The 87678-nt window shown below is 72.1% G+C and carries 79 protein-coding genes and 1 tRNA gene; 31 read left to right on the top strand and 49 right to left on the bottom strand.

Annotation, left to right across the window (positions count from 1 at the left end; translation table 11 throughout):
* Window positions 1–201 precede the first annotated feature (201 nt).
* Window positions 202–1809 (top strand): fused MFS/spermidine synthase, encoded by a 1608-nt coding sequence (locus ACYVID_RS15195; RefSeq protein WP_460738433.1) that lies wholly within the window; start codon window positions 202–204, stop codon window positions 1807–1809.
* A 20-nt stretch (window positions 1810–1829) separates the two neighbouring features.
* On the opposite strand, the gene ACYVID_RS15190 is transcribed toward ACYVID_RS15195, so the two are convergent.
* Window positions 1830–3425, bottom strand: coding sequence for a succinic semialdehyde dehydrogenase (locus ACYVID_RS15190; protein ID WP_460738431.1), 1596 nt, complete (start codon window positions 3423–3425; stop codon window positions 1830–1832).
* Between the two features lie 11 nt (window positions 3426–3436).
* Window positions 3437–5068, bottom strand: a complete 1632-nt coding sequence (locus ACYVID_RS15185) for a GMC family oxidoreductase (RefSeq protein WP_460738429.1) — start codon at window positions 5066–5068, stop codon at window positions 3437–3439.
* Window positions 5069–5245: 177 nt separating this feature from the next.
* On the opposite strand from ACYVID_RS15185, the gene pdxY reads away from it, so the two are divergent.
* A complete protein-coding gene (pdxY, locus tag ACYVID_RS15180; RefSeq protein WP_460738427.1) occupies window positions 5246–6097 on the top strand; it encodes a pyridoxal kinase PdxY in 852 nt (283 codons plus the stop codon).
* A 75-nt stretch (window positions 6098–6172) separates the two neighbouring features.
* On the opposite strand, the gene ACYVID_RS15175 is transcribed toward pdxY, so the two are convergent.
* Both ACYVID_RS15175 and ACYVID_RS15170 read right to left on the bottom strand, forming a co-directional pair.
* Window positions 6173–6248: transfer RNA gene (locus ACYVID_RS15175), tRNA-Thr, on the bottom strand.
* A gap of 152 nt (window positions 6249–6400) precedes the next feature.
* Window positions 6401–7114, bottom strand: a complete 714-nt coding sequence (locus tag ACYVID_RS15170) for an SDR family NAD(P)-dependent oxidoreductase (protein ID WP_460738425.1) — start codon at window positions 7112–7114, stop codon at window positions 6401–6403.
* A gap of 66 nt (window positions 7115–7180) precedes the next feature.
* Here ACYVID_RS15170 and ACYVID_RS15165 point away from each other — a divergent pair, with 66 nt between their 5' ends.
* Window positions 7181–9004 carry a glycoside hydrolase family 13 protein gene (locus ACYVID_RS15165; RefSeq protein WP_460738423.1) on the top strand — a complete coding sequence of 608 codons (1824 nt, stop codon included), beginning with the start codon at window positions 7181–7183 and terminating at the stop codon, window positions 9002–9004.
* Between the two features lie 41 nt (window positions 9005–9045).
* Entirely contained in the window at window positions 9046–10245 is a 1200-nt protein-coding gene (locus ACYVID_RS15160) for a DUF4032 domain-containing protein (protein WP_460738421.1), read from the top strand.
* Between the two features lie 103 nt (window positions 10246–10348).
* Here the strand turns inward: ACYVID_RS15160 and ACYVID_RS15155 are convergent, their stop codons facing one another.
* The 6 genes from ACYVID_RS15155 to ACYVID_RS15130 all read right to left on the bottom strand — a co-directional run bounded on the left by ACYVID_RS15155 (window position 10349) and on the right by ACYVID_RS15130 (window position 17908).
* Window positions 10349–10918 (bottom strand): hypothetical protein, encoded by a 570-nt coding sequence (locus tag ACYVID_RS15155; RefSeq protein ID WP_460738419.1) that lies wholly within the window; start codon window positions 10916–10918, stop codon window positions 10349–10351.
* 65 nt (window positions 10919–10983) lie between these two features.
* Window positions 10984–12786 carry a choice-of-anchor P family protein gene (locus ACYVID_RS15150; RefSeq protein ID WP_460738417.1) on the bottom strand — a complete coding sequence of 601 codons (1803 nt, stop codon included), beginning with the start codon at window positions 12784–12786 and terminating at the stop codon, window positions 10984–10986.
* Window positions 12783–13490: an ABC transporter ATP-binding protein gene (locus ACYVID_RS15145; RefSeq protein WP_300644012.1), complete on the bottom strand. Its 708-nt coding sequence runs from the start codon at window positions 13488–13490 to the stop codon at window positions 12783–12785. The genes ACYVID_RS15150 and ACYVID_RS15145 overlap by 4 nt, the downstream gene beginning before the upstream one ends.
* On the bottom strand, window positions 13487–14380 hold the full coding sequence (locus ACYVID_RS15140) for an ABC transporter ATP-binding protein (protein WP_460738415.1): 894 nt from the start codon (window positions 14378–14380) through the stop codon (window positions 13487–13489). The genes ACYVID_RS15145 and ACYVID_RS15140 overlap by 4 nt, the downstream gene beginning before the upstream one ends.
* Window positions 14373–16415 (bottom strand): ABC transporter permease, encoded by a 2043-nt coding sequence (locus ACYVID_RS15135; RefSeq protein ID WP_460738413.1) that lies wholly within the window; start codon window positions 16413–16415, stop codon window positions 14373–14375. Before ACYVID_RS15135 ends, ACYVID_RS15140 begins: the two co-directional genes overlap by 8 nt.
* Window positions 16415–17908 (bottom strand): ABC transporter substrate-binding protein, encoded by a 1494-nt coding sequence (locus ACYVID_RS15130; protein WP_460738411.1) that lies wholly within the window; start codon window positions 17906–17908, stop codon window positions 16415–16417. The genes ACYVID_RS15135 and ACYVID_RS15130 overlap by 1 nt, the downstream gene beginning before the upstream one ends.
* A 213-nt stretch (window positions 17909–18121) precedes the next feature.
* Here ACYVID_RS15130 and ACYVID_RS15125 point away from each other — a divergent pair, with 213 nt between their 5' ends.
* Together ACYVID_RS15125 and ACYVID_RS15120 are read left to right on the top strand one after the other, a co-directional pair.
* Window positions 18122–20422: an arylsulfatase gene (locus tag ACYVID_RS15125; protein ID WP_460738409.1), complete on the top strand. Its 2301-nt coding sequence runs from the start codon at window positions 18122–18124 to the stop codon at window positions 20420–20422.
* Window position 20423: 1 nt separating this feature from the next.
* On the top strand, window positions 20424–21077 hold the full coding sequence (locus tag ACYVID_RS15120) for a TetR family transcriptional regulator (RefSeq protein ID WP_300644017.1): 654 nt from the start codon (window positions 20424–20426) through the stop codon (window positions 21075–21077).
* Between the two features lie 48 nt (window positions 21078–21125).
* Here ACYVID_RS15120 and ACYVID_RS15115 read toward each other — a convergent pair whose 3' ends face one another.
* From ACYVID_RS15115 to cysS, 4 genes are all read right to left on the bottom strand, one after another.
* Window positions 21126–22559, bottom strand: a complete 1434-nt coding sequence (locus ACYVID_RS15115; protein WP_460738406.1) for an ABC transporter substrate-binding protein — start codon at window positions 22557–22559, stop codon at window positions 21126–21128.
* Between the two features lie 113 nt (window positions 22560–22672).
* Window positions 22673–24412, bottom strand: coding sequence for a metallophosphoesterase (locus ACYVID_RS15110; protein WP_460738405.1), 1740 nt, complete (start codon window positions 24410–24412; stop codon window positions 22673–22675).
* A gap of 19 nt (window positions 24413–24431) precedes the next feature.
* Window positions 24432–25379, bottom strand: coding sequence for a 23S rRNA (guanosine(2251)-2'-O)-methyltransferase RlmB (gene rlmB, locus ACYVID_RS15105; protein ID WP_460738403.1), 948 nt, complete (start codon window positions 25377–25379; stop codon window positions 24432–24434).
* 60 nt (window positions 25380–25439) lie between these two features.
* Window positions 25440–26846, bottom strand: a complete 1407-nt coding sequence (gene cysS / locus ACYVID_RS15100; protein WP_460738402.1) for a cysteine--tRNA ligase — start codon at window positions 26844–26846, stop codon at window positions 25440–25442.
* A 161-nt stretch (window positions 26847–27007) separates the two neighbouring features.
* On the opposite strand from cysS, the gene ACYVID_RS15095 reads away from it, so the two are divergent.
* Window positions 27008–28255 carry a C39 family peptidase gene (locus ACYVID_RS15095; RefSeq protein WP_460738401.1) on the top strand — a complete coding sequence of 416 codons (1248 nt, stop codon included), beginning with the start codon at window positions 27008–27010 and terminating at the stop codon, window positions 28253–28255.
* 340 nt (window positions 28256–28595) lie between these two features.
* Here the strand turns inward: ACYVID_RS15095 and ACYVID_RS15090 are convergent, their stop codons facing one another.
* Window positions 28596–29336, bottom strand: coding sequence for an SDR family NAD(P)-dependent oxidoreductase (locus tag ACYVID_RS15090; protein WP_460738399.1), 741 nt, complete (start codon window positions 29334–29336; stop codon window positions 28596–28598).
* Window positions 29336–30925, bottom strand: coding sequence for a molybdopterin-dependent oxidoreductase (locus ACYVID_RS15085; protein WP_460738398.1), 1590 nt, complete (start codon window positions 30923–30925; stop codon window positions 29336–29338). Before ACYVID_RS15085 ends, ACYVID_RS15090 begins: the two co-directional genes overlap by 1 nt.
* A gap of 171 nt (window positions 30926–31096) precedes the next feature.
* Here ACYVID_RS15085 and ispF point away from each other — a divergent pair, with 171 nt between their 5' ends.
* Both ispF and ACYVID_RS15075 read left to right on the top strand, forming a co-directional pair.
* The gene (gene ispF / locus ACYVID_RS15080; RefSeq protein ID WP_460738396.1) at window positions 31097–31597 is read left to right on the top strand and encodes a 2-C-methyl-D-erythritol 2,4-cyclodiphosphate synthase; all 501 of its coding nucleotides are present in this window, start codon (window positions 31097–31099) and stop codon (window positions 31595–31597) included.
* Entirely contained in the window at window positions 31594–32517 is a 924-nt protein-coding gene (locus ACYVID_RS15075) for an alpha/beta fold hydrolase (RefSeq protein WP_460738395.1), read from the top strand. Before ispF ends, ACYVID_RS15075 begins: the two co-directional genes overlap by 4 nt.
* Window positions 32518–32582: 65 nt before the next feature.
* Here ACYVID_RS15075 and nirD read toward each other — a convergent pair whose 3' ends face one another.
* The gene (nirD, locus tag ACYVID_RS15070; RefSeq protein WP_460738394.1) at window positions 32583–32930 is read right to left on the bottom strand and encodes a nitrite reductase small subunit NirD; all 348 of its coding nucleotides are present in this window, start codon (window positions 32928–32930) and stop codon (window positions 32583–32585) included.
* Window positions 32931–33161: 231 nt separating this feature from the next.
* On the opposite strand from nirD, the gene ACYVID_RS15065 reads away from it, so the two are divergent.
* A complete protein-coding gene (locus tag ACYVID_RS15065; protein ID WP_460738392.1) occupies window positions 33162–33893 on the top strand; it encodes an IspD/TarI family cytidylyltransferase in 732 nt (243 codons plus the stop codon).
* Window positions 33894–34044: 151 nt separating this feature from the next.
* On the opposite strand, the gene ACYVID_RS15060 is transcribed toward ACYVID_RS15065, so the two are convergent.
* Together ACYVID_RS15060 and ACYVID_RS15055 are read right to left on the bottom strand one after the other, a co-directional pair.
* Window positions 34045–34605 carry a 2-C-methyl-D-erythritol 4-phosphate cytidylyltransferase gene (locus tag ACYVID_RS15060; RefSeq protein ID WP_460738391.1) on the bottom strand — a complete coding sequence of 187 codons (561 nt, stop codon included), beginning with the start codon at window positions 34603–34605 and terminating at the stop codon, window positions 34045–34047.
* Window positions 34606–34712: 107 nt separating this feature from the next.
* The gene (locus tag ACYVID_RS15055) at window positions 34713–35198 is read right to left on the bottom strand and encodes a CarD family transcriptional regulator (RefSeq protein ID WP_300644030.1); all 486 of its coding nucleotides are present in this window, start codon (window positions 35196–35198) and stop codon (window positions 34713–34715) included.
* Window positions 35199–35454: 256 nt separating this feature from the next.
* Here ACYVID_RS15055 and ACYVID_RS15050 point away from each other — a divergent pair, with 256 nt between their 5' ends.
* The 3 genes from ACYVID_RS15050 (at window position 35455) to ACYVID_RS15040 (ending at window position 37915) form a co-directional block, all read left to right on the top strand.
* Window positions 35455–36501: a UbiA family prenyltransferase gene (locus ACYVID_RS15050; RefSeq protein WP_460738389.1), complete on the top strand. Its 1047-nt coding sequence runs from the start codon at window positions 35455–35457 to the stop codon at window positions 36499–36501.
* 119 nt (window positions 36502–36620) lie between these two features.
* Window positions 36621–37166, top strand: coding sequence for a hypothetical protein (locus tag ACYVID_RS15045; protein ID WP_460738388.1), 546 nt, complete (start codon window positions 36621–36623; stop codon window positions 37164–37166).
* Between the two features lie 5 nt (window positions 37167–37171).
* Entirely contained in the window at window positions 37172–37915 is a 744-nt protein-coding gene (locus ACYVID_RS15040) for a phosphoglyceromutase (protein WP_460738387.1), read from the top strand.
* A gap of 118 nt (window positions 37916–38033) precedes the next feature.
* Here ACYVID_RS15040 and phoU read toward each other — a convergent pair whose 3' ends face one another.
* On the bottom strand, window positions 38034–38693 hold the full coding sequence (phoU, locus tag ACYVID_RS15035; protein WP_460738385.1) for a phosphate signaling complex protein PhoU: 660 nt from the start codon (window positions 38691–38693) through the stop codon (window positions 38034–38036).
* A 121-nt stretch (window positions 38694–38814) separates the two neighbouring features.
* On the opposite strand from phoU, the gene ACYVID_RS15030 reads away from it, so the two are divergent.
* The 3 genes from ACYVID_RS15030 to ACYVID_RS15020 all read left to right on the top strand — a co-directional run bounded on the left by ACYVID_RS15030 (window position 38815) and on the right by ACYVID_RS15020 (window position 41908).
* Window positions 38815–39963 (top strand): sensor histidine kinase, encoded by a 1149-nt coding sequence (locus tag ACYVID_RS15030; protein WP_460738383.1) that lies wholly within the window; start codon window positions 38815–38817, stop codon window positions 39961–39963.
* Window positions 39960–40637: a response regulator gene (locus ACYVID_RS15025; RefSeq protein ID WP_460738382.1), complete on the top strand. Its 678-nt coding sequence runs from the start codon at window positions 39960–39962 to the stop codon at window positions 40635–40637. The genes ACYVID_RS15030 and ACYVID_RS15025 overlap by 4 nt, the downstream gene beginning before the upstream one ends.
* Before the next feature lie 299 nt (window positions 40638–40936).
* Window positions 40937–41908, top strand: coding sequence for a DMT family transporter (locus ACYVID_RS15020; protein ID WP_460738381.1), 972 nt, complete (start codon window positions 40937–40939; stop codon window positions 41906–41908).
* Between the two features lie 85 nt (window positions 41909–41993).
* Here the strand turns inward: ACYVID_RS15020 and ACYVID_RS15015 are convergent, their stop codons facing one another.
* The 3 genes from ACYVID_RS15015 to ACYVID_RS15005 all read right to left on the bottom strand — a co-directional run bounded on the left by ACYVID_RS15015 (window position 41994) and on the right by ACYVID_RS15005 (window position 44568).
* Window positions 41994–42560 (bottom strand): type III secretion system chaperone family protein, encoded by a 567-nt coding sequence (locus ACYVID_RS15015; RefSeq protein ID WP_460738379.1) that lies wholly within the window; start codon window positions 42558–42560, stop codon window positions 41994–41996.
* Window positions 42557–43831, bottom strand: coding sequence for a D-inositol-3-phosphate glycosyltransferase (gene mshA / locus ACYVID_RS15010; protein WP_460738377.1), 1275 nt, complete (start codon window positions 43829–43831; stop codon window positions 42557–42559). Before mshA ends, ACYVID_RS15015 begins: the two co-directional genes overlap by 4 nt.
* A 209-nt stretch (window positions 43832–44040) precedes the next feature.
* Window positions 44041–44568, bottom strand: a complete 528-nt coding sequence (locus ACYVID_RS15005; RefSeq protein ID WP_460738375.1) for a hypothetical protein — start codon at window positions 44566–44568, stop codon at window positions 44041–44043.
* A 177-nt stretch (window positions 44569–44745) separates the two neighbouring features.
* On the opposite strand from ACYVID_RS15005, the gene ACYVID_RS15000 reads away from it, so the two are divergent.
* Entirely contained in the window at window positions 44746–45525 is a 780-nt protein-coding gene (locus tag ACYVID_RS15000) for an SDR family NAD(P)-dependent oxidoreductase (RefSeq protein ID WP_460738373.1), read from the top strand.
* Window positions 45526–45580: 55 nt separating this feature from the next.
* Here the strand turns inward: ACYVID_RS15000 and ACYVID_RS14995 are convergent, their stop codons facing one another.
* A complete protein-coding gene (locus tag ACYVID_RS14995; protein ID WP_460738371.1) occupies window positions 45581–46300 on the bottom strand; it encodes a hypothetical protein in 720 nt (239 codons plus the stop codon).
* A gap of 150 nt (window positions 46301–46450) precedes the next feature.
* Here ACYVID_RS14995 and ACYVID_RS14990 point away from each other — a divergent pair, with 150 nt between their 5' ends.
* Complete coding sequence (locus ACYVID_RS14990) at window positions 46451–47140, top strand: aspartate/glutamate racemase family protein (RefSeq protein ID WP_460738369.1); 690 nt, start codon at window positions 46451–46453, stop codon at window positions 47138–47140.
* A 19-nt stretch (window positions 47141–47159) separates the two neighbouring features.
* Here ACYVID_RS14990 and ACYVID_RS14985 read toward each other — a convergent pair whose 3' ends face one another.
* Window positions 47160–47633, bottom strand: a complete 474-nt coding sequence (locus ACYVID_RS14985) for a PPOX class F420-dependent oxidoreductase (RefSeq protein WP_460738367.1) — start codon at window positions 47631–47633, stop codon at window positions 47160–47162.
* Between the two features lie 271 nt (window positions 47634–47904).
* Between ACYVID_RS14985 and ACYVID_RS14980 the strand changes: the two genes are divergently transcribed.
* The 5 genes from ACYVID_RS14980 to ACYVID_RS14960 all read left to right on the top strand — a co-directional run bounded on the left by ACYVID_RS14980 (window position 47905) and on the right by ACYVID_RS14960 (window position 52135).
* Window positions 47905–48285 carry a hypothetical protein gene (locus tag ACYVID_RS14980; RefSeq protein ID WP_460738365.1) on the top strand — a complete coding sequence of 127 codons (381 nt, stop codon included), beginning with the start codon at window positions 47905–47907 and terminating at the stop codon, window positions 48283–48285.
* A complete protein-coding gene (heR, locus tag ACYVID_RS14975; RefSeq protein WP_460738363.1) occupies window positions 48285–48701 on the top strand; it encodes a heliorhodopsin HeR in 417 nt (138 codons plus the stop codon). The genes ACYVID_RS14980 and heR overlap by 1 nt, the downstream gene beginning before the upstream one ends.
* A gap of 43 nt (window positions 48702–48744) precedes the next feature.
* On the top strand, window positions 48745–49437 hold the full coding sequence (locus ACYVID_RS14970; protein WP_460738361.1) for an SDR family NAD(P)-dependent oxidoreductase: 693 nt from the start codon (window positions 48745–48747) through the stop codon (window positions 49435–49437).
* Window positions 49438–49647: 210 nt separating this feature from the next.
* The gene (typA, locus tag ACYVID_RS14965) at window positions 49648–51543 is read left to right on the top strand and encodes a translational GTPase TypA (protein WP_460738360.1); all 1896 of its coding nucleotides are present in this window, start codon (window positions 49648–49650) and stop codon (window positions 51541–51543) included.
* Window positions 51544–51748: 205 nt separating this feature from the next.
* The gene (locus ACYVID_RS14960; RefSeq protein ID WP_460738358.1) at window positions 51749–52135 is read left to right on the top strand and encodes a hypothetical protein; all 387 of its coding nucleotides are present in this window, start codon (window positions 51749–51751) and stop codon (window positions 52133–52135) included.
* Window positions 52136–52649: 514 nt separating this feature from the next.
* Here the strand turns inward: ACYVID_RS14960 and ACYVID_RS14955 are convergent.
* From ACYVID_RS14955 to ACYVID_RS14930, 6 genes are all read right to left on the bottom strand, one after another.
* Window positions 52650–52874 (bottom strand): hypothetical protein, encoded by a 225-nt coding sequence (locus ACYVID_RS14955; RefSeq protein ID WP_460738356.1) that lies wholly within the window; start codon window positions 52872–52874, stop codon window positions 52650–52652.
* Window positions 52875–52982: 108 nt separating this feature from the next.
* Window positions 52983–54167, bottom strand: a complete 1185-nt coding sequence (gene manA / locus ACYVID_RS14950; protein ID WP_460738354.1) for a mannose-6-phosphate isomerase, class I — start codon at window positions 54165–54167, stop codon at window positions 52983–52985.
* 70 nt (window positions 54168–54237) lie between these two features.
* Window positions 54238–55170, bottom strand: a complete 933-nt coding sequence (locus ACYVID_RS14945) for a hypothetical protein (RefSeq protein WP_460738352.1) — start codon at window positions 55168–55170, stop codon at window positions 54238–54240.
* Window positions 55170–55772 carry an RNA polymerase sigma factor gene (locus ACYVID_RS14940; protein WP_460738351.1) on the bottom strand — a complete coding sequence of 201 codons (603 nt, stop codon included), beginning with the start codon at window positions 55770–55772 and terminating at the stop codon, window positions 55170–55172. The genes ACYVID_RS14945 and ACYVID_RS14940 overlap by 1 nt, the downstream gene beginning before the upstream one ends.
* A gap of 123 nt (window positions 55773–55895) precedes the next feature.
* A complete protein-coding gene (locus tag ACYVID_RS14935) occupies window positions 55896–56588 on the bottom strand; it encodes a hypothetical protein (protein WP_460738349.1) in 693 nt (230 codons plus the stop codon).
* A 108-nt stretch (window positions 56589–56696) separates the two neighbouring features.
* Window positions 56697–58733, bottom strand: a complete 2037-nt coding sequence (locus ACYVID_RS14930; RefSeq protein ID WP_460738347.1) for an acetoacetate--CoA ligase — start codon at window positions 58731–58733, stop codon at window positions 56697–56699.
* A 64-nt stretch (window positions 58734–58797) separates the two neighbouring features.
* Between ACYVID_RS14930 and ACYVID_RS14925 the strand changes: the two genes are divergently transcribed.
* Window positions 58798–60402: an MFS transporter gene (locus ACYVID_RS14925; RefSeq protein WP_460738345.1), complete on the top strand. Its 1605-nt coding sequence runs from the start codon at window positions 58798–58800 to the stop codon at window positions 60400–60402.
* Here ACYVID_RS14925 and ACYVID_RS14920 read toward each other — a convergent pair.
* The 11 genes from ACYVID_RS14920 to ACYVID_RS14870 form a co-directional block, all read right to left on the bottom strand.
* The gene (locus ACYVID_RS14920; protein WP_300387669.1) at window positions 60347–60802 is read right to left on the bottom strand and encodes a hypothetical protein; all 456 of its coding nucleotides are present in this window, start codon (window positions 60800–60802) and stop codon (window positions 60347–60349) included. The genes ACYVID_RS14925 and ACYVID_RS14920 overlap by 56 nt on opposite strands.
* A 92-nt stretch (window positions 60803–60894) precedes the next feature.
* The gene (locus ACYVID_RS14915; RefSeq protein ID WP_300387667.1) at window positions 60895–61386 is read right to left on the bottom strand and encodes a hypothetical protein; all 492 of its coding nucleotides are present in this window, start codon (window positions 61384–61386) and stop codon (window positions 60895–60897) included.
* Window positions 61383–62753, bottom strand: a complete 1371-nt coding sequence (locus tag ACYVID_RS14910) for an MCE family protein (protein ID WP_460738342.1) — start codon at window positions 62751–62753, stop codon at window positions 61383–61385. The genes ACYVID_RS14915 and ACYVID_RS14910 overlap by 4 nt, the downstream gene beginning before the upstream one ends.
* A 29-nt stretch (window positions 62754–62782) precedes the next feature.
* Window positions 62783–63934 carry an MCE family protein gene (locus tag ACYVID_RS14905; protein WP_300387683.1) on the bottom strand — a complete coding sequence of 384 codons (1152 nt, stop codon included), beginning with the start codon at window positions 63932–63934 and terminating at the stop codon, window positions 62783–62785.
* Between the two features lie 11 nt (window positions 63935–63945).
* Entirely contained in the window at window positions 63946–65094 is a 1149-nt protein-coding gene (locus ACYVID_RS14900) for an MCE family protein (RefSeq protein WP_300387681.1), read from the bottom strand.
* A gap of 2 nt (window positions 65095–65096) precedes the next feature.
* Window positions 65097–66074: an MCE family protein gene (locus tag ACYVID_RS14895; protein WP_300387679.1), complete on the bottom strand. Its 978-nt coding sequence runs from the start codon at window positions 66072–66074 to the stop codon at window positions 65097–65099.
* Entirely contained in the window at window positions 66071–67075 is a 1005-nt protein-coding gene (locus tag ACYVID_RS14890; RefSeq protein ID WP_300387663.1) for an MCE family protein, read from the bottom strand. Before ACYVID_RS14890 ends, ACYVID_RS14895 begins: the two co-directional genes overlap by 4 nt.
* Before the next feature lie 32 nt (window positions 67076–67107).
* The gene (locus ACYVID_RS14885) at window positions 67108–68484 is read right to left on the bottom strand and encodes an MCE family protein (protein ID WP_300387661.1); all 1377 of its coding nucleotides are present in this window, start codon (window positions 68482–68484) and stop codon (window positions 67108–67110) included.
* Window positions 68481–69335 carry an MlaE family ABC transporter permease gene (locus tag ACYVID_RS14880; RefSeq protein WP_300387659.1) on the bottom strand — a complete coding sequence of 285 codons (855 nt, stop codon included), beginning with the start codon at window positions 69333–69335 and terminating at the stop codon, window positions 68481–68483. Before ACYVID_RS14880 ends, ACYVID_RS14885 begins: the two co-directional genes overlap by 4 nt.
* A gap of 3 nt (window positions 69336–69338) precedes the next feature.
* Window positions 69339–70112, bottom strand: coding sequence for an MlaE family ABC transporter permease (locus ACYVID_RS14875; protein ID WP_425489724.1), 774 nt, complete (start codon window positions 70110–70112; stop codon window positions 69339–69341).
* A gap of 129 nt (window positions 70113–70241) precedes the next feature.
* Window positions 70242–71285 (bottom strand): alpha/beta fold hydrolase, encoded by a 1044-nt coding sequence (locus tag ACYVID_RS14870; RefSeq protein ID WP_300387657.1) that lies wholly within the window; start codon window positions 71283–71285, stop codon window positions 70242–70244.
* Between the two features lie 259 nt (window positions 71286–71544).
* Here ACYVID_RS14870 and ACYVID_RS14865 point away from each other — a divergent pair, with 259 nt between their 5' ends.
* Both ACYVID_RS14865 and ACYVID_RS14860 read left to right on the top strand, forming a co-directional pair.
* Window positions 71545–72543, top strand: a complete 999-nt coding sequence (locus ACYVID_RS14865) for an AurF N-oxygenase family protein (protein WP_179532157.1) — start codon at window positions 71545–71547, stop codon at window positions 72541–72543.
* Window positions 72544–72547: 4 nt separating this feature from the next.
* Window positions 72548–74137, top strand: coding sequence for an FAD-dependent oxidoreductase (locus ACYVID_RS14860; RefSeq protein WP_460738339.1), 1590 nt, complete (start codon window positions 72548–72550; stop codon window positions 74135–74137).
* 143 nt (window positions 74138–74280) lie between these two features.
* Here ACYVID_RS14860 and ACYVID_RS14855 read toward each other — a convergent pair whose 3' ends face one another.
* From ACYVID_RS14855 to ACYVID_RS14845, 3 genes are all read right to left on the bottom strand, one after another.
* The gene (locus ACYVID_RS14855) at window positions 74281–75066 is read right to left on the bottom strand and encodes a MerR family transcriptional regulator (protein ID WP_300387653.1); all 786 of its coding nucleotides are present in this window, start codon (window positions 75064–75066) and stop codon (window positions 74281–74283) included.
* Window positions 75067–75213: 147 nt separating this feature from the next.
* On the bottom strand, window positions 75214–76056 hold the full coding sequence (locus tag ACYVID_RS14850) for an SDR family NAD(P)-dependent oxidoreductase (RefSeq protein ID WP_300387651.1): 843 nt from the start codon (window positions 76054–76056) through the stop codon (window positions 75214–75216).
* A 44-nt stretch (window positions 76057–76100) separates the two neighbouring features.
* Window positions 76101–77603, bottom strand: a complete 1503-nt coding sequence (locus tag ACYVID_RS14845) for a flavin-containing monooxygenase (protein ID WP_300387649.1) — start codon at window positions 77601–77603, stop codon at window positions 76101–76103.
* Between the two features lie 167 nt (window positions 77604–77770).
* On the opposite strand from ACYVID_RS14845, the gene ACYVID_RS14840 reads away from it, so the two are divergent.
* From ACYVID_RS14840 to ACYVID_RS14830, 3 genes are all read left to right on the top strand, one after another.
* On the top strand, window positions 77771–78787 hold the full coding sequence (locus ACYVID_RS14840; protein ID WP_300387647.1) for a TIGR03617 family F420-dependent LLM class oxidoreductase: 1017 nt from the start codon (window positions 77771–77773) through the stop codon (window positions 78785–78787).
* Between the two features lie 93 nt (window positions 78788–78880).
* The gene (locus tag ACYVID_RS14835; protein WP_363323366.1) at window positions 78881–79543 is read left to right on the top strand and encodes a Fic family protein; all 663 of its coding nucleotides are present in this window, start codon (window positions 78881–78883) and stop codon (window positions 79541–79543) included.
* 162 nt (window positions 79544–79705) lie between these two features.
* A complete protein-coding gene (locus ACYVID_RS14830; RefSeq protein WP_460738336.1) occupies window positions 79706–82234 on the top strand; it encodes a cytochrome P450 in 2529 nt (842 codons plus the stop codon).
* A gap of 190 nt (window positions 82235–82424) precedes the next feature.
* On the opposite strand, the gene ACYVID_RS14825 is transcribed toward ACYVID_RS14830, so the two are convergent.
* The 3 genes from ACYVID_RS14825 to ACYVID_RS14815 form a co-directional block, all read right to left on the bottom strand.
* Complete coding sequence (locus ACYVID_RS14825) at window positions 82425–82982, bottom strand: TetR family transcriptional regulator (protein WP_460738334.1); 558 nt, start codon at window positions 82980–82982, stop codon at window positions 82425–82427.
* Window positions 82983–83064: 82 nt separating this feature from the next.
* Window positions 83065–83460 carry a PIN domain-containing protein gene (locus tag ACYVID_RS14820; protein ID WP_460738332.1) on the bottom strand — a complete coding sequence of 132 codons (396 nt, stop codon included), beginning with the start codon at window positions 83458–83460 and terminating at the stop codon, window positions 83065–83067.
* Window positions 83457–83702 (bottom strand): type II toxin-antitoxin system Phd/YefM family antitoxin, encoded by a 246-nt coding sequence (locus ACYVID_RS14815; RefSeq protein WP_460738330.1) that lies wholly within the window; start codon window positions 83700–83702, stop codon window positions 83457–83459. Before ACYVID_RS14815 ends, ACYVID_RS14820 begins: the two co-directional genes overlap by 4 nt.
* A 186-nt stretch (window positions 83703–83888) precedes the next feature.
* Between ACYVID_RS14815 and ACYVID_RS14810 the strand changes: the two genes are divergently transcribed.
* Window positions 83889–84698 carry a pyrimidine reductase family protein gene (locus tag ACYVID_RS14810; protein ID WP_460738435.1) on the top strand — a complete coding sequence of 270 codons (810 nt, stop codon included), beginning with the start codon at window positions 83889–83891 and terminating at the stop codon, window positions 84696–84698.
* Window positions 84695–85597, top strand: coding sequence for a dihydropteroate synthase (locus ACYVID_RS14805; RefSeq protein ID WP_460738328.1), 903 nt, complete (start codon window positions 84695–84697; stop codon window positions 85595–85597). The genes ACYVID_RS14810 and ACYVID_RS14805 overlap by 4 nt, the downstream gene beginning before the upstream one ends.
* A gap of 619 nt (window positions 85598–86216) precedes the next feature.
* Here ACYVID_RS14805 and ACYVID_RS14800 read toward each other — a convergent pair.
* Window positions 86217–87530, bottom strand: a complete 1314-nt coding sequence (locus tag ACYVID_RS14800) for an HNH endonuclease signature motif containing protein (RefSeq protein ID WP_460738326.1) — start codon at window positions 87528–87530, stop codon at window positions 86217–86219.
* Window positions 87531–87678: the final 148 nt, after the last annotated feature.

Genomic DNA, 87678 nt, shown 5'->3' with positions numbered 1-87678 from the left:
CGCATCTCAATCAGCAGCCAAGGCGCCCCAGGAGAAGCCGGGCGGCCAATCCACCGGAGCCACCAGCAAGGCGATCAAGGCTCAGCCACACCCGACCCTCCCGGGCCAGCCAAGAACTTACGGATCCAGGCTGAGACGGCTCCCCCAGCCGCGCGGTCGGCAGGCGCGGTCGGCCACCAGGCTCCTGCCAGGATCGGGGCCATGCAGCAACGACCCGACGGCCCGGCCGAGCACACCGGGCCCGGGGGCGACGCCCCGGGCGCCCCCGGCACGGGCACGGACGGCAGGGGCACCGGCACGGACGGCACGGGCATGTCGCACCGGACCGCCGTCGCCCTGGTGGCGGGCTCCTCGGCCGCGGTCCTGGTGGTCGAGATCGTGGCGCTGCGGCTGCTGGCGCCGTACCTCGGGCTGACCCTGGAGACCAGCACCATCGTCATCGGGCTGGCGCTGGCCGCGATCGCGCTCGGTTCGTGGGCCGGTGGCCGGGCGGCCGACGCCGGCGACCCGCGACGGCTGCTCGGGCCCGCGCTCGGGATCTCCGGGGCCGCGGTCGCGGCGACCCCGTCGGTGCTGCGGGTGGTCGCCGAGGGCGCCCCCGGGCTGCTGCTGCCGGTGGCCGCGCTGATGGTGCTCGTGCCCGGCGCCCTGCTCTCGGCCGTCACCCCGATCGCCACCAAGCTCCGGCTCAGCACGCTCGAGCGCACGGGCACGGTGGTCGGGCAGCTCTCCGGCATCGGCACGGTGGGGGCGATCGCGGGCACGGTCCTGACCGGGTTCGTGCTGGTCTCGCGCATCCCCGTCACCGCGATCCTGCTCGGCCTGGGCGTCCTGCTCGTGCTCGCCGCCCTCCCGTTCGCCTGGTCCGCGCGCCGCCACCCGGGCGCGCTGGCGACCGTGGGCGTCCTGGCGGCCGGGGGCCTGGCGGTCCCGTGGTTGCCCGGTGGCTGCGACGTCGAGACCGCCTACCACTGCGCCCTGCTCGAGGAGGACCCCGAGCGCGAGGGCGGCCGGCTGCTCGTCCTCGACGGGCTGCGCCACTCCTACGTCGACGTCGACGACCCCGAGCACCTGGAGTTCGCCTACGTCCGCGCCGCCGCGGCGGCCATCGACGCGACGTACGCCGGCGACGACCCGCTCGACGCCTACTTCCTCGGCGGCGGCGGGCTGACCCTGCCGCGCTGGCTGGCCGAGACCCGCCCCGGCACCTCGAGCACGGTCTCGGAGATCGACCCGGGCGTCGTGCAGATCGACCAGGAGGAGCTGCCGCTGCCCGACGGCGCCGACGTCGAGGTGCGCGTCGAGGACGCCCGCCTCGGGCTCGGCCGGATGGCCACCGACAGCGTCGACCTGGTGGTCGGCGACGCCTTCGGCGGCGTCAGCGTGCCGTGGCACCTCACCACGGAGGAGGCGCTGGGCGAGGTGTCCCGGGCGCTGCGCCCCGGTGGCACGTACGTCGTCAACCTGATCGACCACGGCGACATGGCCTTCGTGCGGGCCGAGGTGCGGACCCTGCAGCAGGTCTTCCAGCACGTCGTGGCCCTCGGCGAGCCGGGGACCGGGGTGCGACCGGCAGCCGGCGGGTCGCAGACCGGGGAGCCCGCCCGGCTCGGCCAGGGCAACGTCGTGGTCGTCGCCTCGGACTCACCCGTGGACCTCGACGCGGTCGCGGCCGGGCTCGAGCAGCGCGACACCGGCTGGGTCCCGCTCGCCGGCGCCGCCCTCGACGCCTGGGTGGGCGAGGCGATGGTGCTCACCGACGACCACGCCCCCGTGGACCAGCTGCTGACGCCGTACGCCACGGGCTGAGCGGCGTCAGCCGCTCCGGGTCAGCGGATGCCGAGCCGCCGCATCATCTTCAGCCCGCCGAGCATCCCCTTGACGTACTCGTCGTAGTCCTGGCCCGGCCGGGCGCCCATGACCTGCTTCTTGAGCACCGCGAGCTGCTGCACGTCGGTGTACTTCAGCAGGCCCTGGTCGCCGTGGCGGGCGCCGACGCCGGAGGCCTTCACGCCGCCCGAGGGCGTGCCCTTCGAGGCGAAGGCGGTGGCCAGGATGTCGTTGACGTTGACGTTGCCGGACTCGATCCGCCGCGCGACGGCGGTGGCCGCCTCGACGTCACCGCCCCACACCGAGGCGTTGAGGCCGTAGTCGGTGTCGTTGGCCAGGGCGATGGCCTCCTCGACGGTGTCGTAGGGGTAGAGCGACACGACGGGGCCGAAGGTCTCGACGGTGGCGTGGAGGGCGTCCGGCGGGGTGTTCTCGAGGATGGTCGGCTCGAAGAACGCCGGGCCGAGGTCGGGACGGGCCCGGCCGCCGGTGAGGACGGTGGCGCCCTTGGCGACGGCGTCCTCGACGTGCGCACGGACCCGCTCCATATGGTCGACGGAGACCAGGGAGCCCAGGTCGGGCCCGAAGTCGTACGCCGCCCGCACGTCCAGCGCCTCGGTGGCGGCGACGAACTTCGCCTTGAACTCCTCGTAGCGCGAGCGCGGGAGGTACATCCGCTCGATGTGCATGCAGATCTGGCCGGTGTTGCCGAACGCGCCGAAGATCGCCCCCTGTACGACCTCGTCGAGGTCGGCGTCCTCGAGCACGATCATCGGGTTCTTGCCGCCGAGCTCGAGACAGCAGGCGATGAGGTTGCGCCCGCAGCGCTCGCCGATCACGCGACCGGTCGCGGTCGAGCCGGTGAACATGACGTAGTTGGCGTTGTCGATGAAGGTCGGACCGACGTCGGGGCCCTCGCCGCACACGACCTGGAACAGACCCTGGGGCAGGCCTGCCCGCTCGAGCATCTCGATGCCCCACAGCGGCGAGAGCGCGGTCTTGTTGTCGGGCTTGAGCACGATGGCGTTGCCGGCCATCAACGCCGCGATGGAGTCGGAGATTCCGGTCGCGAAGGGGAAGTTCCAGGGCCCGATGATCCCGACGACGCCCTTGGGCATCCGCACCTCGGTCGAGGTGGTGAGGAACGGGACCGGGCCGCCGCGCGTGACGGGGGCCAGCAGCTTCTTGGCGCGCTTGAGGTAGTGCCCCATCACCATCGGCGGGTCGCAGGTCTCCTCGATCGCCATCCGGCGGTTCTTGCCGGACTCGACCTGGATCAGGTCCGCGGTGAGCTGGGCGTTGTCGAGGAAGAGCTGGTGGGCCTTCTTGAAGACCTTCAGCCGGTCCTCGACGCTGCGCCGCGCCCACTGCGCCTGGGCCGAGCGGGCCGCGGCGAACGCGCGCTCGATGTCGGCCGGGCTCGACTGCGGCAGCTCGACCAGCTTCTCGCCGGTGTAGACCTCGGTGAGGTGCCAGGGAGCCATCGAGCCGTCGCTGGAGACCCGGGCGACCAGCCGCGCGAGCAGCGCGTCGGTCACCGAGGCCGGTCGCTCGAGCCGGACGGGGGCGGTCGTCGTGTTCGTGGTGGTCGTCATGGACGTGCCTCTCAGCCGCGGCCGAGCACGAGGTCGGCCCCGCGCTCGCCGATCATGATGGCCGGCGCGTTGGTGTTGCCCCCGGTGATCGACGGCATGATCGAGGCGTCGCACACGCGCAGGCCCTCGACGCCGCGGACCTTGAGGTCGGGGGTCACGACGGCGGTCTCGTCGACGCCCATCTTGCAGGTGCCGACGCCGTGGTAGACCGAGGTCGCGCGGTTGAGGATCGCTTGGCGCAGGTCGGAGCCCTGCAGCGCCTTGCCGGGGTGGATCTCGTCCTTGACCGTGCCGCGGAAGGCCTTCGCCGCGAAGATCTCGCGGACCAGCTCCGAGCCCTCGGTGAGCAGGTCGAGGTCGGCGGACTCGGCGAGGTACGCCGGGTCGATGAGCGGCGTCGCGGTCGGGTCGGCCGAGGCCAGGCGCAGGGTGCCGCGGCTCTTGGGGTAGATCAGGGTCGTCAGGACCGTCAGCGCGGGACGCGGGTCCACGTCGTGGCGGATCGGCTCGTCCTGGTTGGGCGAGACGTAGGCCCACGGCAGCAGGTGCAGCTGCAGGTCCGGGACGTTGCCGACGGCCTGGCTGGACCTGAGGAAGGCGAGCACCTCGAAGACGGAGTTGGCCAGGAACGTCGAGCCGGGGCGCAGGACCTCCTTGGCCACGCCCTTGGCGAAGAAGAGCGGCTTGCCGCGCAGCTTCGACGTCGTGGTGTGGAAGGTCATCGCGTGGAACATGTGGTCGTGCAGGTTGTCGCCGACCGGGAGGTCCGCGACGACCTCGATGCCGTGGTCCTTCAGGTGCTGGGCGTGCCCGATGCCGGAGAGCATGAGGATCTGCGCGGAGCCGACGAAGCCGGCCGAGAGGATGACCTCCTTGCCCGCCCGGATGGTGCGCTCGGAGCCGTCCTTGTCGCGGACGCGGACCCCGGTGGCCCGGCCGTTCTCGATCACGACCTTGGTGACGAGCACCTGGGTCTGGACCTCGAGGGTCGACGGCGCGAGGTGGTGGATGTAGCCGCGGGAGGCGGAGTAGCGCAGGCCGTCGGCGGCGTTCTGCTGCATCCGGCCGACACCCTCCTGCGAGGCGCCGTTGTAGTCGTCGAGGACCCGGCAGCCGGTCACCTCCGCGGTGGCCTGGATGAAGTCGAGCGACCCCTCCTGCGGCGTCTTGTTGACGGTGACCCGGATCGGTCCGCCCTCGCCGCGGAACTCGTCGGCACCGCCCTCGTAGTCCTCCATCCGGCGGTACGCCGCGTTGACGCTGTCGGCGTCCCAGCCGGTGCAGCCCTCAGCGGCCCAGGAGTCGTAGTTGGCGCGGTTGCCGCGCACGTAGACCATCCCGTTGACCGAGCTCGAGCCGCCGAGCACCTTGCCGCGCGGCACGGGCATCTTGCGGTCGAGGATGTGCTTCTGCGGCACCGAGTAGTAGCCCCAGTCGACGGTCCGCTTGATCTCGGGGACCGCGTGCATCGGCCCGATCATGCCGGGCTTCTTGGTCAGGAACTTCTCGTCGGTCTTGCCCGCCTCCAGCACGATGACGCGCGCACCGGACTGGGCCAGGCGGCCGGCGATCGCCGCACCGGAGGAGCCGGAGCCGACGACGACGTAGTCAGCCTCGTTGGAGTAGGGAGCCTTCTTCGCCATGATCCACCCTTGACATACCGACGGAATGTGTCGGCGCTCACCCTACGCCAGAACTGGAACCTGTTCTAGTCGATCTCGCGGACTCTTCGCGGCTCTTCATGCGCCGGTCCCGTGGTCGAGCGGCCGAGGAACGCCAGCGACGAGGTCGGGCGCCGAGACCACCCCGATACTGGTCCCGTGCGCGTCCTCTCGATCCAGTCCTCGGTGGCCTACGGCCACGTCGGCAACTCGGCGGCCGTCTTCCCGCTGCAGCGGCTCGGCCACGAGGTGTGGCCGGTGCTGACGGTCCACTTCTCCAACCACACCGGGTACGGCGCGTGGCGCGGCCCCCTGCTCGACCCGGCCGACGTCGCCGAGGTCATCGCGGGCATCGACGACCGCGGAGCCCTCGGCACCGCCGACGCCGTGCTGTCGGGCTACCAGGGCGACCCGGCCGTCGGCGGGGTCGTGCTCGACGCGGTGGCCCGGGTCAAGGAGCTCAACCCCGACGCGCTCTACTGCTGCGACCCGGTCATGGGCGACGTGGGCCGCGGGATGTTCGTGCGCCCGGGCATCCCGGAGTTCCTGCGCGACACCGTCGTCCCGGCCGCCGACGTCATCACCCCCAACCACTTCGAGCTGGACTTCCTCGCCGGCACCACCACGCGCACCCTGGAGGACGTGCTGGCCGCCGTCGAGGTCGTCCGCGCCCGCGGCCCCCGGCACGTCCTGGTCACCTCGGTGCTGCACGACGAGGTGCCCGAGGGACACCTGGAGGTGCTGGCCGTCTCCGACGAGGGCGCCTGGGCGGTCACCACCCCGCTGCTGCCGATCACCCCCAACGGCTGCGGCGACGTCACGGCAGCGCTCTACCTCGCCCACCTGCACGAGACCGGCTCCCCCGCCGACGCCCTGGCCCGCACGACCGGCACGGTCTTCGCGATCCTCGAGGAGACCCTCGCCTCGGGCCACCGCGAGATCCGGCTCGTCGACGCCCAGGACGCGATCGCGGACCCGCCGGCGACGTTCACGCCGCGCCGGGTGCACTGAGCGCCCTGAACCCGGGGTCCGGCGACCGGAGTGCCGACGACGCGCCTGGCGCGTCGGGCGCACTCCGTTGACGCGTGGAGCCGCGTGACGGGGTCGAACCGACGACCTTCCGTTTACAAGACGGATGCTCTACCAGCTGAGCTAACGCGGCGACGCCCGGTCCCCCGGGCTCGCCGATCCTAAGGCCGGACGACCCCGCCGGGTTTGTCGGGTGACGTCAGGACCCGGAAGTCCGACGACGAAGGTCTGTCGTCGCGTGGCCGGGTTTGTCGGGTAGCCGACGAACCCGGACCGGTACGCCGATCAGCCCATGCCCCCGTCGAAGGCGAGGACCGAGCCGGTGATCATCCGGGCCTCGGGCGAGGCGAGGTAGACGATCGAGGAGGCGATCTCGTCGGGGGTGATCGCCCGGCCGGGCAGCATCATGATGAGGCGGTCCTGCACGCGGGCGTCGAGGTCGGGCGGGTAGGACGCGGCGACCTGGTCGACCAGCGGGGTGGCGACGGTGCCGGGGCAGACGGCGTTGACCCGGATGCCCTCCGGCGAGAGCTCGAGCGCGAGGGCCTGGGTGAGCTGGGTGAGCCCGCCCTTGGCGGCGGAGTACGCCGCGGAGTAGGGCTGCGGGATCCGGCCGGCCACGGAGGAGACGTTGACGATGCAGCTGCGCTTGGCCGCACGCAGGTGCGGCAGGGCGGCCTGCATGAGGAAGAACGGGCCCTTCAGGTCGATGTCGAGGGTCCGGTCGAAGACCTCCTCGGTGACGGTCTCGAACCGGCCGAACTGCACGACGCCCGCCACGTTGACCAGCACGTCGATGCGCCCGCCCTCGGCGCACACCGCGATGGCTTCGTCGACGGCCGCCTTCGAGCCGACGTTGCACTCGACGTACGTCACCCCCTCGGGGACGGTGGGGGCGATGTCCAGCCCGAAGACGGTGTCCCCCAGGTCGCGGAAGCGCTCCGCGGTGGCGAACCCGATGCCGGAGGCTGCCCCGGTGACGACGACGACGCGACTCATGGGCGCGAACCTAGAACACGTTCTAGTCCGGCGGCAAGCGCGCGCGTCATCGGCCACGATGACCCCATGAGCCTGCTGCACGAGCCCCACCACGACGGCTCCCCGCTCTACCTCGACACCGAGACCCCGGCCCTGGGCTGGCCGGTCAAGGTCCGCTTGCGCACCCACGCCGCGGACCCGGCCGGCGAGGTCGAGCGCGTCTGGCTCCGCACGACGTACGACGCCGAGCCGGTCTTCCACGCCTGCGCCCCGCACGTGCCCGACCCGGCGGTGGGCGCGGTCGGCGCGGACCCGGGCGCTCGCTGGTGGGAGGGCGAGCTGCCGGTGCACAACCCCGTCACGCACTACCGCTTCCTGCTGGCCCACGCCGACGGCACGCAGCGCTGGCTGACCGCGGCCGGCGTCGTCGAGCACGACGGGCCGGACGCCTTCGACTTCAAGGTCAGCGCGCACCCGGCCGCCCCCGCCTGGGGCCGGGAGGCCGTGGTCTACCAGGTCTTCCCCGACCGGTTCGCGCGCAGCGCTGCGGCCGACGAGCGCGAGACACCGCCGTGGGCCGTGCCCGCCGCGTGGGACGACGAGGTGGTCTTCGAGGGCACCGACCCGCGCACCCCGCTGCAGTACTTCGGGGGCGACCTCGATGGGGTCACCGAGCACCTCGACCACGTGCAGGCGACCGGGGCGACGGCGCTCTACACGACCCCGGTCTTCCCCGGCGAGAGCAACCACCGCTACAACGCCAGCACCTTCGACCGGGTCGACGACCTGCTCGGCGGCGACGAGGCCTACGCGCGGCTGGCCGAGGGGCTGCACGATCGCGGGATGCGGCTGCTGGGCGACCTCACCTCCAACCACACCGGCGACACCCACGAGTGGTTCCGCGCGGCGCACACCGACCCCGACGACCCCCACCGCGACTGGTACTGCTTCCGCCCCGACGGCTCCTACGAGTGCTGGATGGGCCACCACACGTTGCCCAAGCTCGACCACACCAGCGAGGCGATGCGCGCCGCGATGGTCGAGGGACCGGACTCGGTCGTCGCCCGCTGGATGCGCCCGCCCGTCGGCCTCGACGGGTGGCGGATCGACGTCGCCAACATGACCGGTCGCCTCGGCGGGATCGACGTCAACCACGACGTCGCGCGCGCCGTGCGCCGCACCGCCGAGGCCGAGCGCGGCGACGCCTGGGTCATCGGCGAGCACAACCACGACGCCTCCGCCGACCTCGACGGCGACGGCTGGCACGGCACGATGAACTACTCCGGCTTCTCCTGGCCGGTCTGGTCGTGGCTGCGCGACCCCGGCTCCCCCGCCCGTGCCTTCGGCCGCCCGCTGCCGGTCGCCCGCCGCGGCGGTCCGCTCGTGCACCGCACGATCCGCGAGTGGCAGGCCCGCTACGGCTGGCGCGCCACCGCCCAGTCCTGGAACATCCTCGGCTCCCACGACTCCGCCCGCATCCGCACCCTGACCGGGTCCGGCACCCTGCACCGGGTCGCGGCCGGGCTGCAGTTCACGCTGCCCGGCGTGCCGATGCTCTTCGCCGGCGACGAGATCGGGCTCGAGGGCGTCCTCGGGGAGGACTCGCGCCGCCCGATGCCCTGGCACCGCCGCGAGACCTGGGACGAGGCCACCCTGTCGACGTACGCCGCCCTGGCGGCCGCGCGCCGCGAGCACCCCGCCCTCGTGCACGGCGGCCTGCGGTGGGCGCACGTCGACGAGGACTGCCTGGCGTTCCTGCGCGAGCACCCCGCCGGGACCGTCCTGGTCGTCGCCCGCCGGGCCGCCGGCGCCCCGCTCGACCTGCCGCTGGCGACGACGCCCGAGCTGCTCCTGAACACCGAGCCCGACGGCCCGGTCGACGGGCCCTCGGTCACGCTCTGGGCGGTCTGAAGGCGGAGCCGGACCCGGGGCCACCGGCGTACCCTCCACCCATGCGGATCGTCGCCGCCCGACCCGACCCCGGCCTGGTCCGGCTGCCCTGGTCCACGCCGCTGGAGGAGTGGGGCACCGACGTGGTCGTGCCGCTGCCCCGTGGCCTGTCGCGGCACGTGGTGCGGATCGTGCGCCAGGGCGAGCGGGTGTACGCCGTCAAGGAGACGGTCGAGGAGATCGCGTTCCGGGAGTACCGCACCCTGCGCGACCTCCAGCGCATGGGCCTGCCCGCCGTCGTGCCCCTCGGGGTCGTCACCGGGCGCACCGACGCCGCCGGCGAGCCGCTGCCGGCGTGCCTGCTCACCGAGCACCTGCGCTTCTCGCTGCCCTACCGCAGCCTCTTCTCGCACGGCGCGACCGCGCAGAACCTGCCCTCGCTCGTCGACGCCCTGGTGGTGCTGCTCGTGCGGCTGCACCTCGCGGACTTCTACTGGGGCGACGTGTCGCTGTCGAACGTGCTCTTCCGCCGCAGCGCGGGCGGGTTCGCGGCCTACCTCGTCGACGCCGAGACCGGCGAGCTCAAGGACCAGCTCTCGCGCCGCCTGCGCGAGCACGACGTCACCGTCGGCACCGAGAACGTCTTCGCCGAGCTGCTCGACCTCCAGGCCAGCAACGCCGTGGCCGGCGAGGTCTCACCGCACGAGGTGGTCGAGATGCTCGCGCGGCGCTACGACGAGCTGTGGGCCGAGCTCACCGACCAGGAGGAGTTCTCCACCCACGAGATGTGGCGGATCGAGCAGCGGATCGAGCGGCTCAACGACCTCGGCTTCGACGTCGAGGAGCTCGACATCGTCACCGACCTCGACGGTGACCGCGTCCGCATCCAGCCCCGGGTCGTCGACCTCGGCCACCACCGCCGCGAGCTGCAGGCCCTCACCGGGCTCGACGTCGAGGACGCCCAGGCCCGTCGCCTCCTCAACGACATGGCCTCCTTCTCGGCACACCACGACCTCGGACGCGAGGACCGCGGCATCGTGGCCTCGCGCTGGCTCACCGAGATCTACGAGCCGATCACCCGCCTGGTCCCCAGCGGCCTGGGCGGCCGCCTGGAGCCCGCGGAGTTCTTCCACGAGGTCCTCGAGCACCGGTGGTACCTCTCCGAGCGCGCCGGGCACGAGGTCGACATCTTCGAGACCGCCCGCGACTACGTCGACACCGTCCTGGGCTCCAAGCCGGTCGAGGTCATCCCCACCGATTGAGCCCCGAGGGCTGGTAGCGACGAAGGGGGCCGCCGTCGTCGGTCCGCGCCCCGCGGCGCGTGCCCGGCCGAGCGCGGCGCCGCGCACCCCGCGACCGCGTGTCCTACGGCCTGCAGACCCGGCAGGCGGTGAGGTGGGCGGCGTTCGCGCCGGCGGGACGCAGGTCGTCGCGGTGGGCGATGAGCGAGCAGTCGCGGCGGTGCAGCGTGGTGCCGTCACCGGCGACGACGGGCAGCGCGTCGGTGTCGGTCTCCGGGGCGTGGATCGCCGCGGCCCGCGAGGTGACGTCGGCCAGCACGAGCAGGGTGTCGGCCAGGCGCTTGGAGGACTCGCGACCGTCGTCGGCGATCCGGGCCAGCCACGCCCCGAAGTAGAGGAACCCGCCCGCGAAGGTCAGGCCCAGGCCGAGCAGGCCGCCGGAGACCAGGTAGGAGATCTGGTCGTACTCGAAGGGCGTGTTGGCCGCGCCGTACCACCCCAGCACGATGACGACCAGGCCGAGCGGCAGCAGCACCGCACCGGCCCAGAACAGCACGACCTGGAGCAGCTTGTAGTTGTTGTTGACCACCGGCGCGGCGCCGGAGCCACCGCCCCGGGAGCCGGCACGCGGCATCGCAGCACCCGCGCCGAGGCGCGAGCCGGAGGCGGGGGTGGAGAGGGTGGTGTCGGTCATCGCGGGTCTCCAGTCGATCGTGGCGGTGGCAGGTGCTGCAGGTGGGTACGTCGGCGCGGGGCCGGTCAGGCCTTGCGGAGGTCGGGCAGGCCCGACTGCAGGCCGTGGGCGCAGGCGGCCCCGCCACCGAGGGCGAGGATGCCGAGGCGTCGGAGGTAGGAGCCGAGCACCGTCGCCAGGATGATGGCGCCGAAGAACAGCGCGCCCGGGATGGAGAACAGCTCGGGGAGCCCGGCGCCGGCAGGCGCTGCGTCGACCAGGGCGTCGTCGCCGATGGCGGGCTCGCCGCCGCCGGCCGCGGGGGCGTCGACCGGCGCGCCGGCTGCAGGAGCGCCGGGGACCCCGGCGGAGCCACCGACACCGGGACCGCCGCCGGAGACCGGCCCGTTCTGGCCGTTGTCGGTCTGTCCCGGCTTGACCTCGGGGATCTCGATCTCGGGGCTGGTGTCGACCGCCGAGGACGCGTTGCCGAGGGTGAGCACGAACTTCGGGGCGAGGTTGAGAGCAGCACCGAGCAGGCTCTTCAGCTGCGCCGCCTCCTCGGGGAACGGCAGGCCGCTGATCGCCTCGGAGATCTGGTCGATCGGCAGGACGTCGAGCTGACGGCGCAGGACGCCGGCGTCGATGACGATCTGCAGTCCGCCGACGGCGACCGAGCCCTGGTCCTTGTCGGTCTCCTCGGTGGGCTGGGGCAGCAACAGCTGGATGCCCAGCGCCTCGAGCGCCTGGTTGGGGTCGGCCGGCAGGCCCGGCAGGTCCTGGCCCTGCCCGGCGGCCTCGAAGCCGTCGGACCCGAAGCGGAACTTCTGGCCGGCGATGGTGAGGGTGCCGTAGTCGGTGACGCCGCGCGTGACGGCCCTCGCACCGTCACTGGTCACGGTGGCGGTCGAGACGACCCCGTCGAGGGTGATGACGCCGCCCAGGAGGCTGATCTCGCCGAGCGCGCTGCGCGAGGTCGCGCGCACCCGCTCGATCCCGTCCTCGCCCTCGCCGCGGGTCACGGTGGACGTGGCCCCCATGCCGCCGACGTCGATGAGGAGCGCGAGCTGCGCGGGGATCGGGCAGGCGACCTCCTCCTCCTCGGCGCGGTTGCCCTTGCCGCCGAGCGCGCCGGTCAGCGAGCCGAGGCCGTCGCCGAGCCCGGAGGTCACGGTGCTCAGGCCGGTGGTGAGGCCGGAGAGCCCGTCGAGACCGGGGATCGGCAGCCCGGGCAGGCCAGGCAGACCGGGGAGACCGGGGATCGGACCCTCCTCGCCGCCCTCGCCGCCCTCGCCGTCGGCCGGGGCCTCACCGGGTTGCCCGAGGCGGCAGTCGGTGGAGTAGCCGGCCGCGGCGGTGGTCTTCTCGGCCGAGGCGCTGGTGCGCTGGATGGAGCCCGGGAACTGCTCGTCGGACTGCGAGGCGGGGCCGGCCGGGTGGTTGGAGTTCACCTGGACCGGGTAGCCCTGCTCGGCGATCGGCCCGGCCAGCTCCGGCGGGAGCCCGAGGTTCTCCACGATGGTCTTGAAGCCCTCACCGACGGCGGGACCCGGCCACAGCAGCGACGCGCGCCCACGCGTGGTGGAGGAGTCGGCGACGACGGAGCTGTAGCCGATGTTGAGCTCGGCCTCCGGCTTGGCCGGGATCGGGATGGTCGGCTCGAAGATCTCCAGCCGGACCGGCGTGGACGTCGTCGTGGCGGCGTACCCGGCGAACTCCGGGTCCGCGGCGCGCACGGACGCGGCGGTGACCGGCGCGCTCGAGGGCGCCGGCGCCGCGGTGGCGCCTCCGGCCAGGGGCAGCGCGAGGGACACGACCGCCGAGGCGGCCAGGCCGGCCCCGAGGCGACGGGCGCGCGAGCGCCGGAGGACAGTGCGACGGCCGCTCATGCGGCACCTCCCAGGATGACGTCGGACATGGTCTCGAGGATCTCGTCGGGCTCGCCGGTGGCCACGACCCGACCGCCCGACATGACGGCGGCGTAGTCGGAGATCTTCAGGGCCGTGCGGGCGAACTGCTCGATGCACAGGATCGAGACGCCGGTCTCGGTGATCCGGCCGACGGTCTCGTAGAGCTCGTCGACGATCAGCGGGGCCAACCCCATGGAGAGCTCGTCGAGCAGCAGCAGGGCCGGGTCGGAGGCCAGCGCCCGCGACATCGCGACCATCTGCTGCTCGCCGCCCGACATCGTGCCCGCGAGCTGCTTGCGGCGCTCCTTCAGGCGCGGGAAGTAGGCGAAGGCGGTCTCGAGGACGGCCTCGGCCGGCACCCCGGCGTACGACATGAGGAGGAGGTTCTCCTCGACGGTGAGGTTCGGGAAGACCGAGCGGCCCTCGGGGATCGTGCACAGGCCGAGGCGGGCCAGCTCCTCCGGGCCGCCGGTGCGCACGTGCACGCCGCCGAGGTGGATGTCGCCCGAGGTGGGCTTCTTCTGCCCCGAGATGACCTTGACCAGCGTGGACTTGCCCGCGCCGTTGGGGCCGAGCAGCGCCATGACCGCGCCCTTGGGCACCGAGAGGTTCACCCCCCGCAGCACCTCGATGCGGCCGTACGCCGCGTGCAGGTCGACGATCTCCAGGATCGGCACGCTCACGAGCCCACTCCTTCGCGTGCGGCGGGGATGACCATCGTGTCGTCGGAGACGGCCGGCAGGTCGGTGACGGTGTGCGCGTCGGCGTCGGCGTCGGCGTCGTCCTCGTCGGAGTAGCCGAGGTAGGCCTTCTGCACCGCGGGGTCGCGGCGGATGGTGGCCGGGTCGCCCGAGGCGATGATCGAGCCGAAGTCCAGGACGTGGATGACGTCGCAGACCGCCATCACCAGGTCCATGTCGTGCTCGACCATGAGGATGGCGCGCCCCTCGGCGGCCAGGTCGCGCAGCAGGTCGCCGAACGCGTCGGTCTCGGTCTCGTCCAGGCCGGAGGACGGCTCGTCGAGCAGCAGCAGCTTCGGGTCGCCGGCCAGGCACCGGGCCAGCTCGAGCAAGCGCGCGGTGCCGGTCGGGATCGAGTCGGCGCGCTCGTCGGCGTACGCCGCGATGCCGACCCGCTCCAGCAGGGCGTCGATGTTCTTGCCGTGGCCCCCGGGGAGGAAGCCCTTGAGCACGCCGCGGTGGATGTCGGCGGCGACCTTGACGTTGTCGCGGACGCTGAGCGACCCGAAGGCCTCCAGGCGCTGGAACGTGCGGCCCATGCCGCGCTTGGAGCGCCGGTGGACGGGGGTCGAGCTGACATCCTTGCCCTGGAAGCGCACGGTGCCGCGGGTGGGCTTCTGCAGCCCGGAGATGACGTTGAAGCAGGTCGTCTTGCCCGCGCCGTTGGGCCCGATCAGCCCGGTGACGGTGCCGGGGTCGGCGGTGAAGCAGGCCTCGTTGACGGCCGTGACGCCGCCGAACTGCACGACCACGTGGTCGACCTCGAGCAGCGGCCCGTCGTGGCGGCCGCTCGAGCGGTGCGAACCCGCGAAGGTCTCGGCGAAGCTAGACACCGGCGGGCTCCTTGTTCTCTGCCGGTCCCTGGTCGGGGCCGGGGGTCGTGGCCGCACCGCCGCCGAGTCCGACGGTGGTCAGTGAGTGGTCGGCCGCGGCGTTGGCGTCGTGCTCGGCCCGGGCCTGCTCCCGCATCCCGCCCAGGCTGCCGCCGGGGACCGGGAGCACGGGGATCCGCTCGCGGATCCGGTTGCCGAAGCGGCGGTCGAGCAGGCGGCCGAGGCGGAAGAGCTGGTTGGCCAGGCCGTTGGGGTCGCGGGCCAGCAGGATCGCGCCCACGGCGATGACGACGAAGAAGAGGCCGGCGATGCCGGGGTAGTCGGCCTGGAGCACCGGGAGCATCATCAGCCCGACCCCGCCGAGCGCGGCGCCGGTCACCGAGGTGACGCCGAAGACGACCGCGAGCAGCAGCAGGGTGAAGGAGCCGAAGAACTGGAACTCGGCCGCGCCCACGGTGCCGCGCAGCCCGGCGTACAGCGCCCCGGCGATGCCGGCCATGCCGGCCGAGGCGGCGAAGAGGCCGACGCGGAACCAGCGCTGGTCCAGCCCGAGGGTGCCGCAGGCGGCCGGGCTGTCGCGCAGGGCGACGAGCATCCGGCCGAGCGGGCCGGCCCGGACGACGAGCAGCGCCAGGCCCATGAGGACGAAGAACACCGCCATCACCCAGACGTAGCCGGCCGTGGAGTCGACCTGGTAGCCGAGGATCGAGAGCCGCTCGGCCGAGAGCGAGCCGTTGAAGCCGAAGGCGAAGTCGGCCTGGAAGATCATCCGGTCCATGATCACGGCGAAGGCGAGCGTGGCCAGCGCGAGGTAGAGACCGGTCAGCCGGATCACCGGCAGCGCGACCAGCGCGCCGACCCCGGCAGCGACCAGGCCGGCCAGCAGCAGGCCGACGAGGTTGGGGCTGTCGATCTTGATGTAGGCCAACGCGCCCACGCCGACGAAGGTGATCTGCGCCAGGGAGACGTGCCCGCCGTAGCCGGTGAGCAGCACCAGCGAGAGCATCACGATGGCGTACGTCGCCGCCGTGCCGACCAGCAGCAGGTTGGCCTCGCTGAGGGCGCCGGCGACGAGGGCCACGCCCAGGAGCAGCGCACCGGACCACGACAGGGCCTTGAACGGGCTGGGCAGCGGCGCGGAGACGATGCCCTTGACCTGGCCGATGCGCAGCTGCGCCTGGGGCATCAGCACGATGACGGCGAAGAGGAACAGCGCCGGGACGACGTTGCGCACGGAGTTGAGCAGCCCGTCGGTGGGCAGGTAGCCCGAGGCGTAGGAGGTGACCAGGCCCAGCGCCATCGCCCCGACGAAGGTGAGCGGGAGGTTCTGCAGGCGGCCCAGGATCGCCGCGGCGAAGGCGTTGATGACGAGCAGCAGCAGCGCGAAGTAGTCCAGGCCCACGGTCGAGACGAGCAGGACGCCGGCGAGGGCCGCCAGCGAGGTGCCGATGGCCCAGGAGAGCGCGGCGACGCGCTCGGGCTGGCCGCCGAAGAGCTTGAGCAGCTCGGGGTTGTCGACCGAGGCGCGCATCGCGGTGCCGATGCGGGTGCGGTTGAGCAGGACGTAGAGCCCGACCGCCACCACCAGGGACAGCACGATGGTGAGGATCTGGTGGGCGGTGATGAAGAACCCGAACATCTCGTAGGAGGTGCCGGCGAAGAACGGCTGCACCGAGCGGGCCTCCGGCGGCCAGACCTGCTGGGCCAGGCCCAGCGTCGCCACGAGGATCGCCACGGTCACCACGAGGGAGACCGAGACGGGCGCGTCACCCAGGCCGCGGGCCACGAAGCGCTGGAGGAACCAGCCGATGGCGGGCGCGACCACGAAGAGCACCAGGAAGAGCGCCAGCAGCGTGGGCATCCCCTGCCGCACGCTGAAGTCCCAGAAGACGAAGGACAGCAGCATGCCGAGCGCACCGTGGGCGATGTTGAAGACGCGGGTCGTGGAGTAGGTCAGCACCAGCCCCGAGGCCGCGATGGCGTACGCCGCCCCCGAGACCAGCCCGAAGATGGTGAAGGCCAGGAACGAGCTCATCAGGAGACCTCCGTGACGCCTGTGCAGGTGTACTTGGTCCCACCGATCGGCACCCACTTGCCGCTCTTGACCTGGACGAAGCGCCAGCAGTCACCGGTGCGCTTGGGGCCGACGCTCTGCGGGGCGTGCATGCCGTTGGCGGTCCACTTGTCCACGCTGCGCAGCGCCTCGACCAGCGCGGGGCGGGAGAGCTTGCCGCCGAGCTTGGAGGCCTGCTCGACGAACAGCCGGGCCGCCGACCAGGCGAAGAGGCCGAAGAAGTCGGGCGTCGCACCGGGCTTGGTCTGCTGCAGCCAGCTCGTGTAGAGCTGCATCTCGGAGTTGGTGGATGCCTCCTCGAAGGGCACGAAGTTGATGAAGGCCACCGTGCCCTCGGCCGCACTGCCGGCGCCCTCGACGTAGTCGGGGTGGTAGGCGGTCGGGTCGACCACGAAGACGTCGGGGTCGTAGCCCTGCTGCTCCATGGCCTGCGCCATCCGGACGTACTGCGGGATGCCGCCGAGGAACTGCACGTGCCGCGCGCCCTCGTTCTTCAGCTCCTGGACGTACGGCGCGTAGTTGAACTCCGTGGTGTCCACGCTCTGCTGGTAGACGAACTTCATCCCGCGCTCGGTCATGGCCTTCGGCTGGAGCTGCCCGTTCTCAGCCGCTGCGCCGGCGCTGAGGTAGACCATCGCGGCGTTCTGCGCGGCCTGGGGGAAGTTCTTCTTCAAGAAGTCGGGGACGGCGTTCTGGAACTGGCTGGCGACCGTCGACTGGGCGCCGAAGCAGGTGCTGCACTCCGAGCGCGCCCCGGTCACCGCGGTGGAGCGGATGTCCGGCAGCCCGCAGCCCTCGGCGGTGGAGGCGCCACCGGAGTCGAAGGCCGACATCGAGCCGACCATCGCGAAGACGTTGTCGCACCCGTCGACGTAGTTGCGCTGGTCGGCGCTCGCGTCGGTGCGGGAGTCGTAGTTCTTCAGCTCGATCGAGCGGCCGCAGATGCCGTCGGGGTTGCTGCGGTTGTAGTAGGCGACGAAGGCCTTGACCGCGTCCTGGGCCGATTCGAAGAGTCCCGGGACCGGGCCGGAGATGTCGGAGGCGTTGCCGATGGTGATCGTGCTGTCCGTGATGCCGGTGGTGTTCTTGAACCCCTCGCAGCTGCCCGTCGGGATCGGCGCGTCCGCGCCGGGGCCGCCGGCCGTGCCGCCGGTCGAGCCCCCGGTGCCGCCGCTGCCCGTCGTACCCCCGGAGCCCGTCGTGCCGCCGGTCCCGCCGGCACCGCTCGCGTCACCGCCCACCGCGCCGGGCACGGAGCCGTCGGCGGCCACGACCTGGCCGTCGGGGCCGACCACGACCCCCCCTGCACCGAGGGTGCCCCCGGCGCCGGCCACCTGGCTGGGGTCCAGCTGCGAACCACAGGCCGCCAGGAGGAGCGCCATGCTCGCAGAGGCGACCGAGAGAGCCGCGCGACGGACGTGCGTGCGGGTGCGGACCGGGTGGGTCACGGACACCAGACCTCCTGGGGTGATGAACAAGGTTCACATTCGTGGGAATAAACGACCACCCGGGTGAAAGGTGACGCCTCCCACACAGGCAAAGGGGTGGCGCAGCCCACAGCCAGGACCGTCTCACCAAGTGGAACACGTTCTAGTTTTTCATGCGAGTGCCGAGCCGGAAGTGGCATCCGGCTGCCACTCGGCTCGCTGGCCGCCTACGCTCCCCGCATGCCCGCGATCCCGCCCCCGCAGCACGTCGTCGACCAGGCCCTGGCCTCGCAGTCGCGCCCGGTCCCCTACCCGCGCCCGGGCGCCGACGCCCCGAACGTGGTCATGGTCGTGCTCGACGACGTCGGCTTCGCCCAGCTCGGCTGCTTCGGCTCCGGGATCGCGACGCCGCGCATCGACGAGGTGGCCGAGCAGGGCCTGCGCTACCAGCGCTTCCACGTGACGGCCGTGTGCTCCTCGACCCGAGCGGCGTTCCTGACCGGTCGCAACCACCACGCCGTCGGGATGGGCGTCACCGAGGAGGCCGCGATGGGCTTCCCCGGCTACACCGGCCGGATCCCGCGCAGCGCGGCCACGATGGCACGGCTGCTGCGCGACAGCGGCTACAACACGATGGCCGTCGGCAAGTGGCACCTCACGCCGCGCACCGAGACCTCCGCGGCCGGCCCCTTCGACCGCTGGCCGCTGGGCCAGGGCTTCGAGAAGTACTACGGCTTCCTCGGCGCCGAGACCAGCCAGTGGGCACCGGAGCTGGTGCGCGACAACCACCACGTCGAGCCGCCGGCCACGCCCGAGGAGGGCTACCACCTCACCGAGGACCTGGTCGACGAGACGATCCGGATGATCCAGGACCAGCAGCAGGCCACGACCCGCAAGCCGTTCTTCTGCTACCTCGCCACCGGCGCCGCGCACGCCCCCCACCAGGTCGACCCGGAGTGGGTCGAGCCCTACCGCGGCGCCTTCGACCACGGCTGGGAGGCCTACCGCGAGGAGGTCTTCGCCCGCCAGGTCGCCGCCGGCGTGATCCCCGCCGACACCGTGCTGACCGACCGCCCGTCCTGGGTCCCGGAGTGGTCCTCCCTCACCGCCGACGAGCAGCGGCTCTACGCCCGCTACATGGAGGTCTTCGCCGGCTTCCTCACCCACACCGACCACCACCTCGGACGCCTCTTCGACTTCCTCGAGGAGATCGGGATCGCCGACGACACGATCGTGATGGTGATGTCCGACAACGGCGCCAGCGCCGAGGGCGGACCCAGCGGCACGCCCAACGAGGCCGCCGGCTGGCTCGGCCTGCAGCCCGACGCCGCGACCGCGATGGACCGGATCGAGGACCTCGGCGGGCCCAACGCCTCCAACCACTACCCCTGGGGCTGGGCGTGGGCCGGCAACACCCCGCTGCGGCTGTGGAAGCGCTACTCCTGGCTCGGCGGGGTGCGCGCACCGTTCGTGCTGCGCTGGCCCAGCCGGGTCCCCGACCCCGGCGCCGTGCGGGGTCAGTTCACCCACGCCGTGGACCTCTTCCCCACCCTGCTGGAGGCCGCCGGCGTCGACCTGCCCGAGGCCGTCGACGGCGTGACCCAGCAGCCGGTGGACGGTGCGTCCTTCCTGGCCAGCCTGACCGACGCCGGGGCCGCCGAGCACCGGCCGATGCAGTACTTCGAGATGATGGGCTCGCGTAGCCTCTACCTCGACGGCTGGAAGGCCGTGACCGACCACGTCGCGAACCAGTTCGGCGAGCGCGACCACGTGACCGGCAGCTTCGACCACGCCACCGACCGCTGGTCCCTCTACGACCTGCGCTCGGACTTCTCCGAGAGCACCGACCTCGCCGACGCCCACCCCGACCTCGTACGCCGGATGGAGGGCCTGTGGTGGGCCGAGGCCGGCCGCAACCAGGTGCTGCCGCTCTTCGAGTTCCCCGGGTCGATGTTCCACCTGCACCCCGGCGAGTTCCCACCCCCGCAGGAGGCGACCTACCGTCCCGGCGGCGCCCCCGTGGTGGAGCCGATGCTGCCCGCCACCGGCGGCGGCTTCTCCCTGCGCGCCCACGTGGAGGTCCCCGACGAGCACGCCTCGGGCATCCTGGCCGCCATCGGCGACCACCAGGGCGGCTGGGGCGTCTACCTCCTCGACGGTCGTCCGACGGCCTGCTTCGCGCTGCTCGACGCCACCGACCGGGTGCAGGCCTCTGAGCCCGTTCCCGCCGGTGCCCACGTCGTCGGGCTCGACCTGCGTCCGGCCGGCGCGGACGGGCCGCAGCGCCTCGAGCTGTCCGTCGACGACCGCGTGGTGGCCTCCGGCGAGGTGCGCGGGACGTTCTTCCTGCCGCAGCTGTCCTCGGCCGCCGTGGGACTGACCGTCGGCCGCGACCGCGGGCTCCCGCTGTGCGGGGACTACCGCCCGCCCTTCGCCTTCACCGGCCGGCTGGAGAAGGTCGTCCTGCGCAGTGGCGCCGGTGCCACCTTCAGCGTCCCGGACACCGAGGACCGCGTGCGCGCGGCCGTCGCCGGCGACTGAGGTGCCGAGCCAGCAGACCGGCGGCGACCCCGCCGAGGACCCCGCCGAGGACCCCGTCCCGGGCGCGGACGACCCGCTCGCGCTCGGGCGCCGCGAGCAGCACAAGCGCAGCACCCGCCGCGCCCTCGAGGACGCCGCGCTGACCCTCTTTGCCCGTGACGGCTTCGACGCGACCACGGTCGAGGCGATCGCCGAGCGGGCGGAGGTCTCGCCCCGCACCTTCTTCCGCTACTTCGCCACCAAGGACGAGGTGCTGGACATGGGCTGGGCCGCACGGCGCGAGCGGATCCTGGCGCTGCTGCTCCTCGCACCCGACGGGCTCGACGACCTGGCCGCCGCCGTGTGGGTGCTGGAGAGGATGGCGATCGAGCTCGAGCCCGAGCGGGACCGGGTCCGGCTGCGCGCGGTCGCGGCCGCCACCTCACCCGCCCTGCGCGGTCGCTCGGCGGAGGCGCTCACCGCGTGGGAGGCGGCGGTCGGCCTCGGACTGGCCCGCCGACGCGGGCTGGAACGCCCCGACGAGGCCGCCTCGGTCGCCGCCGCGGTCTCGCTCGGGTTGTGGGGCTGGGCGGCCCGGCACTGGATCCACCCGCGCTCCGGCGTACCGCTGCGGGAGCTCGTGCGCACGGCGGCCTCGCACCTGCCCGGCCGCTGACGCCCCGGACGGCCCCGTGTCCCGACGGCTCAGCCTCCCGATCTGGGCTCAGCGCACGACGGTGGTGCCGTTGCAGGTGTAGTCGCGACTGCCGAGCGGCACGAACTTCCCGCCCCTGACCTGCAGGAAGCGGAAGCACTCGCCGGTGCGCTTGGGCCCGACGTTCTGCGGCGCGTGCAGGCCGTTGGCGGTCCAGTCGTCGGTGCCACGGATGGCCTCGAGCAGGGTCTCGCGCGAGAGCTTGCCGCCCAGGCCCGCCGCGAGCTCGACGAAGAGCCGCGCCGCGGACCACGAGAAGACCCCGAAGAAGTCCGGCGTCGCCCCGGGCTTGGTCGTCTGCAGCCAGTCGAGGTAGAGCTTGGTCTCGGGGCTGCGGTCGGCCTCCTCGAAGGGCACGAAGTTCGTGTAGATCGTGATGCCCTCCACGTCCTCGCCGCCCTGCTCGATCAGCGCCGGCTCGTAGGCCGTGGGGTCGATCATGAAGACGTCGGGCTCGTAGCCCTGCTGGGTCATCGCCTGGGCCAGGCGCACGAACTGCGGGACCGCGGCGGTCATCTGGACGTACCCCACGCCCTCGTCCTTGAGCTCCTGCACGAACGGCGCGTAGTTGAACTCCGAGGTCTCGATGCCCCGGACGACGGTGAACCGCATCCCTCGCTGGGTCATCGCGCGCGGCTGCAACTGGCCGTTCTCGGCAGCGGCACCGGCGTTGATGTAGAGGCTCGCGGCGTTCTGTGAGGCGTCGCGGAAGTTCTCCAGCACGTAGTCGGCGACCGCGTTGTTGACCTCGCCGGCGATCGTGGACTGGGCACCGAAGCAGGTGGAGCACTCCTGGCGGTCGCCGGTCACGCCGGCAGAACGGATGTCGGGCAGGCCGCAGGCCTCGGTCGTGGCCGCGCCGCCGGAGTCGAAGGCCGACATGGAGCCGACCATGGCGAAGACGTTCTCGCAGGCGTCGACGTGGTTGCGCTGGTCGGCGCTGGCGTCGGTGCGGGAGTCGTAGTTCTTCAGGACCAGGGTGCGTCCGCAGATGCCGTCGGGGTTGACCCGGTTGAAGTAGGCGACGAAGGCCTTCGTGGCGTCCTGGGCGGACTCGAAGAGCCCCGGCACCGGGCCGGAGATGTCGGAGGAGTTGCCGATGGTGATGGTGTCGTCGGTGATGCCGGGGCCGTTCTGGAAGCCCTCGCACGACCCGGTCTTGATCGGCGGCCCCTCGCCCGGGCCGGCGCCGCCGCCGGTCGTGCCGCCCGTGGTGCCGCCACCGGTCGTGCCGCCGCCCCCGGTGGCTCCCGTCCCGGTGCCGCCCGTGGTGCCGCCGTCGGAGCCGGTGGTGCCTCCGGTGGTCCCACGGTCGGCGGAGACCGGCTGGCCGTCGGCGCCGACCACGACCCCGCCCGGGGCCGTGCCCCCCGCCGCGACCACGTCTGCGGGCGCGAGCTGGGAGCCGCAGGCGCTGAGGACCATCACGAGCGCGACGGACACCGTCGCCACCCTGGTGCGGGAGCGGGACACCGGACCTCCTCGTGGTCGCCTGTTGCGTCGAGGGGCTCAACGAACCCCACCCCCGGAAGTGACGCGGATCACGAGAACGTGTTCTACCTGCCGTCGCGGCGATCCTGCTCCCGGGGGCGGCCGGTGGCGTCGTCGGCGTCCGGGCCCTGCTCGCGCGGGCCGGTGCCCGGACCGCTCGCCGGCCCCGGGTCCGGGGTCCCCGAGGGCGAGGGCACGAGGACCGAGCCCTGCTGCTCCTCGCCGGGCCCGCCGTCCTCCTCGGCGCCGGTGACGGTGTCGGGCCGGACCAGGACGGTGTACTCCCCGACCTCCCAGCGACCGTTGGTCTGCAGGAAGACGCCCTGCAGACCGACCGGCCGACCCTCGCGGTAGGTCACCAGGGTCATCTGGGCCTCGCGGCGCGGCTTGGAGCCGAGGGCGATGGCGTACGCCGCCCCACCCGTCGTGCCGTTGGTGTAGCGGTAGCCCACCTGCCCCTCGGGACCGACCACCGGGTCGGGGCCCACCTCGACGTGCAGGTGCCCCCCCACCGCCAGGTCGGCGCAGCCGCGCGCGAGGGCCTCGGAGGCCAGGTTGACGTCGTGGACGAGCAGGGTGCCGATCGGCCCGTCCTCGGCGGCCGTGTCGCAGGCCACGTCGGCCAGCCGGCTGCCGACCTCCTCGAAGGAGAGCCCGGTCTCGTCGCGCCAGCTGCCGAGGCCGGAGGACCGCGGGTCGGCGACGCCCAGCAGGGTGCTGCCGCCGGGGCCCTCGACGACCTCGCCGTCGAGCATCGTCCACCCGTGGTCGACGAGGTAGTCGGCCACGAAGTCGCCGCTGTCGTGGTTGCCCGCCACGCCGAAGCGGTCGTAGCCGTCGAAGGCGGCGCTGACCGAGTCCAGCGAGAAGGCCTCCCAGGTCGCTCCGGTCGAGGTGTCGTCGCCGGCGTTGAGCACGACCGTCGCGCCGGCCCGGTCGCCCACCGCGCGCGCGACGGGGTCCATCCCGATGTTGTCGTGGCGGTCGGAGACGAGGATGGCGACGGTCTCGTCCTCGGCCGGCTCGCGCAGGTCCAGCTCGAGCGCGTCCTCGGCGGCCTGGGCGTAGAACCCGCGCGACTTCTCGTAGGTGTCGACCGCGCTCTCGATCAGCCGTCGGGTCTGGCTGGTGGTGACGTCGCCGCGCACCTCCACCCCGTCCAGCTCCTCCGGCAGCGGCACCTGCGGACCCAGGAACTCCGCCAGCGGGATCCACGGCCGCGCGTCCTCGACCCGCTCGTCGGCCGGCGTCCACGGCTGCCACCAGGCCAGCCCCACCGCAGTGACGGCCGCGACGGCGACGGCCCCGCGCCGGCTCGGCACCGAGCGCAGCAGCTCGCGTCGGCGCGCCGGGCCGACCAGCACCCAGAACAGCACGGGTACGGCGCCCACGGCCGCCCCGCGCAGCGCGGCCTGCCACGCCATGTCGACCACGGCCTCGCGCACGCGGGCCCGGGCACCCTCGGGGCTGGAGGCGATCACGGCGTACCGGTCCACGAGCTCCTCGGTGCTGGAGGCGTCGGTCTTGCCGAGTCGCACGTCGACACCGAGAGGAGCCCCGGAGTCGATGCGCAGGTCGGGCAGGACCGGTCCCGTGCGCACCACGACCTGGCGCGAGAGCGTCGGCTGGAGCACGGCGTCGTGGCTGGCGAGGGTGACCTCGCGCGAGGAGCCGAGGAAGAGGGTCAGCCCGGCCAGGACCGAGAGGCCCAGCCAGGCCCCAGCCAGGGCCAGGACGTGGAGGCCGGCGCCGGTGCGTCGTGGCAGGCGCAGGACGCGCCGCGGGCCCGCGGGCCCGTCGGTCACGCCCTGCGACGGCACGGGATCAGTCCCGGGCCCTCGCGACGGCGTACAACGCGACGCCGCAGGCGACCCCGGCGTTGAGCGACTCCACGGAGTTGGCCATGGGGATCGAGACGAGCAGGTCGCAGGTCTCGGCGACCAGGCGCGAGAGCCCGTCGCCCTCGGAGCCCACGACCAGCACCAGCGGCCCGTCGGCCAGGTCCATCGCCGGCAGCTCGACCTCGCCGTCGGCGGCGAGGCCGACGACCATGCAGCCGGCGTCCTGGTAGGCCTTCAGCTGGCGGGTCAGGTTGACGGTCTGGGCCACCGGGATGCGGGCGGCGGCACCGGCGCTGGTCTTCCACGCCGAGGCCGTCATGCCGGCGGCGCGCCGCTCGGGGACGACGACGCCGTGGGCCCCGAAGGCGGCGGCGCTGCGCACGGCCGCGCCGAGGTTGCGGGGGTCGGTGACGGAGTCCAGCACCACGATGAGCGGCTTCTCGCCCATCTCCGCGGCCCGGTCGAGCAGGTCGTCGGGGTGGGCGTACTCGTAGGCCGGGATGCGCGCCGCGAGGCCCTGGTGCACCGCGCCGCCGGTGTGCCGGTCGAGCTCCTGCTTGCTCACCTCGAGCAGGCTGATGCCGCGGTCGGAGGCGAGCATGAAGGCCTCGCGCAGCCGGCCGTCCCGCTCGGCGCCCTCGGCCACGTAGAGCGCGTTGACCGGCACGCCCTCCCGCAGGGCGTCGACGACCGGGTTGCGCCCCGCGATCCACTCGGCGTCGCTGCTGGTGCGGCGACGCGGGCGCGAGGCCTGCGCCTGCTTCTCGGCGCGCTTGGCGGCCTTGTGGGCCTGGTGGTAGGGCCGGTCCTTCGCCTTGGGCGTCGGACCCTTGCCCTCCAGGCCGCGGCGCACCCGGCCACCGGAGCCGGCGGTCGGGTTGCCCTTGCCGCTCTTCTTGATCGCGCCCTTGCGCTGGGAGTTGCCTGCCACGTCAGTGTCCTATCCGGTGGTTGAGGAGGTTGCTCTGCAACCGTCTCGAAACCCCGGCCATCAGGCGAGGCTCCACTTCTGTCCGTCGGGGGTGTCGGTGATCTCCACGCCGGCCTCCTTGAGCCGGTCGCGGATCGCGTCGGCGGTCGCGAAGTCCTTCTCCGCGCGCGCCTCGGCGCGCTGCTGGAGCAGCCCGGAGACGAGGGCCTCGACGACGGCCGCCATCCGGTCATCGCCCTTCTCCTCGCCCCACGCCGGGTCGGCCGGGTGGAGGCCGAGGACGTCGAGCATGGCCAGGACCGAGGCCAGGTTGCCGCGCAGGGCTGGGCCGTCCCCGCCCGCGAGCAGCTTGTTGCCCTCGCGGACGACCTCGTGGATCGCGGCGACCGCGGCCGGCGTACCGAGGTCGTCGTCCATGGCCTGCACGAAGTCCGCGCAGGCGATCCCGGGCTCGGGGAGCCCGCCCACCGCGTCGGCGGCACGCTCGACGAAGGCCTCGATGCGGCGGAAGGCGACCGCCGCCTCGCCGAGGGCCTCGAAGGAGAACTCGACGGTGGAGCGGTAGTGCGCTGCGACCATGTAGTAGCGCAGCTCGATACCGCGGAACCGCTCGAGCACCGAGGGGATGAGCAGGCTGTTGCCCAGGCTCTTGGACATCTTCTCGCCGGCGGTGGTGATCCAGGCGTTGTGCATCCAGTACGCCGCGAAGCCGTGCCCCGCCGCACGCGACTGGGCCAGCTCGTTCTCGTGGTGGGGGAAGCGCAGGTCGACGCCGCCGCCGTGGATGTCGAAGGCCTGCCCGAGGTACTTGCCCGCCATCGCCGAGCACTCGATGTGCCATCCGGGCCGGCCGGGACCCCACGGGCTGGGCCACGAGGCGGTCTCGGGCTCGGTGGACTTGCGGCCCTTCCAGAGCGCGAAGTCGCGCGGGTCGCGCTTGCCGCGCGGGTCGGCGTCCTCGGCGGCCTCCATGTCCTCGATCCGCTGGTGGGTCAGCGCGCCGTACCCCGGCCAGCTGCGCACGTCGAAGAACACGTCGCCGGTGCCGTCCTCGGCGGCGTACGCGTGCCCCTTGGCGATGAGCTGCTCGATCAGCGCGACCATCTCCGGGACGTGGCCGGTGGCGGCTGGCTCGTAGGTCGGCGGCAGCACGTTGAGCGCGGCGTAGGCCCGGTCGAGCTCGCGCTTCATGTCGTAGGCGAGGTTGTACCAGGGGCGGCCCTGCACCTCGGCCTTGGTGAGGATCTTGTCGTCGATGTCGGTGACGTTGCGGATGAAGTCGACCGCGAACCCGCGGTGGGTCAGCCACCGGCGCAGGACGTCGAAGTTCACCGCGCTGCGCACGTGCCCCACGTGCGGCTCCGACTGCACCGTGAGCCCGCAGACGTAGACACCGACCCGTCCCTCGACGAGGGGCGCGAAGTCACGGACCTCGCGGGTCGCGGTGTCGTACAGCCTGATGCTCACCCGCCTCAGTCTAGGAGCGCGGGACCCCCGCCCCCGATTCCCCGCTCAGCCAGTGCTGGTTCGAGCGTGACTCGGCGCTCGTTCGACGCTCACTCGGCGCTCGTTCGAGCACGTCGAGCATCCTGTGACGCATGTGACAGGAGTGACGTACCCTCGATCGGGTGCGCCACCCTCTCCCCGCCCTCGCGCTGGCCCTGGTCCTCGCCCCGCTGGCCCCCGTGAAGCCGACGGCGAGCGCCGCCGACGCGAGCGGCACCGGCATCGCGACCGCGGAGCGCGCGGCCGCCAAGATCCAGACCGACCTGCGCGGCTGGTCCGGCGAGGAGCTGGCCTCGGGCCGCGTCGCCGGCACCGAGCTCCGCCGCGATCGGCTCTTCCTGACCGACCCGGTCGGCACCCGCACGCTCGGCGGCACGACGTACGACGTGGGGCGCTGGGTCTCGCGCTGGGCCCGCCCCGGGTTCGGCTTCACCGAGCTCGTCGCGAGCTGGGAGGCCAAGACCCCGGGCGACTCGTGGGTCGAGGTCGAGGTGCGCGGACAGGACGCGTCCGGGCGCCGCAGCTCGTGGGACAGCCTCGGGCGCTGGGCCTACGGCGACAAGCACCTGCGCCGCACGAGCGTCCCCGGCCAGGACGACGACCTCGCCCGCGTCGCGACCGACACCTGGCGCACCGCCTCCGCGGCCGGCCTGGACCGCTGGCGCGTGCGGGTCAGCCTCATGCGTCGTACCGGCGCCACCACCAAGGCCCCCAGCCTCGGCCACCTCTCGGCCACCACCTCGCGCCGCCCCGACACCCGCCCGCCGACCTCGAAGCCGGGCGTCGTCGCGCAGGCCGGCGGCGCGGTGCTCGACGTGCCGCGCTACAGCCAGATGGTCCACACCGGCCACTACCCGCAGTGGGGCGGGGGCGGCGAGGCCTGGTGCTCCCCGACGTCGCTGTCGATGGTGCTGGCCTTCCACGACGCCCTGCCCCCGGCCCGCGACTACGCCTGGGTCCCCGACGGCCACGGCGCGCCCTGGGTGGACCACGCCGCCCGGATGACCTTCGACCACGGGTACGACGGCGCCGGCAACTGGTCGTTCAACGTCGCCTACGCCGCCCGCCTGGTCGGCCGGGCCGAGGTCTCCCGCCTCCCCGACCTGCGCGCCGTCGAGCGCCTGGTCGCCGACGGCCTCCCGGTCATCGTCTCGATCGCCTTCGACGCCGGTGAGCTCAGCGGCGGCCCGCTCACCTCCTCCGACGGCCACCTGCTGGTCGTGGTCGGCTTCACCGCCGACGGCGACGTCGTGGTCAACGACCCCGCCGCCGACTCCCCCGCCGGCGTACGCCGCACCTACGACCGCGCCCAGCTCGAGCGGGCATGGCTGGACGCCTCCACCGGCACCGCCTACGTCCTGCGCCCCTGACCCGAGCCCGCCCAGCGCGCCCCGCGTCCAGCCCCCGACCACCAGCCACGGAGGCGGGGGTGCGCGGCCGCGGTCGGATGGCCCGGTGCGCGGGGCCGCGGCCGGCCCACCCGGCCTGCGGAGGCGCGGCCGGACGCAGACGCCCCCGGAGGAGCGTGGTTGGGTCTGGCGGGCTCCTCGTGAGGGACGAGCGAGGAGCCTGGTAGCGACGAAGGGGGCGTCTGCGGGAGGCCGTGCCTCCGCAGGCCCTCAGGAGGCCGCGGCACCGCGCGGCCCCACCCGACCGCGGTCGCGCACACCTGACCGACCCACCGACGACCGACCCACCGACGACCGACCCTCAGCAGCCGTAGCCCCCGTCGACGTCCAGCTTCTGGCCCGACACGAACCCGGCCCGGTCGGAGGCGAGGAAGCAGACCGCCTCGGCCACGTCGTCGGCGCTGCCGAAGCGCCCGAGCGGGATGTTGCGGCGGGTGATCTCGAGGGCCTCGTCGGAGAGCTCGCCGGAGCCGATGAGCCGGGCGGCCATCCCGTCGGTGAGCATGCCGGGACCGACGGCGTTGACCCGGACGCCGTACCTCCCCTCCTCGACCGCCAGCGCCCGCACCATCGCCTCGACGGCGGCCTTGGGCGCCGAGGAGAGCCCGTCGCGCTTGGGGAAGCGGGAGGTGGCGGCGGTGGTGACGGCGACGACGCAGCCGCGCGACTCGCGCAGGGCCGTGAGCGCGGCGCGCACCACGGTGAAGAAGCCGCCCGCGTCGTCGTGCAGCTGGGTGGCCATGTCGGCCGCGGAGACCCGCCCGAGGTGGACCATCGGCACGTGCGGGCCGGCGGCGTGCACGAGCGTGTGCAGGGCCCCGTGCTCGGCCAGCACCGCCGCGACGACCGCGTCGGCCTGCGCGGCCGCGTCACCGGCCCCCAGGTCGAGCGGGTACGAGGCCACCCCGTCGGCCGGCGTACGACGGTGGGTGACGACGACCCGGGACCCGCGGGCGGCCAGCAGGGCCGCGACCCGTGTCCCGATGCCCCCGTTGCCGCCCACGACCAGGGCTGCCCCGGGGCGGCCCGCGAAGTCCTCCATCAGGCGTCCTGGGCGCTGAAGTCGACCACGTGGTGGCCGGTCGCCCCGTCGGGCAGCACGTCCCGCTCGACGGGGGTCTGCACGATGCCGTCCCCGTCGGTGGCGCGCACGCGCAGCAGGTGGTCGCCGGCGCCGACCTCGATCGAGCCGCCCCACTGCACCCACGTGTCGTCGCTGGGGACCCGGCCCAGCTCCATCGGCTGCCAGGGGCCGCCGTCGAGCGAGACCTCGACAGCCGAGATGCCGGTGTGCTGGTGCCAGGCGACGCCGCCGACGGCCACGGTGCCGCTGGCCACGCTCGACCCGGAGCGCGGCACGTCGATGCGGGAGGCGGTCTTGATCGGGCCGAGCTCGCCCCAGCCGCGCTGCGTCCAGTAGGCGTCGACGTCGGCGAACCGCGTCACCTCCATGTCCACGACCCACTTGGTCGCCGAGACGTAGCCGTAGAGCCCGGGCACGACCATCCGCACGGGGAACCCGTGGTCGATCGGCAGCGGCTCGCCGTTCATCGCAACGGCCAGCAGCGCGTCACGCCCGTCGGTGAGGGCCGCGAGCGGGGTGGCGCAGTTCCACCCGTCCTCGGAGGTCTGCAGCACCGCGTCGGCGCCGGGCAGCACCCCGGCCTGCTCGAGCAGGCCGTCGATGCGCACCCCGCTCCACCAGGCGTTGCCCACCAGCGGCCCGCCGATGGGGTTGCTGACGCAGCACAGCGTGACCCAGGCGTCGCTGAGCTCCTGGTCGAGCAGGTCCTGGTAGGTCACGACGACCTCGCGCTCGACCATCCCGTGGATGCGCAGCGACCAGTCCTCGGGCGCGATCGCCGGCGTCACGATCGCGGTGTCGATCCGGTAGAACTCCTCGTTGGGGGTCTGCCACGGCGAGATCCCCTCGACCTCGAGCCGCGACCCGGCGGGCACGCGCGGGGCCCGGACGTCGAGACGCAGCAGCCGCCGCGTCTCCTCGACCTTGCGGCGCCCGCTGCCGACCAGCCGACCGCTGACCCCCACTACGGCCACGACCCCGCCGATCGCGGCGAGCCTGATGAGGAACTCCCGACGCCCCTTCGCGTACGCCGGCCCCGACCCGGCCCCCGGCAGCGGCCGCCCGGCACCGGCCCCGGCCGGGGCCGCCCCGGCGTCGACGCGACGCAGCGGCTCGGTCAGCAGCGAGAGCGCGACGAGCCAGGTGACGTAGCCGATCGCCACGGGGAGCAGGTCGACGGTGGCCCAGCCGGCCGAGGAGACGACCGCGACCGCCGCCAGGACCGCGAGCAGCGAGTAGACCACCACCGGCACCCACCAGCGCCGTCGGGCCCAGCGGCCCACGAAGAAGAAGAGCGCGATCGAGAGCACGGTCATGACGCCGAGCAGCAGGGACTTGTTGTAGGCGCCGAAGAACTTCAGCGCGAACTGCACCACCGGCCCCGGCGTCGTGCGCACCACCAGCTCGGCGATCGCGACGAACGGTGCCTCGCGGATGGTCAGCACCATCGCGGCGGCGTAGCTCGCGACCACACCGGCCGCCCCCGCCAGGAGACCGGCCACCGGCCACGCGAGGGCGCGGCGGTCGAGGGAGGGACGCTCGGGCACGGACCCATCATGTCCCAGCCGCCCGAACGGCCCTCCGAGCCGGGCCCCGCCGCTGGTCCAGGTGCGAGCGGAGCAAGCCGCGGGACCCGCCGCAGCAAGTACCTGCGACACGAGTCCCAGAAAAGCCCGGGACAACCTCGCACCGGGCTCCGCGGCCGCTAGCCTCCGAGGGTGACGACCCCTCTCCCCCGCGTGGGCACCGGCACCGACGTGCACAGGCTCGCCCCCGGCGTACCCCTCCACCTCGCCGGCCTCTCCTGGCCCGACGAGGACCACGGCCTCGAGGGCCACTCCGACGCCGACGTCGCCGCGCACGCCGCGTGCGACGCGCTGCTCTCGGCCGCCGGCCTCGGGGACCTGGGGTCCAACTTCGGCACGAGCGAGCCGGAGTGGGCAGGCGCCGCGGGCACCGCCCTGCTGGCGGAGACCGCACGCCGGGTGCGGGCCGCGGGCTTCGAGATCGGCAACGTCGCGGTGCAGGTGATCGGCAACCGCCCACGCCTGGGGCCGCGCCGGGCCGAGGCCGAGGCCGCGCTCTCGGACGCGGTCGGCGCCCCGGTCAGCGTCTCGGCGACGACGACCGACGGGCTGGGTCTGACCGGACGCGGCGAGGGGGTCGCGGCGGTCGCGACCGCACTGGTGCAGGAGCTGGGCCAGGAGGGCGGCCGATGAGGACGCACGACCTGCACGTCGACGACGGTGCCCGGCTGCACGTGACGGTCTACGGGCGCGAGGACGCCGAGGTCACCCTGCTGCTCGCGCACTGCTGGACCGCCGACGAGCAGGACTGGCACTACCAGGTGCGGCACCTGCTGGCGACGTACGGACCCGACCTGCGCCTGGTCACCTGGGACGCCCGCGGCCACGGCCGCTCCGACGTCGCCGTCGAGCGCGACTGCACAGTGGTGCGACTGGCCCGCGACCTGGGCCAGGTCGTCGACACCTTCGCCGCCGAGGGTCCGCTCGTGCTGGCCGGGCACTCGATCGGCGGCATGACGATCATGGCGCTGCCGGAGGTGCGCCCCGACGTCGTCGACCGGGTCGCGGGGCTGGTGCTCGTCGCCACGTCCTCCGGCGATCTCGACACGGTGACCCTGGGCTTCCCCGACATGGGGCCGCTGCTGCGCCGCCAGCTGCCGCGGGTCCTGGCGACCCGCGCCCGGCTGCTCACCCGCTCCGAGCGCCGGCGCACCCCCTCGATCGAGCGCTGGGTGGTCAACCAGATCCTCATGGGCACCCCGCTGCGGCTGCGCGACGCCGGCCTGGTCGTCGACCAGCTGGTCAGCTGCGCGCCCGCCACGATGTCCGGCTTCTACCGCGACCTCATGGGCCACGAGCGCACCGAGGGGCTCAAGGCGTACGCCGGCGTCCCGACGACCGTCATGGTCGGCAGCGCCGACGTGCTCACCCCGCCCGCGCACGCCCGCCGACTCGCCTCGGCCATCGACGGCGCCCGGCTGCTCGTGCTGCCCGGAGCCGGCCACTACCTCCCCCTCGAGCGGGACGAGGCGGTCTCCGCCGAGCTGGTCGCGGCCGTGGACCGGGCACGCGCGGGCGTGGGCCTCCCCCTCGTCACCTCCGGGCGGGGATAGTCCGCACGCGTGGCCAGGCGCACGTCAGGCCTGCCTGGGCGTGCCGACCATCCCGCGTCGCCTCCTCAGGCCGCGCCCTTGCGGTGCCCGACCAGCACGACCCCGTCCACCACCTTGACGTCGTACGCCGGCACCGAGACGTGCTCGTCGTCCAGGCACCGGCCCGTGCGCAGGTCGAAGCCGTGCCGGTGGCTCGGCGGCGCCACGAACGGCACGTCCTCGCGGCGACCGACGATGCCCCGCGCGAGCATCGAGGCCTTGGCGAACGGGTCGTGGTTGCCGAGCGCGTAGACCGAGCCGTCCTCGAGCCGGAACAGCGCCACCGCCTGGCCGTGCACCAGCGCTGTGGCACCCCGCTCGACCTGCAGCTGCTCGACGCGGCAGACCGGGTGCCACTCCTCCCGAACGGTCATGGCTCCCTCCTTCGGCCACCGAACCTAGGAGCGCCGGCGTACCACCCGGGTTTCGCCGTGTAACGGGCGTGAAAACTCCGCCGCTCGCCCTCCCTGCGCGATCCTGCGGTGGCCCCTCCCGCGCAGAGCGCCGGCGACGGCCGCGCGTCGAGACCACTGCCAGGTCGACCGGGTGACCGAGCCGGCCATGCCGGCCGTGCCGGCCATGCCCCGGTCGGTAGCCTGCCGCGCGTGAGCACCGAGACCGCCGAGGAGGCACCGCACCCCGATGGCGTCACGGTGGTCGTGCTCGGCGCCGGCTCGGGGACCCGGGTCGGGGCCGACCGCAACAAGGTGCTGCTCCCCCTGCGCGACCGCCCGCTCCTGGCCTGGTCGGTGCTCCACGCCCTCGCCGTCCGCGGCGTCGAGCGCGTCGTGGTGGTCACCGCTCCTGGTGAGCGGGACGAGGTGGCCGAGGCGTTGGCCCCGCACCTGCCGGTCGAGGGCCCCGCGGCGGAGGTGGAGGTGGCCCTGGTCGACGGCGGCCGCAGCCGGCACGCGTCGGAGTGGAACGCCCTGCGCGCCGTCGCCCACCACGTCGAGGCCGGTCGCACCGAGGTGGTGGCGGTCCACGACGGCGCCCGACCGCTCGCGAGCCCGGCCCTCTTCGACACGGTCGTGGCCGCCGCGCGCGAGCACGGTGGCGCGCTCCCGGCCGCCCCGGCGACCGGGCTGGTGACCGAGACGCTCCGTCCCGCGCCGGGCCCGCTCGTCGGCGTGCAGACCCCGCAGGCCTTCCGCGCCGCGCCGCTGCTCGAGGCCTACCGGGCGGCCGGGCGCGACGGCTTCGAGGGCACCGACACCGCGGCGACCTTCGAGCGGTACGCCGGACTGCCGGTCCGCGCGGTCCGGTCCACGGCCGCGAACCTCAAGGTCACCTGGCCCGAGGACCTCGCCCTGGCCGAGGCACTGCTCCGGGGCTGATCCGCGGTGCCCGGGCGGCTCGCGCCGGGCGATGGTCCGGCTGGTGCCGGCCGAACCTCTGGGTGCACGGCTGGACCTTCGCCCGTACGCCGGACGATCCAGCCGGTGCCCGCCGGACCTTGCCGGGCCGACCGCGGACCCGCCGCCGGCCTCAGTGCGCCGTGAACGCCTCGAGCAGCCGCACGTCGGACTCGTCTGCGACCCGGCGCCCCTCGGGCGGGGCGGTGGCGGCCACGACGGGGAACCGCTCGGCGAGCACGCCGACGAGGGTCGCGAAGTCGGTGGACGGCAGGCCGTCGAGGGCTGCCACGACGGTGGCGGGCAGCACGACCGGCGAGGTCACCTGCAGGACGGTGTCGCGGTCGACCCCCTCCCCGACGTACCCCTGCGGGTCAAGGCCCTTGAGCGTGTCGGTGACCGGTCGGGTGCCGACGACGACCGCCTGCTCGGCCTCGCAGCGCTCGAGGCAGGCGACCAGGAAGTCGGCCGGGGTCATGGGGCAGAGAGGGTCGTGCAGGACCAGCGGCTCGCCGGCCTCGACCAGCGCCTCCCAGGGGGTGCCGAGGTCGACCTGGGTCAGGCCGGCCTCCCCCAGCGCCCAGGCCGCGCACGCGACGAGCGCCTCGCCGTGCAGCAGCGCGAACGGCAGCGAGCCACGGTCGGCCTCGACCAGGAGGCCGAGTGCCTCGTGCTCGTCGGAGTACTCACCCACACCTTGCACGCTAGCCCCTGCGGTGCCCGGGAACGGACGAAGCCCCCGGGACCGTCCCGGGGGCTTCGTCGTGCTGCTGTGGGAGGCGCTGCCTCAGCCTCGAGGGCTCAGGAGGCGAGCACCTCGTCGAGGATGGCCTCGGCCTTGTCCTCGTTGGTGTGCTCGGCCAGGGCCAGCTCGGAGACGAGGATCTGGCGGGCCTTCGCCAGCATCCGCTTCTCGCCGGCCGACAGGCCGCGGTCACGCTCGCGGCGCCAGAGGTCGCGGACGACCTCGGAGACCTTCATGACGTCGCCGCTGTGCAGCTTCTCCAGGTTGGCCTTGTAGCGGCGCGACCAGTTGGTCGGCTCCTCGACGTGCTCGGCACGCAGGACGTCGAACACGCGGTCGAGGCCCTCCTTGTCGACGACGTCGCGGACCCCGACGAGGTCCAGGTTGCAGGCCGGCACGCGAACCACCAGGTCCTGCTGTGCGACGATCCTCAGCACGAGGTACTGCCGGTCCTCCCCCTTGATCTTCCGCATCTCGATGTCCTCGATGATGGCGGCCCCGTGATTGGGGTAGACGACCGTTTCGCCGACGGTGAAAGTCATATGTGAAGTTCCCCTTCCTAGGCGACCATCTTAACACGGGTCCTCGGCGTGTCGGCCTGCGTTTGTGCAGGTCAGAGCGCTAGGGAGGGCTTGACAGGACCGCGGTCCGCATGCTGGCGACCGCCCCTGGCGGCATGCTCATGCCCTCCCGCCATCCCCCGGCCGGGACGGCGCGGACGGTCGGCGGAGCCCCGGATTCCCTGCTGTCCTGCGGAAACCCCCGGCCGGCGAGCGCGATCGCGACATACTGCGGGGCATGGCCAGACCACACCTGCGACGACGTCGCTCCGAGACCGCCGACGCCTCGGCGTCGACCGCTCCCGGAGCGACCGAGGGCGCCGGCGCAGGCACCCTGACCGAGGAGAAGAGCCCCCAGGAGGGCCGCGAGGGCCGCGACCCCGAGGCGCCCACGTCGGGCGGGACGGCCTCCGACGCGGAGCGTCCGAGCCCCGGCAGCTGGCTGCGGCGACGCCGCGGCAGCAGCGCGTCGGACGCCCCGACGGACGGCACAGGGGCAGGCTCCGCCGCGGCCGCCACCGGGTCGACCGGGGGCACCCGCAGCTCCGTGCCCCCGCCGCCCGCCGTCGTACGCCGTCCGGTGCTCGACGCGACACCGGTGCTGCTCCTGCGTGCGGCCCACCCTCGCCAGGCCGTCGTCACCGCGGTCCTGGTGACCGTCGCCGCGGCGCTGGCCGACCGCCCCACGCGCGACCTGGGGCTGGTCCTGCTCACCGTGCTGGTGGGGCAGACCCTGCTCGGCTGGCACAACGACGTGGTCGACCGCCGTCGCGACGCGCAGCACCAGCGCACCGGCAAGCCGGTCGCCGACGGGCGGCTCGAGCCCGGCGAGGTGTGGTTCGCGATCACCTGCGGCGTGCTGCTCGTCGTGCCGCTGTCGCTGTCCAACGGCCTGGTCGCCGGCGGGGTCTACCTCGCCTCGCTGGTCATCGCCGCGCTGGGCAACCTCGTGCTGCGCCGGAGCGTGCTCAGCCCGGTGCCGTGGGCGGTCTCCTTCGCGCTCTACCCCGCCTTCCTCTCCTACGGGGGATGGGGCAACCACGACGGCGGCTCCGCGCCGCAGCCGGCGATGGTCGTGCTCGCTGCCCTGCTGGGCATCGGCGTCCACTTCCTCACCGCGCTGTGGGGCCTGGTGGCCGACCACGAGGACGGCTGGCGCTACCTGCCGCTGCGCCTGGGCATGAAGCTCGGTGCCGCGCGGCTGCTGGCGCTCACCACGACCTACCTCGCGCTGGTCACCGCCGGCATCCTCGTGGCCGGCACGCTCGTCGGCCTCGAGGCCTGAGCCGCCCCGTCCCGCTGGCCCCGGTGGCCCCGGGGTGTGACGGACGCCCTGTCAGCGGCGGGTCACGGCCCCGCTAGGCTGTCGGCGCCCCCGTCGTACGACTCGAAGGCACTCCTCACATGCACATGCGCCGCCTCACGCCGGTCCTCGCCCTCGCGCTGGCCGCGACCCTCTCCTCCTGCGGGTTCGACTACGCCACCGACCGGGTCTACACCCCGGCCGCCGGCTCGATCGCCCGCGACGCCTCGGTCGACGTGCTCTCCGCCGTCATCGTGTCCAAGGCGCCCGGCGCCGGCACCTTCATCGCCGGGCTGTCGAACAACTCCGGCAGCGAGAGCGTGACCTTCGAGGGCATCCGCCCCGTCGGCGACACCACCATCAGCTTCGAGGACGTCGAGCCGGCCACGATCCCGCCGCTCGGCTTCGAGAACCTCTCCGAGCAGGGCAACGGCATCCCCGTCACCGGCGACTTCCGCGCGGGCGACTTCGTCACCGTCGAGCTGTCCTTCGACACCGGCGAGGACGTCGAGCTGGACGTCGCTGTCGTCACCGACTGCGACGAGTTCGACGGCTTCGACACCAGCGAGGGCGCCGAGGGCGAGGAGTACGACTGCGAGGCGATCGAGCCGCTGTACGACGGTCGCTACGAGGGCTACGAGGGCTGATCGCCGTGAGCCACACCCTGGTCCTGCTGCGGCACGGCGAGTCCGACTGGAACGCCAAGAACCTCTTCACGGGCTGGGTCGACGTGCCCCTCACCGAGAAGGGTCAGGGCGAGGCCCGCCGTGGCGGCGAGCAGCTGCTCGAGGCCGGGGTGCTCCCCGACGTCGTGCACACCTCGCTGCTGCGCCGCGCGATCTCCACCGCCGGGCTCGCGCTCGACGCCGCCGACCGCCACTGGATCCCGGTCAAGCGGTCCTGGCGCCTCAACGAGCGCCACTACGGCGCGCTGCAGGGCAAGGACAAGAAGCAGACGCTCGAGCAGTACGGCGAGGAGCAGTTCATGCTCTGGCGACGCTCCTTCGACGTCCCGCCGCCGCCGATCGACCTCGACGACGAGTTCTCCCAGGCCCACGACGTCCGGTACGCCGACCTCGGCGCCGACCTCCCCGCCACCGAGTGCCTCAAGGACGTCATCGCGCGGATGGTCCCCTACTGGGAGTCCGACATCGTCCCCGACCTGGCCGCGGGCAAGACGGTGCTCGTCGCCGCCCACGGCAACAGCCTGCGCGCGATCGTCAAGCACCTCGACGGCATCAGCGACGAGGACATCGCCGGGCTCAACATCCCCACCGGCATGCCTCTGGTCTACGAGCTGGACGACTCCTTCGCCCCCGTCACCAAGGGTGGGCGCTACCTCGACCCGGAGGCTGCCGCGGCTGCTGCCGCGGCCGTCGCGAACCAGGGCAAGTAACCCGCGGTGTCGTCGCCGGGTTTGTCGGCTACCCGACAGACCCGGAACCTCCACGACGAAACTTTGTCGTCGCACTTCCGGGTTCGTCGGCGCGCCGACAAACCCGGACGCGCCGGCCTCAGGCCTCCGCGGCCGCCCGCGGGTCCTGGCCGGTGACGACGAAGACGACCCGGTTGGCGATGGAGACCGCGTGGTCGGCGATCCGCTCGTAGTAGCGCCCGAGCAGGGCGATGTCGACGGCCGCCTCGACCCCGTGGGCCCAGTCGTCACCGAGCAGCTGGGCGAAGCTGGCGCGGCGCAGCTGGTCCATGATCTCGTCGTCGCGGCCGAGCTCGATGGCGGCGGAGACGTCGCGGTCCACGATGATCTGGCGGACCCGGTGGACCATGTCGCCGGCGACCTCGGCCATCCGGCTCACGGTCGGGCGGATCTCCTCGGGCACCGCGATGCCCGGCACGCGCATCCGGGCGATCTTGGCGACGTGCACCGACAGGTCGCCCATCCGCTCCAGCTCGGTCACCATCCGCAGGGCGGCCACGACGACACGCAGGTCGGTGGCCACGGGCTGCTGCAGGGAGAGCAGCTCGAAGCACTTCTCCTCCACCTCGACCCGGGCCCGGTCGATCACCTCGTCGCCGGAGATGACCCGCTCGGCCACCTCCACGTCGGCCTCGAGGAGGGCCTTGGTCGCCTGGACGACAGCGGTCTCGACCTGGCCGCAGATGGTGGCCAGGTCGCCGAAGACCGCGTCGAGCTGCTCGTGGAAGACGTCACGCATGCGACCACCCTAGGAGAAGCGGGTGACAGGACGGGGTGACGCCGTGAACGCGGGGTGAACGTTGCCTACGTCGGTGTCCAGCGGCGAACGCAGGGTGTCGCCCGTGCGTACTCTTCCCTCCGTGGACCCCACGCTGCAGGCCGCCCTCGCGGCCGTGATCGGCGCCGTCGTCGCCGGCGGCGCGGTCCTGGCCTGGCACATCAGCGACCGCCAGCAGCACGCGGTCCCCGCCAGCGCCCAGCCGGTCGTCCCCGAGGGGGTCGGCACCGTGCTGTCGGTGCTGCGGTCCAGCGCGGTCGTCGTCGACGACAACGAGGAGGTCCTCAAGGCCTCCGCCCCGGCGTACGCGCTGGGGCTGGTGCGGGGCTCGCGGCTGGTCTCGACCGAGCTGGCCGAGGTGGTGCGGCAGGTACGCCGCGACGGGCAGATCCGCGAGACCGAGCTGCTCATGGCCCGGCCCGGCGTGCCCTCGCGCTACGTCACCGCCCGCGTCGCGCCGCTGGGCTCGCGGCTGGTGCTGGCGCTGGTCGAGGACCGCACCCGCGAGAAGCGGGTCGAGGAGGTGCGCCGCGACTTCGTGGCCAACGTCTCCCACGAGCTGAAGACCCCGGTGGGCGCGATCCGGCTGCTCTCGGACGCCATGCAGGACGCGGCCGACGACCCCGAGGCGGTACGCCGCTTCGCCTCCCGCATGTTCATCGAGTCCGAGCGGCTCGGCACGCTGGTGCAGCAGATCATCGAGCTCTCGCGCCTGCAGGCCGACGACCCGCTGGACGCCCCCGTCGCGGTGCACCTCGACGACGTCATCGCGCACGCGGTGGACACCAGCCGCACCGACGCCGAGAACAAGCGCATCCAGGTGCTGGTCGGCGGCACCCCGGACCTGCAGGTCTTCGGCAACGAGCAGCAGGTCACGGCCGCGGTCTCCAACCTCGTGAGCAACGCCGTGTCGTACTCCGAGGAGGACTCCACGGTGCTGGTGACCACCCGCGTCGACGACGGCTCGGTCGACATCTCGGTCGTCGACCAGGGCATCGGCATCCCCGCGGACGAGCTCGACCGCATCTTCGAGCGCTTCTACCGGGTCGACCCCGCTCGCCACCGCTCCACCGGCGGCACGGGGCTCGGCCTGTCCATCGTCAAGCACGTCGCCGCCACCCACGGCGGCGAGGTCCGGGTCTGGTCGGCGGAGGGTCAGGGTTCCACCTTCACCCTCACGCTGCCCCAGCACTTCGGGGCCGAGAGGAAGACACAGGAGGACAGCCCGTGACACGGGTACTGGTGGTCGAGGACGAGGAGTCCTACAGCGACGCCCTCGCGTACATGCTGCGCAAGGAGGGCTTCGAGGTGGCGATCGCCGCGGACGGCAACGCCGCGCTGGCGGAGTTCGACCGCAACGGCGCGGACATCGTGCTGCTGGACCTGATGCTGCCCGGCATCCCCGGCACCGAGGTGTGCCGGCAGATCCGGGCCACGTCCAGCGTCCCGGTGATCATGGTGAGCGCCAAGGACGACGAGGTCGACAAGGTGGTCGGGCTCGAGCTCGGCGCCGACGACTACGTGACCAAGCCCTACTCCCCCCGCGAGCTGGTCGCTCGCATCCGCGCGGTGCTGCGCCGCGGCACCGAGCCCGAGGCCGCGACCTCGACGCTCGAGGCCGGGCCGGTGCGGATGGACGTCGAGCGGCACGTCGTGACCGTCGACGGCACCGAGACCAAGCTGCCGCTCAAGGAGTTCGAGCTGCTCGAGATGTTCCTGCGCAACCCCGGCCGGGTGCTCACGCGCGGGCAGCTGATCGACCGGGTCTGGGGCTCGGACTACGTCGGGGACACCAAGACCCTCGACGTGCACGTGAAGCGGCTGCGGGCCAAGCTCGAGCCGGACCCGTCGGACCCGAAGTACCTCGTCACGGTCCGGGGGCTGGGCTACAAGTTGGACCTCTGACGAGCAGGTCGGTCGAGCAGGCGAGCGCCAGCGAGCCTCCCCCCACCGATGGTCGAGCAGGCGAGCGCCAGCGGGCCTCCCCCCACCGATGGTCGAGCAGGCGAGCGCCAGCGAGCCGTCGTCGAGACCGCGTACGCCGGGAGCGGACCTCTGCCACGAGCGGCTCACGTGGGTGACGATCGGCGACCGGCTCACGCGGTCTCGACGACGCCCTCGCCGAGGGCTCGGGCTGCTCGACCACCGGCGCCGCGTCCGAAACCCGCGCGACGAACTGCCATGGGCGTCCGTAGTCTTTGGTCGTGACATCGACGACCGCCCCCGAACCCCCAGCGACCGGCCCCGCTGCGACCGACCCGGCCCCGGGCGGCCGGGCTGCCGGCGTACCGACCTGGCTGCCGCTGGTGGCCGTGGCGACGACGCTGGTCTTCTGGGCCTCGGCGTTCGTGGCGATCCGTCACCTCGGTGAGGACTTCTCGGCCGGGCCGCTGTCGCTGGGGCGGCTGCTCGTGGGGGCGGCGGTGCTCGGCGTGGTGGCGCTCTCGCGCGGGGTGCCGCGGCCGACGCGGCGCGAGTGGGTGTCGCTGGTGGCTATCGGCGTGCTGTGGTTCGGGGTCTACAACGTGGCGCTCAACGAGGGCGAGACCCGGGTCGACGCCGGCACGGCCGCGATGCTCATCCAGCTCTCCCCGGTGCTGATCGCCGCGCTGGCGGCGGTGTTCCTGGGCGAGCGGTTCACGACGTACCTCGCGCTCGGGCTGGCGCTGGCCTTCGCCGGGGTCGGGCTGATCAGCATCTCCACCGACGGCGCGGAGAGCCGCGACGTGCTCGGCGTGGCGCTGGTGCTGCTGGCCGCGGCGGTCTACTCGATCAGCCTGATCCTGCAGAAGCCGCTCGTCGCGCGGCTGCAGGCCGTGCACGTGACGTGGCTGGCGTGCACGATCGGCGCGGTGGTGTGCCTGCCGTTCGCGCCCGGGCTGCTCGACGAGCTGGGCTCCGCGCCGGCGTCGTCGGTGTGGTGGCTGGTCTACCTCGGGATCTTCCCGACCGCGATCGCGTTCACCACCTACGCCTTCGCGCTGCAGCACATGTCGGCCTCGTCGCTCGGGGTCACGACCTACCTCGTGCCGCCGCTGACGATCCTCATGGGGTGGCTGGCGCTCGGCGAGACGCCCCCGACCATGGCGTACGCCGGCGGCGTGCTCTGCCTGGTCGGCGTCGCCGTCGCTCGGCGCAAGCCTCGAGTGCGGGCGGACGCGGCTGCACCTGCATGAGGGGGTAGTCCGAACGAAATTTCACCCTCAGCTCGAGCTGAGGGTGAAAAGACGTTCGGACTACCCCACCTCGCCGGGCAACCGCTCAGCCCCCGTCCGCCCCCGGCCGCTCGCCGGCCTCCAGCCAGCCGCGGAACGCCTCGAGGTTGGCGGTGGACTCGCCCCGCTCGGTGCGCCACTCCCACTCCTTGCGGATGGCGGTGGCGAAGCCGAGCTCGAGGATGGGGTTGAACGACTCGTCGGCGTAGGTGAGGACCGAGCCCAGCAGCCGGTCGAGCTCCTCGGGGCTGGCGGCGGCCAGCGGGATCCGGCCGTCGAGGTAGATGTCGCCGGTGCGGTCGATGGCGAACGAGACGGCGTACATCCGCAGGTTGCGCTGCAGCAGCCAGCGGTAGACGCCCTCGTGGTTCTCGTCGGGGTTGCGGGCGACGAAGGCGTGGACCCCGAGCGAGTGCAGCGCGACGTCGAGCCGCACCGCGGTCTGCAGCTTCTTCTCCCCGGGCAGCGAGAAGGAGAAGACGCCCTCGGGCTCCTCCTTGAACTCCAGCTCGTTGGCCCGCAGGTGCTCGCGCACGGTCGCCAGCGCGGCCTCGCGCTCGGGCGAGGTGGTGCGCTCGGGGGTCGCTCCCTGGACGTCGTCGGTCCCGCTCATGCCGATGCCTCCGCCCGCAGCTGCCAGCGGGCCCGTTCGTAGGTGCGCAGCATCGCCGCCGCGGTGGCGTCCCAGGAGAACTGCCGCGCCTGCAGGGCCGCGCCCGCCGCCAGGCGGTCGTGCAGCCCCGGCTCGGTCAGGACCCGGCCGAGCGCGTGCGCCCAGTCGGCCTCGTCGTGGGAGTCGACGAGCAGCCCGCTGCGCTCGTGGCGTACGACGGTGGGCAGCCCACCCACGGCGGCAGCCACCACGGGGGTGCCGCAGGCACCGGCCTCGGCCGCGACCAGCCCGAAGGACTCGTTGTAGCTGGGCACGGCGACCAGCGTCGCGGCGGAGTACCACTGCGCGAGCTCGGCCTGGGCCACCGGCGGCACGAACCGCACCACGTCGTGCAGCCCCAGCTCCCCGGCCAGCTCGGCCAGCGACTCGGGGTGCTCCAGGCCCGACCCGGAGGGCCCGCCGACGACCGGCACGACCAACGAGTCCCGCAGCCCGGGCCGCTGGGCGAGCAGCACCGCGACCGCACGCAGCAGCACGTCGGGGGCCTTGAGCGGCTGGATCCGGCCGGCGAAGAGCACGACCTGCGCGTCGGTCGGGAGGCCCAGGGCCGCGCGCGCCCGAGCGCGCGAGCCGGGCCGGAACACCTCCAGGTCGACCCCGGGGTGGACCACCTCGACGCGGCTCGCGTCGGCGTCGTACAGGTCGATGAGCTGCTTGGCCTCGATGTCGGTGTTGGCCACGAGGACGTCGGCGGCGTCGACGACGGCCTGCTCACCGATGACCCGCGAGGCGGGCTCGGGGGTGTCGCCGTCGGCGAGCGAGGCGTTCTTGACCCGCGCCATCGTGTGCATGGTGTGCACCAGCGGCACGCCCCAGCGGTCGGCGGCGAGCGTGCCGACCTGCCCGGAGAGCCAGTAGTGGGAGTGCACGGCGTCGTAGTGCCCGCGGGGCTGGGCGGCCTCGGCGCGCAGCACCTCGCGCGCGAACACGCAGAGCTGGCCGGGCAGCGCGTCCTTGGGCAGCAGCTCGAACGGCCCCGCGTGGACGTGGCGCACCTTCACGCCCTCGGCCGCCTCGACGACCGCCGGCAGCCGCGAGGAGGTGGCGCGGGTGAACACGTCGACCTCGATGCCCTGTCGCGCCAGGCGGCGCGCGAGCTCGATGACGTAGACGTTCATCCCGCCCGCGTCCCCGGTGCCGGGCTGGTCCAGCGGGGAGGTGTGCAGGCTGATCATCGCGAGCCGGCGCATGGGCCGGGCGACAGCGCTCACGTGCTCCCCCTGGTGTGACGGCGGGTGGGACGGGTGGTGCGGCGGGGCCGCGACCCCCGGGACGGACCGGGTCTTCCGGTCAGCACCAGTGAACACCGGTGCACCTCGTCACATTCCCACCCGGTCGGCTGGTGCGGACCGATCGACGTCGTACGCCGGGCGCGGGCCGGACGGGACCGGGCCGGGGCCGGGCGGACTCAGGCGCGGGCTCAGCGCGCGGAGCGCGACCGCCGCTCCGCGCGACGCCGCGGGCCGGTGGGAGCGGGCGACGCGACCGCCTCGGCGGAGGCGAGGGCGGGGACGTCGGTCCCGGCGCGACCGCGCAGGGTCCGCGGGACGGCGGCCAGGCAGCCGAGCGCGACGACCGCACCCACGATGCCACCCACCACGAGCGAGTCCTGCACGCCGACCACGGCGGCCAGCGACCAGGCCAGGGCGACGACGCACAGGCCGACGACCACGCGCAGCACGACCGGTCGCACGAGCGAGGCCCCGGCAGCCAGCACGACGACCGAGAGCAGGACCGCACCCGGCCACAGCAGCGCGTCGAGGTCGGCGACCCACCGGACCAGCCACAACAGCCCACCGACCGCACCCGCGATCACCACGATCGTCGACTCGCGCACATCCACCTCCTGGGTCCGGCACATCGTGCCAGCACCGACCCCCGTGGACCAGAACATCTCGACGCGCCGCCGCGCCTCGCCCGCCTCGCTCGCCGCGCCCGGCCACCTCATCGCCCCACGCTCGTCACAAGGCGGACCGAAGGCCCCACGGCGATCGCGGTGGCGCCCGCGTCAAGCGGGGACGGCACGTCGCCGTCGACGATCGGTCTGCTTTTTGACGAGCACCGGCAGGGACCCTACCCGTCAGCCCCGACCTTCGACCGAGGTACCGAGTGGTTCGATGACCCCATGACCACCCCTCGCACCGCCGTCGTCACCGGAGCCAGCAGCGGCATCGGCGCCGCGACCGCCCGGGCCCTGGCTGCCGAGGGCTTCCACGTCGTCTGCGCCGCGCGACGGGCGGAGCGGATCGCGGCGCTGGCCGAGGAGATCGACGGCACCGCGGTGACCTGTGACGTGACCGACGCCGGCGACGTCGCGGTGCTGGCCGAGACCGTGGCCGGGCTGCGGGAGGGCGCGGGCGACGGCAGCCTCGACGTGCTGGTCAACAACGCCGGCGGGGCGTTCGGTTCGGCGCCGGTGGCGCAGGCCGACGTGGAGAAGTGGCGGGCGATGTACGAGGTGAACGTGATCGGCCTGGTGCAGGTCACCCGCGCCCTGCTTCCGGCCCTCCTGCGCGCCCGCGACCAGGCCGGCATCATCTGCAACGTCGGCTCGACCGCGGGCCGGATCGCCTACGAGGGCGGCGGCGGCTACACCGCGGCCAAGCACGGCACCCAGGTCGTCACCGAGACCCTGCGCCTGGAGCTCTTCGACCAGCCGGTCCGGGTCACCGAGGTCGCGCCGGGGATGGTGCGCACCGACGAGTTCTCGCTGGTCCGCTTCGACGGCGACCGCGAGAAGGCCGCCGCGGTGTACGCCGGGGTCGCCGAGCCCCTCGTCGCCGAGGACGTCGCCGACGCCATCACCTGGGTCGTCACCCGCCCGCGCCACGTCAACGTCGACGAGCTGATCATCCGCCCCCGCGCCCAGGCCGCACAGCACAAGGTCCACCGCGTCCACGACTGATCCGGTCAGCGACGGTCCGGACGCTGTGGGGCCCGGAACCGGTACGGAACGTCGCTCAGCAGCGACCCTTCGCCCGGAACACGACCTCGGAGGGCTCGCTGACCGTGCCGGTCTCGCCGTCGACGGTGCGGTAGGTGGCCGAGACGCTGCCGAAGGAGGCACCGCTCGCGGAGTCCAGGGCGTCCTCGTCGATCTTGAGCCGCAGGACCGCCAGCCCGGTGGCCCCCTCGATCGGGGACTCCTCCGAGAGCCGCGTGCCGCCCGCCAGGGCGAGCTGCGGGCTCCGCAGGGTCCGCTCGCGCTCGGCCCACGCGGTCATCCCGCTGACGGCGATCCGGCCCCCGAAGTTCCGCGGCGGGATCGTGAGCGTGTCGGCGACGACCTGCCGCAGGCCCTCGGGTGCGTCGACCCGGATCTCGAAGAACTCCAGGTCGGTCCCGGCCTCCCAGCTCACGTCGAAGAACGCGAGGTCGCGGGGGAACCGCTTCCCCGCGCACACCTCGGTCGTGCCACCTCCGGACAGCTCCAGCGGGGCCGCCGCCGTCCCGGCCGACTCAGGCGTCGACGAGGAGGTCGCGCTCTCCTCCCCCGTCGGGACTGCGGTCGTCGGCTCGGCGGGGCCGGTGGAGGAGTCCGCCGAGGCGTCGCCCGATGAGTCCGCCGAGGAACAGGCAGTGGCCGAGAGCAGCGCCACCACCGCCGGGACGAGCGCGAGGCGGGGACCCGGCGAGCCCCGACGCGGAGCAGCGGGGGGTCGAGCAGAGGTGGACTTCACGGCGGTGGCCTCCCGAGACGGTGGTCGAGCCGCCAGGGTAGCCAGCCACGACCCGACCGCCGCGGGAGCGACGCGAGGACCTGCCCGCCGGACCCACCCGCTCCCCGGACGCCCGGCCGGTCGTCGTACGACGCGTGACAGACTCGCCGCATGCAGACGATCGGCCTGATCGGCGGGATGAGCTGGGAGAGCAGCGCCGCCTACTACGAGCTCCTCAACACCGGTGTCGAGAAGCGGCTGGGCAACCTCGCCTCGGCGCGCACGATCATGGCGTCGGTCGACTTCGCCGAGGTGACGGCGCTGCAGGAGAAGGAGGACTGGGACGGCGTCGCGCGCATCCTGGTCGAGGCCGCCCAGGGCGTCGAGCGCGCGGGCGCCGACTTCCTGCTGCTGTGCACCACGACCTTCCACCGCGTCTTCGACCAGGTCGAGGCCGCGGTCTCGATCCCGGTCCTGCACCTGGCCGACGTCGTCGCCGAGGCGTGCAAGGCTGCCGGGCTGAAGGAAGTCGGCTTCATCGGCACGACCTTCGCGATGGAGCGCTCGTTCTTCACCGACCGGATCGCCTCGCACGGCCTGACGGTCCACGTGCCGCCGGCCGACCACCACGAGACGGTCAACCGGATCATCTACGACGAGCTGGTCCACGGCCGCGTGGTCACCAAGTCGCGGCGCACCGTCGTCGGCCTCGTCGAGGACCTCTGGGACGCCGGCGCCGGCGGGGTCATCCTCGGGTGCACCGAGCTCGAGCTGCTCGTGCACCAGGCGGACGCCGACATCCCGGTCTTCCCCTGCACCAGCCTGCACGTCGAGGCCGCGCTGGCCCGCGCGCTGGCCTGAGGGGCCCGGCGCTCCCGGCTCAGCCCTGCGGCGCGCGGTCCGGCGGGAACCCGCCGGTGGCGATCGGGCCCCAGTGCATCGGGGTGATCCGCAGCAGGGACTTGCCCTGACGGCGCATCGCGGCGCGGTACTCCTCCCAGTCCGGGTGCTCCCCGGAGATGCACCGGAAGTACTCCACGAGCCCGTCCTCGGCCGCCTGCGAGGGCATGTCGAGCACGCTCGCCTCGCCGTCGACCTGCACGTAGGCGTCGTCCCACTCCTCGCCGTGCACGAGCACCGAGCAGCGGGGGTCGCGGCGCAGGTTCACGGCCTTCGCGCGGTCGGGGTACGTCGAGATGACGATCTTCCCGTCGCCGTCGACTCCCCCGGTCACCGGCGACATCTGCGGCCGGCCGTCCTTGCGGAAGGTCACCAGCGTCATGTGGTGCAGCGGCCGCACGAAGTGCAGCAGCTCGTTGAGGTCGACCCGGCGGGTGGTGGCGATCGTGGGCATGACCTCGAACGTACGCGCCGACCTTCACCCGCACGAGTGAGGTCCTGCACGCTCCCGTGACGCGCGTCGCAGCCGTTGGCCGTCGTACGGCCGAGGCGTGCGGCGCCCACCCACGACGACGAGTGCGCCGGGGTAGTGGACAGGACCCGGGAGCTCGACGACGAAGTTCCGTCGTCGCGGGGCCGGGATCGTCGGGTAGCCGACGAACCCGGCCACCCGCGCAGCCGCCGCCCTCACCCGTTCGCATGAGCGCGCGGGGTAACAGTGAGGCATGAGCAGCACCCGCGCCCCGGCCTCGGGCACGCCCACCGCCTCCGGCACCGACCCCGAGACCCTGGCCGGCCTGCGCCGCTGGAACCTCGGCCTCACCGTCCTCCACGCCGCCCAGGCGGTGCTGGTCCTGGTGCTGGCCGGCGACTTCGCGATCACGGTGGTCGAGGCCTTCCCCGAGGGCCCTCCGGGCACCCCGCCGCCGGCGCCCGAGGCGCTCTTCGACGTGCGGATCGGCTTCGCCGTGGCGGCGTTCCTGCTGCTCGCGGCGCTCGACCACGGACTCACCGCCACGGTCGCGCGCGCCCGCTACGAGCGGGACCTGCGGGCGGGGGTCAACGTCTTCCGCTGGGTGGAGTACGCCTGCAGCGCGCGACCCTGATGCTGCTGCTGATCGCCTTCTACAACGGGATCGTCGAGGTCTCCGCGCTCATCGCGATCATCGGTGCCAACGTCGCGATGATCCTGTGCGGCTGGATCCAGGAGGTCGTGAACCCGCCCGGCCAGCCGACCCGCACGATGCTGCCGTTCTGGGTCGGCACCGTCGCCGGCCTCGCGCCGTGGGTGGCCATCACGGTGAACCTGGTCGGCGCCGCCGAGGTGCCCGGCTTCGTGCTCGGGATCTTCGTGTCGCTCTTCGTCTTCTTCTCCAGCTTCGGCCTCAACCAGTGGCTGCAGTACAAGGGCGTCGGCCGATGGGCCAGCTACGGCTACGGCGAGAAGGTCTATCTCGTGCTCAGCCTCGTGGCGAAGAGCGCACTCGCCTGGCAGATCTTCGGCGGCTCGCTCGCGGGCTGACCGCGACCCACGGACAGCGCCCCAGCAGGGACAGAGGAGAGACATGGACACCAAGGACGCACGCGTGCTCGTCGTCGGCGCCTCCGGCGCACTGGGCGGCGAGCTGGCCCGTCGCCTGCACGAGGGAGGCGCCCGGGTCGTGGCTGCCGGCCGTGACCCCGAGCGCACCCGCGCGGTCGCCGAGGACGTCGGCACCGACCCCCTGACCCTCGACGTGGTCGACGTGGAGGCCTGCGCCACCACCGTCGCGGCCGCCGTCGAGCAGCTCGGTGGGCTCGACCTGCTGCTCGTCACCGTGGGCGTCGCCGCCTTCGGCAAGGCCGCCGAGCTCGACGAGGCCGTCGCCGAGGAGCTGTACGCCGTGGACGTGCTCGGCCCGGTCGCGCTGGTCCGCGCGGCCGTCCCCCACCTGCGCGAGAGCAGTGGCACCGTCGCCGTGATCTCCGCGGTGCTGGCCGACCTGCCCACCTCGGGCATGGCCGACTACTCCGCCGCCAAGGCCGCCCTCGCCACCTGGCTGCAGGTGCTGCGCCGCGAGGAGCGCCGCTCGCTGAAGGTCCTCGACATCCGCCCCCCGCACCTCGACACCGGCCTGGAGACCCGCGCGCTCGCTGGCGAGCCCCCGCGCCTGCCGGCCGGTCGCCCCGCCGGCGAGGTCGTCGACCTGGTGCTCCAGGCGATCCGTGAGGACAAGACCGAGCTGGTCGTCGACGGCAAGGAGATGGTCCTGCGCTGACCGGTTGGTCGAGCAGCGAGCGCCAGCGAGCGTCGTCGAGACCGCCGCACATGTCTGTGGTCAGCGACCACAGGCAGCCCACGCGGTCTCGACGACGGCTCGCCGAGGGCTCGCCTGCTCGACCACCGGGAGCAGATGGGCGCGAGACCCCCGTCACGCGGGCGAGCGACGAATCGGCGTACCGCCGACGCGCAACTAGGATCGTGGCTCGTGTCCGAGACCCGCACCGCCTCCCTCCGCAACGTCGCGATCGTCGCCCACGTCGACCACGGCAAGACCACGCTCGTCGACGCGATGCTGCACCAGGCGGGGGCGTTCTCCGCGCACCAGGCCGAGGGCGTGGCCGAGCGCGTGATGGACTCCGGTGACCTCGAGCGCGAGAAGGGCATCACGATCCTCGCGAAGAACACCGCGGTGAAGTACGTCGGCCCCTCGGCGCCCGAGGGCATGACCATCAACATCATCGACACCCCCGGCCACGCCGACTTCGGCGGCGAGGTCGAGCGCGGCCTGTCGATGGTCGACGGCATCGTGCTGCTGGTCGACGCCTCCGAGGGCCCGCTGCCCCAGACCCGTTTCGTGCTGCGCAAGGCCCTCAACGCCGACATGCCGGTGATCCTGGTCGTCAACAAGACCGACCGCTCCGACGCGCGGATCAGCGAGGTCGTCGACGAGACCTACGAGCTGTTCATGGACCTGCTCGACGAGTCCCACGCGCAGGACGCCCTGGACTTCCCGGTCGTCTACGCCTCGGGCAAGGCCGGCGTCGCCTCGCTGACCCAGCCCGAGGACGGCACCCTGCCGGCGGACAGCAAGGACCTCGAGCCGCTGTTCCGCACGATCATCGAGACCATCCCTGCCCCGACGTACGTCGAGGGCGCGCCGCTGCAGGCGCACGTCACCAACCTCGACTCCAGCCCGTTCCTGGGCCGGCTCGCGCTGCTGCGCATCCACCAGGGCAACCTGAAGAAGGGCCAGACCGTGGCCTGGATGCGCCGCGACGGCGAGGTCAAGAACGTCCGCATCACCGAGCTGCTGATCACCGAGGGCCTGGAGCGCAAGCCCGGAGAGGTCGCCGGCCCCGGTGACATCGTCGCGATCGCCGGCATCCCCGAAATCACCATCGGCGAGACCCTGGCCGACCCCGAGAACCCGGTCGCGCTGCCGCTCATCCACGTCGACGAGCCGGCCATCTCGATGACCATCGGCACCAACACCTCCCCGCTGGTGGGCAAGGTCAAGGGCTCCAAGGTCACCGCCCGCCTGGTCAAGGACCGCCTCGACTCCGAGCTCATCGGCAACGTCAGCCTGCGCATCCTCCCGACCGAGCGCCCCGACGCCTGGGAGGTGCAGGGCCGCGGCGAGCTGGCGCTGGCCATCCTCGTCGAGCAGATGCGGCGCGAGGGCTACGAGCTGACCGTCGGCAAGCCGCAGGTGGTGACCAAGGAGGTCGACGGCAAGATCCACGAGCCGATGGAGCGGTTGACCATCGACGCACCCGAGGAGTACCTCGGCGCCATCACCGAGCTGCTCGCCTCCCGCAAGGGCCGGATGGAGCAGATGACCAACCACGGCACCGGCTGGGTGCGCATGGAGTTCATCGTCCCGGCGCGCGGCCTGATCGGGTTCCGCACCGAGTTCCTCACCGACACCCGCGGCACCGGCATCGCCCACCACATCTCCGAGGGCTACGAGCGCTGGGCGGGCGAGATCCGCGGGCGCAACAACGGCTCGCTGGTCGCCGACCGCAAGGGTGCTGCGACGGCGTACGCCATGACCAACCTGCAGGAGCGCGGCGTCCTCTTCGTCGAGCCCACCACCGAGGTCTACGAGGGCATGATCGTCGGCGAGAACTCCCGCGCCGACGACATGGACGTCAACATCACCAAGGAGAAGCAGCAGACCAACATCCGGTCCGCCACCTCCGACAACTTCGAGAAGCTCATCCCGCCGCGCAAGCTCTCCCTCGAGCAGTGCCTGGAGTTCTGCCGCGAGGACGAGTGCGTCGAGGTCACCCCCGACGCCGTGCGCATCCGCAAGGTCGTGCTCGACGCCAACGCCCGCGCCAAGACCGCCAGCCAGGCCCGCAAGGCCGCCCGGGGCTGACGCCTCCGCTGGTCGAGGTGCGCGGCGTGCCAGCGCCGAGCCACGAGACCCCCCGCACGGGCCGGCGAGCCTGTCCTGATCGACGAGACCCACTGTGTGGCGTTCCGGTTCAACCTGCTTGAACCGGAACGCCACACAGCGGGCCTCGAGCCTGTCCCGGACCCGCCCGCTGGCGGGACCGGTGCCCGTGGGTGAGGATCAGCCCATGGTTCTCGGGCTCCCCACGGAGATCTTCGTCCACGAGGTGCTGCGGCTCGCCGCCCTCTCCTCGCTCGCCTACGTCTGCGTCCAGCGCTGGCACCTCGGCCGCTGGGCGCGGCTGGGCGCCGTGTCCGGCTGCGTCGGCACGCTCCTGTACGGCTACTACCTGCTCTCCTGGGCCCTGCTGACCCAGGCCGACATCCGCGGCCCGATCCAGCTGCGCGACACCCCGGGCATCTCGACGTTCCTCACCTGGCTGGACCTCCTGGTGCTGGTCGGCCTGGTGGCCGCGGTCGTCGCCGACCGGCCCGGGTTCGCGAGGCCGGGCAGCCCGACCCCGACGTACGACGCGGAGCCGGCCCCCACCGGCGAGCACCCGCCGCGCGCCTGACCCCTCGCGCCTGACCCGGCCGCAGCGGGCCGGCCGGCGGCCCGACCGCAGTCGAGGTGCGGGTCGAGGTGCGGGTCGAGGCCCCAGGCCGCGGAGCAGCGCTTCACCAGGCCTCGACCCGCACCTCGAGTCCGGCCACGACCCACCTCGAGTCCGGCTACGACCCCGACCCGGATGACGTCCCGGGTCCCGACCCCGACCCCGACCCGGGACCCCGGAACGTCACGACGAGGCGGCCGGCCCGAGCCGACCACCCCGTCGCCCGCGCGGGTCAAGGACCCCCCCCCCCCCCCCCCCCCCCCGGCTGGGGTTCAGGGACCTCCGGGTCGCGGGTCGTCCGGGCGGTCAGGGTCAGTCGGGACCGGGCCCGGGCCCGACGGGTCCGCAGGGGAACCAGGGCCCCCGGGGTCGGCCGGCCCGGACGGCCCGGCCGGCCCGGACTGCCCGGACGGCGGGGACGCGTCCGGGACCTCGCCCGGCGCGATCTGCGGGTCGGGCTCGGACGGCGCGGTGGTCACGAGTCCTCCCCGGGGGTGGGGTCGGGGTGCGGGCCGCTCCGCTCGGGCTCGGCCGGCGCCCCGTCCGACGTGGGCGGTTCGGCGTCCTGGTCGCCGGGTCCGTCCGGGTCCACGTCGCCGCCGGGCTCGTGGCTGCGATCGGCGTACGGGTCCTGGTCCGGGTCGGCGGGCGGGTGCTCGACCGGGTCCTCGCGCGGGATGTCCATCGGTGGTTGGGTCATCTGCTCCCGGTACCCCGGTCGCGGCCGGCCACCCGTCCCCCGGACGGCGGTCCCCGGTCACGACGGGGGTCCGCAGGTACGGCGTCGCCGCCTCCCGGGTCTGCCGGGTCAGACCAGGTCGAGCATCCGGGCGCGGTGCGCGCCCCCCGTCGGCCGGTAGGCCTGCGCGACCTCGCCGGTGCCGCGCAGCCGCAGCTCCCCGTCCTCGGGGCCGGCGTACAGGACCGCGCCGCGCGTGAGCCGGACGGCGTCGCCGGCCGCGTTGACCACCTCGACCTCGCCGCCGGTGCAGAGGAGGATCCGCGGGCCGCCGTCGGGCAGCAGGACCCCGTCGACGTCGGCGGGCGACGCCTGGCTGACCGCCAGGCCGAAGAGCCCGTCGCCGGGCTCGAAGACGTCGGTGCTGGTGCCGAACAGGTCCGGCGAGACCCGCGCGACGCGGGACATGTCGGCCTGGATGCTGGCGACCACCCCGGCCGGAGAGAGGGTCTTGTCGGTGAGACCGGCGCGCAGCACGTTGTCGGAGTTGACCATCACCTCCACGCACATCCCGCGCAGGTGCGCGTGGATGATGCCGGCCCCGAGGTACGCCGCCTCGCCGGGCTGCAGGGTCAGCCGGTTGAGCAGCAGCGACACCACGACCCCGACGTCACCGGGGTAGTGCGGGGCGATCTCGGTGGCCGAGGCGTAGGCCCGCTTGATGTCCAGGCCGAGCGCAAGGCGGCCGTGGCACAACGCGACCACCTCGTGCACCTCGTGCGGGGTCGGCGGCTCCAGCAGCAGCGCCTCGAGCATCCGCACGATGCCGTGGAAGCCGGGGTTCGCGGCGAGCTGGTCGTGCATGCGCTGGGTGACCGGGTGGTCCAGCGGGCCGAGGATCCGGAGGATCTCGGCCGTGGGCCGGAAGCCGACAAGGGTGTCGAACGCGGTGAGCGCGTAGACCATCTCCGGCTTGGGGTTGGGGTCCTTGAAGACCCGCTGCGGCGACTCCAGCGGCACGCCCTCGGCCTCCTCGGCCTCGAAGCCCTTGCGCGCCAGCTCGGCGTTGGGGTGCACCTGGATCGAGAGCGGCTTGGCGGCCGAGAGCAGCTTCATCATGAACGGCAGCTCGCCGGCGACCTCGCTCAGGGGCACCGTGCCCTCGGGCCCCTGCACCATCGCCGGCCCCAGCGGGTGGGTGCCCATCCACACCTCCGCCATCGGCTGGCCGGTCGCCGCCTGGCCGATGAAGGAGGGGATGTCGAAGGCCGTGCCCCAGGCGTAGGCCTGGGACGGGCAGTCGAGGAGGTGCATGGGTGAACCCTAGGCGGGTCCGGACCCGGACCGCGCCTTTACCCCCGACTCCACGGGCACACCAGGCCACTCAGTCGTCGTCGGCCTCCGACGGCTCGGGGTCCTCGGCCTCGTCGACCGCATCGTCGGTGGCATCGAGCTCCTCGGGAGCGTCAACGTCCGGGCCCTCGTCGTCGGGACCGTCGTCGCCCGGGCCGTCGTCGCCCGGGCCGTCGTCGCCCGGGCCGTCGACCTCGGGGTCATCGTCGTCCGGACCGCCGTCGTCCGGACCGCCGTCGCCCGGACCATCGACCTCGGGGTCATCGTCGTCCGGACCGCCGTCGTCCGGACCGCCGTCGCCCGGACCGTCGTCATCCGGACCGTCGTCATCCGGACCGTCGTCATCCGGACCGTCGTCATCCGGACCGTGGTCATCCGGACCCTCGTCATCCGGACCCTCGCCCGCATCGTCCTCGCCCGGGCCGGCCGGGTCACCGACGTCGTCACCAGAACCTTGGCCGGCGCCGTCGTCGAGGGGGTCGGATGGATCGCTGGAGGGGTCGCCGTCCGGGTCGTCAGGACCCGAGGACTCCCCCGGCCCATCGGTCGAGCCCGCGGGCGAGGTGTCGCGCGCGGGGTCGTCGTCCCGCCCCGGCACGGACCGACCGAAGGGCAGCCGGCCACCGGTGATCCCGGCGAGCACCTCGTCGAAGCGCTCCTGGGCCGCCGACGGCAGCGCCCCGCCCAGCCCGAGCCCACCGATGGTGAGCACGATCCCGGCGGTGGCACCCCCCACCGCCCGCGCCGTACGACGGCTCGCCGGTGTCGCGGGCAGCACGACCGCGCCCGACGCGACCGGCAGCGGGGCGCCGGCGAGCACCGCGGCGAGTGCGGCGTTGGGCATCGGGGCAGGTCCGGTGGTGGCGACCGCGCGGAGCCGGGCGACCACCTCGCCCACCGGACCGGCCGCAGGGAGGCCGTCGGACGGGAGGCCGACCGCACCGGGACCCTCGTAGGCGTCCATCACGCCACCTCCTCGTCGCTGCGGAGCAGCGCGTCCAGGCCGAGCTCGCCGGCCCGTCGACGCAGGGTCTCGACGCCGCGGTGCTGCAGGGCTTTGACGGCGGAGGGTCGCTTGCCGATGACGGCTGCGACCTGGTCGAGGCTGAGGTCGCCGTAGATGCGCAAGGTCAGCACCTCTCGCTGGTCAGTGGTGAGCACCTCGAGCGCCGCCAGGGCGGCCTCCCCGGCGATCGCCGAGAGTGCCGCGTGCTCAGCGCTGGGGGTGGAGCGCAGGTCGTCCTCGACGTCCCAGGGAGCGGGGTCGGGGCGACGCCTGCGCGAGCGGTACTCATCGGCCACCCGCCGGTGGGCGATGGTGAACAGCAGGGCCCGCGCCTCGTCCAGCCCGCCATTGGTCCGGCCCAGGCTCTGCAGGAAGGACAGGAAGACCTCGCTGGTCACGTCGTCGGGCTCCCGCGCGCCGCGCGACCACACGAACGCACGCACGCTGGGCGCCAGCTCGGTCCAGAGCTCGGCGAAGGCGAGGTGGTCGCCCTCCCGCGCTCGTCGGACCACCTCGTCGTCGAGCGGCGCGGGACCGTCGGGACCGGCGCTCCCGGTCACGTGCCGACCGCCGGGCGCTCCCGTCCCGTCCCCGACGCGCGCCGGGCGGCGTCGGGGACGGGACAGTGGGGGGCCGGAGGGGTCACGGGGTCCTAGGCGTCACGGGGCCGGGTGCGGGTGGGGTCAGACGCCCGAGTCGTCGGACTCGTCGTCCTCGGAGCCGTCGTCGTCGGACTCGTCCTCGTCGTCCTCGTCCTCGTCGTCGACCCCGTCGTCGTCGGAGTCGTCGTCGCAGGCGTCCTCGAGGGCGTCGTCCTCGTCCTCGTCCTCGACGCCGTCCTCGTCGTGGTCCTCGCGACCGTCGTCGATGCCGTCGTCGTCGCTGTCCGCGTCCTCGGGGTCGGTGCCGAAGTCGTCCTCGTCCTCGTCGCTGATCCCGTCGTCGTCGGAGTCGAGGTCGTCGTCGTCGCAGTCCTCGTCGGCGTCGTCCTCGTCCTCGTCGTCGACGCCGTCGTCGTCGGAGTCCTCGTCGCCGTCGTCGATGCCGTCGTCGTCGGAGTCGTCGTCGCGCGGATCGGTGGAGTCGTCGTCGTCATCGACCTCCACGTCGTCGTCGACGCCGTCGTCGTCGGAGTCCACGTCGGTCGGGATGGTCCGGGCGCGGAACTCCTCGATGTTGAGCAGGCCGTCGCCGTCGGCGTCGCGGCGGGCGTCCTTCACGCGGACCTTGAGCCCGTAGCGGACCTCCCAGCGGTCGGTCATGCCGTCACCGTCGCGATCGGCGCGCCCGGCCTGGGCAGGGGCGACGCCCAGCGCGCCGAGGGTCAGGACCGCGGAGGCGGCGAGGGAGGCGAGGCGGATGGTCGGGTTGCTCATCGGGTGCTCCTGGTGTCGGGGGGACGTGCTCCTGACCCCCACATCGTCGCGGGCTCCCGCGAGGTTGCGGGCGCGGTCCAGACCGATCCGAGAGGTCTGGACCAGCGCTCAGTGTGCGACGGCGTACGCCGCCAGCTCGGCCAGCCCGGACGGGTCGTCGAGCGCGCCGGCGGCCACGACCTCGTCAGGCGAGGCCCCGCGCAGGATCTTCTTCACCGGGACCTCCAGCTTCTTGCCCGACAGCGTGCGGGGCAGCGAGCGCACCACGTGCAGGGTGTCGGGGACGTGCCGCGGGGAGAGCCGGGTCCGCAGCTCGGCGGCGACCTTCGCAGCCAGGCCGTCCTCGGACGCGCCGGGCGCGAGCGCCACGAAGAGCACCAGCTCCCCGGCCCCGCCCTCGCTGTCCTCGAGGTGCACCACGAGTGAGTCCCTGACCTCGGGCAGCTCCTCGACGACGCGGTAGAACTCGGAGGTCCCCAGCCGCACGCCGCCGCGGTTGAGGGTGGCGTCGGAGCGGCCGGTGATGACCAGCGAGCCGCGCCCGGTGACGGTGACCCAGTCGCCGTGGCGCCACACGCCGGGGATCTCCTCGAAGTACGCCGCGTGGTAGCGCGAGCCGTCCTCGTCGCCCCAGAACCCGACCGGCATCGAGGGCATCGGCCGGGTCAGCACCAGCTCGCCGACCTCGTCGACGACCGGTGCCCAGTCGCCGGCGCCGAGCCGGGACTCGGCGTACGCCTCGACGCCGATGCCGGGCAGCCGCGCGGGGATCTCGCCCTCCCACACCGGGGTCAGCGGGGTCGGTCCGACGAAGGCGTTGCAGACGTCGGTGCCGCCCGAGATCGAGCCGACCTGCGCGGTCGCCGAGACCGCCTCGTGCACCCACGCGAAGCCCTCGGCCGGCAGCGGGGCGCCGGTCGAGCCGACCCCGCGCAGCCGCGACAGGCCGAGCTCCTCACCGGGGCGCAGCCCCGCCTTGCGGCAGGTCATGAGGAAGGGCGCGGACGTGCCGTAGTACGTGAGACCGGCGTCCGCGGCGAGCTCCCACTGCGACATCAGCGTGGGGTGGGCGGGGTTGCCGTCGAAGAGCACGACGCTCGACCCGACGAGCAGCCCGGAGACGAGGTAGTTCCACATCATCCAGCCGGTCGTGGAGAACCACGAGAACCGGTCCCCGGGCCCCAGGTCGGTGAAGAGCCCGAGCGCGGCGGCGTGCCCGAGGGTGATACCGCCGTGGCCGTGGACGATCGGCTTGGGCAGGCCTGTGGTGCCGCTGGAGAAGAGCACGTAGAGCGGGTGGTCGAAGGGCACGTCCTCGAAGGCCACGACCTCGCGCCGGTCGGGGTGCAGGTCGTCCCACAGCACGGTCTCGCGCGCGTCGGTCGCCGCGGGGCCGGTCGAGGCGGGGTCGAGGTAGGGCAGGTGCACCACGGCCCGCACCGACGGCAGCGCCGCGAGCACCTGCGCGACCTCGGCGTCCCGAGCGACCGGCTTGTCGCCGTACCGGTAGCCGTCGACGGCCATCAGCACCACGGGCTCGATCTGCCCGAGCCGGTCGACCACCGACTGGGTCCCGAACTCCGGTGCCACCGAGCAGAAGACCGCCCCGAGCGAGGCGGTGGCGAGGAGGAGGACGAGGGTCTCGCCCACGTTGGGTGCGTACGCCGCCACGCGGTCGCCCCGCTCGACGCCGAGGTGCACGAGGCCGGCCCGCACGCGCGCGACGTCGGCGCGCAGCTCGGCCGCGGTCCAGGTGCGCTCGTCCCGCGACTGCGACCGCGACACCACCACGACGTCGTCGTCGGCCCGCCCCGGCAGCGCCAGCACCGCCTGCGCGTAGTTCGTCGTGACCTCGGGGAACCACGTCGCACTCCCCGGCGCCAGCGGCGGGTGCTCGACCAGCGCGACGGTCGGCTCGGGAGAGGCCGGCAGCCGCAGCTCGCGCCACACCTCCAGCCACCAGGTGTCGAGGTGCTCCAGGCTCCAGCGCCGCAGCTGCTCGTAGTCGTCGCCGAAGTCGACGTGGTACTCCGCCTCCAGACGCCGCGCGAACCGACCGAGCCGCGAGGCCTCCCACGGCTCCGGCTCCCACAGCACCCGCGGGATGTCCTGAGCTGCCGCGTCCCGAGATGTGTCGTCGCTCACCCCGCCACCCTAGAGCGCCTCGCGGACTCGGCCGCCGCAGGTCGACCGGCCTACCGTGGTTGACGTGGACAACCGGGACGCGCGCCAGCAGCCCGGTCCGGCGGCCGAGCAGGCGCGCCCGCAGCCCCGTCCGGCGGTTGAGGAGGCGCGCCAGCGCCGTCTCGAAACCCCGGACCGCCCACCCCGCCCCTTCCTCCTCACCACCCTCGCCCTGCTGACGACCATCACGGCGATCACCAGCAGCCTCGGCGCCCCGCTGGTCCCGAGCGTGGTGGAGCACTTCGACGTCCGCCTCACCACGGCCCAGTGGAGCCTGACCGCGGCCCTGCTCGCGGGGGCGGTGAGCACGCCGGTGGTCGGACGCTTCGCGTCCGGGCGCGTACGCCGTCCGACGATCCTCGCGGGCCTGGCGACCGTCCTGCTCGGCACCGTCCTCGCGGCCGCCGCGGTGCCGTTGGAGAGCTTCGCACTCCTGGTCGCCGCCCGGGCCCTGCAGGGCATCGGCATGTCCCTGGTGCCGCTCGCGATGGCGGTCGCCCGCGACGAGCTGGCCGGGGAGCGGCAGGGCCGGGCCATCGCGCTGCTGAGCGTGACGATGGTGGCGGGCGCCGGGCTCGGCTATCCCCTGACCGCACTCATGGCGCTGCTCGGTGGGCTGGTCGCGGCCTACGCGCTCGGCGCCGCGCTCACCCTGGTCAGCCTGGTGCTGGCGCTGCGGTTCGTGCCGGGTGCGCCCGGGGTCGAGCCGGCCCGGGTCGACTGGCTGGGCGCGGGCGGCCTCACGGTCGCGATGCTCGCGACACTGCTCGCGGTCTCCGAGGGCGAGGTCTGGGGCTGGGGCGACCCGAGGACGCTCGGGCTGGGGGCGGTCGGCCTGCTCGGCCTCGCCGGCTGGACGGCGTACACGCTGCGCAGCCGGCACCCGCTCGTCGACCTGCGCCTCGCGGTCCGACCCGGCATCGCCGCGCCCAACCTGGTCGCCGTCATCGCGGGCGTCGGGATGTACTCCCTGCTGACCCTCGTCGTCGTCCTCGTCCGCGCGGACCCTGCGTCGGATCCCGGGGGCGGCTTCGGCCTCGGGGAGAGCGTGCTCGCCGCCGGCATGGTGCTCGTGCCGTACTCCCTCATGTCGGTCCTCGGCAACCAGCTCGCCCGCCTCGTGCTGGCCCGGGTCGGCCGCCGCACCCTGCTGCCGGCGGGCAGCCTGATGTTCATGAGCGCCACGCTTGCGCTGGCGGTCTGGCACGACCACCTGTGGCAGGCGCTGGCCGTGATGGCCCTCGGCGGCCTCGGCTCCGGCTTCACGTTCTCCAGCCTCGCGGTGCTGATGGTCCCCCACGTCCCCGCCGCCGAGACCGGCTCGGCGATGGCGTTCAACCAGGTGCTGCGCTACCTCGGCTTCACCACCGGCTCGGCCGTCTCGGTCGCCCTGATGGCGGCGTACGGCGGTGGCGAGACCGGCTTCCAGGCAGCCCTGTTCACGATCGCCGGGATCTGGGTCGTCGCGATCGTCGGCGCCATCGCCCTCGACCGCCGCCCACCCGACGGTCGAGCAGGCGAGCGTGCCCGTCACACCGCCCGCGAGTCGTCCCGGCTGAGCCTGTCGCCGTGGATCAGATCGGTTCCACGCCTGCTACGAGCCACTGTCCGTCGGTCCAGACGAGTCTGATCTCGACCGTGCTGACGTCCAGCCTGGGCGCCACCAGCTGCGAGCTGCGAGTCGTCTGGTTGAGATAGAGCAGGGCCGTGGCCTCCTCGCCCTCGATCGTCTCCAGCCCGGAGGCCAGTACCTCGGTCGTGAGCACGGCGCGGTATCTCCTGGCCCTCGGTTCTACTGTCGACCCGGTGTACTCGGTGTACTCCCGAGCAAAGCTCGGCGTGAGAAAGGCCCGGGCTGCTTCGACGTCCTCGTCCAGCCGGGCGTGGTCATAGCTCAAGATCGCCACGGCAGCCTTCTCCGCGACCTCCAGAGCGTCCTGGCGTCGGTCCTCGCGCGTGGACGCCTCGAGGGCAGTCCGTGCCAGGAGACCGGTGCCGACGCACGCCAGAGCCAGCAGGAGAATGACCACCACTCGCCACGTGGACAGGCCCTGAGCCTGTCTCGGCCCCGGGCCAGGCATGTCGCGGACCCTCTCCTCGGAGTCGTGCTGAGCCGTTCGCTTCACGTGACCGTCGCAATCTCGTCCAGGAGCCACTCACCCTCGACGCGCTGCATGGCGAGCCGCAGCCTGAACCGGCGTTCCTCACCTTGCTGTGCCGAACGGTTGTCCACCCTCACGTCCATCGCCACCAGCACCATCACGGAGTCGTCACCGGTGGAGTCGCCGAGCGCTGTCGCCACGACCTCGCCGGCCGACCGCGCCTTCTCACGCCTGATGATGGGTCGCAGCTGCTTCACCGCTTCGCCGAAGCTCGAGCGGAAGTTCTCGGTCCCCAGGGCCAGCAGGGCGTCGAAGCTGCCGTCGAGCTCTCGGTAGTCGTACGTCGTGAAGGTCTGGGCAGCCCTGCGGGCAGCCTCGAGCGCGGCTTCACGGTCGTCGGAGTCGTGGGTGGAGGAACGCAGGCTGAGGCCACTCCACGCTGCGACGACCATGCAGGGCACCACCACCAGGACCACCAGGAGCGGTCGAGCACGCAGCCTGGGCGACCTCACGAGGACCCCCTCCGGGACAGGGAGCCGACCAACAGGTCCTGCCAGCTGACGGCCTGGCTCTCCGGTGCATCCATCCTCCCCAAGACCAGCAGGGGACCGTCGGGACCGCTGACGACCCCCGTCCGCTGGTTGAGCACTACGGACCCGGGGGGAGATGCGTCGGTGCTCTTCTCCGAGCGGCCCCCGTCCTCGTAGGACCGAGTCGGTACGTCGTCGGGGCCGAGCTTGCCCAGGCGTGGATTGTCCACCTTCTGGGTCGCCGGGTCGTAGGTGTCGCCGGGGAGCTTCGGGACGTTCTGCGATCCACGCACCGTGGTGCTGCTGCCAGGCGGCTCGGCACAGTAGGCGTTCAGGTTCGCGCGCTTGTCCGGGTTGCCCAGCTCCTCGACCGGCTCGGCCTGCACGGACTTGACCGTGCCGGAGTACCCCTCCGAGGTGCACACACCGCTGGAGTAGTCCAAGGCCACGTCGAAGTGTACGAAGCCGTCGCCCTGCACCACGTTGAAGGTGTTCTGGACGAGTCGGGGAAAGGCGACGAGGAAGACCCGCACGCCGTCCAGGCGGGCCTCGACGATGTCGCCGACGGTCAGGAGGTCCTGCATGAGCAACGGTAGCTGCTGGTCGTTGTCCTTCACCAGGTCGATGACGTCGGGGAGGGTGGCCGACGTCTCCCGGATGAGTGACCGGACCGAGTCATCGGCGGCTGCGACCTCGTCGGTCACCAGCTCCAGGTCCCGGGCCCACGCCTCGAGGGAGCGTGAGGTGTCTCGTTGGGTGCCGAGGACTGTGCGGCCGTTGATGAGGACCTCACGGGTGTCAGGCAGCGCGACGGTGAGGTCTTCGACGATGTTGTCGGTCTGCTCCACGATGGTCCTGAGCTCTGGGCCGAGCCCGCCCAGACCCTTGCCGACCTCGGCCACCACCGTTCGCAGCGCCCGCCTGTCCACCGACTCGACGAGCTCCTGCACGCTGAGCAGGACCCCGTCGAGACGCGGCGGGATGTCGGTCTCCCCACGCTCGACGACATCGCCGTCGGCCAGGAACGGTTCGCCGACCTGGTTCGGCTGCAGGTCGACGTACTGCTCCCCGATCGCGGAGCGGTTCTCCACCACGGCTCGCACATCGCGGGGGACCTCGCTGTCCGGCTCGAGCGCCATCACGATCGAGACCCCGTCGTCGGTCAGCTCCACAGCGTCCACCCGGCCGACCGCCACGCCCCGGTAGGTCACCTCCGCGTTGGGGAAGATGCCTCCGGCGTGGGCGGTGGTGGCCCGCACCTGGATGGGACGGTTCCACAGGTAGCGATCCAGCCCGACGTACTGGAGGCCCACGATGGTGGTACCGAGCGAGGCGATCACCAGGAACACCAGAAGACGCAGACGGTAACGACCATGGCTCATCGCCCCAGACCTCCAAGTCCTTCGAGCAGCTCGCGCCCGCCCATGACGTCGGGAGGCGGACTCGACTGCTTCTTGCGACCCGCTGGTTCGGGTACCGGAGTGAGGGGTCCCCGCACGCAGTTGGGTCCGAACTGGCCGCACTGGATGCGTGGCTCAGGGTCACCCAGCGCCGGTCCGGGCCCGAAGCCATCGCGCAGCAGCGCGGCGAGGTCGATCTCCAGCTCGCCCGCCAGCTGCACGTAGTCCCCGGCGATCCCGCCATAGATGTTGCGGGCGAACGGGTAGGTCAACAACGTGTCCAGGGTGTCGAAGAACGACGGTGCGGCCTTGGCGATCTCAGTGAGGATCGGGTCCAGCAGGCGCAGGTTGGCCACCGTGTCGGCCTTCGTGCGCCCGATGACCCGGCTCGCCACCTGACCGAGGCCGTCGAGCTCGGCGAGGGCTTGGGTCAGGGCGCGCCGCTGTCCCGCCAGCGCCTCGATGCCCGAGGGCAGCTCATCGAGGGCGCTCTCGACCACCACGCGGTCGGCGGCCACGGTCCTGCTGATCTGGTCCAGTCCGTCGATGGCGCGCACGATGTCGCCCCGGCGGCGGTTGAGGGTGGCCACCACGGCGTCCAGGTCGCGCAGCCCGGTCCGCACCGTCTTCTCGCGGCCTTGCAGCGCCAAGTTCAGCTCGCGGGTCACGACCTCCAGCTGGCCGATCCCGCCGCCGTTGAGTAGGGCCGATGCCCCGCTGAGAAGTGTCTCCACCTCCACCCCGGCGCCCGTCCTGGACAGAGGAATGACCTCCCCCTCCCTCATCGCATCTGGCGGACCGTCTCCAGGACTCTCGAGCTCGATGTACTTCTCGCCCAACAGGCTGGTCTGCTCGATGCTGGCCGTGGCCTGTCGAGGGATCTCCGCGTCCGGTTCGATCGTCAGGACCGCTCGGGCGGCGTAGTCATCGGCGAGCTCGACGGAGCTGACCACTCCCACCTTGACGCCGTCGAGCTTCACCGTCGCCAGCGGGACCAGGTCCAGGACGTCGTCGAAGACCGCGGAGATCTCGTAGCCGTCCTGGACCCGCGACCCCGGTAGCCCCACGTCCTGGAGCTGGGGGGCCCGTGAGCATCCGCTGGTGGTCAGCGCGGCCACGACGGCGACCATCAGCCATCGTCTCATCGTCGTCCTCCCGAGCCTTCGACGACTCCGTCACCGAGCTCGGCGCCCTCACCGAGGGGCTGGGGCAGCCCCTGGAGCAACGGTTCCACCGGATCGACGAGCGTGTTGACGATGGGGCACAGCCGACCCAGGCCGTTGCTGGAGATGAGCTGGCAGAGCACCAGGCTCGGGTCCGTCGTCAGGGTGCCGTTGACGGCGATGCGCGCGGTGAGCGCGGACGTCTGCGGGTCAAAGGTCCCGATGAAGTTCTGCAGTGTCACCGGCGCGAGGTTGAGTGTCTCGCGCAGGGCCTGCTCCTCCTTGAGAATGGTGCGGGTGACATCCAGGAGACCAGCCGTGTTGCGCGTCAGCGCCGGACCGCTGTCCCGCACGAGCGAGCGGACCTCCTGCATGGCAACGGCGAGTCCATCCACCGTTCCCACCAGAGCGTCACGTTGCGCCGCCAGGCTGCCGGAGACTGCCTCCAGCGTGGAGGCCAGTCGGCGCACCGGGGCATCACTGGCTGCCAGCGCACGGGTCAGTTGAGCAAGATTGGTGAGGGTCGAGGCGAGGTCATCGCCGGTCCCCGAGGCAGTCTCGACGGCGCGGCTGAACTCGGTCACGGTGTCGTTGAGTCGCGAACCGTTGCCCTTCAACGTCCGTGAACCCGCCTGGAGGAGATCGTTGAGGGCTCCGTCCCGGTTCGCCCCACGCGGGCCGAGTGCTGTGGACAGGTCCTGCACCTCTTGCAGGACCTCGTCGACCTCCACCGGGACAGCAGTGCGTTCCAAGGGGATCTCGCTGTCCGGCTCGAGCGCCGGGCCACCGCTGTAGACGGGCGTCAGCTCCAGCCGACGGTCGCTGACCAGCGTGGGGGCGACCACGACCGCCCGGGCCTGGGCCGGGATACGCAGGTCGTCGTCGACGGTGAAGCTCACCTGGACCGCAGTCCCTTGGGGCTCGAGGCCGGTGATCTCGCCGACCTTGATCCCCAGCACACTCACCTGGCTGCCCACGTACAGGCCGACGGTCCGTGGGAAGACGGCTCGGTACTCGGCGCCGCTGCCGGTGACGGCGGGGGCGGCTGCCACAGCTCCGGCGGTCGCGAGAACACCCACGACCAGCCACACGGCGATCCTGCGGCCTCGCGCCCACCGCTCCTTCATGCTCACCGGACGGCTCCATCCTGCTGGGGGGGGTCGGGGACGACCTGGGGGGTCAGGCCGAAGAGGGCGGCGTCGAACCAGCGACCGTTGCCCAGCACGGTCGTGTAGTAGCGCAACAGCGGGGCGTACAAACGCACGCTCTCCTCCAGGTCGCCCTTGTTGCGTCGCAGCGTGGCAACCGTGGTCTGCAGCTCCTGCAGCGCAGGGCTGAGGTCTTCACGGGTGGCCCTCACCGTGGCTGTGATCTCCTGGGCAAGGCGCTGCGTGGCGTCGAGGAGTCTCTCGATGGCCAGGCGTCGCTGCTCCAAGACCGACAAGAAGGCGCCGGCGTCGCGGACCAAGGCGCTGATGGTCTGCGAGCGATCCGCCAAGATCCGGGTGACGGAAGCAGACTTGCGTACGAGGTTCTGCAGCTCCTGGTCGCGCCGTGAGACCACGCGGGACAACGACGCCACACCGTCGAGCGCCTGCCGGGTCTGGGGCGAGGCCCCATTCAGCACCTCGGTGACGGCACGGAACGAGGATGCAAGGGCATCAGTGTCGATGTCCTGCACGCGCCGGGTGAGTCCACCGAGAACGGCTTGGAGGTCGAAGGGCACCTCGGTGCGCTCGATCGGCACCCTGTCGCCCTCGAGCTCGCCGGTTCCTGCGGACGTCAAGGCGATGTACTCGGTGCCCAGCAGCGTCTCGACCTTCAGGGCAGCGCGGGTGGCGCCGCCCAGCTCGACGCCGTCGTCGACCTCGAGCGAGACGGCCACCACCTCGTCGGCGAGAGCGAGGTCCTTGACCGTTCCAACCTTCACCCCGGAGATCCTGACGGGGTCGCCTGTCTTCAATCCGGCAGCATGAGCCAGCTCCACGACGATCTCTCTCTTCCCGAAGAGACCATTGATCCGGCCAGCCGACAGACCAGCACCCACCATGAGGGCGAGCGCCATGATGCCGACCAGACCGAACAGCGGCAGGCTCCTTCTCCTCATGGCCGACACAGCGCTTCGTTGTTGCGGAGTCCAGGGGCTGTGATGGACGGCGTGTTCGGCAGTGTCAAGGTGATGTCCAGTTGGCAGACGAAGAAGTTGAGGTAGCCGCCGTAGCTCGCGGCCCGCGTGAACGAGTTGAGCTTGATCGGGAGCAGGTCCACCAGCTCCTGCAATTGGTCCTTGGTGTCGGCGAAGGCCGATGCTGCCGCACGCAGCGACGCGATGTCTCGAGTGAGGGGAGGACGTGCCTCTTGGAGCAGGTCCGCAGTGGACGTGCTCAGGTCCGCGATCCCGTCGAGGACCCCCCCGATCACGACGCGGTCCTCTGCGAGGCCGGAGGACAATCGGCCCAGCTGGTCGACCAGGGCACGCAGGCCGTCACCGCGATCGTCCACGGTGTCCAGCACCACGTTCAGGTTGTCGATCACGCGGCCGATCACCACGTCGCGCTCAGCGAGATCTTGGGTCAGGGTGGCTGTGTTGGCGACCAGCGACGCGACGGTTCCGCCCTCACCCTGCAGCGTGCGCACCACCTGGAGGGCCAACTGGTTCACCTGCTCCGGGTCGAGGACGTTGAAGATCGGTCGGAAACCGTCGAGCAGGACGGTCAGGTCGAGGGCCGCCTTGGTCCTGCCCAGCGGGATGGTCCCGCCCGGCTGCAGCAGGTCGTCAGCCGCGGTGCCTGGCGTGACGACCAGGCTCAGGTATCGGGCTCCGACCAGATCGCGGTAGCGCAGCTCGGCGCGCGTCTGCAGGGGCAACTGCACTGATTCATCGACCGTGAACTCGACCACGGCACGTTGGTCGGCGTCGAGCACCACGTCGTGGACCCGGCCCACCCGGACGCCGGACATCCTCACCTCGTCGCCGGGAACCACCCGGGTGGCGTCGGCGAACACGGCACGGTAGGGAACTGGGTCTCTCGGATTGGTGCCGGCGATGGTGGAGAACAGGATGCCCGTCGTCCCCAAGGTCAGGGCGAGGAAGCCGATCAGTCCCAAGGTCGATGCCGGCGGTCTCCGGAAGCGGGGTCTCACTGGTCCTCCTTCGTCCTCAGGCCGGAGGTGACGTTCGCCACCATGTCGAAGAAGGGCGAGAGCAGGCCGTCGCTGGTCTCTGCGCTGCTCTCGGGCAGTGGGAGGTCGAGGCTGTCGAGAAGGCCTTGAGGAAGATCGAGCCCGGGGAGAGGATCGCGCTCGCCGTCCTGCTCCTGCTCCTGCTCCTGCTGCTGCCCCGTATCAAGCGGAGTAGCGGGGAGTCCGAGCAGTCCGCGATAGGAACCGATCAACGCCAACGCCGGCGCGGGGATGTCCGCGTTGGGTGTGCCCCCGATCGCCTCGTCGGTCACGACCGGACACGATGGCCCGAAGGCCTTGAGCTCCTCCAGCAGCTTGGCCTGCAGGGGCTCGTTGGGAGCGAAGCCTCGGGGATACACGCCGCGGGTCTGGCCGAGACGCAGCCGTCCGCGGATGACGAACGGGCCGTCGTCACCCCCGAAGACGTCGTAGATGCGCTGGATGGCCAGCTTGGCGCCGTTGAAGACGCAGTCGAACTCCGGGGAGTACTCCTCCAGCAGCGCCAACGTCGGACGAAGACTCTCCATCAGACCTACCAGCGTCTCCTCGTTCTCCTCCAGCAGGACCCGCACCCGCCCGGAGACGTCGCTGGTTCCGCGGAGCGCGGCCGCCACATCGCCGATCTCGTCCCGCACGGTGCTGATCGTGGTGACCGCGTCCCCGGTGATGCCGAGCAGACGCGGAGCCACTCGTGCGTAGACGGCCGCCACGTCAGCCAGCAGCGTGAGATCCGCCTCGAGATCGGGAAGGAACGTGCGGGCGCTGCCGGCGTACGCGGCCACCGAGTCCAGGGTCCTGCCCAGGTCGGCTCCGTTGCCGGCGAGGGCGAAGGCGAGGCTCGACGTCGCAGCGTTGAGATCCGCCGGCCTGACGGTGCGCAGGAGCGGGTCGAGGGAGTCGAACACCTCTTGGAGGCGGACCGAACGACGAGTCATGTCCTGGGCGATGACCGTGCCGGCGCGGATGGAGTCGTCGGCGCCCTGGGGCACGAGCTCGACGTACTTCTCACCGAACAGGGTCTTGGGCACCAGCCTGGCTGTGACGTCGGCGGGCACCTTCGCGGCGAGCTCCCGGTCGAGGGCGACGGACAGCAGGACATCACCCTCCGCGGTGGGTGACAGCTCCTTGACCTCGCCCACCCGAACGCCGTTGACCTTGACGTCCGCCTGCCGGTCCAGCTGCTCCTCGGCCCTCTCCAGTCGGACCTCCACCATGACGGTGTCGGCGAAGACCTTCTGGTAGCTGGCGAACGTCAGGCCGACTCCGGCGACACCCATGGACAGAGCCAGAAGTCCGAGCAGCGGGTAGCGGATCGAGCCTCGGGAGTTGCTCATCCGGCGATCCTGACGGTGGTCGTCGATCCCCAGATGGCCATGCTGAGAAGGAAGTCGAGCACGACGATGGCGACGATGGCGAAGCGGACCGAGCGTCCCACGGACATCCCCACGCCCGCAGGTCCACCTGAGGCGGTGAAGCCGTACCAACAGTGCACGAGGATGACCATCACCGCGAAGACCAGGACCTTAAAGACCGACCAGGCGATGTCCTCGGGCGGAAGGAACAGGTGGAAGTAGTGGTCATAGGTTCCCTCGGACTGGCCGTAGACCAGCGTCACCACCGATCGTGTGCTCAGGTACGACGCGAGGAGGCCAACAAAGTACAGCGGGACCACCGCCAGCATCCCGGCCCACACGCGGGAGGCGACGAGGAACGGGATCGGGGAGACTGCCATCACCTCGAGAGCGTCGATCTCCTCCGAGATCCTCATCGCTCCGAGCTGCGCGGTGAACCCGCAGCCCACCGTCGCCGAGAGTGCGACGCCGGCGACCAGCGGCGAGATCTCCCGGGTGTTGAAGTAGGCCGAGATGAAGCCCGTCAGGGCGGAGGCTCCGATCTGCTCCAGCCCCTCGTAGCCTTGGAGACCGACCTCGATGCCGGTGAAGAAGGACATCGCCACCACGACACCCACGCTCCCGCCCAGAGCCGCCAGAGCGCCTCTGCCCAGTGCGACGTCTCCCACCAGGCGGAGGGTCTCCATGCGATAGCGCGTGATGGAGAGGGGCATGGCACGCACGACCGCCCAGGTGAAGGATGTCAGTCGTCCCAGCTCGTCCAGTCCTCCGATCGCTCGGCGTGCGACTCGGGGGATGCCTGGTCTCGAGCGAGCAGGAGTAGCGCTGACCATGGGTCATCGACCTCTCGGGGGCACGATCTCGGTGTACACGGCTGTGATCAGGAAATTGACGGAGAACAGCAACAGGAAGGTCTGCACCACCGCGGCGTTGACCGCATCACCGACACCCTGGGGCCCCCCACTGGCGGTGAGGCCCTTGTAGGAAGCCACCACACCCGCGATCAGGCCGAAGATCGCCGCCTTGAGAGCTCCGACGTAGAGGTCGCTGGACTGAGCCAGCGTGGCGAATCCGGCGAAGTACGAGCCTGCGCTGCTGCCCTGTAGTCCTACACTGAAGAAGTACCCGCCCACGATGCCGACGAAGGCAACGAAGCCGTTGAGCAGCACCGCCACCGTGATGGCCGCGAGCACCCGGGGCACCACCAGGCGTTGGACGGGGTCGATCCCGAGCACTTCGAGGGCATCGATCTCCTCTCGGACCCTTCGGGCTCCCAGGTCGGAGCAGATCGCGGTCCCGGCCGCACCGGCGACGAGGAGCGCGGTGGCGATCGGCGCCGCCTCCCGGATGATGGCCAATGCGGAGGCTGCACCGGTGTAGGACTGCGCCCCCAGCTGTCTGGTGAGGCTGCCCAGTTGCAGGGCGATGACCGCACCGAAGGGGATGGCCACCAAGGCGGTGGGCAGGGTGGTGACTCGCGCCACGAACCACGTCTGGTCGACGTACTCCCGTGCGGCGAAGGGGCGTCGGAAGGTGGCACGGGCGACGTCCACGAACATGGCGAACAGCCCTCCGGCGCCGGCGAGCGGCGCCAGCACGAGGTGCGTCACCGGTCCCACCGCGCCGGCTCGACGCCACGGAGCGTGGCAGTCATCGCCGGCGAGACCAGGCCAGGTCCCCGCACGGGGCCCGCCAGCAGTGGGACCGTCCCCCACCGGCGAGCGTCCATCGGCTCGCCGTCATCGCGCGACAAGGTGGTCACCGGCCTCGTCCGCCGCAGGTCTGCGGCTGACGTGTCGACAGATCGCGTCGGCCACCTCGTCAGCTCGCTCCAGGGTGAGCATGTGCCCCGCGCCCTCGAAGGTCGTCAGCTCGGCCTGGGGCAGTGCCTTCGCGATCCGCATGCTGTGGGACACCGGAGTCAGCCGGTCCTCGGTTCCGACTAGGATCGTGGCGGGGGTGTCCATCAGTGCGCGCAGACCGGGAGTGCCGTCATGCAGCGCCAACCCGGCGTAGAACGCCGAGACGACCCCGAGCGGAACGTCCTGGACCACCGCGAGCATCTCGTCCACGAGATGGGCAGGGGCTCCTCGTCCGAAGCACAGCGCTCGGATGGCGAGCCACAGCTCTGGGGCGAGAGCGTCGTGTCGTTCTGCCCAGGACTCGAGGCGACCGAGCATCGCCATGACACTGGGTCCCAGGACGCGTACGCCGACTCCCAAGGGGCCTGGGAGGCCGAAGTCCGACCTGGACAACTCCCCGGCGCTGGAGCTGACGATCACGACTCCGTCCACGCGCTCGGCCACGAGAGCAGGCCGTTGCTCAGCCAGGTGCATGAGGGTCATGCCCCCCATCGAGTGACCCGCGAGCACCAGCCGCCCCTCCGGCGCCACCGTGTCAACGACGGCGGCGAGATCCGCCCCGAGCTGGTCGAGCGTGCAACTCTCCGCGAGGCCACGGTCCGACCGGCCGTGGCCGCGATGGTCGTAGGCGACGACACGTGCATGCTGACTGAGCACGGCGATCTGTCGTGACCACAGGCGCGACGACAGGGTCCACCCGTGCAGCAGCACGACAGTGACGGGGGCGTGAGGATCACCCCACTCGTTGACCGCCAGCCGCGCTCCGTCGGGCGCGTGGACGAAGGACTGCCTCACAGGACGACCAGCGCCGTGGCTCACGAGATCCCTGTCCGGCTGCGTCCTGGCCCGGAGCACCTTGCCGCGCGCCGCACGATGTGCCACCGCGATCCCCAAGCCGGCGAGAGCCACCTGCGTCTTCACGTGTGCCGTCCCTTCCTTGCAACCTCGTGCGCCCGTCAGAACGTGACGACTTCTAGTGCGACGCCAAAAGGTGTCACACGCCTGGAGAGACGTCAATCACCTCCCACAAACTAGTCAGCATTGTGCGTGACAGTATTTAGCGGTACGTTCGAACACGTCATAGACCTGTACCCAGAGGAGGAAGACCATGTCAACTCACGAGTTGGCCAACCACGCCCCCGGCTCTTCGTCACCTGAGAGCGGGCGCGGTCTCACGCCCATGAGTCTCAACGAGGCACTCAGCACTGAGGTCACCCAGGAGAACTACGAGGACGTGCTGCGCACGCTGAGCCAGGCCTCGGTGGACCGCCACTTCGATGCCTTCGCGGACATCCCGTGGGACGACGAGGACTTCCAGGTCAGGCAGGACGACGAGCGATGGGTCCTGCCTGCCGCGGTGGACCCGCTCGGCGGCCACGAGTGGTACCTCAAGCAGCCGCTGGAGCGGCAGATCGAGATCGGACTCTGGCGCCAGGCGAACATCCTCAAGGTCGGCCTTCAGTTCGAGAACGTGCTCATCCGGTCCATCATGCAGTACGTCTTCGCACTGCCCAACGGCTCGGTGGAGTACCGGTACCTGATGCACGAGGCCACCGAAGAGTGCCACCACACGCAGATGTTCCAAGAGGTCGTCAACCGCATCGGCGCCGACGTCGACGGCATGCCGTGGATCCTGCGGAAGCTGGCACCGGTCCTGCCGATGCTGGTCACGCGGTATCCGGTGGTCTTCTTCTTGGGCGTGCTTGCGGGCGAGGAGCCGATCGACCACACGCAGAAGTCGATCTTCAGGGCTGGCGCCGAGCTCCCGCCCGTCCTGTCACGCGTCATGGAGATCCATATCGCTGAGGAAGCCCGCCACATCTCCTTCGCTCACGAGGCCGTGCGCCTTCGTGCACCCCACCTCAGCCGGAAGGCGCGGCACATCACGGCGGCCCTTCTGCCGCTCATCATGCGGTTCCTCGGCGACGCCATCCTCGTCCCGCCCAAGGCTTTCCGGGATCGCTTCGACATCCCCGACCACGTGATGAAGGAGCTGTACTGGCAGGCGCCGGAGTCCCGGGAGCGACTGCGCGACCTCTTCGCCGACGTGCGGATGCTGGCCGAGGACAGTGGCCTCATGACGCCGGTGTCTCGCCGGTTGTGGCGCTGGTGCAAGATCGACGGCCGGCCGTCACGTTTCCGCAGCGAGCCTGCGGTCGTCTTCCGCCGAGCGGCGTGAGCCGGTGACCCACGTCATCACCCAGGCGTGCTGTGGAGATGCCGCTTGCGTCTTCGCCTGCCCGGTCAACGCCATCCAGCCGAACCCTGATGACGAGCTGTTCGAGTCGGCCGAGATGCTGTACATCGACCCCAAGACCTGTGTGGACTGCGGCGCGTGCGTCGCGGCGTGCCCGGTCGGAGCGATCACTCGCGACACCAGGCTCCCGGTCGACCAGTTGCCCTTCGTGGAGATCAACCGGCTCTTCCACGAGGTGCATCCGGCCACCCAGCGGCGAGTCCAAGCCATCGTCCCCACATTGATCCGGCTGAACCCCTCGAACAAGCCGTTGCGTGTGGCCATCGTGGGCTCTGGCCCCGCAGGTCTCTACGCTGCGGACGAGCTGCTCAAGCAGGAGGGGGTGGAGGTCGCCGTCTACGACCGTCTGAGCGTCCCCTACGGACTGGTCAGATCGGGGGTGGCACCGGATCACCAGATGACCAAGGCGGTCGACAAGCTCTTCCGCGACATCGAGGACCTGCCGGGGTTTCACTACGCCTTGGGCGTGGACGTGGGCACCTCGGTGCACCACGAGGAGTTGGCGGCGCGCTACTCCGCGGTCATCTACGCCACCGGGGCGTCGCAGGACCGTGTCCTGCAGGTACCCGGTGCCGATCTCCCGGGCGTGAGCAGCGCGACTCGCTTCGTCGCCTGGTACAACGGCCACCCTGACCATGGCGATGCCCACGTCGATCTGAGCCATCGCCGGGTGGTGATCGTCGGCAACGGCAACGTCGCGATCGATGCGGCGCGCATCCTCACGACCGATCCGGACGCGTTGGCCCGCACCGACATCGCTGACCATGCCTTGGCCGCCCTTCGCCAGAGCAAGGTCGAAGAGGTCGTGGTGCTGGGGCGCAGAGGGCCGGAGCACGCGGCGTTCACGCTGCCCGAGCTGGTGGGCCTCATGGCTCGACGCGATCTCGAGGTCGTCGTCGCCGGCGATATCCCGCCTGCCCCGGAGTGGGCCGACGTGCAGCTTCGCCACAAGCTTGACCTGCTGCGGAGCCTGCCGACCGAATATCAGGCCGCGCCGAGCTCCAGGCGGATCGTGCTTCGGTTCTGGTCCTCGCCGCACCGGTTCGTCGGCCAAGACCAGGTGGAGGAGGTCGAGATCCGCAGCGCCGGCCCCGGATCACCGCCCGGTGGCACATCCGATCACCTGCCCGCCGGTCTGGTCCTCTCCTCCATCGGCTACCAGGGCTCGCCGATCGCGAGTCTCCCCTTCGACCCGGACCGAGGCGTCGTGCCGCATGTGCGCGGCCGGGTCGAGGGTCTGCCAGGGGCTTACGTCGTCGGATGGATCAAGCGCGGACCTCGCGGGTTCATCGGCACCAACAAGACGTGTGCGCGCGAGACGGTCAACAGCGTGCTCGAGGATGCGACGTCAGGCGTTCTCGAACCCGTGTCGCCTGCAGGGGACTTGGGTCAGCTGCTCCGCCAGTGGCATCCCGACTCCGTGGATCTTCCGGCATGGCGTCGCATCGACGAGGCAGAGATCGCACACGGCCTGTCAGCAGGGCGGCCGCGTGTGAAGCTGACGAGCGCGATCTGAGCGGGATCGCGGGGACGACGGGCACGCTTCGGCAGCGCGCCCGTCGTCCCCGTCCCTGTCGTGGTCAGTCATAGGCGACAGAGCGAGGGGCTTCCCCCGTCCACAGTCGGTGCCGCCGACCGAGACCCGGAACCCCGGTTCTGCTAGTTGCTGGCGCCGAGATCGGCCCTCAGCAGCCGCTGCACCACATCGTGGGCACCCGACCCCAGCTCCTCGCTGAGCGCCGAGCTGACCTCCTGGGTCATCGCACCCTGGAAGGCGCTGAGGAAGGCCTGGACGGCCAGCGGCTGCAGCCGCGCGTGGATCCCGGTGATCCGATTCCAGTCCTCCTCGGGCATGCCAGCCTCGACGAACTGGCTCCAGACGCTGTCGCGGAACAGCTGGACGAAGCATGCCGCGACCTCGCGCGCTGAGTTGACGACGACTTCGCCGGCTGCGGCGACCCCCTGAGGCGTCAGGCCCACTTTCATTGCCTCGGCTGCGGCCGTCAGCAGCCCCGGGGCCGTGACCGTGACGTTCCCGTCGGGATCGAACTCCGCCCCGACCAGGTCCGCGAACTCGGTCAACGACTCGAGCGTGGCGCTGGCTCCGAACAGGCTCAGGATCTGTTCTGGGGTGTAGGTCGTCGTCGGCTCGGCATCCCAGGGAGCCAACAGCCCGCGAATGATGTGCAACATGGCCTCGCCGGCGTCATCGGGCACTCCGGAGAGGATCTGCTCGATGCTGGACAGGCTGAAGCCAGCGGACTGCATCTCCCTGATGAAGGTCAACCGTGCCAGATGTGACCCGTTGTAGTAGCCGACGCGGCCTTGCATGATCGGCGAGGGCAACAAGCCCCGGGAGGCGTGCGATCGGAGAGTCCGTACCGTCATGCCCGATGCGAGCGCCAATGCGTCGATGGTCATCAGGCCGTTGCTGCCACTCTTCACGTCAGCCATTGTAGGGACGGCGGAGATGTCCGGCCCACCGCGGGCCTGGCAGCGAGCGACACCGACTCCCCAGCAGACTGAGCGCCGGGGCTGACTGTCGCGCGCGGCACCGTGGTCGTCGCGAACCCGACATGCGGCTCCTCGCGATCACGTCAGCTCGCGCCGTGCTCCGAGCACGAGGGCTTGCTGGTAAAGCGGTGCGGGCAGCCGCGACAACAGATCGATCACCTTGGCGTCGGGGCCGACGGTGACCCTGCGGCGATCGCGTCGGACAGCCGTGAGGATGGCGCTCGCCGCCTTCTCGGGCGAGGTCATGGAGATGCTCTGGAACCGCCCATGCGTCGACTCCAGGTCAGCGGCGGCACCCAACGACTCGTGGAGGCGTGCATTCTTGACGATGTTCGTCTTGATGCCGCCAGGATGGACCGTGGTCGCCGATACGGGATGCCGCGCGACCTTCAGTTCCATGTACAACGCGTCGGTGAAGCCTCGGACGCCGAACTTGGCGGCGTTGTAGGCGGACTGCGTCGGCACCGAGATCAACCCGAAGACGCTGGAGACGTTCACGACGTGCCCCTCGCCCGACCTGATCAAGTGGGGCAGGAACGCCTTGGTCCCGTGGACGACGCCCCAGAAGTTGATCCCCATCAACCAGTCCATGTCCTCCCACGTCATGGCTTCCACCGTCGAGCCCAGAGCGACTCCGGCGTTGTTGAAGATCAGGTTGGCCTTGCCGTGCGCTCCCACGACGGACTCGGCCCAGGCCGACATCTCTGCTCGGTTCGCCACGTCCACGACATCGCTGGTCACCAGAGCCGTGCCCTCCGCCGTGCCCTCGCGACACAGCGCTTGGGTCTGCGCAAGCCCCGCCGCGTCGACGTCGGACAACGCCAGGGCGCAACCCCGTCGGGACAGGTCGACAGCCAGTGCACGGCCGATCCCCGACGCGGCGCCCGTGATTGCCGCCACCTTGCCATCGAAAGTCCTCATCACAACGTCCTTTCTGCGCGCCGGCGAGCCCAGCGCCAGAGGTGTCAGGAGGCGCGCGCCACTGCCGTGGCGGACGACTCGGACTGGGTGGTGTAGGCAGCAACATCGAACTTGCGTGTCCGCCAGCGCAGCTCGAAGCTGAAGCCCGGCCACAGGGTGGAGTTCTTGCCGTTCGCGTCGAGGTACCACGACCCGCATCCACCGGTCGTCCACACCGTGCCCTCCATCCGATCCTCGATCTCGCGATTGAAGTCGTCCTCGACCTCTCGACGCACGTCGATGCTCGAGAGGCGCGATCGATCGACGGTCCGCAGCGCATCGAGAACGAACGCGACCTGGGACTCGATGTAGAAGACCACCGACGTGTGACCCGGTCCCGTGTTCGGTCCGACCAGGAGGAAGAAGTTCGGAAAGCCGCTCACCGAGGTCCCCAGATAGGCCTGAGGACTTCCCTTCCACCGTTCGGACAGCGTCTCCCCTGCTCGACCGCGAATCCGATCGGAGATCGAGGTGTCGGTGACGTGGAAGCCGGTCCCGAAAATGAGGGTGTCGATGGCGTGCTCTCGACCGTCCCGGGTGGTGATGCTGTGGGGGTTGATCCGCTCGACGGACTCGGTGACCACGGAGACGTTGGGCCGGGTGAGCGCCGGGTAGTAGTCGTTCGCGATCAGGATCCGCTTGCAGCCGATCTTGTAGTCCGGTGTCAGCTTGCGGCGGAGCTCGGGGTCCTTGACCTTCCAGTGCATGTGGGCAAGGGCCAGCTTCTCGACCGCTCGTAGCAGTCCAGGTCGGTGAACGAGCCCCGGCAGCATGGCCTCCTGCCGCCAGTAGACCGCGATCCGCACTGCCTTCTGCAAGGCAGGGACCGTGTTGTACAGCCGCTTCTGGAGCTCCGGGACGTTCCGGTCCGGACGCGGGAGGATCCACGGCGGCGTACGTTGGAAGACGGTGAGCTCACGGGCCGCTTCCGCCACGTGCGGGACGAACTGCACCGCGGAGGCCCCCGTGCCCAAGACCGCCACGCGCTCGCCGCTCAGGTCGTGGTCGTGGTTCCACTGGGCGCTGTGGAACATCGTGCCCTGGAAGTCCTCGATCCCGGGAACGTCCGGGTAGGACGGCTCGCTGAGAGGCCCGGCACCCGAGATCAGGAACTGGCTCCGGATAGTTCCGGCGCGCGTCTCGATCTCCCACTCCTGGTCGTCTTCCATCCACGTCGCCCCGAGGACCTCCGCGTCGAACACGATGTGGGGCATCACGCCGAACCGCACAGCGGTGTCACGCAGGTAGCGGTGCAACTCGGCTTGCTGCGAGAAGGCTCGGCTCCACCGCGGGTTGGGAGCGAACGAGAAGGAGTACAGGTTCGAGGGGACGTCGCAGGCACAGCCCGGGTAGTCGTTGTCGCGCCACGTACCTCCCACGTCGTGCGACTTCTCCAGCACGATGAAGTCGTGTCGGCCTTCCTGCTTCAGGCGCACGGCGGTGGCCAAGCCGGCGAAGCCGCTGCCGATGATGGTCACACGGCTGCGCGGGGGCAGTTCGGTAGGCATCTGATCTCCGTCCTCGACTTATGACGCGAGACAACGTACCACAAAACAACGTCACATGATTCGGGGGTATCTAGTGGGGTGTCGGTCATCGGCGTCGACCGCTTGGACGCGCCGGTCGCCGTCCGTTCGGCGTCGCGGCAGCGTCCGTCTCCTGCCACCATCACCCCGTGCTCCTCGACATCCAGCTCGACGCCCGCCCCGACGCCGCCGCCGCCCGCGCGGCCGAGCTCGCCACGACCGGCGTGGAGGGACTGTTCACCTTCGAGGGCCCGCACGACGTGTTCTTCCCGCTGGTCGCGGCCGCGACGGCGGGCGTCGACGTCGACCTGATGACCAACGTCGCGATCGCGACGCCGCGCAGCCCGATGCACCTGGCGCACGCGGCGTACGACCTGCAGCTGCTCAGCAAGGGCCGGTTCCGGCTGGGGCTGGGCAGCCAGATCAAGCCCCACGTGGAGAACCGGTACGGCGCCACCTGGTCGCGCCCGGCGGCGCGGATGCGCGAGGCGGTGCTGGCGACCAAGGCGATCCTCACGGCGTGGCAGGACGGCACCCGGCTGGACTTCCGCGGGGAGTTCACCCGGCACACGCTCATGCCGCCGACGTTCGTCCCCGGCCCGAACCCGCACGGGCTCCCGCCGGTGCTGATGGGCGCGCTCGGCCCACTCATGACTCGCACCGCCGCCCAGGTCGCCGACGGCCTGCTGGTCATGCCGTTCCACTCCCACAAGCACATCCGCACCAACACGCTGCCCGCGGTCGAGGAGGGCTTGCGCGAGCGCGAGACCCCCGGCGAGCTCAAGGTCTACCCCCAGGCGATCCTCGCGATGGGCCGCACGCCCGAGGAGCAGGAGCGCGCCGACCTCGGGGTGCGCGGACTGTTGGCCTTCTACGGCTCGACCCCGGCGTACCGGCCGGTCCTCGACGCCGAGGGCTGGGGCGACCTGCAGCCCGAGCTCAACGCCCTGTCGAAGACCGGCGCGATCATGGAGATGATCGCCAAGGTCGACGAGCGGATGCTCGCCACGCTCGCTGTGCGCGGCACCCCCGAGGAGTGCGCGGCCGAGCTGCACCGAAGATTCGGCGACCTCACCGACCGGGTCTGCACCTACTTCCCCGGCTACGACCCGGGCACCCAGCAGATCCGGGACCTGGTCACTGCTCTGGTCACGGTCACGGCGTGAGCGTGATGTGTCACGTCAGGTGACACATTCCCGAAACGTGTTAAGTTTTCTCTCGCTTTCTAACACGTTCAGGGAAAGCGTCGAGGGACCCGCATCGCCAACCCTGCCACTCGTGAGGTCATCTACGCGCCACCCGAGGGCGCCGACCTGATCCGCGAGAAGCTCGCGGAGTGGGAGCGGTTCGTCCACGCCGACGACGACCTCGACCCGTTGCTGCGGATGGCCGTCGCGCACTACCAGTTCGAAGCCATCCACCCGTTCCACGACGGCAACGGACGCACAGGCCGTGTCATCAACATCCTCATGCTCATCGAGGCCGGCCTGCTCGAGGACCCCGTCCTCTATCTCTCGCGCGCCATCATCGCGCGCAAGAACGACTACTACCGGTTGCTCAGGGCGGTCACTGCGGAAGGCGCCTGGATCGACTGGGTCCTGTACATGCTCGACGTGGTGCACGACGCCGCCACGTCGACCACCCGGAAGATCTCCGCCATCCGCACCTGTCAGGACGACATCGCCGAGCGGGCCAGGACTGCAACACCGGGCGGCCGCGACGCTCAGTTCCTGGCGGTGCTGTTCGAACAGCCCTACTGCCGCATCAACACCGTCGCCGAGCGCTGCGACGTGTCGCGCCAGACGGCCTCGACCTGGTTGCACGCCCTGGTGACCGCCGGCCTGCTTCGCGACACCAAGGTCGGCAGAGAGCGCTTGTTCGTCAACCACGAGCTGCTGGACGTTCTTACTCGACCGGACTGAGCGCATCAGACGACTGCCAGTAGACCGAAGCCCTTGCCCCGCGACACACCAACGGGTGACGCGCAGCACCCTCGCGACAAACTGCTAGTGGTTGTTGTCAGCGACGACGTTTGTTCTACTTTCGTCGTACCCGCTCCCTCTCTCTCCGCGTAGGTGGTCGTCGTGCGCATCCTCGATTCGGTGGTCGACTCCGTCCGGCCCGCCGTCCAGCAGGCCGTCCAGCAGGCCCAGAAGACCGTGCCGATGCAGCGCCAGGTCCAGGCGCTGCACCTCTACCAGCGTGGCAAGCGCCTGGTGGTCGGTGACGACCAGCCGCGCTTCACCGAGGCGCCGGTCCCGGACGTCGACGACCTCGACCTGACCGAGATCGACACGAGCAACCCGTTCCTGTGGCGCCAGGGCAAGTGGGAGTCCTACTTCCGCCGGTTGCGCGACGAGGCGCCGGTGCACTTCCGCGCCGAGAGCCCGTTCGGTCCGTTCTGGTCGGTCACGAGGTACGACGACATCGTCACCGTCGACAAGGACTTCGAGACCTTCTCCGCCGAGCCGCAGATCGTCCTCGGCTCCCCGCCGGAGGGCCTGGACATCGAGATGTTCATCGCCCTCGACCCGCCGCGCCACGACGACCGTCGCGCGGCGGTCCAGGACGTCGTGGCCCCGAAGAACCTCGAAGAGATGGAGGCCCTCATCCGCGAGCGGGTGGGGGAGGTCCTCGACTCCCTGCCCGTCGAGGAGCCGTTCGACTGGGTCGACCGGGTCAGCATCGAGCTGACCTCGCGGATGCTCGCGACCCTGCTCGACTTCCCCTACGACCAGCGCCGCAAGCTCGCGGAGTGGACCGACATGATGGCCGGCAGCGCCGGGGCCACCGGCGGCGAACCCGACGTCGACCAGATCTACCGCTCGGCTGCCGAGGTGGCACGCGCCTTCAGCCAGCTCTGGCACGACAAGGCCGCCCGGCTCGCGGCGGGCGAGCAGCCCGGCTACGACCTGATCACGCTCATGCAGCTCTCCGAGGACAGCAAGGACATCATCGACCGGCCGATGGAGTTCCTCGGCGACCTGACCCTGCTGGTCGTCGGCGGCAACGACACCACCCGCAACTCCATGACCGGTGGCGTGCTGGCGCTCAACCAGTTCCCCGACCAGTTCGACCGGCTGCGCGCCGAGCCGTCGCTGGTGCCGAAGATGATCCACGAGGTCCTGCGCTGGCAGACGCCGCTGGCCTACATGCGCCGCGTCGCCACGAAGGACACCGTGCTGAACGGCCAGTTCATCCGCAAGGGCGACAAGGTCGTGATGTGGTACGCCGCCGCCAACCGCGACGAGCGCCGCTTCGAGGACCCCGACCGCTTCGTCATCGACCGGCGCAACGCCCGCCACCACCTCGCCTTCGGCATCGGCACCCACCGCTGCATGGGCAGCCGGCTCGCCGAGCTGCAGCTGCGCATCCTCTGGGAGGAGCTGCTGGCGCGCTTCGACGACATCGAGGTGCTGGCCGAGCCCGAGCGCGTGCAGTCGAACTTCGTGCGCGGCTACAGCTCGATGATGGTCCGCGTCACCCCCCACGGCCACCAGCGCCCCGAGCCGGGCGCCTACCGCCGGATGTGGCTCGACCGCCGCGCCACCGAGGCAGAGGAGGTCAAGACCGGCACCCCTCCGCTGGTCGAGCAGGCGAGCGCCAGCGAGCCGTCGTCGAGACCCGGTGAGCGACCCGCCCAGCCCACCACCCGCGCACCCCGCCCCGGCACCGAGCTGCACGACGTGACGGTCACCCGCCGGCGTACCCCGGCCGAGGGCGTGGTCGAGCTGACCCTCACCGCCCCCGACGGCCAGGCCCTGCCCGCCTGGCAGCCCGGCGCCCACGTCGACCTGCTCCTCGAGGACGGGCTGACCCGGCAGTACTCCCTCTGCGGCGACCCCTCCCGCCCCGACGAGTGGACGGTCGCCGTCCTCCTCGAGCGCGACGGCCGCGGCGGCTCCAGCTTCGTCCACGACAAGCTGACCGAGGGCACGACCCTGCAGGTGCGCGGGCCCCGCAACCACTTCGAGCTGCAGGAGGCGCCGCGCTACCAGTTCATCGCCGGCGGCATCGGCATCACCCCGATCCTGGCGATGGTGCGGGCGGCGAAGGCCAGCGGCGCCGACTGGCAGCTGCTGTACGGCGGGCGCTCGCGCGCCTCGATGGCCTACCTCGACGAGCTCGAGGGCGACGAGCGCGTCACCATCTGGCCGCAGGACGAGCACGGGCTGCTCGACCTCGACGCCGTGCTCGGCACCCCGCGTGAGGACACCCAGGTCTACTGCTGCGGCCCGGGCCCGCTGCTGGACGCCGTGGAGTCGCGGTGCGCCACCTGGCCCGAGGGCGCCCTGCACCTCGAGCGCTTCGAGGCGGCCGCGGTCGAGGCGCCCGAGGACGCGCTGGACACCTTCGAGGTCGAGTGCGTGCAGTCGGGCATCACCGTGACGGTCAGCGAGGACCAGTCGGTGTTCGAGGTGATCCAGGAGGCCGGTGTCGACGTGCTCGGCTCGTGCCTGGAGGGCATCTGCGGCACCTGCGAGGCCGACATCATCGAGGGCACCCCGGACCACCGCGACGCCGTGCTCAACACCGCGGAGCGGGCCTGCGGCAAGACGATGATGACCTGCGTCTCGCGCTCGCTGTCCCCGCGACTGGTCCTCGACCTCTGAGAGCCGCTGGTCGAGCAGCCCGAGCGCCAGCGAGGGCGTCCTGCACCGTGGGTCGAGCAGCCCGAGCGCCAACGAGGGCGCCCTGCACCGTTGGTCGAGCAGCCCGAGCGCCAGCGAGGGCGTCGTCGAGACCGCGCGAGGTGCCTATGGTCGGCGACCACGGCGGCGCCGACGCCCGAGCCTGAGCTGATCAGGCGTAGGCGGCGGCCACGCGGCTGATCCGCTCGACGGCGTCGTCGACCGGCACCGTGGGCTGCACGAGGTGGCTGATCATGAGCCGTACGACGGTGTCGACCATCGCCTCGGTCGCCCGTTCCGGCGGCAGCAGCGCGGTCACCGCGGCGGTGACCTGGCCGAGCACCGCGTCGGGGTGGACGGTCAGCAGGGCCAGCAGCCCGGTGTCCTGGCCGAGGCGCAGCACCGACTGGAGCACCGGGTTGGCGCGCCCCTGCTCCAACACCTGGCGTGCGGCTGCCGGGAGCCCCGACTCGAGGTCGGGGTGTGCAGCCAGCTGCTCAGCGGTCACGGCCAGGAACCGCCGGACCTCGCGGTCGACGACGGCCCGGCCCAGGTCGGCCTTGGTGCCGACCTCCTTGTAGATGCTCTGCCGCGGCACCCCGGAACGCTTCGAGACCGCGGTCATGCTCAGCGCGTCCCACCCGACCTCGGCGACGATCTCCACCGAGGCGTCGAGCAGCCGCTGGAGCCGCAGCTCGCGCAGCTCGGCATAGAAGGCGGGCACGCTCACGCCGACAGGCTACCGACAGCGTCCCCCGATCTGTCGCCGCCGGGGACACATGTGGTGTCGCAGGGCAAGGATCGGTCCGAGCTCAGCCCCCGAGTCCGACACCCGGCGCCACCACGTCGAACCCGAGCTCGCGCGCCGCGTCAGCCATGCGCTCCTCGTAGGTCGCGATCGCCTGGCAGCCCAAGCGCAGGGCGGCGGCGAGGTGCAGTGCGTCCAGCGAGCGCAGCCGGGCACCGGGCAGCGCGCCGGCCTCACGGAATGTCCCCGCGGTGACCTCGAAGAGTCTGAAGCGACGTAGCAGCTCGCTCACGGCGCCCTGATCGACACCGAGCCGGTGCGCCGTACGCCGGAGCTCGGTCTCGAGCAGCAGGGTCCCCACCACATCGGGGTGCTCGTCGGTCCAGGCAGCAAAAGCCGCCGAGTGGGGCTCCTCGACCAGCAGCTTCGCCGCGGCCGAGGTGTCGACGTAGGTGCTCACCGCTCCCCGCGCAGGTCGTCCAGCACCTCGGCCGTGCTGACATCGACACGCACTCGCGGCAGTGCCTGGAATCCACCACGCACGGTCGCTTCGCGCGCCACCGGCAGCTCGTCGACACCCGCGGGGACGACCCGCGCCACGGGCTTGCCGTGCTTGGTCACCAGGAAGGACTCCCCTGCCTCGACGTCACGCATCACCGCAGCATTGTCGTTGCGCAGCTCCCGTTGGGTGATGATCCGCATCTCCAGAGTGTAGCGCCGCGTAGCACTTCGCGTCGGGTCCGCCGGTCGACGTGCGAGCGATTCGCATCGCCACCGCCGGTCGAGGTGCGAGCGCAGCGAGCCACGAGACCCGCCGCCCCGACGGACCGACCCGGTCCGGACCACCCCGCCGGGCATGAGGCACCCCCGTAGATTCGCAGCGTGCTGATGCTCCACGGCCCCCAGCCGGGCCCGGTCGACGACGACGCCCTGTCCGCGGTCTACCCGTGGCCCGACACGACCACCAAGCCCTACGTGCGGGCGATGATGGTCTGCACCCTCGACGGCGCGGCCGCGGGCGACGACGGGCTGAGCGGCTCGGTGTCAGGCGGCGCGGACCGGTCGGTGCTGCGCGCCGTACGCCGCTTCGCCGACGTCGTGCTCGTCGGCGGCGGCACGATGAAGGCCGAGGGCTACGGCCCGCTCAAGGCGCGCGCCGAGGACGCCGACGTACGCCGGGATGCCGGTCAGGCCCCCGCGCCGGTGCTCGCGGTGGTGTCCGGCAGCCTGGACCTGCCGCTGGACCCGGGCGGGTTCACCGACTCCGACCTCACCCCGATCGTGTTCACGACCGAGGCCGCGGACCCGGCGAAGGTCGAGGACGTCCGGAAGCGCTGCGAGGTCGTGCAGCTGCCGGGTGACAAGGTCGACGCCGAGCAGGTCGTGGCGCAGCTGCACCACCGCGGGCTGGGCCGGATCGTCTGCGAGGGCGGGCCGGGGCTGCTGCACCAGGTCACCGAGTCCGGGCTGCTCGACGAGGCCGACATCACGATCGCGCCGATGCTGGTCGGCACCGACAAGACGCCGCGCACGCCGATGGCGAGCGACCCCGGCACGATGACGCTCCAGCACGTGCTGACCGCGGAGGAGTTCCTGATGCTGCGCTACACCCGCACTGCTGCCGGCACCGGCGAGGCCGAGCCGTCGGCCGACGACGTACCGACCGGCGCGGGCTCGGAGCAGGGAGCGGACTCGTGATCGACCTGCGCCGTCTCGCGGCCCTCGTGGCGGAGCACGGCGACCTTCTCGACGCCCCGGTCGCGCCGTTCCGGCTGTCCGTGGGGGGCACCTCGCGCGAGATCGACACCGACACCGACCCGGCGATCATGGGCGTGCTGAACCTGTCCAAGGACAGCTGGTACCGCGAGTCGGTCGCCATCGGCACCGACAACGCCGTCCGCCTCGGCCGGCTCCAGGTCGCCCAGGGCGCGCACTTCATCGACGTGGGCGCGGAGTCGATCCAGGAGTACGCCGACGACGTCGCCGCCGAGCAGCAGATCGAGCAGCTCGTGCCGGTGATCAGCGCGCTCACCGAGGACGGGATCGTCACCTCGGTGGAGGCCTACCACCCCAGCGTCGTGAAGGCCTCCTTCGAGGCCGGCGCCCGGGTGCTGAACCTGACCGGCTCGGCCCACGACGAGGAGATGTTCGCGCTGTCGGCGGAGTACGGCGCCAGCGTGATCCTCTGCCACGTCGGCGGCACCCACCCGCGCGACCTCGACCCCGACGCCGACCCCGGCTCGGACCCGATCGCCCACATGACCCCGCAGTTCGAGGCCCGGATGAAGGCCGCGCGCGACGCCGGCGTCACCTCGCTGGCGCTCGACCCGGGCATCGGCTTCGGCTTCCGCTGGGCCCCGACGATGGACCAGCGCCTGGCCTACCAAGCCCAGGTGCTGCTGGAGACCTTCCGCCTCCGCGAACTCGGCCTGCCGCTGTGCCACGCGCTCCCCAGCGCCCGGCACGTCTTCGGCGAAGAGGTCCGCTCCGCGGAGCACTTCTTCGCCACCCTCGCCCACCTCGGCCGCACCGGCATCTACCGCGTCCACGAGGTCGCCCGCACCCGCGCTGCCCTCAAGACCCTGCACACCGTCTGACGGCCCCACAGGTGGTCGAGCAGCGAGGAGCGCCAGCGACGAGCGGGCGTCGAGACCACCAAGACGCTCCGCCGGTCCAGCAGGTTGCGCTCCCCGGCACCGCCGCCGGTTGAGGAGGTTGCGCTAGCAACCGTCTCGAAACCAAGCCCCATCGCCGGTCGAGGTGCGAGCGAAGCGAGCCACGAGACCCGGACACCGGGACTGGACTCAGTGACCAGCACGCCCGCGGTAGGCCCGGGCGCTGAGCAGGTACGTGATGCCAGCGGCGACGAGGACCACCGTCGTGATGAGCAGGAATTCGGTGAGGTCGAGAGTCCCGCGGAGCAGACCCCAAGCGACGGGTGGGACGAACCCGATTCCCGTGACGAGAAGGACGTTGCTGCGAACCGTCGGCGGAGAGGAGCGGCGAGCCTTCACGAGCGGTGTCCTGTCGCCGTCCTCAGTCCTCGGCGAAGTTGCCCGTCTGGCACACCCGGCACCAGACGTCGTCGCAGGCGACGGCGGGCGCGGCGACGGCGATCGGCTCGGCTCCGGCGGTGGTCATGGGCGCGACTCTGCCCCATCGAACTCGGTTCCAACCACAGGGCCCCGGTGAGTCGCGCCACGATGCACAGGCGACTCACGTCCGCCTGGTGAAGACGACGCGGTTGTCCCCTGTGATCCGGTGCTCGTACGCCGGGTCGTGCACCCGCCGGTGGTGGCTGGGACACAGCAGCCGGCCCCGGGCGAGGTCCGTGCGGCCGCCGGTCGACCACGGGTCGTCGTGGTGCGCGTGGCAGAACCACGCCGCCGTGCGGCAGCCCTCCGCCGTGCAGCCGCCGTCCCGCGCCCCCAGCGCGATCACCTGCGCCCGGGTGAAGAAGCGCTGGGCTCGGCCCTGGTCGAGCACCTGACCCTTACCGTCGAGCACGACCGGCACGATCCCGGCCTCGCAGGCCAGCCGGCGGGCGGTGTGGGCGGCGACCCGGTCGCCGGTGTCGAGCACCGCGGAGGCCAGCCCGCCCAGCAGGGTCTCGAGGCTCATCGTCACGACGACGGTCGCGCCGGTGCCACCGACCTTGGGCGCCTCGCGCCCGTCGAGCCGCTCCAGCAGCTCGCAGAACGCTCGGCCCAGCTCCTCGGCCGTCGTACGTCGGGGCGGGCCGCCGCCCAGCACGGCTCCGTCTGTCTCGTCCGCCTCGTCGGCCTCGTCGGCCTCGTCGGCCTCGTGCGTCTCTGTCGCAGCGTCGGCAGCGGCCGGCCGGTCGTGCACGACCAGCGCCATCAGCATCTTGCGCAGCATCGCCGCGTGCAGCTCGGGCACCACGAAGCGCCCGTGCACGCGCCCCGACCCGTCGGGGGTCAGCGTCAGCTTCGTCGCGCGGTCGGCGTCCTTCTCGGCGTCCGCGAGCTTCTTGGCCTCGTGCGCCTCGCCGACCTCGGGTGCGACCAGCGCGAGCACCCGGTCGCCCAGCACCCGCAGGTCGTCGGCGTCGTGGGAGGCGGCCAGCTCGACCAGGGCCCGCTCGGCCTCGGCGACCACCCACGACGGCACGTCGTCGGGCAGCTCCTCCAGCGCCCGCACGACCACCTGCGCCTGCTCGAGGTTCACCCGGCCCGCCGCCAGACCGGCACGCAGCACCGCGAACCGCTCCAGCGCCCCGGCGAGGTGCACCGCGCGTCGAGCAGCCCGCCGCGTCGTCCGCGTCGCGTGCGCGAGCCAGGTTGCGGTCGTGGTCGCGCCCGTCGGCTCCTCGACCCGCACCTCGGCAGCATGCGCGACGACCCGGTGCTTGAGCTCGGCGACCTGCGCCTCGAGCGCCGACAGGGCCACCAGCGAGTCAGCCACGGTGGCCTGGTCGAGCCCCAGCAACGATGCCTCGCCGAGCTCGGCCAGGGCAGCACCCGCGACCGCGACACCGCGGTCCACGACGTGCTGCCCGAGAGCGTCCATGTGGTCCAGACAACCAGTGGGCACCGACACTGATGATGTTCAGGCCCCGAGGGTCGTGACTCCGGCACCGACTGTCGGCCTGCTGGCCTGACTATCAATTGGACCGTCCGACCCTCGGGGTCCCGCTCGCCGGCCGGGCGGACATGAC

The organism is Nocardioides ginkgobilobae (assembly GCF_054781275.1).
This window is presented reverse-complemented; position numbering and strand designations above follow the sequence as displayed.

What these genes read in the sequence shown, in the direction of transcription:
- ACYVID_RS15195 (WP_460738433.1), top strand. Translation starts at nt 202, where the DNA reads ATGCAGCAACGACCCGACGGCCCGGCCGAGCACACCGGGCCCGGGGGC.
- ACYVID_RS15190 (WP_460738431.1), bottom strand. Translation starts at nt 3,425, where the DNA reads ATGACGACCACCACGAACACGACGACCGCCCCCGTCCGGCTCGAGCGA.
- ACYVID_RS15185 (WP_460738429.1), bottom strand. Translation starts at nt 5,068, where the DNA reads ATGGCGAAGAAGGCTCCCTACTCCAACGAGGCTGACTACGTCGTCGTC.
- ACYVID_RS15170 (WP_460738425.1), bottom strand. Translation starts at nt 7,114, where the DNA reads ATGAGTCGCGTCGTCGTCGTCACCGGGGCAGCCTCCGGCATCGGGTTC.
- ACYVID_RS15165 (WP_460738423.1), top strand. Translation starts at nt 7,181, where the DNA reads ATGAGCCTGCTGCACGAGCCCCACCACGACGGCTCCCCGCTCTACCTC.
- ACYVID_RS15160 (WP_460738421.1), top strand. Translation starts at nt 9,046, where the DNA reads ATGCGGATCGTCGCCGCCCGACCCGACCCCGGCCTGGTCCGGCTGCCC.
- ACYVID_RS15155 (WP_460738419.1), bottom strand. Translation starts at nt 10,918, where the DNA reads ATGACCGACACCACCCTCTCCACCCCCGCCTCCGGCTCGCGCCTCGGC.
- ACYVID_RS15150 (WP_460738417.1), bottom strand. Translation starts at nt 12,786, where the DNA reads ATGAGCGGCCGTCGCACTGTCCTCCGGCGCTCGCGCGCCCGTCGCCTC.
- ACYVID_RS15135 (WP_460738413.1), bottom strand. Translation starts at nt 16,415, where the DNA reads ATGAGCTCGTTCCTGGCCTTCACCATCTTCGGGCTGGTCTCGGGGGCG.
- ACYVID_RS15125 (WP_460738409.1), top strand. Translation starts at nt 18,122, where the DNA reads ATGCCCGCGATCCCGCCCCCGCAGCACGTCGTCGACCAGGCCCTGGCC.
- ACYVID_RS15090 (WP_460738399.1), bottom strand. Translation starts at nt 29,336, where the DNA reads ATGGAGGACTTCGCGGGCCGCCCCGGGGCAGCCCTGGTCGTGGGCGGC.
- ACYVID_RS15075 (WP_460738395.1), top strand. Translation starts at nt 31,594, where the DNA reads ATGAGGACGCACGACCTGCACGTCGACGACGGTGCCCGGCTGCACGTG.
- nirD (WP_460738394.1), bottom strand. Translation starts at nt 32,930, where the DNA reads ATGACCGTTCGGGAGGAGTGGCACCCGGTCTGCCGCGTCGAGCAGCTG.
- ACYVID_RS15055 (WP_300644030.1), bottom strand. Translation starts at nt 35,198, where the DNA reads ATGACTTTCACCGTCGGCGAAACGGTCGTCTACCCCAATCACGGGGCC.
- ACYVID_RS15050 (WP_460738389.1), top strand. Translation starts at nt 35,455, where the DNA reads ATGGCCAGACCACACCTGCGACGACGTCGCTCCGAGACCGCCGACGCC.
- ACYVID_RS15045 (WP_460738388.1), top strand. Translation starts at nt 36,621, where the DNA reads ATGCACATGCGCCGCCTCACGCCGGTCCTCGCCCTCGCGCTGGCCGCG.
- phoU (WP_460738385.1), bottom strand. Translation starts at nt 38,693, where the DNA reads ATGCGTGACGTCTTCCACGAGCAGCTCGACGCGGTCTTCGGCGACCTG.
- ACYVID_RS15015 (WP_460738379.1), bottom strand. Translation starts at nt 42,560, where the DNA reads ATGAGCGGGACCGACGACGTCCAGGGAGCGACCCCCGAGCGCACCACC.
- ACYVID_RS15005 (WP_460738375.1), bottom strand. Translation starts at nt 44,568, where the DNA reads ATGAGGTGGCCGGGCGCGGCGAGCGAGGCGGGCGAGGCGCGGCGGCGC.
- ACYVID_RS15000 (WP_460738373.1), top strand. Translation starts at nt 44,746, where the DNA reads ATGACCACCCCTCGCACCGCCGTCGTCACCGGAGCCAGCAGCGGCATC.
- ACYVID_RS14990 (WP_460738369.1), top strand. Translation starts at nt 46,451, where the DNA reads ATGCAGACGATCGGCCTGATCGGCGGGATGAGCTGGGAGAGCAGCGCC.
- ACYVID_RS14985 (WP_460738367.1), bottom strand. Translation starts at nt 47,633, where the DNA reads ATGCCCACGATCGCCACCACCCGCCGGGTCGACCTCAACGAGCTGCTG.
- ACYVID_RS14980 (WP_460738365.1), top strand. Translation starts at nt 47,905, where the DNA reads ATGAGCAGCACCCGCGCCCCGGCCTCGGGCACGCCCACCGCCTCCGGC.
- heR (WP_460738363.1), top strand. Translation starts at nt 48,285, where the DNA reads ATGCTGCTGCTGATCGCCTTCTACAACGGGATCGTCGAGGTCTCCGCG.
- ACYVID_RS14970 (WP_460738361.1), top strand. Translation starts at nt 48,745, where the DNA reads ATGGACACCAAGGACGCACGCGTGCTCGTCGTCGGCGCCTCCGGCGCA.
- ACYVID_RS14960 (WP_460738358.1), top strand. Translation starts at nt 51,749, where the DNA reads ATGGTTCTCGGGCTCCCCACGGAGATCTTCGTCCACGAGGTGCTGCGG.
- ACYVID_RS14955 (WP_460738356.1), bottom strand. Translation starts at nt 52,874, where the DNA reads ATGACCCAACCACCGATGGACATCCCGCGCGAGGACCCGGTCGAGCAC.
- manA (WP_460738354.1), bottom strand. Translation starts at nt 54,167, where the DNA reads ATGCACCTCCTCGACTGCCCGTCCCAGGCCTACGCCTGGGGCACGGCC.
- ACYVID_RS14945 (WP_460738352.1), bottom strand. Translation starts at nt 55,170, where the DNA reads ATGGACGCCTACGAGGGTCCCGGTGCGGTCGGCCTCCCGTCCGACGGC.
- ACYVID_RS14935 (WP_460738349.1), bottom strand. Translation starts at nt 56,588, where the DNA reads ATGAGCAACCCGACCATCCGCCTCGCCTCCCTCGCCGCCTCCGCGGTC.
- ACYVID_RS14905 (WP_300387683.1), bottom strand. Translation starts at nt 63,934, where the DNA reads ATGGTCGCCGTCGTGGCCGCGCTGACCACCAGCGGATGCTCACGGGCC.
- ACYVID_RS14900 (WP_300387681.1), bottom strand. Translation starts at nt 65,094, where the DNA reads ATGAAGGAGCGGTGGGCGCGAGGCCGCAGGATCGCCGTGTGGCTGGTC.
- ACYVID_RS14895 (WP_300387679.1), bottom strand. Translation starts at nt 66,074, where the DNA reads ATGAGGAGAAGGAGCCTGCCGCTGTTCGGTCTGGTCGGCATCATGGCG.
- ACYVID_RS14885 (WP_300387661.1), bottom strand. Translation starts at nt 68,484, where the DNA reads ATGAGCAACTCCCGAGGCTCGATCCGCTACCCGCTGCTCGGACTTCTG.
- ACYVID_RS14880 (WP_300387659.1), bottom strand. Translation starts at nt 69,335, where the DNA reads ATGGTCAGCGCTACTCCTGCTCGCTCGAGACCAGGCATCCCCCGAGTC.
- ACYVID_RS14865 (WP_179532157.1), top strand. Translation starts at nt 71,545, where the DNA reads ATGAGTCTCAACGAGGCACTCAGCACTGAGGTCACCCAGGAGAACTAC.
- ACYVID_RS14850 (WP_300387651.1), bottom strand. Translation starts at nt 76,056, where the DNA reads ATGAGGACTTTCGATGGCAAGGTGGCGGCAATCACGGGCGCCGCGTCG.
- ACYVID_RS14845 (WP_300387649.1), bottom strand. Translation starts at nt 77,603, where the DNA reads ATGCCTACCGAACTGCCCCCGCGCAGCCGTGTGACCATCATCGGCAGC.
- ACYVID_RS14815 (WP_460738330.1), bottom strand. Translation starts at nt 83,702, where the DNA reads ATGCGGATCATCACCCAACGGGAGCTGCGCAACGACAATGCTGCGGTG.
- ACYVID_RS14810 (WP_460738435.1), top strand. Translation starts at nt 83,889, where the DNA reads ATGCTCCACGGCCCCCAGCCGGGCCCGGTCGACGACGACGCCCTGTCC.
- ACYVID_RS14800 (WP_460738326.1), bottom strand. Translation starts at nt 87,530, where the DNA reads ATGGACGCTCTCGGGCAGCACGTCGTGGACCGCGGTGTCGCGGTCGCG.